This is a genomic window from Amycolatopsis sp. NPDC059657 (assembly GCF_042734395.1).
Lineage (GTDB): Bacteria > Actinomycetota > Actinomycetes > Mycobacteriales > Pseudonocardiaceae > Amycolatopsis.
On record NZ_JBHWEB010000002.1, the window covers coordinates 85,870 to 201,212 of the forward strand.

Annotated in this window: 97 protein-coding genes (1 of these 97 running past the window's edge); 65 read left to right on the top strand and 32 right to left on the bottom strand. The window is 68.1% G+C overall.

What is annotated here, in order from left to right:
• Positions 1-105: 105 nt before the first annotated feature.
• Positions 106-1,191: an inositol-3-phosphate synthase gene (locus ACFV15_RS01635; RefSeq protein WP_378348184.1), complete on the bottom strand. Its 1,086-nt coding sequence runs from the start codon at positions 1,189-1,191 to the stop codon at positions 106-108.
• A gap of 57 nt (positions 1,192-1,248) precedes the next feature.
• Complete coding sequence (locus ACFV15_RS01640) at positions 1,249-1,794, bottom strand: PadR family transcriptional regulator (protein ID WP_091288769.1); 546 nt, start codon at positions 1,792-1,794, stop codon at positions 1,249-1,251.
• Positions 1,795-2,047: 253 nt separating this feature from the next.
• Between ACFV15_RS01640 and ACFV15_RS01645 the strand changes: the two genes are divergently transcribed.
• Entirely contained in the window at positions 2,048-2,452 is a 405-nt protein-coding gene (locus ACFV15_RS01645; protein ID WP_378348185.1) for a DUF5318 domain-containing protein, read from the top strand.
• 301 nt (positions 2,453-2,753) lie between these two features.
• On the top strand, positions 2,754-5,216 hold the full coding sequence (locus ACFV15_RS01650) for a transglycosylase domain-containing protein (protein ID WP_378348186.1): 2,463 nt from the start codon (positions 2,754-2,756) through the stop codon (positions 5,214-5,216).
• A 58-nt stretch (positions 5,217-5,274) separates the two neighbouring features.
• Here the strand turns inward: ACFV15_RS01650 and ACFV15_RS01655 are convergent, their stop codons facing one another.
• On the bottom strand, positions 5,275-6,789 hold the full coding sequence (locus tag ACFV15_RS01655; RefSeq protein ID WP_378348187.1) for an amidohydrolase family protein: 1,515 nt from the start codon (positions 6,787-6,789) through the stop codon (positions 5,275-5,277).
• 60 nt (positions 6,790-6,849) lie between these two features.
• Positions 6,850-7,893, bottom strand: coding sequence for a Gfo/Idh/MocA family oxidoreductase (locus ACFV15_RS01660; protein ID WP_378348188.1), 1,044 nt, complete (start codon positions 7,891-7,893; stop codon positions 6,850-6,852).
• A 54-nt stretch (positions 7,894-7,947) separates the two neighbouring features.
• On the opposite strand from ACFV15_RS01660, the gene ACFV15_RS01665 reads away from it, so the two are divergent.
• A complete protein-coding gene (locus ACFV15_RS01665) occupies positions 7,948-9,018 on the top strand; it encodes an ROK family transcriptional regulator (protein ID WP_378348189.1) in 1,071 nt (356 codons plus the stop codon).
• A gap of 35 nt (positions 9,019-9,053) precedes the next feature.
• Positions 9,054-10,574, top strand: a complete 1,521-nt coding sequence (locus ACFV15_RS01670; RefSeq protein ID WP_378348190.1) for a glycosyltransferase family 87 protein — start codon at positions 9,054-9,056, stop codon at positions 10,572-10,574.
• On the opposite strand, the gene ACFV15_RS01675 is transcribed toward ACFV15_RS01670, so the two are convergent.
• Positions 10,548-11,327 carry a deoxyribonuclease IV gene (locus tag ACFV15_RS01675; RefSeq protein WP_378348191.1) on the bottom strand — a complete coding sequence of 260 codons (780 nt, stop codon included), beginning with the start codon at positions 11,325-11,327 and terminating at the stop codon, positions 10,548-10,550. The two genes, ACFV15_RS01670 and ACFV15_RS01675, sit on opposite strands and share 27 nt — an antisense overlap.
• Before the next feature lie 135 nt (positions 11,328-11,462).
• Between ACFV15_RS01675 and ACFV15_RS01680 the strand changes: the two genes are divergently transcribed.
• The 13 genes from ACFV15_RS01680 to ACFV15_RS01740 all read left to right on the top strand — a co-directional run bounded on the left by ACFV15_RS01680 (position 11,463) and on the right by ACFV15_RS01740 (position 22,543).
• On the top strand, positions 11,463-12,245 hold the full coding sequence (locus ACFV15_RS01680; protein WP_378348192.1) for a hypothetical protein: 783 nt from the start codon (positions 11,463-11,465) through the stop codon (positions 12,243-12,245).
• Between the two features lie 250 nt (positions 12,246-12,495).
• A complete protein-coding gene (locus ACFV15_RS01685) occupies positions 12,496-13,395 on the top strand; it encodes a hypothetical protein (protein WP_378348193.1) in 900 nt (299 codons plus the stop codon).
• Positions 13,396-13,480: 85 nt separating this feature from the next.
• A complete protein-coding gene (locus tag ACFV15_RS01690) occupies positions 13,481-14,353 on the top strand; it encodes a hypothetical protein (RefSeq protein ID WP_378348194.1) in 873 nt (290 codons plus the stop codon).
• 80 nt (positions 14,354-14,433) lie between these two features.
• Positions 14,434-14,805, top strand: a complete 372-nt coding sequence (rpsF, locus tag ACFV15_RS01695) for a 30S ribosomal protein S6 (RefSeq protein WP_176968577.1) — start codon at positions 14,434-14,436, stop codon at positions 14,803-14,805.
• A gap of 18 nt (positions 14,806-14,823) precedes the next feature.
• Positions 14,824-15,333, top strand: a complete 510-nt coding sequence (locus tag ACFV15_RS01700) for a single-stranded DNA-binding protein (protein WP_378348195.1) — start codon at positions 14,824-14,826, stop codon at positions 15,331-15,333.
• Between the two features lie 30 nt (positions 15,334-15,363).
• A complete protein-coding gene (gene rpsR / locus ACFV15_RS01705) occupies positions 15,364-15,612 on the top strand; it encodes a 30S ribosomal protein S18 (protein WP_327553579.1) in 249 nt (82 codons plus the stop codon).
• Between the two features lie 12 nt (positions 15,613-15,624).
• Positions 15,625-16,080, top strand: a complete 456-nt coding sequence (gene rplI, locus ACFV15_RS01710) for a 50S ribosomal protein L9 (RefSeq protein WP_378348196.1) — start codon at positions 15,625-15,627, stop codon at positions 16,078-16,080.
• 159 nt (positions 16,081-16,239) lie between these two features.
• Positions 16,240-16,644, top strand: coding sequence for a hypothetical protein (locus ACFV15_RS01715; protein ID WP_378348197.1), 405 nt, complete (start codon positions 16,240-16,242; stop codon positions 16,642-16,644).
• Positions 16,641-17,243, top strand: a complete 603-nt coding sequence (locus ACFV15_RS01720; RefSeq protein WP_378348198.1) for a DUF3558 domain-containing protein — start codon at positions 16,641-16,643, stop codon at positions 17,241-17,243. The genes ACFV15_RS01715 and ACFV15_RS01720 overlap by 4 nt, the downstream gene beginning before the upstream one ends.
• Positions 17,244-17,248: 5 nt before the next feature.
• Positions 17,249-18,595: a hypothetical protein gene (locus ACFV15_RS01725; protein ID WP_378348199.1), complete on the top strand. Its 1,347-nt coding sequence runs from the start codon at positions 17,249-17,251 to the stop codon at positions 18,593-18,595.
• Positions 18,596-18,819: 224 nt separating this feature from the next.
• Positions 18,820-19,617, top strand: a complete 798-nt coding sequence (locus ACFV15_RS01730; RefSeq protein WP_378348200.1) for an ESX secretion-associated protein EspG — start codon at positions 18,820-18,822, stop codon at positions 19,615-19,617.
• 463 nt (positions 19,618-20,080) lie between these two features.
• Positions 20,081-21,502: a replicative DNA helicase gene (dnaB, locus tag ACFV15_RS01735; protein WP_378348201.1), complete on the top strand. Its 1,422-nt coding sequence runs from the start codon at positions 20,081-20,083 to the stop codon at positions 21,500-21,502.
• A gap of 21 nt (positions 21,503-21,523) precedes the next feature.
• Complete coding sequence (locus ACFV15_RS01740; RefSeq protein ID WP_378348202.1) at positions 21,524-22,543, top strand: LLM class flavin-dependent oxidoreductase; 1,020 nt, start codon at positions 21,524-21,526, stop codon at positions 22,541-22,543.
• An 88-nt stretch (positions 22,544-22,631) separates the two neighbouring features.
• On the opposite strand, the gene ACFV15_RS01745 is transcribed toward ACFV15_RS01740, so the two are convergent.
• Positions 22,632-23,741: an FAD-dependent oxidoreductase gene (locus tag ACFV15_RS01745; protein WP_378348203.1), complete on the bottom strand. Its 1,110-nt coding sequence runs from the start codon at positions 23,739-23,741 to the stop codon at positions 22,632-22,634.
• Between the two features lie 65 nt (positions 23,742-23,806).
• Here ACFV15_RS01745 and ACFV15_RS01750 point away from each other — a divergent pair, with 65 nt between their 5' ends.
• Positions 23,807-24,487 (top strand): TetR/AcrR family transcriptional regulator, encoded by a 681-nt coding sequence (locus ACFV15_RS01750; protein ID WP_378348204.1) that lies wholly within the window; start codon positions 23,807-23,809, stop codon positions 24,485-24,487.
• Between the two features lie 151 nt (positions 24,488-24,638).
• Here the strand turns inward: ACFV15_RS01750 and ACFV15_RS01755 are convergent, their stop codons facing one another.
• Both ACFV15_RS01755 and ACFV15_RS01760 read right to left on the bottom strand, forming a co-directional pair.
• Positions 24,639-25,526 carry an aminoglycoside phosphotransferase family protein gene (locus ACFV15_RS01755; RefSeq protein ID WP_378348205.1) on the bottom strand — a complete coding sequence of 296 codons (888 nt, stop codon included), beginning with the start codon at positions 25,524-25,526 and terminating at the stop codon, positions 24,639-24,641.
• Between the two features lie 18 nt (positions 25,527-25,544).
• Positions 25,545-26,414, bottom strand: coding sequence for an LLM class flavin-dependent oxidoreductase (locus tag ACFV15_RS01760; protein WP_378348206.1), 870 nt, complete (start codon positions 26,412-26,414; stop codon positions 25,545-25,547).
• A gap of 141 nt (positions 26,415-26,555) precedes the next feature.
• Here ACFV15_RS01760 and ACFV15_RS01765 point away from each other — a divergent pair, with 141 nt between their 5' ends.
• The 8 genes from ACFV15_RS01765 (at position 26,556) to ACFV15_RS01800 (ending at position 34,866) form a co-directional block, all read left to right on the top strand.
• The gene (locus ACFV15_RS01765) at positions 26,556-27,086 is read left to right on the top strand and encodes a ribbon-helix-helix protein, CopG family (protein ID WP_378348207.1); all 531 of its coding nucleotides are present in this window, start codon (positions 26,556-26,558) and stop codon (positions 27,084-27,086) included.
• 93 nt (positions 27,087-27,179) lie between these two features.
• Positions 27,180-28,022, top strand: a complete 843-nt coding sequence (locus ACFV15_RS01770) for a DUF4097 domain-containing protein (RefSeq protein WP_378348208.1) — start codon at positions 27,180-27,182, stop codon at positions 28,020-28,022.
• A gap of 11 nt (positions 28,023-28,033) precedes the next feature.
• Positions 28,034-28,984, top strand: a complete 951-nt coding sequence (locus ACFV15_RS01775; protein ID WP_378348209.1) for an ATP-binding cassette domain-containing protein — start codon at positions 28,034-28,036, stop codon at positions 28,982-28,984.
• On the top strand, positions 28,981-29,799 hold the full coding sequence (locus ACFV15_RS01780) for an ABC transporter permease (RefSeq protein WP_378348210.1): 819 nt from the start codon (positions 28,981-28,983) through the stop codon (positions 29,797-29,799). The genes ACFV15_RS01775 and ACFV15_RS01780 overlap by 4 nt, the downstream gene beginning before the upstream one ends.
• A 26-nt stretch (positions 29,800-29,825) precedes the next feature.
• Positions 29,826-31,028 (top strand): cytochrome P450, encoded by a 1,203-nt coding sequence (locus ACFV15_RS01785; RefSeq protein WP_378348211.1) that lies wholly within the window; start codon positions 29,826-29,828, stop codon positions 31,026-31,028.
• A 56-nt stretch (positions 31,029-31,084) separates the two neighbouring features.
• Entirely contained in the window at positions 31,085-32,164 is a 1,080-nt protein-coding gene (locus ACFV15_RS01790; protein ID WP_378348212.1) for an alpha/beta hydrolase family protein, read from the top strand.
• 150 nt (positions 32,165-32,314) lie between these two features.
• Entirely contained in the window at positions 32,315-33,334 is a 1,020-nt protein-coding gene (locus tag ACFV15_RS01795) for a serine hydrolase domain-containing protein (protein WP_378348284.1), read from the top strand.
• A 32-nt stretch (positions 33,335-33,366) separates the two neighbouring features.
• Positions 33,367-34,866, top strand: coding sequence for an alpha/beta hydrolase (locus ACFV15_RS01800; protein WP_378348213.1), 1,500 nt, complete (start codon positions 33,367-33,369; stop codon positions 34,864-34,866).
• Positions 34,867-35,463: 597 nt separating this feature from the next.
• On the opposite strand, the gene ACFV15_RS01805 is transcribed toward ACFV15_RS01800, so the two are convergent.
• Entirely contained in the window at positions 35,464-36,225 is a 762-nt protein-coding gene (locus ACFV15_RS01805; RefSeq protein ID WP_378348214.1) for an esterase/lipase family protein, read from the bottom strand.
• Between the two features lie 108 nt (positions 36,226-36,333).
• On the opposite strand from ACFV15_RS01805, the gene ACFV15_RS01810 reads away from it, so the two are divergent.
• Positions 36,334-37,101 (top strand): dioxygenase, encoded by a 768-nt coding sequence (locus ACFV15_RS01810; RefSeq protein WP_378348215.1) that lies wholly within the window; start codon positions 36,334-36,336, stop codon positions 37,099-37,101.
• A 92-nt stretch (positions 37,102-37,193) separates the two neighbouring features.
• On the opposite strand, the gene ACFV15_RS01815 is transcribed toward ACFV15_RS01810, so the two are convergent.
• Both ACFV15_RS01815 and ACFV15_RS01820 read right to left on the bottom strand, forming a co-directional pair.
• The gene (locus tag ACFV15_RS01815; protein WP_378348216.1) at positions 37,194-40,145 is read right to left on the bottom strand and encodes a beta strand repeat-containing protein; all 2,952 of its coding nucleotides are present in this window, start codon (positions 40,143-40,145) and stop codon (positions 37,194-37,196) included.
• A gap of 163 nt (positions 40,146-40,308) precedes the next feature.
• The gene (locus tag ACFV15_RS01820) at positions 40,309-41,340 is read right to left on the bottom strand and encodes a hypothetical protein (protein ID WP_378348217.1); all 1,032 of its coding nucleotides are present in this window, start codon (positions 41,338-41,340) and stop codon (positions 40,309-40,311) included.
• A 238-nt stretch (positions 41,341-41,578) separates the two neighbouring features.
• On the opposite strand from ACFV15_RS01820, the gene ACFV15_RS01825 reads away from it, so the two are divergent.
• The 4 genes from ACFV15_RS01825 (at position 41,579) to ACFV15_RS01840 (ending at position 45,260) form a co-directional block, all read left to right on the top strand.
• Entirely contained in the window at positions 41,579-42,772 is a 1,194-nt protein-coding gene (locus ACFV15_RS01825) for an AI-2E family transporter (protein ID WP_378348218.1), read from the top strand.
• Positions 42,769-43,911, top strand: coding sequence for a MacS family sensor histidine kinase (gene macS, locus ACFV15_RS01830; RefSeq protein ID WP_378348219.1), 1,143 nt, complete (start codon positions 42,769-42,771; stop codon positions 43,909-43,911). Before ACFV15_RS01825 ends, macS begins: the two co-directional genes overlap by 4 nt.
• Entirely contained in the window at positions 43,908-44,561 is a 654-nt protein-coding gene (locus tag ACFV15_RS01835; RefSeq protein WP_370945807.1) for a response regulator, read from the top strand. The genes macS and ACFV15_RS01835 overlap by 4 nt, the downstream gene beginning before the upstream one ends.
• Positions 44,562-44,624: 63 nt before the next feature.
• Positions 44,625-45,260 carry a DUF1707 domain-containing protein gene (locus ACFV15_RS01840; protein WP_378348220.1) on the top strand — a complete coding sequence of 212 codons (636 nt, stop codon included), beginning with the start codon at positions 44,625-44,627 and terminating at the stop codon, positions 45,258-45,260.
• Between the two features lie 46 nt (positions 45,261-45,306).
• Here ACFV15_RS01840 and ptsP read toward each other — a convergent pair whose 3' ends face one another.
• The 6 genes from ptsP to ACFV15_RS01870 form a co-directional block, all read right to left on the bottom strand.
• Positions 45,307-46,944 (bottom strand): phosphoenolpyruvate--protein phosphotransferase, encoded by a 1,638-nt coding sequence (gene ptsP / locus ACFV15_RS01845; protein ID WP_378348221.1) that lies wholly within the window; start codon positions 46,942-46,944, stop codon positions 45,307-45,309.
• A gap of 178 nt (positions 46,945-47,122) precedes the next feature.
• A complete protein-coding gene (locus tag ACFV15_RS01850) occupies positions 47,123-47,989 on the bottom strand; it encodes a ribokinase (RefSeq protein WP_378348222.1) in 867 nt (288 codons plus the stop codon).
• 290 nt (positions 47,990-48,279) lie between these two features.
• Positions 48,280-49,239 carry a DUF6346 domain-containing protein gene (locus tag ACFV15_RS01855; protein ID WP_378348223.1) on the bottom strand — a complete coding sequence of 320 codons (960 nt, stop codon included), beginning with the start codon at positions 49,237-49,239 and terminating at the stop codon, positions 48,280-48,282.
• Entirely contained in the window at positions 49,236-50,222 is a 987-nt protein-coding gene (locus ACFV15_RS01860; RefSeq protein WP_378348224.1) for a WXG100 family type VII secretion target, read from the bottom strand. Before ACFV15_RS01860 ends, ACFV15_RS01855 begins: the two co-directional genes overlap by 4 nt.
• Positions 50,215-50,538, bottom strand: a complete 324-nt coding sequence (locus ACFV15_RS01865) for a hypothetical protein (RefSeq protein ID WP_378348225.1) — start codon at positions 50,536-50,538, stop codon at positions 50,215-50,217. Before ACFV15_RS01865 ends, ACFV15_RS01860 begins: the two co-directional genes overlap by 8 nt.
• A 19-nt stretch (positions 50,539-50,557) precedes the next feature.
• A complete protein-coding gene (locus tag ACFV15_RS01870) occupies positions 50,558-51,061 on the bottom strand; it encodes a YbaB/EbfC family nucleoid-associated protein (protein ID WP_378348226.1) in 504 nt (167 codons plus the stop codon).
• A 143-nt stretch (positions 51,062-51,204) separates the two neighbouring features.
• Here ACFV15_RS01870 and ACFV15_RS01875 point away from each other — a divergent pair, with 143 nt between their 5' ends.
• Positions 51,205-51,624 (top strand): hypothetical protein, encoded by a 420-nt coding sequence (locus tag ACFV15_RS01875; protein WP_378348227.1) that lies wholly within the window; start codon positions 51,205-51,207, stop codon positions 51,622-51,624.
• Between the two features lie 9 nt (positions 51,625-51,633).
• A complete protein-coding gene (locus ACFV15_RS01880) occupies positions 51,634-52,371 on the top strand; it encodes a TetR/AcrR family transcriptional regulator (protein ID WP_378348228.1) in 738 nt (245 codons plus the stop codon).
• 290 nt (positions 52,372-52,661) lie between these two features.
• Here ACFV15_RS01880 and ACFV15_RS01885 read toward each other — a convergent pair whose 3' ends face one another.
• The 3 genes from ACFV15_RS01885 to ACFV15_RS01895 all read right to left on the bottom strand — a co-directional run bounded on the left by ACFV15_RS01885 (position 52,662) and on the right by ACFV15_RS01895 (position 57,629).
• Complete coding sequence (locus tag ACFV15_RS01885; protein WP_378348229.1) at positions 52,662-53,399, bottom strand: 3-oxoacyl-ACP reductase family protein; 738 nt, start codon at positions 53,397-53,399, stop codon at positions 52,662-52,664.
• Between the two features lie 84 nt (positions 53,400-53,483).
• Entirely contained in the window at positions 53,484-56,330 is a 2,847-nt protein-coding gene (gene leuS, locus ACFV15_RS01890; RefSeq protein ID WP_378348230.1) for a leucine--tRNA ligase, read from the bottom strand.
• 165 nt (positions 56,331-56,495) lie between these two features.
• Positions 56,496-57,629: an esterase-like activity of phytase family protein gene (locus ACFV15_RS01895; RefSeq protein ID WP_378348231.1), complete on the bottom strand. Its 1,134-nt coding sequence runs from the start codon at positions 57,627-57,629 to the stop codon at positions 56,496-56,498.
• A gap of 65 nt (positions 57,630-57,694) precedes the next feature.
• On the opposite strand from ACFV15_RS01895, the gene ACFV15_RS01900 reads away from it, so the two are divergent.
• Positions 57,695-58,117: an SdpI family protein gene (locus ACFV15_RS01900; RefSeq protein ID WP_378348232.1), complete on the top strand. Its 423-nt coding sequence runs from the start codon at positions 57,695-57,697 to the stop codon at positions 58,115-58,117.
• Here the strand turns inward: ACFV15_RS01900 and ACFV15_RS01905 are convergent.
• Entirely contained in the window at positions 58,114-58,695 is a 582-nt protein-coding gene (locus tag ACFV15_RS01905; protein ID WP_370945821.1) for a YqgE/AlgH family protein, read from the bottom strand. The two genes, ACFV15_RS01900 and ACFV15_RS01905, sit on opposite strands and share 4 nt — an antisense overlap.
• A gap of 275 nt (positions 58,696-58,970) precedes the next feature.
• Between ACFV15_RS01905 and ACFV15_RS01910 the strand changes: the two genes are divergently transcribed.
• From ACFV15_RS01910 to ACFV15_RS01960, 11 genes are all read left to right on the top strand, one after another.
• The gene (locus ACFV15_RS01910; RefSeq protein WP_378348285.1) at positions 58,971-60,233 is read left to right on the top strand and encodes an MFS transporter; all 1,263 of its coding nucleotides are present in this window, start codon (positions 58,971-58,973) and stop codon (positions 60,231-60,233) included.
• A gap of 86 nt (positions 60,234-60,319) precedes the next feature.
• Complete coding sequence (locus ACFV15_RS01915; protein ID WP_378348233.1) at positions 60,320-60,958, top strand: YbaB/EbfC family nucleoid-associated protein; 639 nt, start codon at positions 60,320-60,322, stop codon at positions 60,956-60,958.
• Positions 60,958-61,296: a WXG100 family type VII secretion target gene (locus ACFV15_RS01920; RefSeq protein WP_378348234.1), complete on the top strand. Its 339-nt coding sequence runs from the start codon at positions 60,958-60,960 to the stop codon at positions 61,294-61,296. The genes ACFV15_RS01915 and ACFV15_RS01920 overlap by 1 nt, the downstream gene beginning before the upstream one ends.
• Positions 61,297-61,305: 9 nt before the next feature.
• Positions 61,306-69,333: a toxin glutamine deamidase domain-containing protein gene (locus ACFV15_RS01925; RefSeq protein WP_378348286.1), complete on the top strand. Its 8,028-nt coding sequence runs from the start codon at positions 61,306-61,308 to the stop codon at positions 69,331-69,333.
• On the top strand, positions 69,320-70,582 hold the full coding sequence (locus ACFV15_RS01930) for a hypothetical protein (protein WP_378348235.1): 1,263 nt from the start codon (positions 69,320-69,322) through the stop codon (positions 70,580-70,582). The genes ACFV15_RS01925 and ACFV15_RS01930 overlap by 14 nt, the downstream gene beginning before the upstream one ends.
• Entirely contained in the window at positions 70,579-72,069 is a 1,491-nt protein-coding gene (locus tag ACFV15_RS01935; RefSeq protein ID WP_378348236.1) for a TNT domain-containing protein, read from the top strand. Before ACFV15_RS01930 ends, ACFV15_RS01935 begins: the two co-directional genes overlap by 4 nt.
• Positions 72,070-74,208 (top strand): ADP-ribosylglycohydrolase family protein, encoded by a 2,139-nt coding sequence (locus tag ACFV15_RS01940; protein WP_378348237.1) that lies wholly within the window; start codon positions 72,070-72,072, stop codon positions 74,206-74,208.
• Positions 74,201-75,949 (top strand): hypothetical protein, encoded by a 1,749-nt coding sequence (locus ACFV15_RS01945; RefSeq protein ID WP_378348238.1) that lies wholly within the window; start codon positions 74,201-74,203, stop codon positions 75,947-75,949. The genes ACFV15_RS01940 and ACFV15_RS01945 overlap by 8 nt, the downstream gene beginning before the upstream one ends.
• Positions 75,950-75,952: 3 nt before the next feature.
• On the top strand, positions 75,953-77,305 hold the full coding sequence (locus ACFV15_RS01950) for an ADP-ribosylglycohydrolase family protein (RefSeq protein ID WP_378348239.1): 1,353 nt from the start codon (positions 75,953-75,955) through the stop codon (positions 77,303-77,305).
• On the top strand, positions 77,302-78,363 hold the full coding sequence (locus ACFV15_RS01955; RefSeq protein WP_378348240.1) for an ADP-ribosylglycohydrolase family protein: 1,062 nt from the start codon (positions 77,302-77,304) through the stop codon (positions 78,361-78,363). The genes ACFV15_RS01950 and ACFV15_RS01955 overlap by 4 nt, the downstream gene beginning before the upstream one ends.
• Positions 78,364-78,399: 36 nt before the next feature.
• Positions 78,400-80,298 carry a TNT domain-containing protein gene (locus tag ACFV15_RS01960; protein ID WP_378348241.1) on the top strand — a complete coding sequence of 633 codons (1,899 nt, stop codon included), beginning with the start codon at positions 78,400-78,402 and terminating at the stop codon, positions 80,296-80,298.
• On the opposite strand, the gene ACFV15_RS01965 is transcribed toward ACFV15_RS01960, so the two are convergent.
• On the bottom strand, positions 80,285-81,085 hold the full coding sequence (locus tag ACFV15_RS01965; RefSeq protein ID WP_378348242.1) for a class I SAM-dependent methyltransferase: 801 nt from the start codon (positions 81,083-81,085) through the stop codon (positions 80,285-80,287). The genes ACFV15_RS01960 and ACFV15_RS01965 overlap by 14 nt on opposite strands.
• 161 nt (positions 81,086-81,246) lie before the next feature.
• On the bottom strand, positions 81,247-82,677 hold the full coding sequence (locus ACFV15_RS01970; RefSeq protein WP_378348287.1) for a CCA tRNA nucleotidyltransferase: 1,431 nt from the start codon (positions 82,675-82,677) through the stop codon (positions 81,247-81,249).
• Between the two features lie 119 nt (positions 82,678-82,796).
• Between ACFV15_RS01970 and ACFV15_RS01975 the strand changes: the two genes are divergently transcribed.
• The 9 genes from ACFV15_RS01975 to ACFV15_RS02015 all read left to right on the top strand — a co-directional run bounded on the left by ACFV15_RS01975 (position 82,797) and on the right by ACFV15_RS02015 (position 93,547).
• Positions 82,797-83,321, top strand: coding sequence for an NUDIX hydrolase (locus ACFV15_RS01975; protein WP_378348243.1), 525 nt, complete (start codon positions 82,797-82,799; stop codon positions 83,319-83,321).
• A complete protein-coding gene (locus tag ACFV15_RS01980; protein ID WP_378348244.1) occupies positions 83,318-85,462 on the top strand; it encodes a DUF6049 family protein in 2,145 nt (714 codons plus the stop codon). The genes ACFV15_RS01975 and ACFV15_RS01980 overlap by 4 nt, the downstream gene beginning before the upstream one ends.
• Positions 85,463-85,931: 469 nt before the next feature.
• Positions 85,932-87,725 (top strand): murein biosynthesis integral membrane protein MurJ, encoded by a 1,794-nt coding sequence (gene murJ / locus ACFV15_RS01985; RefSeq protein ID WP_378348288.1) that lies wholly within the window; start codon positions 85,932-85,934, stop codon positions 87,723-87,725.
• Positions 87,726-87,800: 75 nt separating this feature from the next.
• Entirely contained in the window at positions 87,801-89,405 is a 1,605-nt protein-coding gene (locus ACFV15_RS01990; RefSeq protein ID WP_378348245.1) for a protein kinase family protein, read from the top strand.
• A 29-nt stretch (positions 89,406-89,434) separates the two neighbouring features.
• Complete coding sequence (gene sigM, locus ACFV15_RS01995; protein ID WP_378348246.1) at positions 89,435-90,037, top strand: RNA polymerase sigma factor SigM; 603 nt, start codon at positions 89,435-89,437, stop codon at positions 90,035-90,037.
• Positions 90,034-90,798 carry a hypothetical protein gene (locus ACFV15_RS02000; protein WP_378348247.1) on the top strand — a complete coding sequence of 255 codons (765 nt, stop codon included), beginning with the start codon at positions 90,034-90,036 and terminating at the stop codon, positions 90,796-90,798. Before sigM ends, ACFV15_RS02000 begins: the two co-directional genes overlap by 4 nt.
• A gap of 78 nt (positions 90,799-90,876) precedes the next feature.
• A complete protein-coding gene (gene trxB, locus ACFV15_RS02005; RefSeq protein ID WP_378348248.1) occupies positions 90,877-91,872 on the top strand; it encodes a thioredoxin-disulfide reductase in 996 nt (331 codons plus the stop codon).
• A gap of 25 nt (positions 91,873-91,897) precedes the next feature.
• Complete coding sequence (gene trxA / locus ACFV15_RS02010) at positions 91,898-92,221, top strand: thioredoxin (protein ID WP_091288845.1); 324 nt, start codon at positions 91,898-91,900, stop codon at positions 92,219-92,221.
• Positions 92,222-92,416: 195 nt separating this feature from the next.
• The gene (locus tag ACFV15_RS02015; protein WP_378348249.1) at positions 92,417-93,547 is read left to right on the top strand and encodes an N-acetylmuramoyl-L-alanine amidase; all 1,131 of its coding nucleotides are present in this window, start codon (positions 92,417-92,419) and stop codon (positions 93,545-93,547) included.
• A gap of 253 nt (positions 93,548-93,800) precedes the next feature.
• On the opposite strand, the gene ACFV15_RS02020 is transcribed toward ACFV15_RS02015, so the two are convergent.
• Positions 93,801-94,442, bottom strand: a complete 642-nt coding sequence (locus tag ACFV15_RS02020) for a GNAT family N-acetyltransferase (protein WP_378348250.1) — start codon at positions 94,440-94,442, stop codon at positions 93,801-93,803.
• Positions 94,443-94,632: 190 nt separating this feature from the next.
• On the opposite strand from ACFV15_RS02020, the gene ACFV15_RS02025 reads away from it, so the two are divergent.
• From ACFV15_RS02025 to ACFV15_RS02035, 3 genes are read left to right on the top strand one after another with little or no spacing between them, the layout of a single operon-like run.
• Positions 94,633-95,952 carry a PLP-dependent aminotransferase family protein gene (locus tag ACFV15_RS02025; protein WP_378348251.1) on the top strand — a complete coding sequence of 440 codons (1,320 nt, stop codon included), beginning with the start codon at positions 94,633-94,635 and terminating at the stop codon, positions 95,950-95,952.
• 40 nt (positions 95,953-95,992) lie between these two features.
• Complete coding sequence (locus tag ACFV15_RS02030; protein ID WP_378348252.1) at positions 95,993-96,943, top strand: D-alanine--D-alanine ligase; 951 nt, start codon at positions 95,993-95,995, stop codon at positions 96,941-96,943.
• On the top strand, positions 96,927-97,565 hold the full coding sequence (locus ACFV15_RS02035; RefSeq protein ID WP_378348253.1) for a class I SAM-dependent DNA methyltransferase: 639 nt from the start codon (positions 96,927-96,929) through the stop codon (positions 97,563-97,565). Before ACFV15_RS02030 ends, ACFV15_RS02035 begins: the two co-directional genes overlap by 17 nt.
• A 70-nt stretch (positions 97,566-97,635) precedes the next feature.
• Here the strand turns inward: ACFV15_RS02035 and ACFV15_RS02040 are convergent, their stop codons facing one another.
• From ACFV15_RS02040 to rpmH, 8 genes are all read right to left on the bottom strand, one after another.
• Positions 97,636-98,637: a ParB/RepB/Spo0J family partition protein gene (locus ACFV15_RS02040; protein WP_378348254.1), complete on the bottom strand. Its 1,002-nt coding sequence runs from the start codon at positions 98,635-98,637 to the stop codon at positions 97,636-97,638.
• On the bottom strand, positions 98,634-99,563 hold the full coding sequence (locus ACFV15_RS02045) for a ParA family protein (RefSeq protein WP_378348289.1): 930 nt from the start codon (positions 99,561-99,563) through the stop codon (positions 98,634-98,636). Before ACFV15_RS02045 ends, ACFV15_RS02040 begins: the two co-directional genes overlap by 4 nt.
• An 83-nt stretch (positions 99,564-99,646) precedes the next feature.
• Positions 99,647-100,309 carry a 16S rRNA (guanine(527)-N(7))-methyltransferase RsmG gene (rsmG, locus tag ACFV15_RS02050; RefSeq protein ID WP_378348255.1) on the bottom strand — a complete coding sequence of 221 codons (663 nt, stop codon included), beginning with the start codon at positions 100,307-100,309 and terminating at the stop codon, positions 99,647-99,649.
• 170 nt (positions 100,310-100,479) lie between these two features.
• Positions 100,480-101,043, bottom strand: a complete 564-nt coding sequence (locus ACFV15_RS02055; protein WP_378348256.1) for a protein jag — start codon at positions 101,041-101,043, stop codon at positions 100,480-100,482.
• 30 nt (positions 101,044-101,073) lie between these two features.
• A complete protein-coding gene (yidC, locus tag ACFV15_RS02060; RefSeq protein ID WP_378348257.1) occupies positions 101,074-102,165 on the bottom strand; it encodes a membrane protein insertase YidC in 1,092 nt (363 codons plus the stop codon).
• A gap of 4 nt (positions 102,166-102,169) precedes the next feature.
• Positions 102,170-102,490, bottom strand: a complete 321-nt coding sequence (gene yidD / locus ACFV15_RS02065) for a membrane protein insertion efficiency factor YidD (protein ID WP_378348290.1) — start codon at positions 102,488-102,490, stop codon at positions 102,170-102,172.
• Positions 102,478-102,876, bottom strand: a complete 399-nt coding sequence (rnpA, locus tag ACFV15_RS02070; RefSeq protein ID WP_378348258.1) for a ribonuclease P protein component — start codon at positions 102,874-102,876, stop codon at positions 102,478-102,480. The genes yidD and rnpA overlap by 13 nt, the downstream gene beginning before the upstream one ends.
• 23 nt (positions 102,877-102,899) lie before the next feature.
• The gene (gene rpmH, locus ACFV15_RS02075) at positions 102,900-103,043 is read right to left on the bottom strand and encodes a 50S ribosomal protein L34 (protein WP_378348259.1); all 144 of its coding nucleotides are present in this window, start codon (positions 103,041-103,043) and stop codon (positions 102,900-102,902) included.
• A 621-nt stretch (positions 103,044-103,664) separates the two neighbouring features.
• Between rpmH and dnaA the strand changes: the two genes are divergently transcribed.
• The 8 genes from dnaA to ACFV15_RS02115 form a co-directional block, all read left to right on the top strand.
• On the top strand, positions 103,665-105,275 hold the full coding sequence (gene dnaA, locus ACFV15_RS02080; RefSeq protein WP_378348260.1) for a chromosomal replication initiator protein DnaA: 1,611 nt from the start codon (positions 103,665-103,667) through the stop codon (positions 105,273-105,275).
• Between the two features lie 801 nt (positions 105,276-106,076).
• Complete coding sequence (gene dnaN / locus ACFV15_RS02085) at positions 106,077-107,210, top strand: DNA polymerase III subunit beta (RefSeq protein ID WP_378348261.1); 1,134 nt, start codon at positions 106,077-106,079, stop codon at positions 107,208-107,210.
• A 34-nt stretch (positions 107,211-107,244) separates the two neighbouring features.
• Positions 107,245-108,135, top strand: a complete 891-nt coding sequence (gnd, locus tag ACFV15_RS02090; protein WP_378348262.1) for a phosphogluconate dehydrogenase (NAD(+)-dependent, decarboxylating) — start codon at positions 107,245-107,247, stop codon at positions 108,133-108,135.
• Between the two features lie 10 nt (positions 108,136-108,145).
• Entirely contained in the window at positions 108,146-109,303 is a 1,158-nt protein-coding gene (gene recF, locus ACFV15_RS02095; protein ID WP_378348263.1) for a DNA replication/repair protein RecF, read from the top strand.
• Positions 109,304-109,413: 110 nt separating this feature from the next.
• On the top strand, positions 109,414-110,046 hold the full coding sequence (locus ACFV15_RS02100; RefSeq protein WP_378348264.1) for a DciA family protein: 633 nt from the start codon (positions 109,414-109,416) through the stop codon (positions 110,044-110,046).
• A gap of 181 nt (positions 110,047-110,227) precedes the next feature.
• On the top strand, positions 110,228-112,195 hold the full coding sequence (gene gyrB, locus ACFV15_RS02105; RefSeq protein ID WP_378348265.1) for a DNA topoisomerase (ATP-hydrolyzing) subunit B: 1,968 nt from the start codon (positions 110,228-110,230) through the stop codon (positions 112,193-112,195).
• Positions 112,196-112,238: 43 nt separating this feature from the next.
• Entirely contained in the window at positions 112,239-114,761 is a 2,523-nt protein-coding gene (gene gyrA, locus ACFV15_RS02110; RefSeq protein ID WP_378348266.1) for a DNA gyrase subunit A, read from the top strand.
• 32 nt (positions 114,762-114,793) lie between these two features.
• Positions 114,794-115,343: the 5' portion of a DUF3566 domain-containing protein gene (locus ACFV15_RS02115; protein WP_378348267.1), read on the top strand. The gene runs 137 nt beyond the window's last position; the window shows 550 of its 687 coding nt (coding positions 1-550); it begins with the start codon at positions 114,794-114,796; its stop codon lies beyond the right edge, outside the window.

A 115,343-nucleotide genomic window follows, 5' to 3' on the forward strand; every position in this document is an offset into this window, starting at 1 on the left:
GTGGTTGGGGGGTTCTTGGGCTTTCGGGGGTGTGTGGTGGGGTGGGGGGGCGGGGGGGGGTGGGGGGGGGGGGGGGCCCCCCCCCCCCCCAACGCTCACGAGCACTCAGGCTTCGCCGCGGATGAAGCGCTCGACCTCGTCACGCGCGGTGGAGTCGTCGTACTGCTCGGGCGGCGACTTCATGAAGTACGAGGACGCCGAGAGGATCGGCCCGCCGATGCCGCGGTCCTTGGCGATCTTCGCGGCGCGGACGGCGTCGATGATGATGCCGGCCGAGTTGGGGGAGTCCCACACCTCGAGCTTGTACTCCATGTTCAGCGGCACGTCACCGAAGGCGCGACCCTCGAGGCGGACGTAGGCCCACTTGCGGTCGTCGAGCCACTGGACGTAGTCGGACGGTCCGATGTGGACGTTGCCCTTGCCGAGGTCGCGGTCGACCTGCGAGGTGACCGACTGGGTCTTCGAGATCTTCTTCGACTCGAGGCGCTCGAGCTCCTTCATGTTCAGGAAGTCCATGTTCCCGCCCACGTTGAGCTGCATCGTCCGGTCGAGCTGGACGCCGCGGTCCTCGAACAGCTTCGCCAGCACGCGGTGCGTGATGGTGGCGCCGACCTGGGACTTGATGTCGTCGCCGACGATCGGCACGCCCGCCTCGGTGAACTTGGCGGCCCACTCGGGGTCGGAGGCGATGAACACCGGCAGCGCGTTGACGAAGGCGACCTTCGCGTCGATGCAGGCCTGCGCGTAGAACTTGTCGGCGACCTCGGAGCCCACCGGGAGGTAGGACACCAGCACGTCGACCTCGGCCTCGCGCAGCGCGGCGACGATGTCGACCGGGGTCTCGTCGGACTCCTCGATGGTCTCGCGGTAGAACCGGCCGAGCCCGTCATGGGTGTGTCCACGCTGGACGGTCACGCCGAGCGGCGGGACGTCGGCGATCTTGATGGTGTTGTTCTCGCTCGCGACGATGGCTTCCGAGAGGTCGCGGCCGACCTTCTTGGCGTCCACGTCGAACGCGGCGACGAACTCGATGTCGCGGACGTGGTACTCGCCGAACTGCACATGCATCAAGCCGGGCACGCGGGACCCCGCGTCGGCGTCACGGTAGTACTGGACGCCCTGCACCAGCGACGCCGCGCAGTTACCGACGCCAACGATGGCCACCCGAACACTGCGGCGGTGCTCGCCCATGCCGGATTCTCCTTAGCTCGTTTTACTGTGTTGTAGGTGCTCGGCCGAGCGAAGCGCTCAATCCTCCTGAGCGCGCTGCTCGGCTTGTTCGTGCGCGATCAGCTCGTTGAGCCAGCGCACTTCCCGCTCACTCGACTCCAGCCCCAGCCGGTGCAGCTCGCGGGTATAGCGGTCGATCTTCTCCTCGGCCCTGGCCATGGCGGCCCGAAGTCCTTCACGCCGCTCCTCGACGCGTCGGCGGCGGCCTTCCAATATCCGCATCCTGACGTCGGCCGGTGTCCGCGAGAAGAACGCGAGATGGACGCCGAACCCTTCGTCGTCCCAGGTCTGCGGACCGGCGTCACCGAGCAGCTCGGCGAAGTGCTCCTTGCCCTCGGCCGTGAGCTTGTAGACCCGGCGGCCACGCCTCGACCACGCCTTGTTCTCTTCTTCGTCCAGCTCCTCGGTGATGAAGCCGTCCCGGAGCAGCCGCCGCAGGGTCGGATAGAGCGACCCGTAGGAGAAAGTCCGGAACATCCCGAGCGTCTCGTGCAAACGTTTGCGCAGCACGTACCCGTGCATGGGCGCCTCGTGCAGCAGTCCCAAGATTGCGAACTCCAGCACACCGACACCCCCTTCGGGAACAAACGGCCTCCACCGGCGTTAGCCCGGATGCTCGCTTGCCGCCTTTGGCAACCTACCGCCCGAGTATATCGCGCCGATACATCGAAGTGGCGCACGTAACCCTACTGGCCGTATGCCCAAGTGAGCATTTTCATCAGAGAGTTACGAAATCGACGGCGTGTCGGGCTTGGCCACGACGCCGCTAGGACGAACGGCCCATGGTCCACACAGACTTAGCCCGTACTCTGTTGTCGTGCGAAACCAGCGGGAGGTCGTGGACTACGCCTTGCAGCGCCGTGCGCTGCTGGCCGGGGTCCACTCCGGACGAGTAGGCACCCACGACGTGTGCGATGCCAGCCCGTACCTGCTGCGAGCTGCGAAGTTCCACGGCGAGGCCGGCGAGAATCCGTGCCCGATCTGCCGGAAGGAGCAGCTCACGCTGGTCTCGTGGGTCTATGGCGACGAGCTCAAGCACGTCGCCGGTTCGGCACGTGCGCAAGACGAGCTGACCAGGATGGATGGGCTCTTCTCGGAGTTCACCGTCTACGTCGTCGAGGTTTGCCGGACGTGTCACTGGAACCACCTGGTGCAGTCATACGTCCTGGGCACAGGAGACCCGCATACGCGGTCCCGTCCGCGGAGGACCGCGGGCCAGTGACGCCAGCAGAAAAAACCGCTGTAAACGCCAGTGGCGTACCCCGAAACGCCACTTCGGAGGCTCATTCGTGAACGACGATCGCAACCGCTCTTGGCCTGGTCAGGAGCCAGATGCCCCTCGCCGTGCCCAATGGCCGGGTGAAGACACACCGCAGTGGCCAGGCGACGAGGCCCCCAGACGTCCTCAGCGTCCCCAACGTCCCGCGCAGCCGCGCGGGAACAACGCAGGCGCCCCCCAATGGCCTGCCGGTGACGAAGGCAACATGGGCCGTCCGCAGCGCCCGGCAACGCCACCTGGCGGAATGCCGCCTCCACGCCGTCAAGGACCGCCTCCGCCTGGCGGTAACCGCCCGCCGGCCACCCCGCCCGGCGGTTACCGCCAGGGCGGTCCGCAGCAGGCACGCAGGCGCCCGCCGGAGCCACAGGTCGAGCCGGACCTGATCACCCACCACGAGCACAACGGCACCGCCGACGAGCTCGGCTACGACGACTACGACGAAGCCCGGTTCAACGACTACGGCACCGACGAACCCGACGACACCGGCGAAGGCCCTGAGCTCGACAAAAAGGGCAAGCCGGTACTGACGGCGGCGCAGAAGAAGAAGCGCCGCTGGAAGATCGTCCGCCGCTGCGCGTACGCGTTCGTCGCCATCTTCTTCGTCATCCCGGCGATCGCGTTCACGATCACCTACTTCCTCGTCGACGTCCCGTCGCAGGAGAGCGTCGCGGCGCGGCAGAGCCAGCCGATCAGCTTCACCTATTCCGACGGCAGCCCGATGGGCAAGATGCTGCCCCCGAAGGGTGGCGACCGGCGGATCGTCAAGCCGGACGAGATCCCGGACACCGTCAAGCACGCGGTGTACGCCGCGGAGGACGCGACCTTCGAGACCAACTCCGGGTTCGACGTCACCGGCATCCTGCGCGCGGTCTTCAACCAGCTGACCGGTGGCAAGGGCGGTGGTTCGACCATCTCCCAGCAGTACATCAAGAAGGCCACCGAGAACGAGGACCCGACGCTCACCCGTAAGTGGACCGAGCTGGTCAAGTCCTTCAAGATGACCAACCAGCAGGAGAAGCCGGACATCCTGGCCGCCTACCTCAACACGATCTACTTCGGCCGCCGCGCCGACGGGATCGGCGCGGCCGCGAAGGCGTACTTCGGCAAGGACCTCAAGGAGCTCACCCAGGCCGAGGCCGCGTACCTCGCGGGCGCCATTCAGGGCCCGAGCCGCACCGGCAACGCGGAGTACATGACCAGGCGCTGGAACTTCGTGATGGACCAGCTGGTCGCCAACAAGTGGATGACCAAGGCGGACCGTGACGCGGCCCAGCTGCCGACGCCGATCGCACTCGACGACCTGAAGGATCAGGCGGAGGGCTCGCCGGACTACTTCATCAGCAAGCGGGTGCTCGCCGAGCTGAGTGAGCAGGGCTTCGACGAGGACAAGCTGTTCTCCGGCGGTTACAAGATCCAGACCACGATCGACCCCAAGGCGCAGCAGGATGCCAAGAAGGCGGTCGAGGACGGGATGAAGGGGCAGACCGACGAGAACCTGCTGAACGCGCTGGTCGCCGTCGACCCGAAGACCGGCGGGGTGATCGCCTACTACGGCGGCCCCGAGGTGGTGCCGGACGGCGACACCGGGAAGAACAAGACCGGTCAGGACTGGGCCTCCATCCCGCACAACCCCGGTTCGTCGATGAAGGCCTACGACCTGGCGGCGTTCCTCAAGATGAACAAGGGGCTCGGCGAGACCTTCGACGGCTCGGACCGGCGAACGATCGGCGGCAGGCTGGTCCGGAACGCCGGTGAGAGCTCCAGCTGCGGCGAGCAGTGCACGGTCAAGGAGGCGATGGCCATCTCGGCCAACACCGTCTTCTTCGACATGGTGGTCAACAAGACCGGCACGAAAGCCGTGGTCACAGCAGCCAAGGACGCCGGCATCAAGGAAAAGCCGGACGGTCCCGCCGTGCTCGGTGACGACGCCAACATCTCGCTCGGTGGTGGTACGACGGTGGCCACCGCGGAGGACATGGCAGCGAGCTACGCGACCTTCGCGGGCGACGGCATGCGCCGCGACCGCCACTTCGTGCTGAAGCTGACGAACTCGGCCGACGAGGTCGCTTACGAGCCCAAGACCGAGGGCACGCCCGCGTTCGCGAGCAACGACGCGGACAAGAGCAAGCAGATCGCGAACAACGTCACCGAGGCGCTCAAGGGCGTCATCCCGCACTCGAACCTGAAGTGCCCGCCGAACCACGAATGCGTCGGCAAGACGGGTACCCAGCAGTACGACATGCAGAAGAACGACCCCAAGGCGTACGCGAACCTCAACGCGCAGACCTGGATGGTGGGTTACACGCCGTCGATCTCGGCCGCGGTGTGGGTCGGCGGCGACGGTAACAAGCCGTTGAAGGGCAAGAACGGCAAACCGATCTACGGTGCGACGATCGCGGGCCCGATCTGGCAGAACTTCATCTCCATGTACCTGACCGGCAAGCCGTCGGAGAAGTTCCCGGCGTTCAAGCCGATCGGCAAGGACCCCGGCCAGGTCACCACGACGCCGAAGAAGACCGAGACGCCGACGACGACCACGGAACCCCAGGACACGACGGAGAGCAACACCCCGTCGGACACGACGGAGAGCAAGCCGACGTCGAGTTCGAAGACGCGTCCCGGCCCCGGCGGTGGCACCGGCGGGCCGATCTTCCCGCAGCCGCCGGCAGGTGGCAACTCCGGTCGCGGTAGTGGTTCAGAGCCGTAGCGGCGATTGATCGAGCTGAAGGCCCGCCATCTTTCGGGAGATGGCGGGCCTTTCTGCTTTAGTGAGCGCCGGCGTGACAGGGGCAGAGTGAAACCGTGACGGCGTCGGCAGGCATTGTGGCCGCTGCCTTTTCGACGTCGTCGAGCATTTTCTGGCGTGCGGCCGGGTCGTAGTACTTGCCGCGCAGTGACACGCCGTGGAGCTTGCGGGTGTTGGCGATGTCCGCGAGCGGGTCGGCGTCGAGCAGCACGAGGTCGGCGAGCTTGCCGGGTGCGACGGAACCGGTTTCCCGTTCCCTGCCAAGGAATTTCGCGGACTCGATGGTCGCGGACCGCAAGGCGGCCATCGGGGACATGCCGGCCGTCACCAGGTGCTGGAGTTCTTCGTGCAGCGCGAAACCGGGATAGATCTCGCCGGTTCCGACATCCGTCCCGGCGAGGATCTGGACACCGGCACGATGCATTTCGCCGACCAGGCCGAGACGTAATTCCCAGAGCGCGGCCCATTCGGCGTCGGTTTGCGGGGTGCGGCCCTTGAGATAGAACTCGCGCAGCACGAAATCGTTGAGGTCGAGCGCGGACTTCGGCAGGTACTTGCGCAGCGGGTCGTCTTCGGGGCGATAGGCGCTGGCGTGGTCGAGAACGTTGTGCAGCGCCAAAGTCGGCACCTGCCTGGCGCCGCAGGCGGCGAACTTCGCGAAGAGGGCGCGGGCCTTGACCGGGCTGTGCGTGTGCGCGGCCTCCCATTCGATGGGGTGCATCGCGGTGAACCAGCTGTTGTAGTCGCCGTCCGTGAAATCGAGGTTGCGCAGGCGTTCGACCAGCTCGGCTTCCTTGCGCGAGGTGCCGTAGAAGGTCCAGAAAAGGTGTTCGAAACTGCGCTGGCCGAGGTCGACCGCGGTTTCGATCGGCACGCTGTCCGGGCAATGGCCGAGGAACGGCAAGCCGAGCTTGCGTGATTCGTCGGCGATCGCGTTCAGCGACACCGGCGAGACGCGGGTGTAGACCTTGATGAACTCGGCGCCTTCGGCCTTGGCCTCGCGGACCGCGGCCCTGGCGTCGGCGTCGCCGGAGACCTTGACGATGTTGGCGAAGTTCGGGTCCCACAGCGAGGGAATGCCGTCGATGATCCGGCTGCCGAGCACCCAGCGCGGGCCGAGCAGCGTGCCAGCTTCGACTCGGCGGCGCATTTCGAAGTGGCGCGGCTCGGTGCTCATGTCGCGGATGGTGGTGACGCCGTTCGCGACGTGCAGTGGCAGGTCGATGACGTCGGCACCGGTGTGGACATGGAGGTCGCAGAGTCCCGGCAGCAGGAACTTGCCGGGTAGGTCGTGGATCAGGACACCGGGTGGGACCCGGATGTCCTGACTGCGGCCGACGGCGACGATCCGGTCGCCGATGACCACCACGGTCATGTCCGGCCGCAGTCGTCCGCTGATCACGTCGACGACCGTGACGTGCCGGAACGCGTATCCGATCTCGGCACTCGCCGTCGCCGGTTTCGCGACCGCGACCGCCACTCCCGCCGCGATACCGCCTGACAACGCGCTACGCCTTGAGATTCCCCTAGTCATGTAAGGAATCCTGCCCGTGGCCGGCGGTGCGGTCACTCCGCGAACCGGCTGGTTGTCACGTCAAAGCGTGACAACGCGACCTTCCCGCGCGGACAACTGCGCGACTTCGATCACGCGCAGTGCTTCCAAGGCACTCGCCGGGTCCACCGGGAATTCGCCAGTCCCGGTCAGCGCGTCACGGACCTGCGCGTAGAAGTCTTCGTAGCGGCCGGTTTCGGTCGGCACGCGCTCGACCTCCGCGCCGACACCGAGCACACCGGCGTCAGACTCGGGCTCGACGCCCCAGCCGTCGTCACCGGGACGCAGGCCGTCCTTGATCTGCGGTTCCTGCACGTCCAGGCCGAACTTGGTGAAGGTGGCCTGCTTGCCCATCAACCGGAAACGCGGGTTCAGCGTGCCCGCCCACGCCGTGGCCCACAGGTGTGAGCGGACGCCGCTCGCGTGGTGCAGCGCGACGAACGCGTCGTCGTCGACCGCGCCGCCGTCGCGACGGATGTCGATCTCGGCGTAGACCTGGGTGACCGGGCCGAACAACTGCAGCGCCTGGTCGACGATGTGCGCGCCGAGGTCATAGAAGAGGCCTCCGGCTTCGGCCGGGTCACCGAGCTGGCGCCAGTTGTCGCGGGGAGTCGGAACCCAGCGGTCGTAGCGGGACTCGAAACGGACGATCTCGCCGAGCTTGCCGGAGTCGATGACCTTGCGGACGGTCAGGAAGTCCGAGTCGAGGCGCCGGTTCTGGAACACGGTGAGCCCGACGCCCGCCTTCGTCGCGGCCTCGAGCACCGAGGATGCCTCGGCCGCGGTCCGCGCGAACGGCTTGTCGACGACCACGGGCACGCCGCGCTCGATCGCCTTGAGCGCCAGTTCGGCGTGCGTCCGGTTGGGCGTGGTGACGACCACGAAGTCCAGGTCGAGCGCGAACAACGCGTCGGCGTCCGGGACGACGGCGGCGGCCGGGTAGTCGGACTGGGCCTGCGCGGCGCGCTCCGGGTTGCCGGTGACGATCGCCGCGACGGCCAAGCCGGACGTCGAGTCGATGAGCGGGGCGTGGAAGACGCGCCCGCCGATGCCGTAACCGAGGATTCCCGCTCGCAAGTCAGCCATACCTCTATTAAACAACGCTGTTGCGTAATTCGCCAGACATGCGACGATCCTTACGTGACAGACACCGGGGTGAACCTCCGCGGCCTACGCCAGCACAACCGCGCGCTGCTGCTCACCGAGATCAGGCGAGGGGGCGGGCTGAGCCGTGTCGAGCTCGCCGCACGCAGCGGACTCACCCAGCAGGCGGTCTCCAAAATCGTGCCGGAGCTGCTGCAAGCCGGCCTGCTCGACGAGCAGCGCCAGCCGGCGGCAGGCGTCGGTAAGCCGCGCACGAGGCTCGCGATCCGGCCAGAGGCCCGGTACGCGCTCGGCGTGCAGATCGACCGCGATGAGGTGCAGGTCGTGCTCGTCGACCTGCTCGGCGACGAGGTCGCGGAGACCACCGCGCCGCTGCCCGCCGGGTTCAGCCCCGACGAGGCGATCGAGGCCATCACCGACGGCGCGCACCGCGTGTCCGCCGGGCTCGACCGGGCAAAACTGCTCGGCATGGGCGTCGGCGCGCTCGGCCCGCTCGACCATCGGACCGGCATCGTCCACCACGCGACCAACATGCCCGGCTGGCGCAAGGTCAAGCTGCGCGATCAGCTCGCCGAGAGCGTCGGGCTGCCGGTGATCGTCGACAAGGACACCAACGCCGCCGCGCTGGCGCACCAGTGGAGTGCGCGTGCCCCCGAGCCGGCGACGGCCGTGGTGCTGGTCGGCACCGGAATCGGTGTCGGGCTGCTCATCGACGGCAGGCTCTACCGCGGTCCGCGCACCAACGCGGGCGAGTTCGGCCACACCACGCTCGCCTACGACGGTCCGCTGTGCCCGTGCGGACGGCACGGCTGTGTCGAGGTGCTGCACAACCTGGCAGGGAGTCAGGAGGAGGCCGCGGGCCTGCTCGGGATCGGGCTCGCCGACCTGGTCCAGGTGCTCGATCTGGAGCGGATCGTGCTGGCAGGGCGTGCGGTCCAGGCCGCGCCGGAGGTGTACGCGGCGGCCGTCGCAGCCAAGTTTGAGGAGCTGCTCCCGCTGCCGAACTGGCAGCGCATCCGGCTCGACGTGAACACGCTCGGCGAGGACATCGTGGCCGTCGGGGCCGCCGCGGAGGTGCTGGACCGGTTTTACGCCGACCCTAAATGACGACCCGTTCACCCCGTTGCCGATAGCATCCGCGCGTGCCAGACGATCAGACCACCGCGCCGGAAGCGGGGGTGCCACTCTCGCTCGGTCTCGACGAACGGGTGGCGCCGAGCCGCACCGATCCGCTCGTGGCGGCGGCGACGAGACCGATCGGCGGACCGCTCGGTGACCACGCCGCCGTCGGCAGGCACTGGTTCTGGTCCCCGCAGCGAGTCGGTCTCCTGCTCGCCTTGCTGGCGCTGGTCGTGAGCTGGTTCGGCAAATCCGCGTGCATCCAGTCGTACACCGACAGCGATGGCCACGCCGCGCTCGACTGGCGGGCGGGCCGCCCGTACGTCGCGATGTGTTACTCCGACCTCGTGCCGCTCTACACGGCCGAGAAGCTCAACCAGCCGGGCACCTTCCCGTACGCGACCTCGTGGAACGACGACACGGGCACGCAGGTCAAGTACATGGAGTACCCGGTGGTCACCGGGTTGTTCCAGTGGATCAACGCGAAACTGACCGCGGGTGTGCTCGCCGTGTTCCCCGGTTCGCTGCCGGTGGCGATCTACTTCAACCTGTCGGCGCTGTGGCTGAGCCTGTTCTGGCTGCTGGCCGTCTGGGCGACCGGGCGATCCAACCGGCGCAGGCCGTGGGACGCGGCGCTCGTCGCGATCTCACCGCTGATGCTGGTGCACGCGTTCACGAACTTCGACACGATCGGCGCCGGGCTCACCGCGGCTGGCATCCTCGCCTGGGCACGCAAGAAACCCGTGGCCGCCGGCGTCCTGCTCGGGCTGGCCGCGGCGGCGAAGCTGTATCCGCTGCTGCTGCTCGGACCACTTTTCGTGCTGTGCCTGCGCGCCGGGAAGACCCGCGCGTGGCTGGTCACCGCGACGGCTACCGCGGGCACCTGGCTGGTGGTCAACGCGCCGTTCGCGCTGTTCATGCGCGACGGCTGGCAGGAGTTCTTCCGGCTCAGCGTGCTGCGGCCGATGGACCCCGACTCGATCTACAACGTGATCGCGTACCTCACCGGCTGGCACGGCTTCGACGGCGTGCTCGCGAAGGGTGAGACGCCGAACGTCCTCAACGTGGTCATCGTCGTGGTGTTCATGGCGTGCTGCGCCGGCATCACCTACATGACGCTGACCGCGCCGCGACGGCCTCGCGTCGGGCAGCTGTTCTTCCTGGTGGTGGCGGCTTTCCTGCTCACCGGCAAGGTGTGGAACCCGCAGTACTCGCTGTGGCTGGTGCCGCTGGCCGTGCTCGCGATCCCGCGCTGGCGGCCGTTGCTCGCCTGGATGGTGCTCGACGCGCTCGTCTGGGCGCCGCGGATGTTCTATTACCTGGGCGTGGACAACAAAGGGCTGCCCGAGAGCTGGTTCCTGGGCACCGTCGTGGTGCGCGACCTGGCGTTGATCGGACTCTGTGTACTGGTCGTCCGCGAGATCTACCGGCCCGCGACGGACCTCGTCCGGCTGCACGGCGACGACGACCCCGCCGGGGGCTTCCTCGACGGCGCCCCCGACAAGTTCGTCGTGCTGTCACGCCGCCGCGAGGCGCTCGCGTAAGTAGGCGACGTCGGCGGCCTGGCCATCGGCGGGAGTCTCCACGATCACCGGGCAGCCTGCCTCGGCCGCGACACCGGCGAGGATCTCCGGGTCAATGGTGCCTTCGCCGTTGATGACGTTGGCGTGGCGGTCACGCGCGGAGTTGAACTCGTCGCGCGAGTTGTTCAGGTGCACCAGGTCGATCCGGCCGGTGATGGCCTTGACCTTCTCGACGGCCTTGCTCAGATCCCAGCCCGCCGCGAAGGCGTGACAGGTGTCGAGGCAGAAGCCCGCGTCGAACTCGCCGACCTGGTCCCAGAGCCTGGCGATGGTGTCGAGATCACGGGTCATCGCGTTGTCGCCGCCCGCGGTGTTCTCGATCAGGATCGGCACCGCGAAACCGCCGTCCTTGGCCTGCCGTTCGAACAGCTTGCGCCAGTTTTCCAGCCCCTGCTGGGGATCTTCGTCCTTGCGCACATGCCCGCCGTGCACGATCAGGCCACGTGCGCCGACCAGCTTGGCGCCGTCCGCGTGCTGCTGGACGTTCTTGCGCGACGGAATGCGGATGCGGTTGTTCAGCGAAGCCACGTTGATCAGGTAAGGCGAGTGGATGAACACCGCGAGCCCTGACGCGGCGATCTCCTCGGCGGCCGGATGCGGCTTCGGCGCCTTCCAGCCCTGCGGATCGCTCAGGAAGAACTGCACCGCGTCGCCGCCACGGGCCTGTGCGGTCGGGACCGGATCGTCTTCGTGAACATGGACGCCAATCTGCATGGGTCCACCGTACAAGGGACCTCGACGACGGCTTGGTGACTCTCGTGGGGTAGTTTATGCGCGTTCCGTGATCATTCTTAGGCCGAATGCAGTCATCTGCTTGCACCGAGCAGCCCAATGGCGAAGGAAGACGCGATGCGCAACGCACTGTCTCGGATCACCGCGCTGGGGTTCGTAGTCACGGCTTCACTCGCGTTCCCGCTGACAGCGGCGGCCGACGAAACCCTCTCCGGCAGCTGCGCCACCACGCTCCAAGGCGCGCGCGCGAACGGTCTCGTCCTCGACGCCGGCGCCCCGCTCAACCTCCCCGGCAAGCTGACGATCGCACTCGACTCGCAGGCGGCCGCGCGCCAGGACCAGGCCGCGCTCTCCCTCCCGGTCGGCGACACCGTCCGCGCGCTCGGCCTCGGCAACTCCCCGCAGGTGCGCGGGCTGTGCACGAACGCCCAGAACACGGTCAACGCCGTCGGCGACACGACACAGGGCGTGCTGGGCGGCGCCGCCGCCCAGCCCAAGCCCGGCAAACCGGCGCCGGTCCCGCACGAGCCTGGCAAGCCGGAGCCGAAGCCGTCGGACCCCGCCACGGAGACCCCGTCGACCGAGATCAACCCGGTCGTGCCGATCGACGGCGGCGGCCCCGGCGCGGTGGTCATCCCCGGGTTCTTCCTCAACCCGTACCCGCTGCCCGCCGGCTTCAGCTCGGCCGCCCCGGTGATCGCGATGGCGGTACCGCCGGGCAAGGCGCCGAGCCTGAGCGTCGACGACTACCCGGTGGTCGTCGCGGACCGGTCCGGCACCGCGCAAGCGCTGGTCACGCCGCAGGCTCCGGCCCGGCTGCCACTGTTGCTCGCCGTGCTCGCGGTTTCAGTCGTCGCCGCCGGTCTTCTGCGCGCCTGGATGTACCGCAAGACCAGCTAGGTCACCCGCGGATCGATCCACGTGAACGCCACTTTCGCAACGCTCAACGTTGCGAAAGTGGCGTTCATGCGGATCGGGCATGGCGGCGCGAGCCACACTCATGAGCGACCGAACTGGGCGCGCAAGGCCCGCTAGGTCACCCGGTGTAACGCCGTTCCACCCGAATGCCGAGGTTTTTTCACTGGGCGGGCGTCACTGCTGTCCGTTAGCGTCGTTATCCCAGCAACAACGGCGATTGGGGTCAGCTGGCATGCGGTATCCGACACGCAGAGCGACGGCGATCGGTGCGACGGCCTTCGTCCTCGCGGGGTCCGCCGTGCTCGGCGCGCCAGGGACCGCGTCGGCCGAGACGAAGACGGTGCCCTGTGGCTCGTCCATCACCGCGAAGCCCGGTGACCACGTCGTCGCGACCACGCCACTGCTCGGTATCCCGCTGGACCTGGGCTTCGTCGGCCAGGCGTCCCAGGTACTGACCGGCACCATCAACGCGCTGCTCGGCACGGTCTGCAAAGTCACCGTGACCGTGGTCAACACTGTCGTCTCGCCGATCCCTGTGGTCGGCCCGCCCGCCGCGGACGCCATCAACCAGGGTGTCTCGGACGGCACGAACAAGCTCACCGACACCGTGAACAAGGTCGGCGGCGTCGGACAGGCCCCGCAGAACCCCGGCGCGCCAGGCAGCCCGCAGACGCCGGGTGGTGACACGCCAGGTGCGCCAGGTGCTCCGGCAGGCGGACCGGCTCCCGGCGTGACGATCCCCGACGCGAACAGCCCGGTGATCGGCGGCGGCAGCGCGCCCGAGTTCGGCGGACTGCCCGGCAACTTCTTCACCCCGACCGGCTGGGCCGCGATGCGCGACTACGGCGGCATCCCGGTGGCGGGCGCCGGCGCCTTCTCACCTTCGCCCGCGCTGCGCTACGGCAACCAGATCCCGGGATACGCCCCGCAGTTCGGACTGCTGGGTTCGGACGGAAAGAAGAATTCGGGCGCCGGTATCCAGAATGCGGGACAGGCGGAAGCGCTCCCGTACACCGGTGAATCGAGCGAAGAACCCGGATTACCGGTGCTCATCGCCGTATTGGCACTCTCCGGAGTCAGCGCCTGGCTCGTTCGGACCTGGGTACTCCGCCGAATGGCCGCTACTGTTTAGTCCTACCGCGAAGTATCTTTCCGGTGCCCGGCTCGTTGAAGCTGTGTCGCCCTGAAATGAATTCGTCTTCTGGAGGACTGCGCCCGTGCGGAAGAACGCTGCCCCGATCACCCGCAAGGCGCTCACCCTCTCCTCGATGGCTCTACTACTAGGTGCGGGCGCGTTCCTCGGCGGCGGCACGGCCTCCGCGAGCACCACGCTCGCCGACGCCTGCAGCGGCTCGGTCAGCTCGACCATCGGCAGCACGGTCGCCATCTCCGGCAACTCGGTCAAGGAACTGGTCCGCAAGGGCGCCAACGAGGCAGGCACGCTCGCGGTCGGCGACTGGGCGGCCAACGACATCGCGAAGGTCGCCACGATCAACGTCGGCACCGTCCCGAACGCGGCCGGTGGCTCGGTCGACGGCGCCACCATCGGCAAGGCCGTGCGCGCGGCGCTCAAGGCCACCGGCACCTGGGGACTGGGCTTCGACCAGGAGAAGACGCTCACCAGCGTGCAGAACAAGGTCGCCGGCGGCTGCGGGCTGACCGTGGTCGCGGCGAACTACGTCGCGCCGAGCAGCGAGTCGCCGCGCGACGACCAGCCGTCCAACAGCGGCACCCAGCCAGGCTCCACGCCGGGCACCCCCAACTTCACGCCGAACGGCGGCACCGGCGGCCTGACCGTCCCGGCGCGTGACTACGGCAACATCCCGGTCGCCGGCCAGCCCGGCTTCGGCCTCCCGCCGGGCGCCAAGTACCCGGCAGGCACCCCGGTGCCCGGCCAGGCTCCCGAGTTCGGCCTGCCCGGTGCCGCCAACGGCCAGGGCGCCGACATCCGCAACGCGGGCAACGCCGAGCAGATCGCCGCGCCCGCCGGTGACAGCGGCGTCGAACTCCCCATGCTCCTGGCCGTGATCCTGCTGGCCGGAGTGACCGCGGCACTGGTCAGGACCTGGGTGCTGCGCAGGGTGTCGTAGGGGCCACGTAGACTCCCTCCTTGACAAACCCTCCTGCCATGGATTTCCCATGGCCGTGAGCCCACAGGAGGTGAGTGGTTGTGTCACGCCATTACGAGGTAATGGTCATCCTCGATCCCACGCTCGACGAGCGCACCGTCGCACCGACGCTGGACACGTTCCTCAACGTGATCCGCACGTCGGGCGGCAGCGTTGAGAAGGTCGACGTCTGGGGCCGCAGGCGGCTCTCGTTCGAGATCAAGAAGCACGCCGAAGGCATCTACGCCCTGCTGGACCTCAACTCCACGCCGGACGCCGTCAAGGAGCTCGACCGGCAGCTGTCGCTGCAGGAGACCGTGCTCCGCACCAAGGTCATGCGTCGCGAGGTGCCCAAGGCCGGGTCCCGCCTGCTGCGCAAGCCGGCCGCGAAGCCCGTCAAGGCCGCTGCCGCGACTGCCGCCGCCAAGGCCTGAGGCTAAGGAGAAGTCCCGATGGCTGGAGACACCGTAATCACGGTGATCGGCAACCTGACCTCGGACCCGGAACTGCGGTTCACCCCTTCCGGTGCGGCGGTCGCGAACTTCACGGTCGCGTCCACCCCGCGCACGCTGGACAAAGCGTCCGGTGAGTGGAAGGACGGCGAGGCGCTGTTCCTGCGCTGCAACATCTGGCGTCAGGCCGCGGAAAACGTGGCCGAGTCCCTGACCCGTGGCGCGCGCGTCGTGGTGCAGGGTCGCCTGAAGCAGCGGTCCTTCGAGACCAAAGAGGGTGAGAAGCGCACCGTCGTCGAGCTCGAGGTCGACGAGATCGGGCCTTCTCTTCGCTACGCGACCGCCAAGGTGAACAAGGTGAGCCGCGGCGGCGGTGGCGGCGGCTTCGGCGGTGGCGCCCCGTCCGGTGGAGGCGGCGGCGGTATGCCGGCCGACGACCCATGGGGTTCCGCTCCCGCGGCGTCCTCCGGTGGTGGCGGCGGCGGTTTCGCCGACGAGCCCCCCTTCTAAACAACCACTTTCTTTTTCTAGGAGTCCACAGTGGCTAAGCCACCCATTCGCAAGCCCAAGAAGAAGGTTTGCGTGTTCTGCAAGGCCGTGAAGAAGGGCCGTCCCGAGTCGATCGACTACAAGGACACCAACCTGCTTCGCAAGTACATCTCGGACCGCGGGAAGATCCGCGCCCGTCGTGTCACCGGCAACTGCAGCCAGCACCAGCGTGACATCGCCATCGCGGTCAAGAACTCCCGCGAAATGGCGCTGCTGCCCTACACCTCGACCGCACGCTAAGGAGGCAAGTCAATGGCGAAGATCATTCTCACCACCGACGTTGCCAACCTCGGCGGCCCCGGCGACATCGTCGAGGTCAAGGACGGCTACGCGCGTAACTTCCTCTTCCCCCGTGGCTACGCGATGCCCGCCACCAAGGGTGCGGAGAAGAACGTCCAGACCATCCGCCGCGCGCAGGAGGGTCGCCGTATCCGCGACCTCGACCACGCCAAGGAGGTCAAGGCGACGCTCGAGGGCCTCGGCGCCATCGAGCTGTCCGCCAAGGCCGCCGAGGGCTCGAAGAAGCTCTTCGGTTCGGTCACCAACGCCGACATCGTGTCGGCCATCAAGTCCGCCGGTGGCCCGCTGCTCGACAAGCGCGTCATCGAGCTCAAGGACCACATCAAGACCGTCGGCAAGCACTCGGTGAGCGCTCGCCTGCACCCGGACGTGAAGGTCGACGTCCGCCTCGAGGTCAAGGCCAAGTAACACCCTGCTTCACCTGAAGGCGGGAACCTCCCCTCGCGGGGGTTCCCGCCTTCTTTATGCTCGGGGACGGGAACGCCGGTGGCGACCGCCGCGTCCGAGTAGGAGACTGGAAACTCAGCGTTAGGGGGCTCGACGACAATGGGTGACGCTCCAAACCCGATGACCCAAAACCCGAACAACCGCCGGGTGATCACCATGCCTGCGCCGGCGGGCAACACGCCCACTCCTGGCGGCGGGAGCACCGGTGGCGGCGGTTTCCAGTTCGACGCCGACAAGATCGACGGCGTGATCCAGCAGTGGCAGGATCTGCTGGCCGATCTCAAGGCCGACGAGCGTGACGCGGAAATGATGGCCAACGTCGAGGCGCCGGGGCGCGAATTCGCCAGCGGTGACTGGGAGAAGCTCGCGAACCCGTCCGGCAAGGCGTTCTACGAGCAGAACCGCGCGATGCAGGAGTACGTCAACCAGTACATCGAATCGCTGCAGCTCGCCAAGAAACAGATCACCACGCAGGAGGCGGAGACCGAAGCCGCCATCTCCAAGACGGGAAACCGCGCGCAGTGAACCGGGCACTCACGATCTCCGTCACCGCTCTCGCACTCGGCACGGCGCTCACCGGCTGCAGCAAGAGCAGCTCCGGCTCCGGCCTGCCGATGAGCACGTCCACCTCGGAATCGAGCGCGGCCGCCGGTTCGGGGTCCGGCTCGGCGCCTCGGGTGCCTTCGCCGCTGAACACCGCGAGCCTGCTTTCCGACGCCTGCACCGGGCTGTCCTCGTCGGCGTTGAGCCAGTTGCAGCTCAAAGCCGGCTATCGCAGGACCAACAACTCCGGCCCCACCTGCGCCTGGGACTCCTCAGCCACCTCGTCCGACACGGTCAGCATCTCGCCGATCACGACGAGCAAGGGCGGGCTCAGCACCATCTACGACCGCAAGGACAAGCAGGAGTACTTCGAGCCGACGACCATCGGCGGCTACCCGGCCGTCTTCGCCGACCCGGTCGACCGGCGTACCGACGGCCGCTGCTCGCTGCACGTCGGGGTCACCGACGACCTGGAGGTGCTGGTGTTCACCCAGCTGTCCGACGGGAAGGCGAAGACCAATCCGTGCCCGGTGGCCGAAGACGTCGCCACCGCGATGATCGACACGCTGAAGGCAGGCTGATCGCCGTGTTGTTCCTGATTCCCATCGTCGCAGGCGCCGCCGCCTACGGATGGCTCAGCCGGGACAAGTCCGGCAGCTACGCCGCCGGTGACGGCGACCGCAAGATCGACTGCTACCAGATCTGGTACCAGCTCAACCACGGTCCGGGCCCGCAGTCCATCAGCGACGGCCAAGCCTCCGCCGCGACACTCAAAAGCGTTTACCAGCAACGCCTCACGACCATCGACAAGCTCGCCCGCGACATGGACGCGGCGTGGCAAGGTGGCGGCGTGGAGGCCGCGCAGAACGCGGGCGCGCACCCGCTGAAGATGTGGATGCAGGACTCGGGAAGGAAGCTCGCCGAGAGCGACAAGTACCTGGGCGAGCAGCACGAGGCGTTCAACACCGTGACGTCCAAGGTCGTCCAGGTGCCGGAAAAGCCGCCGGAGAACAACTTCCTCAACTCGATCACGCCGTGGGAGACCGACACCGACCGCGCGATCAAGGACTACAACAAAAACGGCCAGGCCAACGTCGACGCCTTCAACGAGTACTTCAAGGCGAGCAACGCCAACGGCGAGAAAATGCCGACGTACAGCCAGATGTCCGGCGACGTCGACAAGGTCGGCGTCACCGACGACGGGAAGAACGGCAAGGGCAAGGAAAAGCCGGGCGGGGACGACGGCAGCGACGACGGCGGCAAAGGCCGCGGGAGCATCCCCGGTGGCGGCGGGAGCATTCCGGGTGGCGGGGGCAGTATCCCCGGCGGCGGCAGCATGCCTGCCGGTCCCGGCAGCATCCCCGGTTACAAGCCGGGCCAGATTCCCGGCGCACCCGGTGGCTACAAGCCGCCGACCATTCCCGGCTATCAGCCTGGCCAAGTTCCCGGTCCTGGCTCGTACACCCCGCCGAAGTACCCGGGCTGGAACGACGACACCAATGCGTCCGGCTACAAGCCGGGCTCCATCCCCACCGGCTTCGGTCCCGGCAGCGGCAGCATTCCGGGCGGCGGCAGCGGTTTCACACCGGGCGGCGGTGGCTCGATCGACACCGGTGGCTTCGGCCCCGGCTCGGGTGGCGCCATCGGAACGGGCGGGTTCGGGCCCGGTTCCGGCACCGGCGCGGCACTTCCCGGCCAGGGCATGGGCACCGGCGCAGGCGCGGGTGGAGCCGGAGCGGCAGGTGCCGCGGGCGCGGCCGCGGCGGCAGGCAAGGGCGGAATGATGGGCGGCGGCATGGGCGGTATGGGCCACGGCGCCAAGGGTGGCGGCGCCGAGGACACCGAGCGCTCGTCCAAGTTCCTGCTCGGCGAGGACGGCAACGAGTTGTTCGGCACCGACGAGCTGACCGCGCCGCCTGTCATCGGCGAATAGACAGGGCGTGTCCTGTGGATCTTGTGCGATGGGAGTCGTGATCCAGGTGGCCGCTGGCGGCGCCGTGGGATCATCCTCGTACCGGGTTGTACTCGGGTGATCGCGCGGTGCCGCCGGCGGTCACCTGGGCGCGGCTAGCGCGTGCAAGATCCACAGGACACGCCCTAGGCCGCCGTGCCAAGATGGGACGGCTCAACGACGAACACAGCTAGGGGGACGGCGCGGTGCTGGCCAACCAGGTCACGGTGGCGACGGCCACCCTGATCAACTTGATCAGGCGGCGCGACGGCGAGCCGCACACCGTGCTCGCCGAGACGCCGACGTTCTACGACCAGTCCGCGCAGCGCAAGGAAGACGACCGCGTCAACGCCGAACTCGCCCGCTACGGGTTGTTCGGCCCACGCGGCCTGGACTCCGGGCTGAAGGCCACGCTGGAAGCCGTCGCCAGGCCGCAGCTCGAGTACTACGCGTGGATCGACGGCGGCTACGAGGGCAAGGCGCTGAAGTACACCCTGCTGGCGGGCAGCGCGGGCGGCGAGGGGTTCGTGCTCGCCCGCAACCCCGAGCATGAGGGCGTCGTACTGGCCTCGGTGAGGCCGTCCGAGGTGCTGGAGAGCTTCATCGAGCAGATCCCGAAGCTGGCACCGGGGCGCGGTCACCCGCTGGTGGTGCCCAAGAGCCAGGTGGCCGGAGTGTCGGCCACCACCACCGCGCAGGACGACGGATACTCGGTACTGCGCAGTGGGCAGGCGAGCGCGGGCAGCCAGGAGGCCGACGAGCTCCGCCGGATACTCGGGCTACGCCGAATGGGTGGCGGAAGCCTCTACGTCGCGGCCCGCGGACGGACCGGGAACAGGCAGCGAATCGAACGCCCCGTGAACTACATCGATACGTCGGAAGGCCGGTGGCTGACCGAAGAGGTACCGGGCAGTGGCGAACCGGCGATCGCCTTCACCCCCGCCAACCAGCAGTTACTCGCCGAGCGGTTACAGAGCGCACAGGGCAGGCTCTTCGGCTCGTAGTCGCGAGGGCCATTCAGCCTATCGAGCAATCGGTCTACCCTCCGTAGCTTTCATCCACAGGTCGGCACCCTCGCGGGGCCGGCACAGGCCCGCGACACGCCGAACAAGCAGTCCTACCCGACACGCCGAACGAGTTTTGACAAAGTTCTCCACAGCTTGCACACATGCTTTGACCAGGGGATCTCTGAACTGTTCACGTTGTTGTCCCCAGGTTGTACACAGGCTGGGGCGCACTTGTGACTGGTTACCCCCATTCGTCCCCAGGTTGTCCACAGGTTGCTCCCCACCCGGATTTGTGCTGGTTCTTTCAGGGCATCTAGCGTGCCCTGACGGCCCGGTACGGACGGTGGCGATCGGGGGCCGCGCGAGCCGCGGCCGCGATGGCTTCGAACAGGCAGCATCGAGCAGCCGCTTCAGGCATAATCGAACTTATGTTCGACAGAACGAGGAGGTGTTGAGAGCGGTGGCGCTCACCGACGACCGCGGTCCGATGTACGAGTCCGGCGACCCCGGCCCCCAGGATCCTGGCCCGGGCGGGGGTGGCGGTGGTGGTGGTTTCGACCGCCAGCCGCCTCAGGACCTGGCAGCCGAGCAGTCCGTGCTCGGCGGGATGCTGCTGTCCAAGGACGCCGTCGCCGACGTCATCGAGGCGCTCGGCCCCGACGACTTCTACCGCCCGGCACACCAGGCGATCTACGACTGCATCCTCGACCTCTACGCCAGGGGCGAGCCTGCCGACCCGATCACCGTCTCCGCCGAGCTGGAGCGCCGAGGCGAACTCGGCCGCATCGGCGGCGCCCCGTATCTCCACACGCTGATCGCCACCGTGCCCACCGCCGCCAACGCCAGCTACTACGCGGAGATCGTCGGCGAGAAGGCGGTGCTCCGGCGCCTGGTCGAGGCGGGCACTCGCATCGTCCAGTACGGCTACGGCGCGGCCGCGGCCGACGGCGCGAACATCGACGAGATCGTCGACCGCGCACAGGCCGCCATCTACGACGTCACCGAGAAACGCACCAGCGAGGACTACGTCGCGCTGGAGGAGCTGCTCCAGCCGACGATGGACGAGATCGACGCCATCGCCTCCCGCGGTGGCCAGTCGAAGGGCATCCCGACCGGCTTCACCGACTTCGACGAGCTGACCAACGGCCTGCACCCCGGCCAGATGATCATCGTCGCCGCGCGACCCGGCGTCGGGAAATCAACGCTGGGACTGGACTTCGCCAGGTCAGCGTCCATCAAGCATGGCCTGACCAGCGTCATCTTCTCGCTGGAAATGAGCCGCACCGAGATCGTCATGCGCATGCTCTCGGCCGAGGCGAAGATCCGCCTCGCCGACATGCGTGGTGGCAAGATGACCGACGACGACTGGACCCGCCTCGCGAGGCGGATGAGCGAGGTCTCCGAGGCGCCGCTGTTCGTCGACGACTCACCGAACATGACGATGATGGAGATCCGCGCGAAGGCTCGCCGCTTGAAGCAGCGGAACGACCTGAAGCTCGTCGTGCTCGACTACCTCCAGCTGATGACGTCCGGCAAGCGCGTCGAATCGCGGCAGCAGGAAGTCTCGGAGTTCTCCCGGCAGATGAAGCTGCTGGCGAAGGAGATCGAGGTCCCGGTAATCGCGATCAGCCAGCTGAACCGTGGTCCCGAGCAGCGAACCGACAAGCGCCCGATGCTGTCCGACCTCCGTGAGTCCGGATCGCTGGAGCAGGACGCCGACCTCGTCATCCTGGTCAACCGCCCGGACGCCTGGGAGCGGGACGACCCCCGTGCCGGTGAAGCGGACCTGATCATCGCGAAGCACCGTGCCGGACCGACCGCGACGATCACCGTCGCGCACCAGCTGCACTACAGCCGGTTCGTCGACCTCTCGCACGACTAGCCCGGTGCCCTGGAGGTTGTGATGCGCGCAGGCGTCGTTGTCACCGCGCAACCGGGTGTGGAGGACCTCGCCGCACGGGCCGAGGAGTTGGGCCTGCACAGCTTCTGGCTCAACGACACCCCGATGGTCCACGGCGACCCGTTTGTCGCCTTGAGCCTGTGCGCGAAGGCCACCCGCCGCATCAAGCTGGGCATCGGTGTGACCTCGCCGGCGCTGCGTTCGGCCCCGGCCGCCGCGAGCGGGTTCGCCAGCCTCAACGCGCTGGCGCCAGGCCGGATCATCTGCGGGGTCGGCACCGGGAACACCGCCAGGCGCACCCTAGGCATGGCGCCGACCACGGTGGCCGCGCTGGAGAAGTTCACCGCCTCGCTGCAGGATCTGTGCGCCGGAGGCCCGACCGAATATCGCGAAGGTGACCGCGTCCGCGACGTTCGGTTCCTGCACGCCGGGACGCACGTGAACACCACTGACCCGATTGAGTTCGTGGTCGCCGCGCTCGGGCCGAAAGCCGCGGCCATCGCCGGGCGGCTCGGCGCCGGACTCATGTCGTTCGGCCTGCTGGACCCCGTCGCCTGGCAGGCACTGCGCGACGCCGCCCAAAATCCACGCGATTCCTACTTGGTCACCGCGCTGCACGTGCTCGACTCGGACGAAGCTCCCGACAGTGACGCGGCACGGGACGCGACCGGTCACCTCGTCCTGTCGCTGCTGGCCTTCGCCGCCGACACGCCTGCCTTCGCCGGGCAGCTTGGGAGCGAGGAACGCGAAGCGGTGCGGCGGCTACTCGAGCGGCGTGGCACCACGGCCACCGCACCGGACCGGTACACCAAGCTCTACCCCAACTATCTCGGGCGCATCGCACCGGAAGATCGGGACTTGGTGCTGCCCTCGCTGATGAACACCCTCGCGCTGGTCGGCACTCGCGACGACCTCCGCACCCGCATCGCCACGCTGGAACACGCGGGCATCGACGAACTCCTCATCCAGCCGGTGGTCGACCCACTCGCCGAGATGACCCGGCTCGCCGAACTCCTCGCCTGATCGGCCCGAGCCGGGCCACGTGAACGCCGCTTTCGCAACGCTCAACGTTGTGAAAGGGCCGTTCACGTGGATCGCGGCTGGGGAAGGCTCAGCTCGGCTGGAAGAACGCGAGCAGTCGCTCGCTCGCGTCCGGCGACATCAGCAGTTCCTGCATGCCCGCGGACATCCGGGCGGCGGCGCCGGTGCGTTCGAACATCTCGCGTTCGTATTCCTTGACGGCGGCGGGAAAGTCGTCCGGGTGCGCGGCCAGCTCGAGTGCGAGCAGCGCGCCGTCCAGCAGCGCCATGTTGGCGCCCTCACCCACGGGCGGCATCAGGTGGGCGGCGTCGCCGAGCAGTGTGATGCCTGGCTTCGACGGCCAGGTCAGGCCGATCGGGAGCGCGGTGAGCGACCGGGGCACGATCGTGTCGTCGCTGGCCTCGATCAGTGCGGTGATCCTGGGGTCCCAGCCGCTGAACTCCTCGAGCAGCCGTGCGCGGGCGGCGGAAGGGTCGTCGAACGAGAGCCCGTTGGTGGCGAACCAGTCCTCCGGGGTGTTGTAGAAGCTGAGGCCGACGCGAACGCGGCCGTCGCCGTTGCGCTGCGCCGCCAGTGAGCGTCCGTCGCCGAATACCCAGTAGTTGCCGCGCCCGACCATCGCCGCGAGGTCGGGGTAGGTGCGGTCGATGTCGGAAATGCAGAGCTCGACTATGTTCTGGCCGAGGTGCGCCGGGCGAGCGTTGGTGACCAAGGCGCGGACCCGTGAGTTCGCGCCATCAGCGCCGACCAGCAGGTCGTAGGTCGCGCTGCTGCCGTCAGCGAAGCGCAGCACGCCATCGCCCGCGGACTCGAACGCGTGCCCCCAGCGCACCGTGTGCTCGGGCAGGGAGTCCAGCAACAGGTCCCGCAGATCGGCGCGGTCCACCTCGGGTCGCAAGAGCGGTGCGTCGTCGGGCGTGTCCTCTTGCAGCAACAGGGTGCCGTCCGGCTTGAGAAGCCGCATGTCCTGGCCCTCGCCACGAGCGATCGCGAAGAACTGGTCGATCAGGCCGGCCTCGCGCAGCGCACGCTGCCCCGAGTGGATGTCGAGCATGCCGCCCTGGCCGCGCGCGTCTCGTGACGATTCGCGTTCGTACACAACGGATTCGATGCCGTTGACGTGCAGCACCCGAGCCAGGGCCAGGCCGCCCATGCCTGCTCCGACAATCGCGATGGTCATCGTGCCTCCGATACACTGTATTGGCAGATACACCGTATCACGGTCCACGCTGTATCGTCCTCGCCATGTTGGTGTGGGAGCGGCCGGAGCCGCCGGATCGACCGGCGCCTGCCCCGCTGAGCCGGGAGCTGATCGTCAAGACGGCGATCCGGCTTGCCGACGCGGACGGCCTGGACGCGGTGTCACTGCGCAAGGTCGCCGCGGCGCTGGACGTCGGGCCGATGCGGCTGTACGGCTACATCGCCACCAAGGAGGAGTTGCTCGACCTCATGGTCGATGCGGTCCACGCCGAGGTCCGGCCTGCCGGCGACAGTTGGCGAGAGGTGCTGCGATCACTGGCCGAAGCCCTCCGGCGGACCGCTCACCAGCACGAATGGCTCGCCGATCTGCTCGGCGGGCGGCCACAGCTCGGACCGAACACGCTGGCGACAAGCGAGGCCGTGGCGTCCGGAATGGACGGCGTCGAGCTGGACACCGTCGTACCGGCGATCACCGCGGTCAACTCGTACGTGGTCGGCGCGGTGCGCCGGGAGATCGCCGAACGTCGCGCCGAGCGAGCCTCCGGGATGGACAAGGAGCAGTGGCAGTCCACTTATGGGCCTTATCTGCTGCGGACCTTCGCCACCGGCCGGTTCCCCGCGCTGGCCAAGTTCGTCCACGATGGCCCGCACCTCGACGCCGACGAGACTTTCCACGCCGGCCTCGACTTCATCCTCGACGGAGTCGAAGCCCGCATCTCGAGCTGACGGCTACGGCGGGCTCATCACGGTGAGCATGCGGGCGAGCTTCCACGGCCACAGCCCCCAGGCGGCGACCTCCCCGCACTGTTCAGCGGCAAAGCGTCATCGGTTCATCGAAATCGAAGGCGACGAAGCCGCCGTGCGCGCTCTTCGAGCCTCAATCCGAACAACGGTTCACGGCGCGATCGAGCGCGGCCCGGCCCGCCGGTTCCCAAGTCGGCTTGCCGCCAGGCAGACCGAGTCTGCCGTTGCGACCGATAGTGATCAGGTGCAAGGCTCGCAGCACGGCCCAGCCACGAGCCCGCGCGATGGTGGACTCGTCCGCGTCCTCATAGGCGTCGAAGAACCGGCTCGCCGCCCCCTTGGGCAACAGGATCCACGCGGCCGACAGATCGGTCGCGGGATCGCCCGCGCACAGCTCGCCGAAATCGATCACTCCGGCGAGCACCCCGTCTCGCACCACCACATTCGCGGGATGCAGATCGCCGTGCAGCAAGGTGGGCTTTCCGCGCCACTCAGGCGCAGCGACGGCCTTCTCCCAGATCTCGCGGGCCGCGCTCGCGTCCTGCGCGATCACCGCCAAGGAACGGGAGAATTCGTCTTGCAACCCGGTCAGCGGAATGCCGCGTGTGGGGTTGGCCGGAGCATTCTCGGCTCCCTGTCGATGCAGTGCTTTGAGGAAACCCGCGAGGGTCTCGGCCGTATCAGCGCGGGTGATCGGGGCGGCGTCCGCCGGTTCGCCGTCAACCCAGCGCGCGATCGTCCAAGTGTGCTCGAACAAGGCCGACGGTTCGCCGATGCGCACCGGGGTTGGCGTTGGCAGCGGCAGGTGTTCGGACAGGACGGGCAGCCACGTTTGCTCGGTGCGCAACAGATTCGGGGCACGCTCGGTACGCGGCATGCGCACGGCCAGCTTCGCTCCGAGACGCCACAGCTGGTTATCCCAGCCGCCCGCGACATCTCGGAGTTCGAGGTCGGCGAGATCCGGGTGCTGTTCCCGCAGCAACGCTCGCACCAGGTCCTGCTCAAATCTGAACTCGCCCATCGCCAGTACTTTCGGTCGTCACTGAGTGAGGCGGGGCGGGCCTTGGTCGATCCGCCGGAGCATCGGTTCGGCGCGGTCGAGGCTGTCGTCCCATGGCATGCATTCGTTCCACCACGTGGCGCCGGCATCGGCGAGCGGGCCGACCAGGTCGCGGCCCGGCGCTCCGGCTTGGCTCGCGCCGCCGATGACAATGTCGAACGGCTGGTCCGCTAGCCCGTTCTCGATCCGGCGGGCGCGGAGGAAACGCGCCAGCTCCCGGACCTCGTCCGGGGCGGGTGGCCGGGCGGCGACCATGCCGTCGAAGCCGGGGACGGCACCGTCCCAGCGGGCGGCTCGCCGCATCGGCGCCTTGTTCGGCCATTGCCCGCCGACCCAGATCGGCACCCTCGGGCGCTGGACCGGCGTCGGCAGTAAGGCCACGTCGTCGAGCGTGACCTGATTGCCCTGGTAGCTCACCGGTTCGCCTGACCACAGCAGGTCGAGCGCGTGCAGGCTCTCGTCCAGGCGCTCGGCGAGCACCCGCGGGTCGTCCGTGTCGCCGAAGCTCGCGTATTCGTCCTCCAGTGGCGCGCCCAGGCCGACGCCGAGGATCATCCGCCCGCCGGTCAGCCGGTCGAGCGTGGTCACCTCCCTGGCCAGCTTGCCCGGCCGTCGGCGCGCGACGGGCGTGATCACGGTGCCGAGGCGGATCCGGCTGGTGGCCAGCGCCGCCGTGGTGAGCAGGACCCAGGGATCCGCGATCTCCCGGCGCAGGTGCTTCTGCTCGACCAGGTGATCCCAGACGAACAACCCGTCCCACCCGGCCGCCTCGGCACGGCGCGCCACCTCGGCGAAGGTCTCCGGCGCCGCGAACTCCCCGAAATTCGGAACATAGATCGAGTACCGCATGCCTGGCATCATGCCTCCGGCCACCGACACTTTCCGACCAAATGCCACCTGACCAGCACTCTTCGAAGCGTGGCACCACTTGGTGCCACCTTGAGCCAACTTTGTCTTGCAGTGGTGCCATGCGTGTGCCATAGTGGTGCCATGGACTTGACCACGTATGTGAGCCACCTCGGCCGCGAATTCGCCACCCTCGCCGAAGCGGGCGGGGAAGAGTCCCGTGCGTTGGTCGAGCGCCTGACCGGGTCGCTCGAGTCGGCGATCCGGATGACCTTGCTGGAGGCGCTGTCGGCCGCCGCCGACGAGATCACCAGTGACCTGGCTCCCGGTTCCGTGCAGGTCCGCCTGCAGGGACGTGACCCGCAGTTCGTCGTGACCGTGCCTGCCGCCGAGCCGGTCAAGGTCGTGGCCGAGGAGCCGCCGACCGTGGCCGAAGGCGGCCCGGCACCCGGCTTCGAGGACGGACCGAGTTCACGGATCAACGTCCGCCTGCCCGAACAGCTCAAGGCCGCGGTCGAGGAGGCCGCGGCCGCGGAGGGGCGCTCGGTCAACGCCTGGCTGATCCGCGCGGCCACCGTGGCAGTGCACCGCTCACAGCAGCGCGAGCGGGACCAGGTGTCCGAAATGCCGCTGAGCCCTCCGGCGAAACAGGGCTTCACCGGCTGGGTCCGCTAGCCGCTCACCGCGCCTCGTAGGCGCACACCACACACCACACACCACGCCCCGACCTGCGGGGATGCCTCACCAACACATGATCAGGGGACAGCCATGCCAAAATTCGACACTCCCGAACCCATTGCCGTGACGCTCGAATTCGGCGTCGGCAACGTGCGGATCGTCGCGAGCGACCGCACCGACACCGTCGTCGACGTCCGGCCGAGCAACGAGTCCGACAGCTCGGACGTGCAGGCCGCCCAGCGGATGCGCGTCGACTACGCGAACGGCGTACTCCAGGTGACGGGCCCGAAGCGCACCTTCGACTTCTCCCGCAAGACCAAGTCCGTCGACGTGGTCATCGAGCTGCCAGCAGGCTCGCGGCTGAACGGCGACGTGCAGGTCGGGAACCTCAGTGGCACCGGCAAGCTGGGGGACTGCCGGTTCAAGACCTCCGCCGGGAACATCCGGCTGGAGCAGACCGGCCCGCTGCGCCTGGACACCGGCGCCGGGCACCTCACGGCCGACCACGTCACCGGCGCCGCCGAGCTCCACACCGGCTCCGGGAAGGTCGATCTCGGCGAGGTCGACGGCTCCGTTGTCGTCAAGAACTCCAACGGCGAAACCACGATCGCTTCGGCCACCGGCCATGTGCGGGTACGCGCCGCGAACGGCGACATCACCGTCGACCGGGCGGGCGCCGGCGTCGAGGCAAAGTCGTCCAACGGCAACATCCGGCTCGGCGAGGTGGCCCGCGGCGCGGTCGAACTCGGGACCGCGATGGGTGACCTGGAGGTCGGCATCGCCGAGGGCACCGCCGCCTGGCTCGACGTGAACACCGGTTTCGGGCAGGTGCGCAACCTGCTCGACAGCACCACCCAGCCCGACGAGGCCGACGAGACCGTCAAGGTGCACGCGCACACCTCGTTCGGCGGCATCACCATCCGACGTTCCTGAGGGGAAAAACCATGACCATCGATCAAGCGATCAGCGTTACCGGCCTGCGCAAGTCGTTCGGCGAGCACGTGGTGCTCGACGGCATCGACCTGAATGTCCAGCGTGGAACGGTCTTCTCGCTGCTCGGCGCGAACGGCGCAGGCAAGACCACCACGGTCAAGATCCTGTCCACTTTGATCAACGCCAGCGCGGGAACCATCCGCGTCGCGGGCCATGACGTCGCGACCGAACCGGACGCGGTGCGTGCCGCGATCGGTGTCACCGGCCAGTTCTCGGCGGTGGACAACCTGCTCAACGGCAGGGAAAACCTGATGATGATGGCGGACCTGAATCACCTCGCCCGTGGCGACGGCCGCCGGCGCACCACCCAGCTGCTCGAACAGTTCGACCTGGTCGAGGCCGCAGGGAAGCCTGCGTCGACGTATTCCGGTGGCATGCGACGGCGGCTCGATCTCGCGATGACGCTCGTCGGGAGCCCTCAGGTGATCTTCCTCGACGAGCCGACCACCGGGCTGGATCCGCGCAGCCGCCGGGAGATGTGGCAGATCGTCCGCGAGCTGGTCGCCGGTGGCGTCACGATCTTCCTGACCACGCAGTACCTGGACGAAGCCGACGAGCTGGCCGACCGGATCGCGGTGCTCGACCACGGCAAGGTGGTCGCCGAGGGCACCCCGGAGGAACTGAAGCGCCGCATCCCCGGTGGGCATGTCCGGCTGCGGTTCGCCGACCCGCGTGGCCTCGATTCGGCCAAGCAGTTGCTGGGACAGGCCACCGACGACACCGACGCGCTCGCCTTGCGGGTGCCCAGCGACGGCAGCCTGCGTTCGCTGAAAACGCTGATCGACCGGCTCGACCACCAGGCCATCGAGGTCGACGAGCTGTCCGTGCACACCCCCGATCTCGACGACGTCTTCCTCGCCTTCACGGGCGACCCCGCCAAGGAGAAGGTGACCACCCGATGAGTACCCCGGCACTCGCCGCACCGGCGAACCTGAAGTTCCACCCACTGCGCGACTCGGCGACCATGTTGCGCCGCAACCTCAAGCGCATGGTGCGCTACCCGTCGATGACCGTGCAGCTCGTCGGGATGCCGATCATCTTCCTGCTGCTGTTCGTCTACGTGTTCGGCGGCACCATGGGCGCCGGGCTCGGCGGCGTCGGCGGCGGACGCGCCGAGTACGTCAACTACCTGGCGCCGGGGATCATCCTGATGACGGTGACGGCCACGGTCCAGGGGACGACGATCTCGGTCTGCATGGACATGACCGAAGGCATCATCGCCCGGTTCCGCACCATGCACATCGCCCGCGTGTCGGTACTGACCGGCCACGTGCTCGGCAGCGTCATCCAGGCGATGATCAGCCTGGCGATGGTGATCGGCGTGGCACTGCTCGTCGGCTTCCGCCCCGCGGCAGGCGTCGGCGCCTGGCTGGCCACGGCCGGTTTCCTGGTGGTGGTGTCGTTCGCGCTCGTCTGGCTCGCCGTCGCGCTCGGTCAAGTCAGCAAGACCGTCGAGTCCGCGAGCAACGTGCTCATGCCGTTGATGCTGCTGCCGTTCATCGGCAGCGGGTTCGTGCCGACCGACTCCATGCCGGCCGGGCTGCGCTGGTTCGCCGAGTACCAGCCGTTCACGCCGATCATCGAAACACTGCGCGGCCTGCTGATGGACAAGCCGCTCGGCAACAACGCGTGGCTCGCGCTCGGCTGGTGCGCGCTCATCGCGCTCGGTGGCTACCTCTGGTCCAAGCGGTTGTTCAACCGCGAATACGCGGGCTGATCCCCAACCTAGGCAAGGAGTTCACGATGTCGATTCCGCAGGGGCTTCCGATGGACCGCGACGCGGGTCCGTTCGCCCCGCCCAGTGAAATCACCCGGCTGCGCGAGACCCGCCCGGTCAGCCCGATGCACTTCCCTGACGGTCACGAAGGCTGGCTCGTCACCGGCTACGAAGCGGCCCGCCAGCTGTTGGCGGACACCAGATTCAGCTCCCGCCAGGACCTCGGTGTCATCCACGTGCCGTTCGAGACACCCGGCATGCCCACCCCCACCGAACCGTCGCCGACGATGCCCGGCTTGTTCGTCGCCATGGACCCGCCGGATCACACCCGGCTGCGGCGCAAGCTCACCGGCGCTTTCACCGTCAAGCGCATGAAAATGCTCGAAGAGCACATCGTCGAGATCGTCGAGCGGCAGCTGGACGAGATGGCGAAGCTGCCCGCGCCGGTCGACCTGGTCACGGCGTTCGCGTTGCCGGTGCCGTCGCTGGTGATCTGCGAGATGCTCGGTGTCCCTTATGAAGACCGGGACAGCTTCCAGGCGAACTCGGCTCAATTCCTGGCCAGGGATCAGGAATTGAGCGAGAAGATGGGCGCGTTGACCGCGCTGACCACGTATCTCGGCGAACTGGTCTTGAGCAAGCGCGCCAACCCTGGCGAGGACATCCTGTCCGATCTGGCAAGCCAGGAGGATCTCAGCATCGAGGAACTGGTCGGTGTCGCGTTCCTGCTGTTGCTCGCCGGGCACGAGACCACCGCGAACATGCTGGCGCTGGGCACTTTCGCGCTGCTGGAGAACCCCGAGCAGCAGGCCGAACTGCGGGCCGATCCGGAACTGCTGCCCAACGCGGTCGAGGAACTCCTGCGCTATCTGTCCATCGGCGACATCTTTTACCGCTACGCGGCGGAAGACATCGAACTCGGGGGAGAAACGATCGCCAAGGGATCGACCGTCGTCGTCTCGCTGCTCGCGGCCAACCGTGACCCGCAGCGGTTCGAAAACCCTGACACGCTGGACATCCACCGCAAGGCCCGCGGTCACCTGTCCTTCGGCCACGGCATTCACCAATGCCTCGGCCAGCAATTGGCCCGTATCGAGATGCGTGCCGGTTTCGAGGGACTGCTCCGCCGCTTCCCGACGCTCAAGCTCGCGATTCCCGCCGGGGACGTGAAACTCAAGACCGACATGAACATCTACGGCGTTCACGAACTTCCGGTCACCTGGGGCTGACCTTTTCGGGGGTTTTCCCCGTGTTCCACCGCTGCCGTTCTCGGCACAGTGCAAGTATGCGAAAGCTTTCAGCGCTGATCATCACCCTTTGCCTGCTTGGTTCCATGCCCGCCGTGTCGGCCGCCGAGGCCGGCGCGGCGGGCTTGTCGCTGCCCGCGCCCACCGGGCGGGACGCGGTCGGGCGGACCACGCTCGCCCTCACCGACCGCGGCCGGACGGACCCCTGGGTGCCAGAATCCGGGCCGAGACGGCTGATGGTCACGCTGTTCTATCCGGCGGTGCGAGGCACGGGCAGCCGAGCTCCTTACCTGGACAAGGACGAAGCCGCCGCGCTCTCGGCTCGCTTCCACGAGGACGCGCCGCAGCTCACCGCCGAAAAGCTGATCGGTACCCGCACCTGGTCTCGGGTCGGCGCGAACCCGTTGCCCGGCAAGCGCCCGCTCGTCCTGCTTTCGCCAGGCTTCAACGTTCCGCGTCACACCCTCACCTCGCTCGCGGAGGACCTGGCTTCCCGCGGTTACGTCGCCGCGGCCGTCGACCACGCTTTCGAGTCCAGCTCGGCGAAATTCCCCGGTGGCGTGCTGCCGTGCTCGGCCTGCGGGCTACCCGACAAGATCGGCCGCGCGCCGATCGCGCTCAGCCGGGCCACCGACCTGTCCTTCGTGCTCGACGAACTCCGCGGCAATCCGCTGATCGACCAGCGCCGCGTCGCCGTGGTGGGGCATTCATTGGGTGGCGCGGCCGCGGCCACCGCGATGCGCGCCGACCGGCGCGTCGACGCCGGGGTCAACCTCGATGGGCCGATGGAACCGGTCGCCGCACTCGATCGGCCGTTCCTTTTGGTCGGCAGTCCCGAAATCCACGACCCGGCGGCCACCAAGGACCCGTCCTGGGAGGCCGTGTGGCCCATGATGACCGGCTGGAAACGGCGGCTGACCATGGCAGGCGCCGATCACTACGCCTTCACCGACCTGGACCTGCTCGTCCAGCAGGCCGGCTTCGAAGATACGTTCCCGCTCGACCCCGCACTCGGCATTCGCCTCACCCGCAGCTACGTCGCCGCGTTCCTCGACCGGCACCTGTGTGGTGGGGCTAGCCCCACCATGGGCCTGGGTGCTGCGGACATCGTGGGGTGAGCGCCGGAATCCATAGCCTTGTGATCACCGGGAGCCGACGTGCGGAACCCGGTCTCATAGGGAGGGATTCCTTTGCTACCAAGGACTTGGGGACGAGTCGCGGTCGGTGCGGCCGTGGTGGGCGCGGTGCTGGCGGGCACTGTGCCCGCGATGGCGGCGGTGTCGGTGCGCCATGAGGTCGGGCAGGCGCTGGACGAGCTTGTGCGGACGGGGGTGCCCGGTGCGCAGGCCGTGGTCACCGAACGCGGACGTAGCTGGGAGGCGGTGAGCGGGGTCGGTGACCGGCGTACCGGGAAAGCGTTTCCACACCGCTCGCATGTCCGGATCGGCAGTAATACCAAGACTTTCGTCGCGACGGTGATCCTGCAGCTGGTGGCCGAGGGCAAGGTGAAGCTGGATGAGCCGATCGACCGTTATCTGCCGGGTGTGGTGCGCGGCAACGGGAACGATGGCACCCGCATCACGGTGCGTCAGTTGCTGCAGCACACCAGCGGGCTTCCCGACTACGGCCCGAAGCTCACGGATGGCCCTCGGCATTACGAGCCCGCCGAACTCGTGCAGTTCGCGATGACGTTGCCGTCCCGCTTCGAGCCCGGCACGAAATGGGAGTACTCCAACACGAACTACATCCTCGCGGGAATGCTCATCGAGAAGGTGACCGGGCGCTCGCCCGCCGCGGAGATCACCAGCCGGATCATCAGGCCGCTCGGCTTGACCGACACCTACTACCCGGCGCCCTATGAGACCGGCATCCGCGGCGCGCATCCTCGCGGTTACGACCAGGACGAGGGCAAGTGGGTGGACGTCACCGACCAGGACCCGTCCTGGGGTGGCGCGGCCGGCGCGATGGTCTCGACCGGGCAGGACGTGAACCGGTTCTTCACCGCACTTGTGGGTGGGCGGCTGCTGCCGCCGGCGCAGCTGGCTGAGATGAAACGCACCGTCCCCGCCGATGTCTTTCCCGGCGCGCAATACGGACTGGGGCTGATCCGGATCCCGGTTTCGTGCGGCAAGGAGCTGTGGGGCCACGGCGGCTCCATCCCCGGTTTCCGCACGCGAGGCGGCGTCACCACCGATGGGCGTTCGGTGAACGTGACCGTCAACCAGGTGACCGCCACCGGTTCCGCCGACGTGCTGAAGGTCGTCGACACGGCTATCTGTGCGCGCTGACTTCTACTGTGAGGAAAGAGAAAATGCAACGTATGCGTGCGCTTGTCGCCACCACGGCGGCCGCGGCGAGTCTGCTGGCCGGGTCCGGTGTGGCACTCGCCGATCAGGAAACGGCTCAGCGAGGCGGTCTCGATCGCTTCTACCAGCAGAAGCTGGACTGGAAAGCCTGTAACCACAAGGAGTTGGACGCGGCGGGCGCCGAATGCGCCGACGTCAAGGTGCCGTTGAACTACGCCCAGCCGCGAGGCCGCACCATCACCGTCGCCATCTCCCGTCTGGCGGCCTCCGACAAGCAGAACCGGCGCGGCGTCATGCTGTCGAACCCCGGCGGCCCGGGTGGCCCTGGGCTCGACATGATGCTCGGCGTTCGGGAAAGCATGACGCCGGACGTGAAGTCCCGCTATGACCTGATCGGCATGGACCCCCGCGGCATCGGCCGGTCCGCTCCGATCGACTGCGGCTGGCCGGTCGGCACCATGCTGCGCTCGGCAGGCGTCGACCGCGCCGGGTTCGACGCCAACACCCGGTTCGAGAAGGACCTCGCCAAGCGCTGCATGGTCAAAGAGGGTCCCGACATCCGCCATTTCACCACCCGCAACACCGCCAGGGACATGGACGTGATCCGTGGTGCGCTCGGTGAGCAGAAGATCAGCTACTTCGGCTGGTCGTATGGGACCTACCTCGGCTCGGTGTACACGCAGATGTTCCCGCAGCGCAGCGACCGGTTCGTGCTCGACAGCGCGGTCGACTCGAAGAAGTTCGGCGTGCCGATGGTGCAGGACATGGGCAAGCCCAACGAGGCCGCGCTCGACGACTGGGCGAACTGGACCGCGGCCCGCGACGGCGAGTACCACCTCGGCAAGACCGGCAAACAGGTCCGCACTCACGTCGAAGACCTGATCAAGCAGTCGGCGCGGCAGCCGATCCGCATCGGCGAGTACGACCTTGACCAGCACGTACTGCCTCTCGTCCTGTTCGGCCCGCTGGCTGACCCGCGTCGCAACGCGACTCTCGCCGAGACCATCCAGCAGCTCACCGACGCCGCCGCGGGCAAGCCCGTGAAGCCGAGTGACGCGCTGGAGAGCGACCTGCGCCACGTCTACAAGCCGACGCCAGAGGAGCAGGGCTCAGGACAAGCGGCCATCATGTGCGGGGACACCCGCTCACCGCGTGACCCCGAGTGGTACTGGCGCAACATCCAGCGCGACCGCGCAGCCGAGCCGGTCTTCGGCGCCTTCGCCAACAACCTCACCGCGTGCGCGTTCTGGCCGGAACCGGTCGAAGAGCCGACCAAGGTGCACAACTCAGTGCCCTCGCTGATCGTGCAGGCCACCGGCGACACCCGCACGGCCTACGAAAGCGGCGTCGCGCTCCATAAGTCGATGGCCGGATCGAAACTGGTGACCCTGCAGGACGTCCGGGTGCACGGCGTGTTCGGCCGCTACCCGAACAAGTGCACGGAGAACGTGGTCAACACGTACTTCCGCGACGGCACGCTCCCGAAGACGGACCTCACCTGCCGCGAAGACTGAGGACTCGTGAGTGTTGCCGACAGTTCTATTGGGCGGAAAGCCAAAGGTGGCGTGCTCGGTGTGAGGTGAGGGGGCCGTTGGGTGCGTAGTACGCATTCGGGGGCACCCTCGCTTCACGATGAGGCTCTGGCAAGCGGTCGTGAGTGGTACGGCCGGTTCTAACCGGTCTAAACACTCACGACCCAAGCCTCCCGAAGCGAAGACCCCGCCGGCCTGCCCGGAGCACGCCATCTTTGCCCCTCCCCCCAAATATAGTTAAGGCTTGACTTGGGCTGTCAGGCGACGCGGATCGTGTCCTAGCGAATGTCCACAAAGGATACAAGTTACCGCTTTTGCTCTGCTTTGTCGTATTTGCCCGAGTTTGCGTGGGGTTCTGGACGGCACGAACGGGGCTTATGTGTCGCTCAGCGTTGCAAACGTGGCGTTCGTGCGTTCGCGGCTGGGTCGCGGCCGGACAGCTCACCGAAACCGGCCAAACAGCACACGAGCGGGTCAGCGCGAAAATCCAGAAGCAACGCGAACCGGTCACCGAAGGCATCAGCAAGGCGGACTACCGCACCACGCACGATGTCCTCGAGCGGATGGCACGAAATTTGACTAAGACGCCTTGAGTTCCAGCCGCGGAACGGAATCGGTCGCCCACTCGGCCAATTTCGGTTCCACAGCGGTGTAAAACTCCGGCTCGAAGCCCATTCTCGTGTGGCTGCACTGGATCTCGACACACTCGGCACTCGGGTCCTGGCACAACTTCCACGGCGCGATGCGATCGCTGCGCGAGTAGAACGCGACCGCGGGCATCCCCGGCGGCAATGGCTCAGCCAGCGATTTCATGTTGGTTTCGTAGCACCGGCCCGCCAAGCAGTCGGCGGTCAGCAACCCTGGCATCCCCAAGCTGGACAACTTCGCCAGCAGCCGCGCGACGCGGACGACCTTCGGATGCGCGCCGAGCGGGTCGAGCATCGGGCTTCCCAGTGTGACCAGCGCGCGGACCAGGTCGGGACGTTCGACCGCGACCAGGCGGCCGAGCCAGCCGCCGCGGCTCTGGCCGAGCAGGATCACCGAGCGGCCAGTGCTCTCGGCGTGCGCTTCCAGCCGGCGGATGATGCGTTCGACAAGGACGCTCGTGCAGCCGATGTTGATGCCGATGCGCGCGCCGGCCGGACGGTAGCCGCGCGCGGCCAGCCAAGTGGCGGCCACCTGGAGACTGCGGTCGCCGAAACCGAAACCCGGGATGAGCAGGACACCTTGGCCTTGCCCTCGCGTCGGGTCCGCGGCTCGCCAGACCGGGTGACGCAGCAGCCGGGGAACGCTGGCCAACGCGTCTACAACGCTCTCACCTGCCAGAACAGCTTTCGCCATGCCCATCTCCTCCTTCGCAGCCGAAGCAGAAGGTCCAGACGGGGGAATATCGCAGACAGCGCTTGCGTCTCACTATATAGTTGAAAGTTCAAACAACTGGAGGTCGAGATGACGCCGGTGCTGTACCTCAGTCATGGCGCACCGCCGCTGGCCGACGACGCGGTCTGGACCCGTCAGCTCGCCGAGTGGTCGAGCACGCTTACCAAGCCCAAGGCGATCCTTGTCGTCTCCGCGCACTGGGAGGAGGCGCCGCTGACGCTCGGCGCGACCACCACCGTGCCGCTGGTGTACGACTTCTGGGGTTTCCCCGATCACTACTACCAGGTGAAATACGGCGCACCCGGCGCTCCGGCGCTGGCCGAGAAGGTGCGCAAGCTCCTGCACTCGACCGAAACGCCGGTGCACAACGCGCCCGAGCGCGGGCTCGACCACGGCGCGTACGTGCCGCTGGTGGAGATGTTCCCCGAAGCCGACATCCCGGTGCTGCAGATCTCGATGCCTTCGCTCGACCCGCAGCAGCTGTTCGAGATCGGCCGCAAGCTCGCGCCGCTGCGTGACGAAGGTGTGCTGATCATCGGCAGCGGCTTCTTCACGCACAACCTGAGCGCGATGCGCCAGGTCACCGGCACCGACGGCACGCCGCCCGCGTGGTCGAGCGAGTTCGACCGCTGGGGCGACGAAGTGCTGCGGGCCGGTGACGTCGACGCGTTGCTCGACTTCCAGCACAAGGCGCCCGCCGCCCAGCTCGCGCATCCGCGGATCGAACATTTCGCGCCGCTGTTCGTCTCGCTCGGCGCCGGTGGCGCGCGCCAACCGAAGACCGTGATCGACGGCTATTGGTACGGACTGGCCAAACGGTCCGTCCAAATCGACTGACGCACAAAAGAACCGGGCCCCATGAGCGGAGTTCGCTCATGGGGCCCGGCCTGTTGGGTGTGGCCTAGAGAATCACTTCACTGGCGGTGAAGTCACTTCTTGAAGGAGGAGAAGCCACTCGCGATCTTGGAGAAGAACGCCGCGATCGGGTTGGAGTCCAGCGCCGCCATGGCGGGCACGGCGGGCACGGTGGAGGCGTTCGGCATGGTCACCGCGGCGCTCTGCAGCGCGGTCATGGCCTGGTCCACCGTGTTCAGCTTCAGGGTCGGCAGCTTCATCGAAGGCACCGAGACCGTGTTGCCGAGGTTGCCCAGCGCGGGCAGCTGCACCGGGAGAGCCGGAACGTCCTCGCGGGCGGCCTGGGCCGGGACCGCGGGGAGCTCGGGCAGCGCCAGCGCGGGCAGCCCACTCGCGTCCGGCAGCGCCGGCAGCTCGTCGGCGGCCATTTCGCTGCCGCACCAGTCGATCGGCACGAAGATCTGCGGCTCTTCGGTGATCTCGGTCGCGTTGGTGCCGGTCGCCGAAGCGTTGCCGAACAGGCCGAGGTCGACACAGAAGACCTGGACCAGCGCACCCAGCGGCTGCTGGATGTTGAAGCCGGACAGGCTGGACCCGTCGCCATCGGTCGTCGACTCGCCACCGGTCTTGCCGGTGGTCATGTTGTCGGCCTCGGCGGTCGCGTTGCCACCGACGGCGACGGCGTCGGCGAAGGCCTGCGCCACCGCTGCCAGCGGGATGTCGACGACGTTGCCGGAGATGCCGCCGTCGACACCCGAGGTGGTGACGTCGCCACCGGACTGGGCGTCGACCGTGTTGGTCGCGGTGCCCTTGGCGATGGCCGCCGCGGCGACCGCGTCACCGAACGCCTGGACGATCGGCAGCGCCTGCGCGCTGATGATGTTGCCCGAGATCGCGCCGTTGTCACCGTTGGTGTCGGCGGTGCCACCGGCGACGGACTTGACGTCGCTGGTGCCACTGCCGGTCCCGATGCCGGCACCGGCGATGCCGTTGCCGAAGATCGAGCCGGTGCCGCCGATCGGCAGCTGCACGATGTTGCCCGCGCCCGCGCCGTTCTGACCGTCGGTGGAGACGTCGCCGCCCGCCATCGAGTCGGTGATGTTCTCGCTGGCACCCTTGCCGATGCCGCCGAGGACGACGCCGTCGCCGTGCACCTGAGTCGGGAACGAGATCGGCCCGTTGATCAGGTTGCCCGCGATGACACCGGCGGTTCCGGTCGCGCTCTCCTTGTCACCGGCCTTCGAGGTGGTGTCGGTCGAGCCCTTGGAGACGCCCTTGCCGATGAACGCGCCGCCGACGCCGACGACCTGGACCGGCAGTGAAACCGGGACCACGCCGAGGTTCGAGCTGATCACGCCGTCGTCGTCGTGCGTCGAGCCGCCGCCGCCACCCTGGACGACCTTGACCTCGTCGGCCGAGCCGGTGCCCTGGCCGATGAAGGAGCCACCGACGCCGAGCAGTTCGGCCGGAACGGCGACCGGGACCTGCACCAGGTTGCCCGAGGCACCCGAGTTGTTGCCCTGGGTGCCGTCGTAGCCGCCGGCGGTGACGGTCTTCTCTTCCGTCGCCACACCGGTCGCGTTACCGATGTGCGAGCCACCGACACCGAAGATCTCGGGCGCGCCCGCGATCTGGGTGTTGGCGGTGTTGCCCGAGATCACGGCGCCGTTGCCGTTGGTGTACGAGCCGTTGCCCGCGTTCGCGTCGACCGTGTTGTCGTGCGCGGCGTTGGCGATACCGATGTAGGTGCCACCGACACCGAAGACCTCGACGGGCAGAGCCAGCGCCGGGTCGACGATGTTGCCGGAAGCGCCCGAGTTCTCCGCCGTGGTGCTGACGAAGCCACCGGCGTCGACGGTGCTGGACGAGGTGCCCGGCGTCTCCTGCCCGGTGCCCGCGTTGCCGATCCACGAAGCGGCCACACCCGCGACGTTGGCCACGTCACCGGTCTGCGGAACGATGATGTTGCCGTCGAGCAGCGAGTCGTCACCGCTGGTCTGGACGTAGGTCGGCGTGCCCGAGATGCCCTCGGTGGTGTCGCCTGCCTTGGCGTCGGCCGAGGTGTCGCAGGCGCCGGTGTTGGCCAGCGAGCCCCACGCGGCACCCGCGTTGCAGTTGAACTTGACCGGCAGCGCGATCGGCGCGCCGACGACGTTGCCGCTGCCGGCACCGCCGGGACCCTCGGCGTCGCCGCCGGAGGTCTTGACGTAGCCACCGGCGGTGGCCGCGCTGTCGTCGCTGAACTCGCTGTAGCCATTGCCCAGGATCCAGGACGCGGCGTTGCCGCTCACCTGGACCGGGGTGGCGAACTGCGCGGGCACGACGTTGCCGGAGATGGAGGAGCCATCACCGTTCGTCTCGATGTCACCGGTCTCGGTGATGTCCTGCGTGGCGGAGCCGGAGGCGGCGCCACGGCCGCCGGCGAGCCCGCCGCCGAGGCCGTTGACCGCGATGGGGGCGGCCCAGTCGAGCACGAGCGCGTTGCCGGCGAGCGCGTTGTTCGCGCCGTCGGTGGTGATGTCCTGGTCGTGGTTCCAGGTCTGCGCGCAGTCAGCGGTCTCGGTGGCGTTGCCGATGACACCGATCGCGTTGCCGCAGATCTGGATCGCCGGGACGACATCGGCGTTGACGACGTTGCCCTTGAGCGTTCCGCCGTTGTTGACGAAGCCGCCGGAGTCGGTGAAGCCGCCTTCGATGGACTGACGGGCGGGAGCCCCGGAGGCCTCTCCGGATCCTTCGGGCCAGGCGTTGCCGAGCGAGTCGACGTCGCGAGCGACCTGGCGAACTGCTTCGCTGGCCGGCTCGGAGCTGACGGTGCCCTCGAACTCGGGGAGGTCGAGCTGACCGATCGGCGTGCCGACGCCGTTGGCCTTCATTTCGAGCGGGATGTTGACGTTCAGGTCGATCGGGCTGGGGGCCGCGTCCGGGCTGACGGTTTCGTCAGCCGAAGCGATGCCCGTACCCAGCATCAACAATCCACCGGTAACAAGTGCGGTCTGGAGTCCGCGCTTTGCCCAGGACTGCATGGGGTATTTCTCCTTTTTTCGGGTTCCCTTGCGGGTACATGGAGGTGCCACGAAGTGGTGGACACCAGAGGGGTTCGCCGACGCGAAGAGCGCATGGCGACGTGGCGGGGATTTCAGGGAACGCGACGGAAAATCGCGTTAACCCTGCCCGCTATGAGGAAAATCAGTCAGGAGTGACACCGGGCTGAGAGCCCGGGGTGAGCGGCATGTACCGCACGCCCGTCAGCGCGTTGCTGACAGAGGCGTTGATCAGCGAGGCGGACGCGCCGGAAATGAAACCGAACGCGGGGCCGTCGACATGACCACCCGGAGCGGAGCCGCCACCGGGAGCTGAGGGCGCGGACGGAGCGATCGGCATCCGGTCCAAGGGGAACGGCAGCTTCGAACCACTCTGGTCATCGCGCGAATCGGACTGGACGTCCGAGCTTTCGGGAGACGTCTCACCGAAGGCCGCGGTGAACGCGGACTTGGCGGAGCCAGGAATCACGACCGTGACGAGCTGGAGCGCGGCCGGTGCTTCCGCGGCGGCCGGAGCCGTCGCGGTCGGCAGGTCATCGCGCTCGGGGAGCAGGCCGGTGATCGAAGGAAGGACGACGTCGGTGGCGTCGTTGTGGTTGAGCAGATCCCAGACGCGCTGGCCGAGCTCGCCATTGGGGTTGGAGGCCTGCAGCGTCTCGCCGAGCACCTGCTGGGTGTCCTCGGGCTTGCGCACGATGTGCTCGAAAGCCCCGAGCGTCCGGCTGACCGGGTGGACGACCGCGTCGCTCGCGAGGTCGGTGACGGCGTCGCTGACGCGGCTGGAGACCTCGTGCTCGACGCGGCCCTTGTGGTTGCGCTCGGCGTCGGTGCACCAGCCCGGTGCCTGCTTGACGGCTTCGGAGCCGGGCAGCGTCCACGCGGTGGCGTCCTGGTGGCAGACGGCGTCGCGGTAGCCGGTGGTGGCGGCGCCCGCCGCTTCCCCCGCGAAACCGGAGACGCCACGGGTCGCGTCGTTGAGACCCGTGACGGTCGCGTCGGTGAGGGGGGTGAGTCCCGCGCTCGCGCCGGAGGGAGCGGCAGGCTCCTCGGCAGCGGAAGCGGAGGCGTCGGAGATCATCCACGCGGCGGCGGCGCCACCGAGGACGAAGAGCGCACGCGACACCCAGCGGCTGGAGCGCACTGCGCCCTGCCCCTCGGTTGCCGACCCGTGCTCCACTGAATCTCCTTGCCGTCAAATAAGAGTTCTGGTGTGTTCCCGGACGCGCCGGGATCGATGTCGCCCTCAGAGATAAGCAAATTGCAGATCGACTCCGCACCTTGAGAGCTACTTGATGCCACCATCGTGTAAAGAACACGGCGTGTACCCGGCCCTCACAGCAGGTAATCAGGGCTGGCGGAACACGTTGCGGCTTAAAGGGCATGCCGGATATGGGTAGACCGTTACTGTGAACCCCGTGAGCGAGAAGCACAGCCAGAACCCGTTCGTTTCCGAGACGGCCGACGTGACGGGCCTCGTGCCGCGCGGACTTCGCATCGGCGCCGCGCTGTCGTGGCGCTTCCTCACCGTCTGCGCCGCGCTGTATGTGGTCATCTGGTTGATCGGCTTCCTGTCGGTGGTCGTCATCCCGATCGCGATCGCGATGCTCTTGGCCGCGCTGATGGCGCCCGCGGTGTCACGGCTGACGACCGGGCCGGTGCGGGTGCCACGCGGGATCGCGGCGGCGATCGTGCTCATCGGCGGGCTGATCGTGCTCGGCGGCCTGCTGACCTTCGTGGTCGTGCAGTTCAGCGACGGCCTGCCGTCTTTGCAGAAGCAGGTGACCGACAGCCTCCACCAGATCCAGACCTGGCTGATCGACGGGCCGCTGCACCTGCGCCAGGAGCAGATCCAGGACTTCATCAAGCAGGCCATCGGATTCATCCAGAACAACCAGTCTTCGATCACCGCGGGCGCGCTGACCACGGCGGGCGCGGTCGGCGAGATCCTCACCGGGTTCGCACTGACATTGTTCGTGCTGATCTTCTTCCTGACCGGCGGCGACCAGATCTGGACCTTCCTCACCCGCGCGGTGCCGTCGAACGTGCGGGTGCGCGTGGATGTCGCCGGACGCAGGGGTTTCGCCTCGCTGGTCAGCTATGTCAGGGCGACCGCGCTGGTGGCCGTCGTCGACGCGGTCGGCATCGGCGTCGGGCTGGCGATCATGCGGGTACCGCTGGTGATCCCGCTGGCCACGCTGGTGTTCCTGGCCGCGTTCATCCCGGTCATCGGCGCGGTGATCGCGGGCACGGTCGCGGTGCTGGTCGCGCTGGTCACCAACGGGTTCATCGGCGCGGTCATCGTGCTGGGCATCGTGATCCTGGTGATGCAGCTGGAAAGCCACATCCTGCAGCCGTGGCTGCTCGGGCGCGCCGTCCGGCTGCACCCGCTCGCGGTGATCCTGTCGATCACCGTCGGACTGGTCACCGCCGGTATCCCCGGCGCGTTGCTGGCCGTGCCGCTGCTTGCCGTGCTGAACGCGGGCATCAAGTCGCTGCTGCACGAGGAGAACCCGGACCCGGCCGACGTCGACGTGCTCGACGACAAAGCGTCGCAGCCGAACGCGACACCGGACGCGACGCCGGACGCGACGCCAGCCAAGAAGAAATGACCAAGCCGCCCGCGCCGACCGGTGACCCGGCCACCCCGTTGTGGCTGGGCATCGTCGTGTTGCGGGTGCTCATGCTGATGTTCGCGGCCGGCGCGGTCATCGTGCGCCACAACGATTTCGCGCGGCCGTGGCTGGCGTGGACCGTGCTCGGTGTGATGGTCGTCTGGACCGTGGTCACCGACCTCTTCTATGCGGCCGAAGCCACCCGCTGGGGCTGGCTGACGCTGGTGGACCTCGTGTTCACCGGTGGCTTGCTGATGCTCTCGCCGATGATCCTGTCGCAAGCGCAGTTCGCCGCGAACAGCCCGTTGATCACGACCGTGTGGGCGGCTGTGCCGCCGCTGGCGGTCAGTGCCAGGTACGGCGCGATCGCGGGTGCGCTGAGCGGGCTGTTCATCGCCGTGCTGAGTGGGCTCGCGACCAACCGCTTCGACCTCGATGTCGCCCGCGACGGCACGCTGCTGATCGCGAGCGGCCTGCTGGTCGGCGTCGCGGCCGACACCGCGCGCACCGCGGCCGAGCGGCTCACCCGCGCGTTGCGTACCGAGGCGGCGACGGCCGAGCGGGAACGCCTCGCCAGGTCGATCCACGACAGCGTGCTGCAGGTGCTCGCCAGGGTTCGCCGCCGTGGCGCGGAATTCGGCGGCGAGGCTGCTGAACTCGCGAAACTCGCCGGTGAACAGGAGGTCGCGCTGCGCGCGCTGGTCACCACCGAGCCGGTCGGCCCCGACGAGGACGGCACCACCGATCTGCGTGCCGCGCTGCAGTTGCTGGCGACGCCGGACATCCAGATCTCGACCCCGGCGGGGACCGTGCCGCTGCCGGCGCACACCACGGCCGAGCTGGTCGCGGTCACCAGGGAAGCACTGTCCAATGTGGAAAAGCACGCGCCGGGCGCGAAGGCGTGGGTGCTGCTGGAGGACCTCGGCACCGAGGTCGTGGTCAGCGTCCGCGACGACGGCCCCGGCATCGAGGCGGGACGGCTGGAGAACGCGGAGCGGCAAGGCCGGCTCGGCGTCGCCAAGTCCATCAGGGGGCGGGTGGCCGATCTGGGCGGCACCTGCGCACTCGACTCCACACCGGGCTCGGGCACCGAATGGGAAGTCAGGATTCCGGTCAACGCAAGGGGAGAGCGATGAGCGAGGGTGTTTCGGTGATGGTGGTCGACGATCACCCGATCTGGCGGGAAGGCGTGGCGCGTGACCTCACCGAGCACGGCTTCGACGTGCGCGCGACGGCGGCCGACGGCGACGCGGCGGTCCGCATCGCCCGCGCGGTCCGGCCCGACGTGGTGCTGATGGACCTGAATCTCGGCGAGACCTCGGGGGTGGACGCGACCCGGGAGATCACCGGCGCGCTGCCGACGACCAAGGTGCTGGTGCTGTCCGCGAGCGGTGAGCACGAGGACGTGCTCGAGGCCGTGAAAGCGGGGGCGTCGGGTTACCTGGTGAAGTCGGCGTCGGCGCTGGAGCTGGTCGACGCGGTGCGACGGACCGCCGACGGCGACCCGGTGTTCACCGCGGGCCTGGCCGGGCTCGTGCTCGGCGAGTACCGGCGGATGGCCGACACACCGTCCGACGGCGCCCCGCCGCCTCGGCTCACCGAGCGTGAGACGGACGTGCTGCGGTTCGTCGCCAAGGGCATGACCGCGCGGCAGATCGCGGAGAAACTCGTGCTCTCGCATCGCACGGTCGAGAACCACGTCCAGTCCACGCTGCGGAAACTCCAGCTGCACAACCGTGTCGAGCTGGCCCGCTACGCGATCGAGCACGGGCTGGACGAGCAATAACCAGGGGCGGCTCAGGGTTTTCCCCCGATTCCGGCCCCGGCTTCCGGGCCTAGCCTTCTCCCTATGGGCGAGGAGACCGAAACCAAGGCACCGAGCGACAGAGACCTGCGGGTCTCCGACGACGAACGAGAGCACGTCGTCGGCGTGCTGCAGAAAGCCATCGGTCGCGGTCTGCTGGACCTCGACGAATTCACCGAGCGCACCGACGTCGCGCTCGCCGCACGTACTCGCGGCGAGCTGAACGCGGTGCTCACCGACCTGCCGGGGCTCATCCACCGTGACGTGCTGCGTCAGACGGTGGCGAACCCGTATGTCACCGGGCCGCAGATGTTCGCGCCAGGCCAGCGCATCGAGCTCAACGCGAAGTACTCGGCGCTGCACCGCACGGGGGCATGGCTGGTGCCGCAAGCGATGCTGGTGCGCAACAAGTACGGCGCGACCAAGCTCGACTTCAGCGCGGCCATCATCGAGTTCCCGGTCGTGCACGTCGAACTGGACATCCGCTGGGGGTCGGCGGAGATCATCATCCCGGACACGGCTTCGGTCGATCTCAACCAGATCACCGAGATCAAGTACGGCGGCATCGAGGACAAGACCAGGCCGAACGGCCTCTCGGGGAACCCGCGTTTCGTGCTTTCCGGCCGTGTCCACGGTGGTTCGCTGAGCGTGCGCAACCCACGCCACGGCCTCTTCGGCTGATTGAGCGGGCTTTATCCAGGGATAAAGCCCGCTCAATCCTGTTTGACTAGAGCGCGGCCTTGACCGCCGCACGCGCGCTGGCCGGGTCGGCCGCCGCCAACGCCGCCTGAGCCGCGGCCTCGCACTGCTTGAAGGTGACCGAAGCCAGGCTCGCGCCGACCGAACGCACCGCGGGCGCGTTCATCGACAAGCTGGTCAGGCCGAGACCGGCGAGCACCAGCGCGAGCTGCGGGTCGGCCGCGGCCTCACCACAGACACCGGCGGGCTTCCCGGTGACCTTCGCCGCGCGGCCGATCAGGCCGATGAGCCGCAGCAACGCGGGCTGCCACGGGTCGTTGAGCTTCGCGACCGCACCCAGCTGCCGATCGGCGGCGAAGGTGTACTGCGCGAGGTCGTTGGTGCCGATCGAGACGAAGTCGACGACGCCGAGAATCTCCTGCGCGACCAGTGCGGCGGCCGGGATCTCGATCATCACACCGGCGCGCGGGATGCCCGCGGCGCGCACGCGGTCGGCGAACCAGGCCGCTTCCTCCGCGGTGGCGACCATCGGCGCCATCACAGAGACCTCAGCGCCGGAGTCTTCCGCCGCACCCGCGATGGCCTCGAGCTGACGGTCCAGCACATCGGGCCGGTCGAAGGCGATCCGCAGGCCGCGGACACCGAGCGCCGGGTTCGGCTCGGCGTCGGGGGAGAGGAACTGCAGCGGCTTGTCGGCGCCCGCGTCCAGCGTGCGGACGATGACCGGCTTGCCGCGGAACGGCTTCAGCACGGCCGTGTAGGAGGCCAGCTGCTCGGACACGGTCGGCTCGGCAGGTGCGTCGAGGTAGCAGAATTCGGTGCGGAACAGGCCGACACCCTCGGCGCCCGCGTCCGCGGCGGCCTTGGCGTCGGTGGCCGAACCGACGTTGCCGAGCACCTTCACGCGGTGGCCGTCCGAGGTGTTCCCGGTGCCGTTCCATTCGATGGAGGTGCGAGCCTCGGCGGTGACCACGGGCGCGTCGGCCGCGACCGCGTTGACCTGGCCGGTGTCGCCGTCGACGGCGAGCGCCGGTGCGTCGAGCGCGAGCAGTCCGCGCACCGCGACCACGGCCGGGATGCCGAGCGCGCGGGCAAGGATCGCGGTGTGACTGGTCGGGCCGCCCTCTTCGGTGACCAGCGCGAGCACCTTGGCCGGGTTGAGCCCGGCGGTGTCGGCGGGCGCGAGGTCACGCGCGACGAGGACGCTCGGGGTGTTCAGCTCGGGCACGCCGGGCGGCTCGACGCCGAGCAGCTCGGCGACGATGCGATCGCGCACGTCGCGGATGTCGCGGACGCGCTCGGCCATGTAGCCACCTGCGGCGGCCAGCGCCTGCGCGAAGCCCTCGGCGGACTGGAAGACCGCGCGGGCGGCAGGCAGGTGCTCCGCCTTGACCAGCTGCTCGGCCTGGCTGACCAGCGCGGGGTCCGCGGCCATGGCCGCGGTGGTGATCAGGATCGTGGCGGCCTCACCGGCCGCGGTCTCGGCAAGCTTCTCGAGGCGGGCGGCGACGACCTGCGCGGCAGGTTCGATGCGGGCGGCCTCGGCGACGGGATCGACCGGCGCGGGCGCAGGAGAAGGCTCGCCGAGCGGCTCGGCGACACGGACGACCGGACCGCTCGCACGGCCAGGACTGACGGCGACCCCGGTGAGGAACTCAGACGGCATGGTCTAGACCATATCTCAAGACACCTTCGAGGTCGCGAGGTGCGGGACACACTCCACCAGCCCGTAACCCTGGGTTTTCCGCCACGGAGCACTCCTCTCACCACGTCACGCGTCCAGTGGAACACGGGACGCGACCATCCGCCGCCCAGCTGAGAAAACCGTGATTCACCGATTCGGCCTAGATCTCGTCAGCGGTCGGATAGGAAGGTTGCGCACCGCGACGGGTCACCGAGATCGCCGCGACCTTCACCGCGTGCTCTGCCGCCTCGACCAGGCTCTTGCCCGCGGTCACCGCCGCGGCGAGCGCGCCTGCGAACGCGTCACCGGCCCCGGTCGTGTCGACGGCCTCCACCTTCGGTGACGCGACCTCGACGGCCCCGTCACCGGTCACCACCACCGCACCCCGCGCGCCGAGCGTGACCACAGCGGCCTTGGGGCCCAGCTCGAGCAGCTGCTTCGGGTCGTCGAGCTCGCCACCGAGCAGCCAGGCGGCCTCGTGTTCATTGACCAGCAGCACGTCGAGCGCGGCCAGCGTCGCGTCACTGACCTTCGCCGCCGGAGACAGGTTGAACAGCACTTTCACGCCCGCCTCCGCCGCGGCGGCGACCGCGCGTTCCACGGTCGGCAGCGGAATCTCCAGCGACAGCACCACGGTCTTCACCCCGTCGAAGATCCCTTCGACGTCCGCGGGCTCGATACTCCCGTTCGCGCCGGGCGAGACGAGAATCGAGTTCTCGCCGTCAGGGGTGACAGTGATGTAGGCGATCCCGGTCGGCCGCGAACTGGTTCGGACCAAGCCGGTATCCACCCCGGAGCCGCGCAGCGAGCCGAGCAGGACGGAGCCATACGGGTCGTCGCCCACCGCGCCGACCAACGCCACGTCGGCGCCGAGCCTGGCGGCGGCCACCGCGGTGTTGGCCCCCTTCCCGCCAGGCAGGATTTCGGTGTCCCCGCCCAGCACGGTTTCCCCACCGCCAGGACGCCGATCCGCGGAAACCACCAGGTCAGCGTTCGCCGAGCCGATCACGAGCAACTCATGGGTCATACCCAGAATTTATCTTGTACGCATATGTGAAGACTTTTGTAACTTATTCGGCCCCTGATGCGACAATCAGGCGTGCGCTTGCCATGCGTCACTCGATCGGGGGATATGCATCCCCCAGGCGTCACTTCGAGAGAGGCAAGCGCTCTTCTCTGGCGTTGCCACGCTCGCGTGGCAGCGTTGCCCCATCCGGCACCCGCCGGGGCAGGGCATCGTGTCGCCGGTGTCGGTCACGTAGCCCCCCGAGTGATCGGCACCGGCGGCGCCCGCCAATGTGGTGGGCGCCGCCGGGCTCAGACCTCGGCCTTGATCTCTTCGAACTTCCCCGGCTGAACCCCGCGCAGGATTTCGCGCAGCTCCTCCGCCGGACGCTCCTTGAAGGCCTCCGGCAGCCGATAAGCCCCACGTGCGATCGGCAGCGTGGCATTACCCAGCAGAGCGCCGGACTCCCACAGCCCGCTCATCTCCACGTCACGGCGACGGAATTCCTTGCTCGGGAAAACATCGACGACGCGGATGACCTCACCGGCCGCATCGGTCACCGTGGTCAGCCTGACCTTGGCGATCTCCGTCCAGTCGACCTCGAACTTCGCCCGGCTGGAGCGGTACCACTCGATGCCGGACGACGAAACTCGCAACCACGCCTGACGCCTGGCCATCGGATCGGCCCTCGGGTAGATCTTCGAGGACCGTTCGGCGAACCCATCGACGATCGAGGGCTGCGAGGGCAGCCGGACCTCGGACTTGTATTTCCGCACGACGACCCGCGGTGCCTTCGGGTGCTTACGCCGCCAAAGCCAGTACCCACCGCCGATCAGCAGTACCTCCGCGCCAGCCACGGACCATTCGACAGGCCCTTCATAGGGCCGTTCGGCATGCCGCCAATAGCGCTTGCCGTACTTGTAGAAGGTGACCGGCTTGCCGATATCCGCCGGAGTCAGCTCATCGAGACCGAACACCACCGTTTTGACGTCGCGGTTGTACAGCCCGCCCTGCCAATGGGCCTCCGCGGTGCAGGCCCAGAAGAAGCCGATCCCGGCCTCGGTCAGTGGGCCCTTCTCGACACACGATTTCGCATAGGCCACGCCGAGGGGTGGCTTATCGGGCTTTTCCTCGCTGTGGAATGACGCCGCGTGTCCCGCAGCGGTCCAGCAGATGGCCACTGCGACTATGCCGATCAGCACGGCTCGGATCACCGTCGAACGCTTGAGCTGGCCCGCGGCGGGCATGCCCTCGTTGCCACCGATGGTCATATCGACCCCGAAATACGCTTGGGGCCGTGCTGATCGAACAGCGGATCCGTACCGTCGACCTTGGTCTTGTCGCGGTCCTGCTGCCGCTTCTCATGCGACTCACGGCCGACCGGCTCTTTGCCGAAGGCGATCTTGCCCAGCTGCTTCCCGACCTCCTTGCCGACCTCCATCCCGATGTTCTTCGGCATATCGGAGAGGACATCCCGGAAGACGTGCCCCAGCGGGAGGTTCTTGAGAAAACGGGGCAGGTTCCCCACCATGTCAGCCAGCTTCTGCCCAGCCCTGGCCAGCACTCGTTGTGCCTTCGCGGCCTCACCGGCGATTTTTGTTCCCTCACCGACCAAGAACGGTATGCCTTCGGCGCTCAGCCCGACCGGATAAGCGGGCGGCGGGTACTTGGCGAGGATCATCACCAGCTTGGCCAGCGCGTCCGAGATCATGTCGCGAATGAGCGTGCGGACCACGTTGAGGATGGTCTTGCAGATCTCGACAATGTCGCCGACCTGCTTGGCATGGTCAGAGAGGTCCCTGCACGTGTTCGCCTGTTTCTGAGCGAACTCGCGGTAGCGGTCGGCGGCCGGGCCGCGCCAGTGCGCGCAGTTCTTGTTGACCGCCGAGGCCAGCTCTTCACCCGTCACCTGGATGTGGTCGCTGATCTGCTTCCACTTCTGGATCTCGAGATCGAGCGCGTCCTGGTCCCCGGTGACCCAGTTCAGCGGCTCCTTCAGGAAGTCGACGTGTTCGATCAGCCACCCGAATCCCATGCTGAGCAGCGACTCGAACGGGTCCTTGATGAAATCCTTGATGTCGAGAGCACCTGCCGCCAGATCCAGCAGTCCCTCGGTCCGGTCACCCTGCGCCATCTTTTCGCCGCCACCGGCGAAGTCCTGCAGGATTCCCGCGCCTTCGAGCGCGTTGCCGATCGGCTTCTTCTCGGCGTCGGTCTCACCCTTCGCCTTGGTGATCAGCTCGTTTTCAGCCATGGGTTGTCCCTGACTGCTTCAGCAGATCGCTCGCGGTCTGCTCGTCCACTCGGCGGGCCTTCGCCCAGGTATGTACGGCGTCGACATGGTGTTCGCCGGACTTCACAGCCGTCTCGAGCGTTTCGCGGGTGCGGTCCGCGGTGCTGTTGCACCACAGGTAGAGCCCGCATGCCACGCCGACGGCTCCGAACGACATCGCGTCGACGCGGTTGTTGTCCGCATCGATGGCCGTCTTCAGCCGCGTGAGGATGTCTTCCACTTGTTTCGCGTGAGCGTCGATCTCTTCGGGATCGACGTCGAATCCACCATCTGGCATTTGTTCCCCCTCCCCAGGGTCAGCGCAGGAAGCCGCCGTCGAAGTAGTCGTCGTCATGGGCCGCTGGCGCCGGGCGGGCCGGGCGCGGGGGCGGTGGCTTCGGGGTGGTGACTTCGGCTTCGGGAACGAAGCGGGACTCCTCGGCCGCGCGCTCGTCGAAACCGCCTTCGACATAGCCCTCCTGCGCCGGCTCGGGGTACTCGTCGTGCAGATAGCCGACGAGTTCCTTCCTGGTCTCCGGTCCTGCCGACGGCACGCCGGCGCTGACTGCTTCCGCGAGCTTGCTCTGGGCGAGCTGGACCGTGCGCATGATGTCCTGCGCGAGGGTCGGCTTCTCGCGGGCGCTCGTGCTGATTTCGAGGTTCGTCAGATTGCCCGCGTGGTTCACGGTGACCGTGAGGCCGTCCCTGGTGCGCTCGGTGACCGAGACACCGTCCATCTCGGACCGGAGCCGGTCGGCCTTCTCCTGCGCGGCCTTGAGTTTCGCGTCGTAGTCGGTGAAGAGCTGCTCAGGGCTCGTCACACGAACCTCCCCTGTTCGTGGTCAAACGATGACTGAGAGTGTGACAGACCTGTTGATCATTGTCCGGGAGTTGGGGTTTTCCCCACCCCCGTTGTGCGGGAAACCGCATTACCTCGCAGGTCAAGGACTTCTAGCGTGGCTTTATGACCACAGCAGACTGGAAGCGGGCCGCCTACGGGCTCCTCGCGTTGCCCGCTTTCCCGGGCGGCGCGCGGGCTCAGCGGTGGCTCGCGCGGAAGCTGCTCGGTGTGGAGCCGGGCATGGGAAAGCCTCGGTACTTCGCCGCGCTGGTGCCGAGTCTCGTGGCTTTCTTCTTGGCGGTATTGATCTGGTACCTCGTCGGGAGGATCGCCACCTACGGGATCTTTTGGGACCAGTCGACCGGGGACGTCTCGTGGGGAGGGCCGTCGCTGCTCGGGGCCTGGGTGGTGCACTTCTTCGCCGCGCTGGGGATGACGGTGGTGTGTTCGGCGGTGCTGCGGCCGCTGACCAGGTTGCAGAACCGGCTACTTAGCCCGGTCGTGCCCGGCGCGCCAAGGGAGATCATCATGCCGAACTCATAGAATGCCCTGATGAGCAACCCGACCCGGCGGGGACGTGTGCGCGCGGCGACCGATCAAGACATCCGGCGTACCGCACGCGCACTGCTCGTCGAGCACGGACCTGAGGCCGTCACGCTGCGGGCGATCGCGAGGGAGCTGGGAATCACCGCGCCCGCGCTTTACCGGTACTACGGCTCGCGCGACGACCTGGTCGAGCACCTGCGGCTGGACGTGTGCGCGGACCTGGCGACCGAGCTCGCCGAGGACATCTCGTCGGTGCCGGAGGACGGTGCTGCGCAGCTCTTCGCGATCTGCAAGGGATTCCGGCGGTGGGCGCTCACGCACACGAAGGAGTTCACGCTCGTCTTCGCCTCGCCGACCGGGAATGTCGGCTCGGCACCCGGCAGCGCGCTGAGCCGGGTGGACGAGCCGTTCGGGCGGATCTTCCTGGCGACCGCCGGGCGGGTGCTGGCGACCCAGAACCTGGAGACACCGCCGAGTGAGCTGGTGCCGCCGGAGATCAGGGACGACCTGGCCGGGTTCCAGGCCGACCTGCTCGCGGTGCTGCGGGACTCCGGCTTGGCGTTCCCCGCCGAGAAGCTGGACCTGGGCACGACGTACCTGATGATCCAGTTCTGGGCGCGCCTGTACGGCCATGTGACGCTAGAGGTGTTCGGGAACTACCCGATCCCGGTCGCCAAGCCGGATGTCCTGTTCGATGCGATGCTGGCCGATCTCGCCCGAGAGATCGGCCTCGCTGTTCCCTAGGGCTCGGAGTAGAGCCCGCTATCCCGAACTGACAGGGGAGAAGCCCTGGGCAAGGTCGCGTTCGCTGCGCCTGGCGCTCCCGGCGTACCGGAATGGACGACACGTGTACGTGAATGGACGACATGCGTACCCAGCTGGACGACGCGCCCGGCGCGTCCATCCGATCCCGGGTGTGTCGTCCGCCCAGGTACGAGTGTCGTCCATCTGTGTACGCGTGTCGTCCGGCCAGGTACGCGCGATGTTCCGCCGGGTACCAGAATTCGCCAACGGCCCGGCTTTCGCGAGAGCGCTTAGGCCGCGTGGCCGCCGTCTACAGACAAAGTCGCCCCCGTGACGTAGGCGCTTTCCGCGCTTGCCAAGAAGGACACCGTGGCCGCGACCTCGGCAGGCTCGCCGTAGCGGCCGAGTGCCGTCATGCTGCCCTGGTCAGCGGCGTACGGGCCGTCGGCCGGGTTCATGTCGGTGTCGGTAGGGCCGGGGTGCACCAGGTTGACCGTGATGCGGCGCCCGCCGAGTTCCCTGGCGAGTGCCTTGGTCAGGCCGATCGCCGCGGCCTTGCTGGTCGCGTACAAAGCCATGCCCGGGCCTGGCACACGGTCCGAGACGCAGCTGCCGATCGTGATGACCCTGCCGCCGTCACGCAGTTCCCTCGCCGCCGCCTGGGTCGCCACGAACACGCCACGCACGTTGACGGCCAGCACCCGGTCGACATCGTCGAGCGCGGTTTCGTCGAAGGCACCGACAAAGCCGACGCCCGCGTTGTTGACGAGAATGTCCAGACCGCCGTACTCGGCGACGACCGCGTCCACCGCGGCGGTGACCGCCACGGCATCGGCGCTGTCGGCCTGGATCGCGAGCGCGCGGCGACCGAGTTGCTTGATGCGATCGACGATGCCCGCGGCCAGTTCGGCGTTGTGCTGATAGGTGAAAGCCACGTCAGCGCCGTCCTCGGCGAGACGTAACGCGACGGCCGCCCCGATGCCGCGGCTACCGCCGGTCACCAATGCAACTTTGCCGTCGAGTGCCATGAGAGTTCTCCGTTCGATGGAGCGGTTTTCCTTACCGCTCCATCGAATCGTGGCGAGAGCCCTGGTGCTGGCGGCTTTCGGCCGTCACAGCACGATGTTGACCAACCGGCCCGGCACGACGATCACCTTGCGCGGCGCGCCACCGTCCAGCAGCGCGGCGATCTTCTCCTCGGCGAGCGCGGCCGCCTGGACGGCGTCCTTGCCCGCGTCGGCCGGCACGACTACGCGCGAGCGCACCTTGCCGTTGACCTGGATCGGGTATTCGACCGTGTCCTCGACCAGATACTTCTCGTCCACCACCGGGAACGGACCCTGCACCAGCGAATCCGCGTGGCCCAGGCGCTGCCACAGCTCTTCCGAGATGTGCGGAGCCAGCGGCGCCAGCATCAGCACCAGCGGCTCGGCCAGTTCACGCGGGACCGCGTCAGCGGAACCATAGGTCTTGGTCAGGTGGTTGTTCAGCTCGATCAACTTCGCGCCCGCCGTGTTGAACCGCAGCTCCGCGTAGTCCTCGCGGACGCCCGCGATGGTCTTGTGCAGAATCTTGCGGTCCGCTTCGGACGCGTCCACAGTGGACACCCGCAGCTCGCCGGTGTTCTCGTCGACGACCAGTCGCCACAGCCGCTGCAGGAATCGTTGCGAGCCAACGACATCCTTGGTCGCCCACGGCCGCGACACATCCAGCGGGCCCATCGACATCTCGTAGAAGCGGAAGGTGTCGGCGCCGTACGACTCGCACATCTCGTCAGGGGTGACGACGTTGCGCTCGGTCTTGCCCATCTTCCCGTACTGCTGGAAGACCTCTTCGCCCTCGTAGAAGAACTTGCCGTCCTTCTCGACGACCTCTTCGGCGGGCACGAACACGTCGCGCGCGTCCTTGTACGCGTAGGCCTGGACGTAGCCCTGGTTGAACAGCCTGCGGTACGGCTCCTTCGCCGACAGGTGCCCCAGGTCGAACAGCACCTTCTGCCAGAAGCGCGAGTACAGCAGGTGCAGCACCGCGTGCTCGACGCCGCCGACGTACAGGTCGGTGCCCCCGGGGTCGTCGACGCCGTGCTCGGCGGGCCGAGGACCGGACCAGTACTCCTCGTTCTCCGGCGCCACGAACACCTCGGTGTTCGTCGGGTCGATGTAGCGCAGCTGGTACCAGCACGAACCCGCCCAGTTGGGCATGGTGTTGGTGTCGCGGCGGTACGTCTTCGGCCCGTCGCCCAGGTCCAGCTCGACCTCGACCCACTCGGTCGCGCGCGCCAGCGGCGGCGACGGCTCGGAGTCGGCGTTGTCCGGCTCGAAGGTGATGGGGGTGTAGTCGTCGATCTCGGGCAGCACCACCGGCAGCATGCTGTCCGGCAGTGCGTGGACCTGGCCGTCCTCGTCGTAGACGACCGGGAACGGCTCGCCCCAGTAGCGCTGGCGGGAGAACAGCCAGTCGCGCAGCTTGTACTGGATGGTGCCGCGGCCGCTGCCGTGCTCCTCCAGCCAGCCGATGATGGTCTTCTTGGCCTCGTCGATGGCCATGCCGTCCAGGAAGCCCGAATTGATCGCGGGTCCGTCGCCGGTGAACGCCTTGCCGTCGAAACCTTCCGTCGGCTGGACCGTGCGGATGATCTCCAGGCCGAACTTCTCGGCGAACTCCCAGTCGCGGCCGTCCTGGCCAGGCACGGCCATGATCGCGCCGGTGCCGTAGCCCATCAGCACGTAGTCGGCGACGAAGACCGGGATCTCCTTGCCGTTGACCGGGTTCACCGCGTAGGAGCCGGTGAAGACGCCGGTCTTCTCCTTGTTCTCCTGGCGGTCCAGCTCGGACTTGCGCGACGCCGCCTGCCGGTACGCGGCAATGGCCTCGGCCGGGTTCGCGGCGTCACCGGTCCACCGCGCGTCGACACCCTCGGGCCACGTCGCCGCGGTCAGGGTGTCGACCAGCGGGTTCTCCGGGGCCAGCACCATGTAGGTGGCGCCGAACAGCGTGTCGGGACGGGTCGTGAAGACCTCGATCTCCGACTCGCCAGACTTGAAGCTCACCCGCGCGCCGTGCGAGCGGCCGATCCAGTTCCGCTGCATGGCCTTGACCTTCTCGGGCCAGTCCAGCAGGTCCAGGTCGTCGACCAGCCTGTCCGCGTACGCGGTGATCCGCATCTTCCACTGGCGCAGGTTGCGCCGGAAGACCGGGAAGTTGCCGCGCTCGCTGCGGCCGTCGGCGGTGACCTCTTCGTTCGACAGCACCGTGCCCAGACCGGGGCACCAGTTCACCGGCGCCGAGGAGATGTAGACCAGGCGGTGGGAGTCGATGATCTCGCGCTGCTCGGCGCGGGTCAGCTCACACCAGTTACGGCCGTCCGGCGTACGGCGCTTGTCCTGCGCGTACTCGGTCTCCAGCTCGATGATCGGGCGGGCCTTGGCCAGCTTCTCGTCGTAGTAGGAGTTGAAGATCTGCAGGAAGATCCACTGCGTCCAGCGGTAGTACTCGGGGTCCGAGGTACGGATGCGGCGGCGGTCGTCGTGACCCAGTCCCAGGCGGCGCAGCTGGCGCAGGTAGTTCTGGACGTTGTCCTCGGTGGTCTTCGCCGGGTGCTGCCCGGTGCGCAGCGCGTACTGCTCCGCGGGCAGGCCGAACGCGTCGAAGCCCATCGTGTGCAGCACGTTGCGCCCGATCATCCGGTGGTACCGGGCGTAGACGTCGGTGCTGATGAAGCCCAGCGGGTGCCCGACGTGCAGGCCGGCGCCGGACGGGTACGGGAACATGTCCTGCACGAACAGCTTGTCCGAGGGGACCAGCGCGTCCTCTTCGGCGAGCGGCCCGACCGGGTTCGGCGCGTGGTACGTGCCGTGGTCGGCCCAGTAGTCCTGCCAGCGCTGCTCGATGCGCCCCGCCAGCTCCGCCGTATAGCGGTGCTCGGGGGCTGCGCTCGTCTCGCCGGTGGCCTCAGTCATCGCCCTATTCCTCCGTGTCGAACTCCAGAAACAACTCGACCCCCCAGCCCAGAGGGCGTGAGGGGTCGCCGCGCTGATCCGTGTGGCGGACTCAGCGCGGCAGGCTAAGGAGCAGCCGAGCCGTATTCATGGGTTTCATGGTAACTGCCTGGTCCAAGCCCTTTGTCAGCGGACCGCGAGCGCGAAGATCTGGGTCACCTGGGTGGCCGAGAAATTGTTGTCGCTGACCAGCACGAGTGTGCGCTCACCGGTAGGCAGGCGCGGGCCCCAGGTGATCCCCTCGACGTTGTCCACAGTAGACAAGCCGACGTCGGCGAGATCGGCGATCAAGCGCTTCTTCACGGGTTTCACCGACTTGGCGTCGGCCAGCGAGGCCACGTTCACCACATTGGTGGCACCCTTGGTGTCGAACTCGAAGATCCGGATCTTGTTGCCGACCCCGGTGACGAACGAGCGCTCGAGCGCCAGGAACTTCGTCGGGTCGAACGGGTCGGCCGCCAGCAACGACGAGATACCCGTGGTCGCGAAGCCACCGGCCGGGTTCGGCGAGGCGAAGACCTTCTCCTCGGGGTACGCGTACTGGGCGAGCACCGGGCCGAACCGGCTCTGCACGGTGATGCGGTCCAACGCGCCGTGCTCGGTGTTCGCGTCGGGGCCGTCCTGCAGCAGCGGGCCCTCGTTCGACGAGACCACGAGCGAGCCGCAGGCCGCGAAGGTCAGGCCTTCGAGCACCAGGTTCTGCCGGGGACCGGCGGCGGCCGTCATCTTCTCGCTCGGAAGGATCGGCAGGTCACGGACATATTCGCCGTCTCGGCGCGCCTCGCGGATGGACGGGTCGATCAACGTGGTCGCGGTCCGCTCACCCTCCTGTGACCAGAAGTAGTGCCCGGTCCACGGGTCGACCCGCAGCTCCTCGGGGTCGATGGTCTGCTCGTTCTGCGGCAGCTTCGGGTCGTTCTGGGCCAGCGGCGGGTACGTCTTGCCGTCGGGCCGCAGGAGCGGGTGGGTGCCGGTAAAGGTGACCGGCGACACACCATGCGCGTCGACCTTGAACTTCGCCGAGTAGAAGCGCGCGGGGTTGATGGCGGATCGGTCGTCGGCGATGAACACGTACTCGCCGGTGCGCTCGTCGAAGTCGATGCTGGACAGGCCACCCACGGTGGTGCCTTGGAACTGCAGTGCGTTCGGCACGATCTGTTCGCCGAGCAGGCGAACTTTGCCGACGGCTTCGGCGGGAACACTCGAAAGGCTGAGGGCGATTGACCCGATCAGCGCAGCGGTGAATACACGACGTGACATGGTCTGTAGCACAGTCGGTCAGGGTATCCAGCAGGTTGCCAAGACGTCACGCTTATCCTCGAAGAGTGTTCGTACTCGCGCTGGTCCCGATACTGCTGGGTCTCCTCGTCGCCTGGGGAGGTTTCCTCGGCTGGCGGGAGAAGCTGCCCCGCGACCGCGGCGCCGGGTTGCGCACCGCGGCGACCATGGCGAGCGACGAGGCCTTCCGCCTCGGCAACAAGGTCGCCGGGCTCCCGACACTGGCAGGCGGCCTGGTCGCCGTGCTCGCCGGCGTCGGCGGCCTGCTCTCGCCGACCACGGGCGGCACCGTGCTCGCAGTGGTCATCGGCCTGGCCGGGCTGGTCGCGCTGCTCATCGGCGGCGCCGCGCTCGGCACCAAGGCCGCATCGACCGTCCCCGCGCCCGAGCCGGCCACACCGGCAGGCTGCAGCGGCTGCGCGTGCGGTGCGGGTGGCTGTGGCGTCCTTCAGAAGACCGCCGAGGCCTAGTTCCGCTGCAGGTCACCCGGGTGGGTGGCCAGCAAGGCGGTCGGGATGCCCTGCCGTCTCAGCACCTGACCCCACAGATCCTTGTGCGGTGAGGCGAGGACGTCGCTGGGCAACGCGGGCACGATGACCCAGTCGTCGCGATCGATCTCGCCGGCGAGCTGCCCGGAGTCCCACCCGGCGTACCCGGCGAAAACCCGGACCCCGCGCACCTTGGGCAGCAGCTCCTCGGGATCGGTGTCGAGATCCACCAGCGCGACCGGCCCACGGACGGCGATCACCCCAGGCACGGTCGCGGCCGTCTCACCGGTACGCAGCGCTGCCAGGCACAACGCGGTCTTCTTCTCGACCGGTCCGCCCACGAACACGGACTGCGGCTCGGCCACATGCCTGCCCCAATTGGGCAGCACATCGTCGACCGGCACGTCACTCGGCCGGTTGAGCACCACACCGAGGGTGCCCTCGTCGCGGTGATCGATGACGAACACGACCGTCCGCCGGAAGTTGGGGTCGAACATCGTGGGGGCGGCGACCAGGAGTGTTCCCGGTTCAACCTCGGCGTCCGCTGGCACGCCGCCCATGATCCCACCGTCGGCAACAGAAAGTCTTCGGCCTAGGGAACAACAGACCCAGATGCCTCGTTAGACACACTGGTCGGTGCACTCCGTGTCCCCCGGGCTCACTGAAGAACCGCCTTTGTGGAATACCAGTCCGGCTGGAGCCACACTGCGCATAGCCGCCGTGAGGCGACCGAGTGCATCGACCACTTCTCGGCTTTCGTCCGACCTCTACCCTCTTGGGTGTGACGACGAGCGCGCGAGCGGCTACTCCGGACCGGATAGGCCCGAAGGCGCTGATGCGCGACCCCGAGTTCCGGCGGCTGCTCTACACGCGGTTCGCCGTGCAGTGGGCTGTGGGGATGTATCGGGCCGGGCTCGCCGGGGCCGTCCTGTTCAATCCGGAACGGGAGACCGATCCGCTGGCCATCGCGGGTGGGTTCGCCGCGCTGCTGTTGCCCTATTCGCTGGTGGGACCGTTCGCCGGGGCGTTGCTGGATCGGTGGGACCGGCGGCGGGTGCTGATGTTCGCGAACCTGTTGCACGCGGTCGCGATCGTGGTGTCGGCCGCTTCGGTCGGGTTCGGGGCTTCTTCGGTGGCGTTATTCGCCTTGGCTCTCTGTGCCGAGGGGATCTCGCGGTTCATCGGGTCGGGGCTTTCCGCTTCGCTGCCGCATGTCGTGCCGGACGGCGCGATCGTGAGCGCGAACGCTTTCGCCACCACACTCGGTTCGGTGGTCGCGGTGCTCGGCGGTGGTTGTGCGATCGGGTTGCGTGCGCTGTTCGGGTCCGATGACGCCGGATCGGCCATCACCACGGCGTTCGCGGCGCTCGGTGTGCTGCTCGCCGCCGCCATCGCCACCCGGTTCGCCCGCGGTGTGCTCGGTCCGTCCATTGTGGATGAACCGGCCAGTGCCGTGCTGGCGGTCGCCAGGGGATTGGCCGATGGGGCGCGGGCTGCGGTGCGGGCGCCGAGTGTGACCGCCGGGTTCATCGCGTTGTTCGCGCATCGGGCTTCGTTCGGTGCGTCGCTGCTGGTGACGGTGCTGCTCATGCGGAACTCGTTCACCGATCACGGCATTTTCCGTGCGGGCTTGCCAGGGCTGGGGCAGATGGCCGCGCTGGCCGGAGCCGGGATCTTGATCGCCGGGCTGCTCACCGCACGGTTCATCGCCAAGTTCGGCAGGCGCAAGGTGGTGGTCGGCGCGCTGATCCTCGCCGCGCTGGCGCAGGCTGGGCTCGGGCTGCCGATGGAGTTGCCGACGGTGCTGCTCGCGTCGTTCGTGATCACCGGGGCCGGGCAGATGCTCAAGCTGGGTGTCGATTCGTCGATCCAGTCCGACGTCGGCGACGAGTCACGCGGGCGCGTGTTCGCGTTGTACGACACGCTCTTCAACATCACCCAGGTGGCGGCTGTGTCCGTCGCCGCTTTGGTCGTACCGGCGGATGGTCACTCGGCCGGGCTTTTGCTGGCTGCGACGGCGTTTTACCTGCTGGGAGCGATGGGGTACCTGATAGCCGTGCGGCGCACCCCATTCGCAAGTGCAAGCGATCCCGTCTGATCGACGGAACGGTGAGTGAGGTAAAGCTGCTGCCATTAGGGTGAAGCACACCTCATTCAGCAGAGCGATGACTTCGGGGAGTTCGCGTGACGACGCCTGGCGATGACCGTGCGCGGTTGGAAGCACGGAACGCCGCCATGAAGGACACGGTCGACTCGCTGCTCGAACAGTTCACCAAGCAGACCGAACAGCTCCGCGAGGCGCAGACCACGGCGTCGCAGCTGTCGGCTCAGGTGACCTCGCCAGACGGCCTTGTCAAAGCCACCATCGACTCCAGTGGCTCGCTCGCACAGCTCAGCTTCGCGCCACAGACCTTCGAGCGCACCAACCCCGTGCAGCTGGCGAACACCGTGCTCACCCTGGTCCGCCAGGGCAGCCTGCAGGTGAAGCAGCAGGTCGCGGACCTGATGGCGCCGATCACCGGCGACCTGCCCGACCTCGCCGACATGATCGAAGGCGCACCGTCGCTCGAAGGCCTGTTGCCGCCGATGCCGACGTTCCTCGAGCAGGACGTGCCACCGCCTGCGCCCCCGCGTCCCGAGTCGCTCGAGGATCCCGACGCCGGTTCGATCCTGCGCGGCGCCAGTGAGACAACGCCGCCGCCGGCCCCACCGCGCCCGGCGCCGATGCCCGCGCCCAAACCGGCACCGCAGCGCCGATCCCGGCCGCAGCCCGCCGAAGAGGACGAAGAGCCGCCATCGAGCTGGCTTCGGGGCGGTAACTGATGCCGAACGGTGGGGGTACCGGCGGCTCAGGAGGATTCACCGCCGAACCGGACGCGGTGATGGTCGCCGCCAAAGGCTTTCTCAACGCCGCCGACCAGCTCGAAGAGGCGACCAAGGCGTTGCAGAGCGCGCTCGCCGCGCAGGGCGAATGCTGGGGAGACGACGACTCCGGCAAGGAGTTCGCCAAGGATTACGTGCCTGGCGCGGAAGGCGGCGTGGAGGGCTTCGGCTCGCTCGTCGAAGGCCTGCGCGGCATGCACCAGAATGTCGACACGGCCATGCGGAGCATCACCGGCGCCGAGGACATCGCCCACACCGCCTTCAAAAAGGGGCGATAGCGCGTGGGTATGGAGATGCCCGACGAGGTCAAATGGCTGCTGCCGATCGTCGTCGGCGAGAGCTGGCCCGAGGGTGACGAAGACAAGCTGCGTGAGCTCGCGAAGGCGTGGCATTCGGCGTCCGACGCGCTGAGCCCGGTCGCCCAGATGGGCTCGACCGCGGCCAAGGACATCCTCGCGAACTGGACAGGGGACAGCGCGCAGGCGTTCGGCGAGCAGTGGAAGAAGTTCGTCGACGGCGACGAGGCCTACTTCAAGTCACTGGGCGACGCCGCGAAGGCACTCGGCGACTCGTGTGACCAGACGGCACTCGACGTCGAGTACACGAAGTACATGATCATCATCTCACTGATCATCCTGGCCGCGCAGATCGTCGCGATGATCGCGGCGGCCGCGCCGAGTTTCGGCACCTCGACGGCCGGTATCCCGATCGCGCAGGCCGCCACGCGCGTCACCGTCCAGATGCTGTTCCGCCAGCTCATGCAGAAGGTGGCGCAGCAGGGTTTCAAGATGGTGGCCAAGGAGCTGCTCGAGAAGTTCCTCAAAGAGGGCCTCAAGAAGATCGCCAAAGAGGTCGCGGTCAACGTCGCCATGAACGTGGGGATGGACGCCGGGATCCAGGGCCTGCAGATGGCCAAGGGCGACCGCAAGGAATGGGACTGGAGCAAGACCAAGGACGGCGCCATCAGTGGCGCGGTCGGCGGGGTCATCGGCGCGGGCACCGGCAGTGTCAGCAAGGCGATGCGCGGTGAGGACGGCTTCGGCATCGCCGGGCAGGCCGTGAAGGGCGCCGTCGAAGGCGCTGGCGAGACGATCGGCACCGCGGCGGTCACCGGCAAGCTCGGCGAACTCAAGCTGAGCGACATCGCGATGGGTGCGTCCGGCGGCGCGGTCGGCGGTGGCGTCGACGGGGCGAAGGACCACTTCAAGTCGGTGAACTCGCCCGACGCGCCGCATGTGAACTCGCCTGATGGGCCGGATTCCTCGCCGGATCCCGCCGGACGGACGGCCAACGGTGATTCCAACCAGCCGAGCCGGACGCCCGATTCGCAGGGCGGGGACTCGTCGAGCCGGACCCCGGATTCCGGCAGTTCGTCGAGCCGGACCCCGGATTCCGGAAGCTCAGCGAGCCGAACCCCGGATTCGACGGGCGATCCGGCCGCGCGGAGCGGTGATTCGCCCAGCCGTGGCTCGGATTCGTCCAGCCACAGCTCGGAGCCCTCGCGCAGTGGGGATTCGCCGTCGCAGCGATCGGCCGAACCCGCGTCGCAGCGCAGCGAAACGCCGCAAGGCGAGTCAGGGCCGCAACATCGGAGTGCCGAGCCGGACCGGGTGTCGCAGTCTTCGACGCAGGCGCCCGAACGTCCGGCAGACGCCCCGGCTCCGGACGCTCAGCGTTCGGCGGGTCCGCCGCCTCAGCATGCCCCGGATGGTGGGCAGCAGCAGCCTGCCGCTGCCCAGAACGGCTCGCCCGCCTCGGGTCCCGCGCCCGCGCAGACCGGCGCGCCCGCTTCCAGCCCCGCTCCGGTTTCGGGTGGGCACAGCCCGTCAAGTGGCGGTCCCGCGCCGGTTTCCGGCGGCAGTAGCCCTTCGACTGGTGGGCCTGCTCCGGTTTCGAGCGGCGGTAGCCCCGGTGGGCACAGCCCGGTTTCGAGCGGTGGGCAAGGCCCGGCACCTGTTGCGAACGGGCCCGCGCCCGTTTCCCACAACAGCAGCCCCGGATACGGCGCAGCGCCGCAACACACTCCGTCCAGTGGCGGACCCGCACCTGCCTCCGGCGGCTATGGCATGGCGCCGCCGCCCGGTGGTTTCGGTCCCGGCGGTGGTGGGAACCGGCAGCAGCACAACGAGTCCGTCCAAGCGGCCGGGCTCGCCTCGAACACTCCGCCGCCGCCGAACGCCATCCAGCCGATGGGTGGGTTCCAGCAGCACCAGGCGCCGCCGCCACCACAGGCGCCGCAAGCACCCGCACCGCCGATGGGCGGAGGCGGCGCGCCGCGCGGTCCGATGCCGCCGCGTCAGCCGGCGCCACCGCCGCCCCCTCGGCAGATGCCGCCGCCGCAGGACCCGCGTCGTGGCAACTACGCCCAGCCGGATCCGCGCCAGCAGCGCCCGATGCCGCCGCAACGCGGTCCGGTGCCTCCGCCGCCGCCACCTCCCCGTGGCCCCGGCGGTTATCCGCCGCGCCCGCCGCAGGGTTTCCAGCCGCCGCCTCCTCCGCAGCAACCGCGTCCGCCGATGCCGCCCGGGCAGGGCCGTGGGCCGATGCCGCCGCAGCCGCCGCAGCGTGGCCCGATGCCGCCGCCGGTTTTCGAACGGCCAGGTCAACGGCCTGGTCCGGCGTTCCCTGGCTATCGAGGCGACCTCAACGAGCCGCCCGCACCGACGCGCCACGACGCGCCGCCGCAGCAGCACCAGACCCCGCCGCGGGTGGAAGAGCCCACGCCTCAGCGTCGGGACGAGCCTGCCGCTCCGCGTCACGAGGAGCAGGCGGCTCCGCCGCGCGCCGAGGAAAACGTCACGCGCCACGAAGAACCGGCCGCGAAGCACGAAGAACCCACACGCCAAGAGCCGGAGACCCGGCACGAGGAACCCGCACGCCAGGAACCCGAGGCCACCCGGCACGAGGAACCCGCGCGGCAGGAACCGGAAAACGCCAAACACGAGGAGCCCGAGCACCAAGAATCCGATGGCACCACCCGTGAGGTGATCACGGACGAGGAACCCCCGTGGCCGGACCGGACGCCGGAAGATGCCGCGCGCCTGGTGCGGGACCGGATCCACCCCGACGAGGCGTACGTCGGCAACGACAAGTTCCACACGGAGAACCCGGACGACATCAAGTCGATCCGCGACACCCACATGGAACAGGACCTGCGCGGCCAGGAACTCCGCCACGAGGAGATCTACCGCCAGGCGATCGACATCCGTAATCGCGTCGACGCGTTCGGGAGCATGTCCGACAACGGCGCCTACGCCGTGCGGACCTATACGCACCACGAGGTCTTCGCGAACCTCAACGCCGCGTTGCGCGAAGGCAGGCTGACGGCCGAACTCGTCGCGCAGGCTCGCGCGATCATCAGCGGGCTCAACGAGCTGCCGCCGTATGAGGGCGAGACCGTCCGCACGATGAACTTCCACGGCGACAAGGCGGCCGCGAAGCTCGCGTCCGACCACTTCAGGGTGGGCCAGGTCACCGTCGAGCACAGTTTCGCGAGCTCGTCGAAGGTGGACGAGCACCACCAGAACAGCGCGTTCGACGGCGAAGTCGAGGTGCGGGTCAAGTCGAAGACCGGCCGCGAGATCGACGGGATCGCCGCCAAGGCCAACGAGCGCGAGGTGCTCTACAAGCCGGGCACCCAGCTGCTGGTGACCAAGAAGGAATTCATCAAGAACGCCGACGGCGAGGTCATCCGGACGATCATCCACGCCGAGGAGATCGACCACACCCACCCGAAGTGGGTCGCTCCGGAAGAGGCGCAGCAGCGGATCGCCGAGCGGCGCGAGCAGTCGGCGGCGGCCGAAGGCACGTCCAATGTCTCTTCGAGGCTGGAAACCGTCCGCACGGACGGCCAGGAGGGCGTCCAGTCCACGCACGTCGAAACCGAGCAGGACCGCGAAAACGCCCGGCAGATGGAGGCCTACCGGCAGTCGCTGCAGAAGCCGGAGGCCGGCTGGTCGGCGCTCAACAACCGGACCGACCCGCCCGGCATCCACGCCGAGAGCGCGCAGAGCACCCACCAGCAGGTCCGCTTCCTGCACGAGCGGCTGCCCGAGGTCGAGGGCATCAACCGCAACCACTGGGGCACCGGCGACGCGGCGAACGGCCACAAGACCAACAGCGCCGAGTCGGTGCTGGCGCTGGAACAGCGGCTCAACGGCGACAACCCGCACGCCGTGGCGAACGCCAACGAGCACCCCGGCGACCCGCACTGGCAGCGCGACATGGTCCGCGGGCAGGTCGGCGGCGACTGGGCTGGGCACGACAGCTTCCACAGCGCGCTCGGCGAGATGGCGGGCAAGCCGATCGACTCACGCGCGATCATCGCGTTCGAGTCCGGCCAGCCGCCGCAGACGCACATGGTCACGGCGGTCACCACCGAGCACGGTGTCGCGGTCGTCGACCCGATGCGCAACCGGCTCGCCGAGCTGCCTGCCGACGCCTCGAACATCAGCGTGCTGCCGACGCACGACCCGGCCGCGGTCAAGCCGGACACCGCGCCGCGCTCGGCCGATCTCGGTGGCTCCAACCGGATCACGGAACTTCTCGGCAACAACGAGAACCGCTCGCCCGCGACGGCCGAAGCACCGTCCGGCCTGCAGGATCGCCTCGGTGGCCGCGTCGAATCCGACGCACCGGCCCCGGTCGAGAAGGCACACGACTTCAGCGACCGGCTCGACGGCAAGGCCACCGAACATCCCGGCGGCTACGGCGCCGAAACCTCGGCGGACGCGCTGGCCGACGGCGGCGCGACCGGCCACCACGATTGGTCGCCGCTGGCACAGGCGACCAATCCGCCGAGCGAGCCTGCCATCCACGCGGGCACGGCGAACCAGCAGCAGGCGGCCAACTACGTCGCGCAGCGCCACCCCGAACTGCGTGCGGTCAACCCGCATTTCTACGACCCGAACGCGTTCAACGACGGCTACCAGACCAACTGCACGCGCGGCGTGGTCGCCTACGCCAAGCGGCTGCTCGGCCTCGACGCGACCGCCGAGCCGATCCTCCCGCACGAGATGGCCACGAAGGGCACGCTGGAGCACGTCCAGCAGCAGCTCGGCGGGGAATGGCAGTCGCACAGCGACTACGACAGCGTCATCCGCACCATGCGCGACGAGCCGATCGGCTCGCACGCGGTGGTCGGCGTGCTCTACCAGACACCGGACGGCCAGACGTTCGGTCACGTCGCGATGGCGGTGCACACCGACGAAGGCGTGGCGTTCATCGACCCGCAGTCCGGGACGCTGATGAACCTGCCGCATCCGCCGGTCAAGCTCGACCTGCTGCCGTTCGGCTCGCTGGAGCACTCGAACGGCGCGGCGTCGCCGAGCAAGACGCACGACCAGCCGGTGGCTTCGGCGGACGGCTCGCACGCCGTGCCGAAGGAAGACGCACTGCCGTCGCACGACAAGACGGCCGAGCAGCCGAAGGTCGACCTCACGAAGTCGCACGACGACACCACGACGACGACGACGCACGAGGATGCCCGCCCGGCCGACCCCCGCGTGGAATTCGCGAAGCCGCGCGAGGACGCCCCGGCAGTCACCCGCGAGGAAGCACGGCCCGCCGAGACCGCACGGCCGGTGGATCCGCGCATCGAGTTCGCGAAACCGCGTGAGGACGCGCCATCGGTCACGCGCGAAGACGCACGACCAGCCGACCCACGGGTGGAATTCGCCAAGCCGCGCGAAGAGACGCCCACCGCGACGCGGGAAGACGCACGCCCGGCCGACCCGCGAGCCGAATTCGCGAAGCCCCGTGAGGACGCCCCGGCGGTCACCCGCGAAGAACCGCGGCACGCGACGCCGCGCGAGGAAACGCTGACCGCCACGCGACAAGATCCCCGCGTCGAGTTCGCCAAGCCGCGCGACGAAACCACCTCGCAGCACACGACACCCGAGCGGCCCGCCGACCCGCGGATCGAGTTCGCCAAACCACGCGAGGACGTCCGGCCCGAGTCGGCTCCAAGGCATGAAGACCAGCCGGCCTCGCAGCAGCGTCCGGCCGATCCGAGGGTCGAGTTCGCCAAGCCCCGCGAGGAACCGGCCTACGACGTCCGCCCGTCGCGGATCGGCCCCGACGGCAGGCCGGTGCCGACCGTCTCGCACACCCCCGAGTCGCCCTACGGTGCGCACGAGCCCAACCACCAGCGGGAATGGCCGCACGATCCCGAGTCCGACCGTCCGCTGAACGAGCGCGACATGGAGTTCCTCGGCCTGACCGACGACCAGATCGAGCAGTGGCGCAACGGCGAAGCGCCGCTCGGGATGACGCCGGAGCAGTTCCGGGACTTCCAGTCGAGCCTGGCCGATGTGCTCGCGCCGTTCGGGATCCGGCCGGAGGACGCGCTCGTCCAGATCGTCGGGTCCGCGGTGCGTGGCTGTTCCGGCTGGACCAAGCGGATGGACAACATCGAGCACACCCCGGAAAGCCGTCAGCGGCTGGCCGAGTGGCTCGGTGACGACGAAGGCCCGGTGCGCAGGCCGTTCGACGTGATGAACAAGCTCGGCCTCGGCAAGCCGAGCGACTACGACGTGTCGTTCCACTCGGACCGCATGGTCGAGATCGCCAGGCAGCACTGGCGGTCAGAGGGCAGCCCCGGCGAGTTCTCGCACAAGCACGGTTTCGTGGACAAGAAGATCTTCCACGACGCGTTCCGCGAGCTCGACGAGTGGACGAAGCACTGGGAGGAGCAGCTCGGCCGCAAGGTCGGCGTGCGACTCTTCGGGCTCGAAGAAGAGCCGATGCAACGCCGTTCGCCGAACAGTTCCAGCACAGACGACGCGTGGCGGCTCGACCTGTCGACCGGCGAACACCACACGCCGCACCAGCCGGATCTGCGTGCCTGGCCGACCGATCCCGTGAGCGGGTACCGGCTCCAGCCGCGTGACATGGAGTTCCTCGGGTACACCGAAGAGCAGGTCGAGAACTGGCGTTCCGGCGCGGCGCCGATGGGCATGACGCCGGAGCAGTTCCACGAGTTCAAGGCGAGCCTGCACGAGGCGATGCGCGCGGACGGTATCGCGATCGATGCCTCCGACGTGCGGCTCAAGGGTTCCGGCGTCAACTTCTTCTCCAACAAGCGCAAGGAATTGCCTTCGCTGGAGCAGCTCGACGCGGAGAATCCCGAGGCCTCCGCACGCATGCGCGAGTGGCTCGGCGAGGACGCGCACCGCCCGCAGGCGCGGCCGTTCGACTCGATGCACAAGCTCGGCCTCGATCCCGATCCGAGCGACTTCGACATCCAGATCCGTTCGGACGAGATGTCCCAGCGCGCCCGCGAGCGGTTCGAGACCGATCCGCCGGAAGGCGTCGCGGCGCTCACCCACCCGAAGTACCGGTTCATCGACAAGGCGTTGATGAACGAGGTGTTCCCGCACCTGGCCGACTGGGTCGAGCGCTGGGAAGGCGAGCTGGGCCGCGAGGTCGCGCCCGCGTTGTTCGGGCTGGACGGCGAGCCGCGGCAGGACAGCTTCGACGACCCCGAGCGCGCGAAACGTGGCTGGCCGATCGCTGGTCTCGACGCGCCGCCGGAGCACGGCGGCTACGGGATGGCTCACGAGCCGGCCGACCTGTCCGACCACCCGCGGCTCGACCCGGAGTCGCCGGTCGTCACCGAGGCGCCCGAATCCCCGCCGGTCCCGCCGAAGGAAGAGGTCGCCGACCCGGTCGTCGACGACAACGGCTGGCACTGGAAGGGCCTGACGCTCGACGTCGAGACCAACGCGACGGTCGACGCGTTCATCCCGCGGTTCGCCGAGGCCGCGCACCGCGAGGACGGCGTGCTCTCGAACATCAAGAGCATCGAGGCCGCCATCCCCGGCGCGCAGCTCGAAGGCCTGAAGTACGAGCTCAAGGGCGACGACCGGCTCAAGCAGAAGGTCGCGGAAGTCCTGGCGCGGAACCCGGATCAGGACCCGGCTGCCGTGCTGCGCAAGGTGCCAGACGGCATCCGCTACACCTATTGCTTCGACACCGCGAACTACGCGGCTGGCGCGCAGCAGGCCGACGCCATGCTGCGGGCAGCCGGGTACGAGCCGGTGGAGGTCAAGAACTCCTGGCTGAATCCCGATAAGCCTTATCAAGGCATCAACACGCGCTGGCGTGACCCGGCATCGGGCCTGCAGTTCGAGGTCCAGTACCACACGCCGGAGAGCTGGTATGTGAAGAGCGAGACGCACGACGCGTACGAACACGCCAACAACCAGCTCATCTCGGCGGAGCAGCGGCAGGCGTGGGACGACTTCCAGAAGGAGTGGTTCGACCTGATCGAGGTGCCGGAAGGCGTAGAGGAGATCCCGAATGCCAAGTACTGAGATCTCGTATTACGCACTCGCCGACACCGGGTACGAGCGGGGACCGGCGGGCTTGATCCGCCGCCGCCCCGCCGAGTCCGGTCATGTCGACGAGGTGTTCCACGCGAACGGCACCTGGCACCCGACCGACCTGGTCAGCAAGTACTACCTGACCGACCGGGTCGACGAAGATCTCGTGCTCATCACGCCGGACGAAGCCGACGCGGTACTGGCCTGGTTCGGCGACCGCTCCACCCCGCCGCCACTGGTCGGTGGCGAAGCACTGCGGCGTGCCTGGCAGGTTCGGCTCAGCGAGGACGTGCCGTTCGAGGCGCTGCGTGAGCGCCTCGGTCTTATGGCGCACGGTTCGATCGAGGACAAGCAAGAGCGCGACCCGGCGTTCAAGGTCCTCCGCAACGACGCGACGGGCCGCCAGTCGCTGAACGTCTACCGGGCGCTTCGCGGCGGTTGGACAGTGGCGCTGGAATTCCTCGGCGAAGCGCCGACGCCGGAAACCGTGGCCGAAGTCAGCGCCGAGGTGCTCTCCACCGGCTTCGCCGTCGACGAGCAGGCCGCACGCCCGCAGGGCGTCAAGCCGCCTCGAAAGCAGCTGTTCCGGCTGACCTTCACCGGCGCACTCGACCGCGCGCGGCTCAAGGCGCTGCAGCAGAAACTCCGGCTGAGCGACGACGGTGACCTCACCGACGACGAAGACACCGAGTTCGGCGAGACCTACCTGCCGCACGGCCCGGCCTACCGGCCGCAGCTCTGGCTGAGCCGCGCGGACACCGAGCGCTGGACGTTCGGCGTCTCGAACGAGGGCATCCGCCCGCCGGAGGAACACCTCCAGCAGTGGCGTGACCAGGTCACCGCGGCAGCGACCGAAGCGGGCCTGACGCCGGCCGACGAATGGCTTTCGCCTGTTCCGGCGCAGCCGACGCCGTTGCCTCCGCCGCCCGTCCGCACCGGCCCGCCCGTGGAGCGCGCCTACTACGCGACCTTCACCGGCTCGCTCACCCAAGCGCAGCTCCAGGCCATCCGCGACCGCTTCGGGCTGAGCCGCCGAGGAAAACTCGACGACGACTGGGATCAGGACTTCGGTGTGGTCACACTGCAGGACGCGGTGAAGCTGCACCTCTACCGCAAGGAGCCGGACAAGTGGTCCTTCTCCTTGACCTACCAAGGCGAACCGCCGTCGCCTGAACTGCTCGATCAAATACGCGCCGGAATCTCGGCCGCGGCGGCGGAAGCTGGACTCAGAGAATCATGACCATCACGAATCAGGCACTTTCCCCAGCTGAGCAGCGGAAACTGCTGGTGCACATCGGGAAGCTCGTCCGCGACGCCGCGCCGGAAGGCTGGGCGCGCATCGAGATCGGCTTCCGCACCATCAGCGAACACGCCGAGTTGGACGTTCGCGCCGACACCAAAACCTTCGACCTGCCCGAAAACCTCGAGGAGCTGCTCGGCGCGCTCCGGCGCGGTATGTACGAACCAGGCCGCGGCGCTTGGCTGGGCGCGAGCCTCACGCTCGAGTCGAACGGCACCTTCGCGTTCGACTTCGACCTCGACGACGAACCGGGCTGGCGCACCCAGCCCGATCCGGGGATGTACACCGAGGAGCTCACCGCGTTCCCGCGCGAGCCCGAGCACATCCCCGGCTGGTGGCGGCTCAAGGCCCGGCTGCCGCTCGGCGTCGTCTTCCGGCACGCGCGGATCGTCGACGCCTACAAAGAAGGTGAACCGCCGGTCGTCGACAGGCCGGCGCTGTCGCCGGAAGAGATCCCGCATCTGCTGGCCTACCTGGAGCGGGAGCCGTCCGTGCTCACCGGCCCGGAGCCCGGCCCCGACATCTTCGCGCCGGACGGCGAGCCCGTCCCGGAGAGCTACCAGACCGACGGCACCTGGATCTGGCACGCGTCCGTGCCGCACTACCTGCGCAAGTACGGCACGCCGCCCGATCCAGAGCTGGTCGCGCACATCCGCGAGCAGAAGTACCAGCCGCCGTACGTCGAGCAACTCGTCCGCCGCACCGCCGAGGCCGACCTGCTCGGCAAGCCGCGGCCGAAGCCGAGCCGGGGCGAGCTGGCGAAGACCGACGGTGACGTCGCGAGCGAGCTCGAAACCCTGCCCGACCCGCGGCTCGAGGACGAGGAAGTGCTCGCGGTCCTGGTGCGCAGGCTCGGCGAGCACGGTGTCTGGCCGGAGGCGTACCGGCTCGGCGCCCGCGCCGACGACACCTGGTGCCTCAACTTCACCCAGCACGGCTGGGAGGTCGCGCGCTACGCGGGCGGTGCTGCCGTCTCGCCGAGGTACTTCGAGGGAGTCGAGGACGCCGCGCAGCATCTCCTCGGCGCGTTGCTCCTGCACCCGGCTCGGATGACAGCGGGTCACGAGACCCCGCTGGAGACCGCGAAGGAACTCGGCGACTGGCCCGTCCAAGCCGTCGACGGCGAGCCGCCGTTGACACTGCTGCGCAACAAACGCCTGCTCCAGCTGGTGGCGGGCACCACGGTCGTGCGGTTCGGGGAGGAATCCGGGAACCTCGTGCATCACCCTGGAGTACGGTTCGCGACGACCTCCCTTCCGCTGGAACGGGAGCGTGTGGAGCGCGTCTACCGGCTCCAGCGCCCGCTGTACGTGATCACCGGCATCACCATCCCGTGGGCGAACATGCCCGGTGGGGCGGTGGCCTACGTGCTGCCGAAGACGATCACCGAGCATTTGGCGGACGGCAGTATCGAGGGGACTGAGTAAGTGGAACCGGCTGAGGCGGTCGCGAAGGTCGAGGAATGGCTCACCGCCGTTCACGGCCCTGGCCTGGTCCGCGCCGAGCGCGACAAGGTGATCCGCATCCCCGAGGGCTGGGTGGTGCCGTACAACAACATCGCCTATCTCGACGAGGGCCGCACCGAGAAGCAGATCTTCCCGCCGCCGTCGCTGATCGTCCGTGAGCCGAGCGGTGAGCTGCGGATCTCGCATCCGCACCCCGGTGGGCTCAGCATCCCGGCGACCATGCCGGGGCAGCAGGCGGAACGCGAGATCGTCGATCCCGAGTACTCCGCGGCCAATCTCGGCAGGCTCGGGGTTTCCGAAGCCGCGATCGCAGGCTGGGAAACCGTCGACGCTACCGGCAAGAAGGTCAGCGAGCGCTTCAACGAGAAGTACACCGTCGGCCCGAAGCGACGCGGCCACGTTCCGCCGGACAACCAGCTCGAGACGCTGCTGCAGTTCCACAACGGCGGCTGGCTCGACCGCGAGCGCTTCCTGATCGGGTTGGTCGAATGCGAGGTCTTCATCGACCTCGACCAGAGCACCGGCAAGATCCCGCCGACCAACTGGAACCCCGAGACCAGCGAGTTCCAGGTCTACACGTCGACAAAACGGCTGCCGTCGAACGCGCACGGCTACTGGCGCATCGACCCGGCGACGCTGGCCGAAGACCCGAACAAGCCGAACCTGGTGATCAACGCCGGACCTGGTTTCACGGGAAACAAAGTCAGTTTCGCCGAGCTCACGGACATCCTCGCCCGCTTCCCGCGCCGCGCCGAGCGGGTCAACGCGACCGGTTACTGCGCGGAAGCCGATCCACTGCTCACCCAGCTCGCGCAGGAAACCGCGCAGCAGATCGGTTTGCCGTCTCCCGTCGACCTGCCGCTGCGCGAAGCCGAGCAGGCGCGCGAGCGCGGTTACGAGCTGACCGTTTCGGAAACGCGCAAGATCGTCCAAGCCGCTTCGTGGATCAAACGCCTTGAGCAGCCTTACGAAGGCAAGCTCGTCAACTGGCGTGAAGTGGGCATCCGCTTCGACTTCGACGAAGAGGGCAGGGCGGTCCGCCGCGTCGAGAACTTCGGCAAGTTCCACCCCGAGGCCGGACCAGGATTCCGCTACGGCTGGCACCGGATCGTCGGCGCGTACGTCGGTTTCGCGATCGGGGAGTCGCTCGGCCTGCAAACCCAAGGCCTGGCTCCCGAGGAGATCAAGGAGCCGCTCGCCCCGAAACGGATCGGCCCGCTGACGCAGCAGCTGCTGTTCATGACCGAAGGCGCGATGCGCAGCCCGCACCGCGAAGACCCGAAGCAGCTGACCAAGCTGCCACGATCGGTCCGTAATGGACTGTTGCGCTGGCTGCACACCCAAGGCATTCCGTTCCCCAAGGCCGACGGCTGGCTCGTGAAGATCAGCAGGCTGTTCGACCAGCGTGACCCGGATCCCGCCGAGTTCGCGGCCATCCGCGCGTTCGCGACGGGCACCGCGACGCTGCCGTTGACCGGCGCTGGCGCGCTCCTCGCGGCGCTGCCTGCAGCGTTGACCCGCGGCGACGACCTGACCGGAAATCCCCGCGGCGCCGCGAAGGCGATCGCCGGGCTGACCCACCACGAGCAGGCCGATCTCGACGGCGCCGCGTATCTGGCGCACGTGTTCCAGGAAGTGCTGACGAAGGACACGTTCAGCTTCCCGATCTGGCTCGTCGGCCGCGACGTGCTCGACCCCGCGTGGCACGAACTCCGCGCGATGACCGACCAGACGCTGCCGCGATACGGCCCGACCGGGTTGCCGGCGCTCGCTCACCCGAACGCGGTCGGCGACGGCCGGAGCACGGTTTCCGTGCTGGGCCGGACCTTCGCGGCGATCGCGGGGTTCGAGAACGACCCCGAACGCGCGTTCCGCCGCTCGGTGCTGCACGACGGCCGCACCGCGCTGACCGGCGCGCTCGCCGGCGCGCTGCTGGGTGCGCGGACGGGTGTCCCCGGCCTGCCGCAGCGCTGGGTCGAGCAGCTCGAGCTGCGTGACGTCATCGAAAACCTCGCGTCGGACGCGTACTTCCACTTCGACCGTGGTTCGTCGCTGTTCCGCAAGCCCGACGAGTGGAAGCGCCGGTACCCCCGTGACTGAGCCGATTTACGACGAATTCCCGGTCGTCGACTCCGAATGGGACGCCGCCACCTTCGGGCAGGCGCCCGTGCGCGCGATCCTGCACTGGGAGCAGATCTCGCTGGACCGGCTGCCCAACGGGCCGCGCCGCGAGAACCCGGACTACGTGACCGGCCCGATGTGGCACGGCTTCCCGGCCCTGCGCACGGCCGCGGAACGGCTGCTCGCGTATCGGTCGCGCGGCTGGGTGAGTGACGAGCAGTTCGCCAAACTGCTGCCCGAGGTCGAGGTCCTCGTTGTGCCGCAACAGGACAGCGGCTTGTGGCTCTCGACGACCGGCCACATCCTGGCGTTCACGTCGTGGTCGAAACTGCCAGAGCAGATCACCAGCTGGCGTCGTGTCCAGGTGAAAGCGCTTCGTCGCGAGTTCCCCGAGCGCGGGCTGGTGCTCAACAACGGCAGCCCGTTGCTGAAAGCCGTCGTCGACGCCGCGGGGTTCGGCGAGATCTCCGGCCCGGAACGGCCGGCGGTCGACGAGTTCGCGCCGATCGTGGATCCGCGGTTCGTCGAACACTGCACGAAGCTGCGCGAGGAGTACGGCACCAACCCGATCGAGTACGTCACCAAGCACGCCAAGGAAGCCAAGCAGTACGGCTTCGAGTTCACGCTGACCGAGCTGATGGCCTACGCGCGTGGTTACGCGATCTGCGCACGGAACTGGGCCAACCGGCGCGAGGGCAAGCCGGTGACCTGGCCGGATGACCTGCGCGCCAACGGCCTGATCGAGCACTACGAGGCCGACGGCAGCTTCTTCGCGGAGCCGTGGGCGTTCGGCAAGTACTGCCGTCACAACAACGGCATGAAGTACGGCGTCCGCAGCGACAAGCTGATCGGCGCGTTCGTCGGCTTCGCGCTCGGCGAGGCGCTCGGGCTGGCCGCCGAGGCAGGCCGGTTCCCCGACGACGGCCCGCTGCGCTGGGGAGGTCTGACCAGGCAGCTGCTGGCGCAGACCGAATCCGTCATGCTCGGCTTCGACGCGAACTACCACCGCGGTGACCCGATCCCCGCATCGCTGCCACCCGCTCGCCAGGACAGCTGGCTCGCGATCGCCGCCGGTGAAACCCCGCCGGCCCCACAGGAGTTCGCCAGCCTGCTGACCACCGCGCTGGCCGCGGCGACCGCGGGCGGCGACCGGCTGACGACCAACTTCCCGATCGTGCCGGAGGTGGCCCGCGAGCTGATCGGGTCGGCGGCAGGCCCCGATCTCGCCGACAGCGTCCTGCTGCTCGCCAAGGTCCTGCACGAGCTGCTGGAGAAGCGCGACTTCTCGTATCCCTTCCACATCAAGCTGGAAGAGATCGCGGAGAAGGGCGACGCCGTCGCTAAGTCCATTGTGGACCTGCGGGCCGACCGAACGGCCGACGAGGCGCAGCTCGACGCGCTCGGCGACGGCCGTTCGCCGTCATCCGTGCTGGCCCGTGCCCTGCTCGCGGCCGCGAGACGCGACTACGACGCGCGCACCGCGTTGACACTCACGATGCACCAGTCGCCGATCGTCTGCGCGCTGGTCGGCGCGTTGCTGGGCGCGCACCTCGGCATGCCGGAGCTGCCGTCGGCCTGGGTCGATTCGCTGGAAGGCCTTGGCCTGGTGCACAACATGGCCGAGGACGCGTACTGGCACTTCGCGCACTGGGGGGCCTTCGGCGACGGCGACACCGAGCGGCAGCGCTGGGAGAAGCGCTATCCACCGTTGGGACAATGAGCCGTGGCCGGAGATCACTGGATCAGTGAGAACGACCTGGCCACGCTGACCCGGCTGCTCGAAGGCCAGCGCGTGGTCGACGGCAGGGCCGAGCCGTTGAACCCGCCGGTCTCGGTGCACCGGCTCGAGCTGTTCATCGGGATCGACTCCGACGGCAAGCGGTTCCTCACCCGCAACCCGGCCAGGCCGGTCGACTCGAAGGTACTCGCGCCGTCGGTCGGCTCGGCCTCGACGACCGTCCGCGCACCCGTCGCCGTGACGCATTCCGCCGAGATCGCCGCCCATCGCCTGCGCGGCTCTCTCCTCGCGGGCGCGGTCGGCGACGCACTGGGCGCCCCCATCGAGTCCGATTCGATCGACCGCATCCGCGAGCGGACCGGGCCGCACGGGCTGACCGATTTCGTTCCCGCCTACGAGGGTCTCGGCACGATCACCGACGACACGCAGATGACGCTCGCGACCGCCGACGCGATCATCCGCGCGCACGCGGGCCTGCGGCGCGGCGCCCAGGTCGACACGCATTATGAACTCCAGCTGGGCTATCAGCGCTGGCTACACACCCAGGGCGTTCCGTGGGAGCGGGCGCGCGGGCCGCATGAGCACAGCGAGCGGCCGGACGGCTGGCTGATGACCCATCGCGATCTCTTCCACCGCCGCGCACCGGGCGCGACCTGCTTCTTCGCGTTGAAGGGCTTCGCGCAGACCGGTGAGATGGCCACCTTCACCCGCACGATCAACAACTCGAAGGGCTGCGGCGGCGTCATGCGTGCCGCGCCCATCGCGCTGTGGTCGGACGATCCGGCCGCCGTGTTCGCGCTCGCGGCGGCGAGCGGCGCGCTGACCCACAGCCACCCGAGCGGCTACCTCTCGGCAGGCGCGTTCGCGGTGATCATCCAGCAGTTGCTGCGCGAGGTACCGCTGCTCGCCGCGATCGACGTGGCGAAGGCACAGCTCGCGAACTGGAACGGACACGAGGAGCAGACCGTGGCGTTGGATCAGGCGATCCGGCTCGCCCAGCAGGGCCCGCCGACGCCGGAGAAGATCGCGACACTCGGCGGCGGCAACGTCGGCGAGACCGCGCTGGCCATCGGCGTCTACGCGACGCTGGTGACGAACACGCTGGACGAGGCGCTGCTCGTGGCCGTCAACCACAGTGGGGACAGCGACTCGACGGGCTCGGTGGCAGGCAATCTCGCCGGCGCGGTCCACGGTGAGCAGGCGCTCCGGGCCTCCTGGCTGGACCGGCTGGAGTTGCGTGACGTCATCGCGCAGGTCGCCGACGACCTGCGCGCCGAGTTCGGCCCGAACCCGCCTGGCGGGGACTGGTTCCAGCGCTACCCGGCGGCCGCGGCATGAACCTGAGCTCCCGTTTCCGTGGCAGCCTGCTCGCCGGCGCGATCGGTGACGCGCTCGGCGCTGCCACCGAGTTCGACTCGATCGACCGCATCCGCGAGATCGCCGGGCCGGACGGCATCACCGACTTCATCGAGGCGTACGGCGGCGTCGGCAAGATCACCGACGACACCCAGATGACCCTGTTCACGCTGGAAGCCATGCTGCGGGCCCGTATCAACGGCGGCGACCTGGTGCACGCACTGCAGATGGCCTACCAGCGGTGGCTGCACACCCAAGGCGTCCCGTGGAATCGCGCGCGCGGACCGAAGAACACCAGCGAGGAGCCGGACGGCTGGCTGATCACGGTCGCCGAGCTGTTCAGCCGCCGCGCGCCGGGGCTGACCTGCTTCGGTGAGCTGGAAGCGTATGGCAGGACTGGCATCCGGTCGTCGATCGAGCGGCCGGTCAACAACTCGAAGGGCTGCGGCGGCGTGATGCGCGCGGCGCCGATCGCGCTCTGGTCGGACGATCCGGCCGAGGTCTTCAAGCTGGGCGCGGAGAGCGCGGCGCTCACACACGGTCACCCCAGCGGGTACCTGTCGTCCGGCGCCTTCGCGGTGATGGTCCAGCAGCTGCTCGCGGGAGTTCCGCTGCGGTACGCGGTCGATGTGTCCATCAAGGAACTCGTCAAGCACCGCATGCACGAAGAGCAGTTGACCGCGCTCGAAGCGGCGTTGAAGCTGGACGGGCCACCGACCCCCGAAAGAGTGGAATCCCTAGGCCAGGGCAATGTTGGCGAGACAGCGTTATCGATGTCCGTGTACGTCGCGTTGAACACGGACGACCCGAACACGGCTCTGCTCGCGTCGGTCAACCACAGTGGCGACAGTGACTCGACGGGCTCGGTCTGCGGCAATCTCGTGGGTGCGATGTACGGCGAAGAAGCGTTGCAAACTAGCTGGCTGAATCGATTAGAGCTGCGAGAAGCCATCGAACGACTGGCCGATGACGCCTTGGCGGAGTTCGGAGTCGGCACGAAAAGTGACGACCGGCGAGTGAGCCGGTACCCGGCCGACTAGATTTGACGCAGCTTTAGCTGCACTGGAGGGGACAAAGTGCGTTACCTGGTGGAGGCCGCCGAACGCCCGGACGGTTTATACGCGGTATGGGGTGACCGTGTATTCCGGAGTCAGCGGTCGACCGCTGACGGCACGCTGCTCTTGGTCACCCTGCCGGGTGAAGATGTGCCCGCCGACTTCGACGTCGACTGGAACGGGACCCAGGCCAAGGTCGTGCCGGAAGGCGAGGCTTCGGCGACCTTCAGCCTGCAGACCCACTGCCGGTACGACGACGAGCTTTACCAGGTGGCGCCGCAGGCGGGCGAGCACGAACTGACGCTGCGCTGGACCGGCCACGACGAGACCAGGGCGCACGAACTCGGGCTGACCGACTTCAGCACCACCACCGCGCCGGAGAACCTGACCGCGTTGTGGCAGACGCGGCACGACTTCATCGAGACCAGCGAAGGCCGCCCGAAGCCGGGCGGCGAGGACCAGGGGAGCCTGCTCAAGCAGATCGGGCGCACGCTGGTCCGCGAGCTGCCCACCGGCTGGTTGCGGGTCGCCGCGCAGTTCCGCCAGGTCGGCGACTACGCCGAGCTGGAGATCAGGGCGGTCGCCGAGGACGACGAAGGCCCGATGACGGTCGCCATCGCCGCCCCGCCGCAGCTGTCGACGCTGTTCGTGCGCCTGCGTGCGGCGATGTACGAGCCCGGCACCGGCACCTGGTTCCAGGGCACCTTCACGCTCGACTCGCAGTCGCGCTTCGACTTCGACTACGACCCGGACACCGAGCCGGACTGGCGGCAGGCGCCGAACGAGGGCGGCAGGCCCAACCAGCGCTTTTACGTGGGCGAACTGGAGAACTTCCCGCGCGAGCGCGTGCCGTCGTGGCTTTCGGTGCACGCGGGCAGGCCGCTGAACGTGACCTTCCGCGTCGCGAAGCCCGTCGACTCGCACAACGAGGGCGAGCGCCCGGTCGTCAACCGCCCCCCGGTGTCCCCGGAGGCGGCGCGCGGGGTGCTCGACTACCTGTTCCGCTCGCCGGTCGTGCTGACCGGACCCGGCCCGCTGCCGGACGTGTTCAGCCCGAACATGCCGCCGGACGTCCCGAACGCGTTCCACACCGACGGCACCTGGATCTGGCCTGCCGCGGTGCCGCACTACCTGCGCAAGGGCGGCGTCCCGCCGGAGCCGGAGCTGGTCGACCACATCCGCTCGCAGGGTTTCCGGCCGCCGTACGTCAGCGAACGCCTGCGCGCGACGGCCGAGGCGCACCTGCTCGGCCAGCCGTACCCGCCGCAGACCCCGGAAGACCTGCCGTCGCAGGACAAGCTCGCCCGTGGCGACGAGCCGGACCGCGACGCACGCGCCGCCGACATCCTCGACGCGCTGCACCAGCGTCTCGCCGAGCACGGCGTGTCCGACACGGCGTACCGGATCGGTGAGCTGGTCGAAGGCGCCTGGTCACTGCGCAAGACGGAGCTGGGCTGGGAGGTCTCGCGGCCGCCGTCCGACGAGCCGACCTACTTCCCGCGTATCGAGGAAGCCGCCCGTTTCCTGCTGGGCACGCTCCTGCTGTACCCGGTCCGCGCGGTCGCCGGCGCCGAGGAGCACGACAACCCCGCGGACTGGCCGATCCTGCCGCTGCGCGGCGAGCCGCCGTTGAACTTCTTCAGCAACAAGCGGCTCGTGGTGCTCCCGGCAGGCACGACCATCCAGCGCTTCGGCAACGAGGCAGGCAACCTCGTGCACCCGGAGTCGGCACGGTTCGTCGAGACGTCACTCGCCTACGACCGCGAGCGCGACCACCGCGTCTACCAGGTGCAACGCCCACTGCGCGTACTCACCGGCATCACCGCGCCGTGGAACGGGATGCCGGGCGGCGCGGTCGCCTACGTGCTGCCGCACCCGGTCGGCAGGCATCTCGAGTCGGGCGCGCTCACGAGGCTTTGATCAACACGGCAGGCGCCCACCAGTAGTCGGCGAGCGGCTCGATTTCGACGGTGGCGTACCCGGCGTCGGCGAGCTGCTCGGCCCACTTCGCGGCGGGCTGCTCCCAGTTGGTCCGCGCGACCGACGGCGTGATCTGGCCGAGCAGCACCGGCAGCAGAAAACCTTGCGCGACCAGTGAAGCGTCGGCCCCGTACTCGGTGATCCCGCGCTCGTACCGCTTGACCATCGACACCAGATGCTCCGGCGTCCCCTCGACGAACACGGGCACGTCGAACTCGGCGATCGTCAGCCGCGTCGCCCGCTCACGGAAGGCCTTGAGCACGATCGGCCGATCCTCCGGCACGACCGACTGCAAAGAGAAGGTCGCCTGCGCCGCATCCCACCGCTGGTCATCCTCGCGCGCGAAGAACTCCTGCGCGGTCATCTGCCAGGCCTGCGCGCCGGGCACGCCCTTCTTGGCTTCCCGCAGCAGCGCCTCCGACGGCTCGACCAGGTCCACCCGCAACGGCGCGTGCTGCGCCCGGTCGAGCGCGGGCACGACCGCGAGCCCGTCACCACAGCCGACGTCCAGCAACGCATCCGGCTTCGTCTCGTCGTACCCGGCGGCGAGCGCGTCACTCAGCCGCTCATAGAGCTCGACATTCCCGCCGCCGCGCACGAAAGCGGTGAACGCGGCCGGCTGGTCATAGACCTTCTGCTCGGCCTCGTCCCGCAGGTACTCGGTCAGTTCCTCGCCGAGCCGCAGCCCAGCCGATGCCGCGACGAGCGCGTCCACTTCGTGCCCCATGAGCCCCAACCGTACCGACAACCCACTCGCCAGGCCCCCACGCTCGGGTCCCCCAGGAAAAAAAATCCCAATGTGGCTTTCGTCAGCTTTGGCCTGACGAAAGCCACATTGGGAGGCTGAAACCTGACCAATGCCGCATTGGGATTTTTTCCCAGGCCGGGTCAGGAGGCGGGCGGGGTGATGCCGTTGGCGGCGGCCCACTTGAGAAGCTCGGCGACTGCTTCGTCGTGGTCGAGCGGACCGCGGTCGAGGCGGAGCTCCTTGAGGAACTTCCACGCCTGGCCGACCTGGGGACCCGGCTGGATGCCGAGCAGTTCCATGATCGCGTTGCCGTCGAGATCGGGGCGGACGCGGGCGAGGTCCTCCTGCTCGCGCAGGCGGGCGATGCGCTCTTCGAGCTGGTCGTAGGTCGCCTGCAACGCGGCCGCCTTGCGGCGGTTGCGGGTGGTGCAGTCGGCGCGGACGAGTTTGTGCAGGCGGGGGAGTAGGTCGCCGGCGTCCGTGACGTAGCGGCGGACGGCCGAGTCGGTCCACTCACCCTTGCCGTAGCCGTGGAAGCGCAGGTGGAGGAAGACCAGCTGCGAGACGTCCTCGATGATCTCCTTCGAGAACTTCAGCTCTCGCAAACGTTTGCGAGCCATCTTCGCGCCGACCACCTCGTGGTGGTGGAAGCTCACGCCGCCCCCCGGCTGGAACTCGCGCGTGCGCGGCTTGCCGATGTCGTGCAGCAGCGCCGCCAGCCGCAGGATCAAATCCGGCTCGGAGGTCGGCTCGTGCGTCTTCTCGAGTTCGATCGCCTGCCGCAGCACGGTCAGCGAGTGCTGGTAGACGTCCTTGTGCTGGTGGTGCTCGTCGATCGCGAGCCGCATGCCAGGCACCTCGGGCAGCACCCGCTCGGCCAGCCCGGTGTCGACCATGAGCTCCAGGCCCGGCCGCGGATCGTCGGCCAGCAGCAGCTTCGACAGCTCGGCTTGCACGCGCTCGGCGGTGATCCGGTCGATCTCGCCCGCCATCTCGGTCATCGCCTGGACCACGCGCGGCGCCGGGGTGAACGCGAGCTGCGCGGCGAACCGGGCCGCCCGCAGCATGCGCAGCGGGTCGTCGGCGAAGGACTCCTGGGGCGTCGCGGGCGTGTCGAGCACGCGGTCGCGCAACGCGGTCATGCCGTCGTACGGGTCGACGAATTTCTTCGCCGCCAAGTCGATGGCCATCGCGTTGACCGAGAAGTCGCGCCTGAGCAGGTCTTCTTCGATGGTGTCGCCGAAGGTGACCTCGGGGTTGCGGGTCACCCGGTCGTAGCTGTCGGCGCGGAACGTGGTGATCTCGAGCAGCGAGCCCTTCTTGGTCACCCCGACGGTGCCGAAGGCGATCCCGATCTCCCAGACGTTGTCGGCCCAGCCGCGCACGATGTCGAGCACCTGCTGCGGCCGCGCGTCGGTCGTGAAGTCGAGATCGTGCGAACCACGCCCGAGCAACACGTCGCGAACACTGCCGCCGACCAGATACAGCTTGTGACCGGCCTTGGTGAAAAGGCCGGCCAGTTCATCCGCCAGTGGGGAGATACGCATCAGCTCGGTCACCGCATTCTGCATGGCGACTAGTTCGTTCACTGCAATCCCACCACGAAAGGGGTGCACTTACTACGCGCACCGATCAACACGGACACGGAGAGCCAGGGTAGCGACGCCGCCGTTTGCTCTAGCATCGCAGCATGTCTGGATCGGCCGGTCGCACCGGTGCCTCGAAGCCGGGCCGCCGGCGCAGGCGCCAGCGCGGCAGGAGGCTGACGACGGTCGACGAAACCTCGGCAGGCGGCCTAGTGATGGACGCCGACCGGGAGAACGCGGTGCTGATCGGCAGGCTCGACCGGCACGGCAAACTGCTCTGGTCGCTGCCCAAAGGACATATCGAGGACGGCGAGACGGTCGAGCAGACCGCCATGCGCGAAGTGAAGGAGGAGACCGGCATTTCCGCGCAGGTCATCGAGCCGCTCGGCGCGATCGACTACTGGTTCGTCGCCGACCGCCGCCGGGTCCACAAGACCGTCCACCACTTCCTGCTCGAAGCCATCGGCGGCGAGCTGTCCGATGAGGACGTCGAAGTCACCGAGGTAGCCTGGTTCCCGGTCACCGACCTGGAGACCAAGCTCGCCTACGCCGACGAACGCAAGCTGGTCCGCAAGGCCCGCGAGCTGTTCTCGCATGAATCCCCTGCCGCTGAGGGAGCTAACGAGTGAAGCGGCTCGCCGCCACCTGCTTGACCATCTGCTTCTTGCTCGTCCAAGGCCTCTTCGGCGCGCAGGCCGCGCAGCCGCAGCCGCGCCAGGAACCGAGCAGGCTCCGCTTCGACGTCGAGCAGATGAACCCCAGGGTGCTCACGTCGACGTCGACCACGCTGAACATCAGCGGCAAGGTCACCAACATCGGTGACCGGAAGCTCTCAAAGCTGCAGGTCCGGCTGCAGTTCGGCGAGCGGATCACCACCGACCGGCAGTTCACCGAGTCGGTCGAGGGCACCACGCCGACCGACGCGAGCGTCTCGCAGTTCACCGAAGTCACCGACGTGCTCGAGCCAGGCGCGTCCGCCCCGCTGAACATCACCGTGCCGCTGACCACGTTCAAGCCAGCGAAGACCGGCGTCTTCCCGCTGCTGGTCAACATCAACGGCGTGCCGGAGTTCGGCGGCCAGGCCAGGCTCGCCGCGCTCAACATGCTGCTGCCCGTGCTCGGCATCCCCGGCAAGCAGGCGCCGGACAAGCAGCCGAAGGCCGCGCAGCTGTCCATCCTGTGGCCGCTGACCAGCACCGTCCCGCACGTCGCGACCTGGCCGTTCCACAGCCAGCTGACGCTGGACAACGACCAGCTGGCCGACGACCTCGACCAGGGCGGCAGGCTGAACTCGCTGGTCAAGGCGGCGCAGACGATCCAGGACGACCCGAAGCTGTTCACCTCGCTGTGTTTCGCGGTCGACCCTGACCTCATCTCGGTCGTCGACGCGATGTCGGGCGGCTACCTGGTGCGCACCGGCGGCAGCCCGGTCACCGGACGCGGCGCCGAGCTGGCGAAGCGGTGGCTCGCTTCGCTGAAGCAGCTGGTCAACGGTCACTGCATCGTCCCGCTCCCATTCGCCGACGCCGACCTGTCCGTGCTCTCGGCTGTCAAGAACGGCGAGCAGGCCGACAGCGAGCTCGTGACCAAGGCCGCTAGCCAGACCGCGGTGCTCGAACGCGTCCTCAACGCGGTGCCCGTCGAGAACACCCTGTGGCCGGACGGCCCGCTCGACTCGGCCACCCTCGGCACGCTGACCTCGGCAGGCATCAAGACGATCATCACCGAGTCCAACCGGGTCCAGTCGACGGAGCAGCTCGACGCCCCGGTCGCACTCGCGGGCACCGACCTGCACGTCCAGCCCGTCGACTCGCTCGTCTCGTCCGCGCTGAGCGTGGGCGACAAGCCCAACAACGCGGCGGCCAAGCCCGCGGTCTCCGCGCAGAACGGGCTCGCCGCGATCGCCTACCGCGCCGGTCTCGGCCAGGGCCAGACGAATCCCGGCCGTCTGGTGGTCGCGCCGCCGCGGCGCTGGAACGCGCCGCTGCCCGAGCTGATCACCATGCTCCGCACGCTCACCGACTACACCGAGCGCGGCATGATCTCGCCGGTTTCGCTGAAGGACTCGCTCACGTCGAACCCGTCGGCCACCGCGGAGCCGAACCACACCTCGCAGGATCTGGCGACGGCGCCGTCCGCCGACTTCACCGGCGCGCTGACCGACATCGACACCTCGATCACCAACTTCACCTCGGCGATGACGGTCGACTCGACCGCGCTGGTGAAGCCCGCCGAACTGGTCGCCCCGATCAGGGACGGGCTGATCCGCGCCACGTCGAGCGCCTGGCGCACCGCGGGCGGCGGCATCCCGGCCGCGACCGGCAACGCGCGCGGTGAGCTGACGAACCTCACCAGTCAGGTAGGTGTGGTCAACCCGACCCAGCGCTTCTCGCTGACCTCGGGCTCGTCCCCATTGCCGGTGACGCTGTCCAACGATCTGCCGGTCGCGGTGACCGTCCAGGTCGGCCTCGCCAACAGCACCGGCCTGCGCGCACTCGACGAGATCGCGCCGCGGTCCATCCCCGCCAACGCCAAGCGCCAGCAGCTCGTCCCGATCGAGGCGCTGCGCGCGGGCCGGTTCACCGTCGACGTCTCGCTGAGCACCCCGTCGGGCACCCGGCTCGGCAGCACGGCGAAGTTCGAGCTCAGCTCCAACGAGTACGGCACGCTCACGCTGATCGTCACCATCGTCGCGGGCGCGGCTTTACTCCTGTTGTCCTCGCGCCGCATCTATCGGAGGATCAAAGAGAGCAAGGCCACTAGGGTTTGAGCCTTTTCGGGCCGCGCCGACTACCCTGGGTCGACGACAAAACCGGCTGAGGATTGGGCGCGCGTTGAACAGAGGACCGGGTGTGCCACCCGAGCGTGCCGGACGCCCTCCTCGTCCAGGCCCTGACCAGCCAGAACGCCGTCAGCCGCCGCCGGTGCAGCCGCCTGCCGGGCCGCCGCCCGACGGCCGCCGCCGTGTCACACCGTCACGGGACGAGGAGACGCGCAGGCTCAAGCCGCTGCCGCAGCCGAGCCGTCCCGCGCAGGGTCAGCCTCCGCAGCTGCCGCCGATCCGCTCGGCCAAGCCGGTGCCGACCCGCCAGAAACCACCACAGAAACCACCGCAGACTCCGCCGCCGACCCGGCAGCAGGCCGTCCCACCTGTTCCGCCAGGCCCGCCAGCCGCGCCGCGCCGCGGCCAGCAGGCGCCGCGCCCCGGTCAGCCGGTCCGGCCGTGGAACCGCGAGAACCTGCCGGCGCCGGTTCCGCCGCCGTCGGCCGGCGGCGAGCCGGACGCGACGCAGTTCATCCCGCGCATCCCCGGTGTTCCGGTCGGTTCACGCTGGCCCGTCGCCGACCCTGACGTACTGCGCCCGTACGACGCGCTCGCGACCCAGGTCATGCAGCGGGTCGACCTCCCGCTCGTCCGCCCCGGGGAAAAGGAACCGGACAAGAAGGCGCCGTCGCTGGTCAAGACCAGCGGCAAGATCGCCATCGCGTCGCTGATCAGCCGGATCACCGGCTTCCTGTGGAAGCTGCTGCTGGTCGCCGCGATCGGCGCGGGCGTCGCCAACGACTCGTTCAACGTCGCCAACACGATGCCCAACATCGTCTTCGAGCTGCTGATGGGTGGCGTGCTGGCGAGTGTCGTCGTGCCGCTGCTCGTCCGCGCGCAGGACGAGGAGGACGGCGGCGAGGCCTACACCCAGCGCCTGATCACCGTCGCGGGCGTGCTGCTGCTGGTCGGAACCGTGATCGCCGTGCTCGCGGCGCCCGCGTTCACCGCGCTGTACGTCGACACCTCCGGTAAGGCGAACCCGGCGCTGACCACGGCGTTCGCCTACCTCCTGCTGCCGCAGATCTTCTTCTACGGGATGTTCGCGCTGCTCTCGGCGGTACTGAACTCCAAGAACAACTTCGGGCCCGCCGCGTGGGCGCCGGTGATCAACAACCTGGTGGTCATCTTCACGATCATCGTGGTGGCGATCCTTCCCGGCGACATCTCGCTCGATCCGGTTTCGCTCGGGGACACGAAGCTGCTGGTGCTCGGTGTCGGCGTGACCGCTGGCATCGTGGCGCAGGCCGTGATGCTCGTGCCGCCGCTGCTGCGCACCGGCTTCAAGTTCAAGTGGGCCTGGGGCATCGACAAGCAGATGAAGGAGTTCGGCGGGCTCGCGCTCTGGATTCTCGGCTACGTCGCGGTCAGCCAGGTCGGCTACACGATCAACACGCGCGTGCTGACCAGCGGCAGCGAGGGCGGCGTCACCGCGTACAGCAACGCGTGGCTGCTGTTCCAGCTCCCGTACGGCGTCATCGGTGTCTCGCTGCTGACCGCGATCATGCCCAGGCTCAGCCGGGCGGCGGCCGACGGCGACCACAAGAAGCTCGTCGCCGACCTCTCCTATGCCTCGCGGCTCTCGACCGTGATGCTCGTACCGATCTCGGCGGTGCTGACCATCGTCGGCTCGTCCATCGGTGTCGCGCTGTTCAGCTTCGGCAAGAGCACGCCGGAGGCGGCGTCGCGGCTGGGCTCGGCGCTGGCGATCTGCGCGTTCGCGCTGCTGCCGTACGCGCTGGTCATGCTCCAGCTGCGCGTCTTCTACGCGATGAAGGACGCCCGCACGCCGACGTTGATCATGATCGTGATGACCATCGTCAAGGTCCCGCTGCTGTACATGTGCCAGGGACTGCTCGACGGCGACCACATCGTGCTCGGCGCGATGATGGTCAACGGGTTGACCTTCGTGGTCGGCGCGATCCTCGGTCAGGTCTGGCTCTGGGTGACGCTCGGCAACCTCCGGAGCAAGCGCGTGCTCGGCGTGATCCTCTTCACCGTCGTCGCGAGCGGCGCCGGTGTCGGCGCGGCGTACGTCGTCGGCTTGCTCGTGCCGGACTCGCTGGGGCCGATCCTGCAGGCCTGGGTAAAGTTGATCTTGCAAGGCGTCGTCGGCATCGTGGTGTCGTTCGGTGTGCTGGTCGCGCTCAAGGTGGAGGAACTGGCCCCGGCCACATCGAGATTCACTCGTCTGATCAAGCGCAAATAACGATTGACGCACAGATAACCCGCGACCACGCGTCGTATTCCCGTACCCTCGGTCAGGGAGATATCGGGAGTGAGCGTGGATACGAGACGGAGCGAGCAGGCGGGCGCGCCCAATCCTGCGGGCATTCGCGCGCAGGGTGGTTCGCTGGCGCCTGGCCGGGTGGTCGGTGACGGCCGGTACCGGCTGCTCGCGCAGTTCGGCATCGATGAGCGGGCAGGCGCGCACCTGTGGCGTGCCCGTGACGGCCAGCTGCGCCGTGATGTCGCGCTGACGTTGCTGGTGGGTGACCCGGCGGACGCCGAGGCCGCCCGCTTGGCCCGTCGCACCCTCGACCGCGCCGCGCACGGCGCGAAGTTCGGTCATGGCGGCGTCGCCCGCGTGCTCGACGTGCTCAGCCTCGGCAGCGGCATCACCTCCACCGAGGGACTGCTCGGTGTCGTGGTCGCCGAGTGGACCAAGGGCAGCGACCTGGTCGACCTCATCGCCGAGCGCCCGGTGGCGCCCGCCGCGGCCGCTCGCATGGTCCAGCAGCTCGCCGAAGCGGTCGAGCGAGCGCACCAGAACGGCCTCGTGCTCGGCCTCGATCACCCCCAGCGACTCCGGCTGACGCCTGACGGCGCCCTGAAACTCGCTTTCCCTGGACCTCTGCCGGACGCGACGCTGCGTGACGACGTCAAGGCGCTCGGCGCGGTGCTGTACCTGCTGCTGACCGGCCGCTGGGCGCTGCCAGGCGGCCCCACGGCCATCCCTGCCGCGCCGCAAGGCCCGGCAGGCAGGCTCGTGCCGCCCCGATCGCTGGTGCCCTCGGTGCCGGTCGAGCTGTCGGCGCTGGCCGTGCGCACCATCGAGGACGGCGGCCACGGCGGAATCCGCACCAGCGCGGCCATCCTCAGCGTGCTCGGCCAGGTCGCCGAGGCCGAGGAACGCACTCAGCTGATGAAGGCGATCGGCGCCACCGAAGAGGGCCAGCCCGAGTCGGACGGCACCATCTGGACCACGAAGAAGCCGGTCAAGGACGCGGCACGGCGCAAGAAGCTGGCGCTGGGCGTGACCGTCCTGGTCGTCGCCGTGGTGGGCATACTGGCCTGGCTCGGCATGCTGGCGATCAGCCTGTTCCAGTCCGATCCGGATGCCACCGGTCCCAAGGTCAACGTCGCGGCGCCGTCCGCTTCTTCGGTGCCGCCGCCGGACAGCGGTCAGCAGCCTGCTCCTCCGCCCGCTCAGCCGGGCGGTGTCGGACCGGCCGCGGATCCCGCCGCGGTGAACGTCTACAACCCTGAGGGAGCCGGCGACAACCCCGGCCGCGCCAAGAACGCGGCCGACGGCGACCCAGGCACGATGTGGCGCACCGAGCAGTACAAGCAGCAGTTCCCGGCCGTGAAGCCGGGCGTCGGCCTGGTCTTCACCTTCAAGGACCCGATCAAGCTGGCCCAGGTCAAGATCACCTCGGACAAGCCGGGCACCAAGGTCAAGATCCTCTCGGCCGACTCGAAAGACGCCTCGCTGGACGAGACGAAGGAGCTCGCCGCCGCGGACGTCGGCGAGGGTGAATCGACGATCAGCCTGCCAACGCCGACCGATGGCAAGTTCTTCATCGTCTGGATCACCCAGCTGGCTGACATCGACGGCGGCAAGCACATGACCCAGCTGGGTGAAGTGACCTTCCTGCCTGCCGCTTGACGTAGTCGATCACTTAGTACTCTTCTCGGGTGACCGCAGCCATACCCACGGATGCGGATCTCATACAGGCGCACGCCGCCGGAGATCCGCATGCGTTCAGCGAACTGGTTCGGCGGCATCGCGACCGAATGTGGGCGGTAGCGCTCCGCACCGTGCGTGATCCCGAAGAAGCCGCCGACGCGTTGCAGGACGCCTTCATCTCGGCGTTCAGAGCCGCGGGCAATTTCCGTGCCGAATCCCAGGTCACCACCTGGCTGCACCGCATCGTGGTGAACGCCTGCCTGGACCGGATCCGCCGCCGCCAGGCGCGCCCGACGGTCCCGATGCCGGAGTCCGGCGAGTTCAACGAACCCGCCGCGCCCGGCGACTCGATGTCCGAGCGCGAGACGAAGCTGATCATCAAGGAAGCGCTCGACACGCTTCCCGAGGACCAGCGTGCGCCGATCGTGCTCGTCGACGTCGAGGGCTACTCCGTCGCCGACACCGCGAAACTGCTCGGTATCGCCGAAGGCACCGTCAAGAGCCGGTGCGCGCGTGGCCGCGCCAAGCTCGCCAAGGTTCTCGGTCATCTGCGGAACCCCAATGCAGATGCGAACGTCCCAACTCACGAAAGCAAACGGGAGGGACGATGACGGACGAAATTCGGGGGCTTGGCGGTGCCGTCGGCCCGCCGTGGTCTGTCGACGTGCTCGCCGATCTGCACGCGGGAGTGCTGGACGAGCATCAGGCGGCCGAACTGTGGCCACTGGTGAACGCCGATCCGGAAGCGCGCGCGATCATCGAAGCGCTCGAGTCGACACAGGCCGACCTCGCCGGGCTGGCAACCGAAGCGGTGCCGATGCCCGCCGAGTACGCGGCCCGGCTCGACGCCGCGCTCGCGGAGGAGGTCCAGGCCGCCTTCCCGCGGCAGCGACAAGCAGGCTCAGCGCCCGTCGCACCTGTCGTGAGTCTCGACGCGGCCCGGCAACGTCGTCGCAAGAAGCAGATGGGCTGGGGTGCCGGGATCCTTACCGCGGCAGCCGCGGCCGTGGTCGCCGTCGCGGTCATCGTTCCTAGTACCTCGTCCAAGGACGCGAGCACGCCCGGCGTCGCCGCGCCCGTGCCGAGCGGACCGCCGGTCGGTCCCGATGGCGCCGGTTCGGAGGCGCTGGTCGGCAAGGGACTCGGCGTGACCGACTACGGCCCGCTGCTGAACCAGCAGAAGCTCGACGCGTGTCTCAAGGCCGCCGGGTTCGACCCGGAGATCGCCCCTGCCGGCATTCAGCCGGTGAACGTGAGCGGCAAGGCAGGCACCATGGTCATCCTCACCACCGGCACCTTCGCCCAGTACCGGATCGTCGCTTTCGACACCGGCTGCGCCAAGTTGTTCGACAAGACAATCGGGGAGAAGTAGCACCGGTCACGCTCGGGAACAATCGCCACCTACGATCATGTTGAGCCTGGTACAGGTCACAACGAGTCGGAGGTATCGGTGGCTGCCGAGGAAATCAGGAACCTGATCATCGTCGGATCCGGTCCTGCGGGTTACACCGCCGCCGTGTACGCGGCGCGGGCGCAGCTCGAACCGCTGGTGTTCGAGGGCACCCAGTTCGGTGGCGCGCTGATGACGACGACGGAGGTCGAGAACTTCCCCGGCTTCCGCGACGGCATCCAGGGCCCGGACCTCATGGAGGAGATGCGCAAGCAGGCCGAGCGCTTCGGCGCCGAGCTGCGCGCGGAGGACGTCGAGTCGCTGGAGCTGACCGGTGACGTCAAGTACGTCACCGCGAACGGCGTCCGGTACGCGGCCCGCGCGGTCGTGCTCGCGATGGGCGCCGCCGCCCGCTACTTCTACGTGCCCGGCGAGCAGGAGCTGCTCGGCCGCGGTGTGTCCTCGTGTGCGACCTGTGACGGCTTCTTCTTCCGCGACCACGACATCGTGGTCGCCGGGGGTGGCGACTCGGCGATGGAGGAAGCGACCTTCCTGACCAAGTTCGCGAAGTCGGTCACGATCGTCCACCGGCGCGACGAGTTCCGCGCGTCGAAGATCATGCTCGAGCGCGCCCGCGCCAACGAGAAGATCAAGTGGAAGCTGAACTCTCAGGTCACCGAGGTCCTCGGCGAAGGCAAGGTCGAGGCGCTGAAGCTGAAGGACACGGTCACCGGCGAAGAGTCGACGATCGACGTCACCGGCTTCTTCGTGGCGATCGGGCACGACCCGCGCAGCCAGCTCGTGCGCGGCCAGGTCGACGTGGACGACGAGGGCTACGTGGTCACGAAGGCGCCCAGCACATACACGAACCTCGAAGGCGTTTTCGCGGCAGGCGATCTGGTGGACCACACCTACCGCCAGGCCATCACCGCGGCAGGCTCAGGCTGCGCCGCCGCGATCGATGCGGAACGCTGGCTCGCCGAGCATGGCGCGGAAGGCGCGCACGAAGCACCTGAACTCGTCGGCGGCGGCTACGGCGCCGCGTCCGCCAACTGACCCACCCTCACCGAAGGAGATCAAGATGTCCAACACCGTCAAGGTGACCGACTCGTCGTTCGTCGACGATGTCCTGACCAGTGAGAAGCCGGTCCTGGTCGACTTCTGGGCCACCTGGTGCGGCCCGTGCAAGATGGTCGCGCCCGTGCTGGACGAGATCGCGGCCGAGCACGGCGAGAAGCTGACCATCGCCAAGCTCGACATCGACGCCAACCCGAACACGGCGCGTGACTACCAGGTCATGTCCATCCCGACGCTGATCCTGTTCCAGGGTGGCAAGCCGGTGAAGACGATCGTCGGCGCGAAGCCGAAGCCCGCTCTGCTGAAGGATCTGTCTGACGTGCTCTGAGCCTTTCGGCACCCGGAAACCCGGGAGTGACGTGCTAGTTTGCGCGTGACTCCCGGGTTTTTCTTTTCAGTTAGCCATGGCCCTACGCACTTACACAGAGTTCACAAGGCACAATAGTGGGCCTGGGTCGTCCCCAGTTGTGGTTTTCATTGCCTCGCATCGACGAATCGGTGCCCAAGGAAAAGCGAGGAGTGCATGCGGGTACTCCGCCGCGGTGACGCCGGACCCGACGTCGCCGAGATCAGGTCCGTCCTGGTCGGCCTGACCCTGCTTCCCCTGGTGAACTCGGATGTCTTCGATGTTCCGGTGGAGCAGGCCATCCGTGCCTTCCAGCAGCGTCGCGGCCTGATCACCGATGGGGTGGTGGGCCCGGCGACCTACCGCGCACTCCGTGGTGCCAGCTTCCACCTGGGCAGCAGGCCCCTCGCATACCTGATCTCGTCCCCTGTGCACGGCGACGACGTCTTCGCGCTGCAGGAGCGCCTCACCGAACTCGGCTTCGACGCCGGTCGGCCCGATGGCGCCTTCGGCCCGCAGACCGAGAAGGCGCTGAAGGACTTCCAGCGCAACTTCGGCCTCGTCGCGGACGGCATCTGCGGACCGTCGACGGTCCGCAACCTGAACCAGCTCTCCCCGCGCGTGCGCGGCGGCCGCCCGGTGTTCCTGCGCGAGCAGGAGCAGGTCCGGCGCGCGGGCCCGCGGCTGCGTGGCAAGCGCATCGTCATCGACCCCGGCCACGGTGGCCAGGACCTCGGTGTCGCCGCCAGCGGCCTGCGTGAGGCCGACATCGCCTGGGACCTCGCCCGTCGCCTGGAAGGCCGGATGAAGGCCACCGGCATGGAGGCGCTGATCTCGCGCGGCCCGAACCACAGCCCGTCCGAGGCCGAGCGCGCCCAGTTCGCCAACGACGCCGGCGCGGACCTGTTCCTCTCGCTGCACAGCGACGGCAACCGGTCCCCGAAGGCCCAGGGCGTCGCGAGCTTCCACTTCGGCACCGGCAACGGCACCACGTCGACAGTGGGCGAACTGCTCGCCGGCTTCATCCAGCGTGAGCTCGCGGCCCGTACCGGCCTGCTGGACTGCCGCACGCATTACAAGACCTGGGAGATCTTCACCCGCACCCGCTGCCCAGCGGTCCGGGTCGAGATCGGCTATCTCACCAACCCGGAGGACAGCCGCAGGCTCGCCGACCCGGCCTTCCGTGACCTCGTCGCCGAAGGAATCCTGGTCGCGGTCAAGCGCCTGTACCTGCTCGGCGAGGGCGACCAGCCGACCGGCACCTTCACCTTCGCCGACGTCTTGGCCCACGAGCTCGCGAAGAGCTGACCAAGCCGCTCATTTCACCGATTTCCGCGAAGTTTTTTCGCGCTTTCGGCCATTTACGTACCCCCGCCCTCCCTGGGGTCCGTGCCCAGCTACATCGTATCCATCCACAGCGTGCGCGAGGCGCTCATCAGCGATCTGTGGATAACTCGGGTAGTGGTCCACAGCTATACACAACCTGCGGAATAAGGGCTGCCCTCGGACCACAAGATGTGCTACGGACGGGTGTGGATCACTCGCCGTTTCCCGTGAAACATCAGGCGCGGCCGAGGCTCGGTTCCGCCGTGGTGATGGTGACCTGACCGAGCAGGCGCTCGAGCGCGGCTTCGACGTCTTCCTTCCAGGAGATCGCCGAACGCAGTTCGAGGCGGAGCCTGGGCCACTTGGGATGCGGGCGGACCGTCTTGAAGCCGACCGACTGCAGGAACGAGGCCGGGACCACACAGCTGTGCTCGGCGAGCTCGTCTTCGGACGGCTGGGCGTCGCCGAAGGCTTCGATGGCCTTCACACCGCGGCGCGTGAGGTCCTTGGCGACGGCCTGGACGAGCATGCGGCCGAGCCCGCCACCGCGGAACTCCGGCAGCACCTGGAAAGCCGTGAGCAGCACGGCGTCCGTGCTGGGCGGTGACGTGGGGAAGGCGAGCGCGCGGGGGACGGCGTTCGGGGGCGCGTAGAAGACGAAGCCGACCGGGAGCGTGTCGCTGTAGACGATGCGGCCGCAGGAGCCCCATTCGAGCAGCACGCTCGAAACCCAGGCTTCCTTCGCGAATTCTGTGTCGCCGTATTCCTCGGCCTGCGCCTTGAGGTGGGGTGCGACCTCCCAGTAGACGCACCTGCGGCAGCGTTTCGGCAACTGCTCCAGGTTGTCCAGCGTGACGCCCACGACGCGTCGCGACACGCGACCTCCCCGACAACAACTCTTTGATTCGGATGACCACGGCCAGCGCACCCGAAAAGACCAATCGTCAGGATAGGCCGATGTCGCGGTGACCGAAAGGTAGGGAACCCCACAGGGTGGGGTGGTTACACTCGTCCGGCGCTAACCTGCGGGTAGTGACCCACGCCGACGATCACGGGGGAAGTGTCCCATGACTGAGAACCACCCAGTCAAGCCGCAAGCCGGCCACACCAACCTCGACCCCCACCTTGACCGGTACGCCAGGCGCACCGCCGGGATGACGGCGTCGGAGATCCGGGCACTGTTCGCCGTCGCGAGCCGTCCCGAAGTGGTGTCACTGGCGGGCGGCATGCCGAACCTCGCGGCCCTGCCGCTGAACTCGATCGCCACCCAGGTCTCGGAGATCATCACCGAAGAGGGCTTGGTCGCGCTGCAGTACGGCTCCGCGCACGGCATTCCGACGCTGCGCGACCAGATCTGCGAGATCATGGCCCTTGAGGGCATCTCCGCGCACCCGGACGACATCGTGGTGACCGTCGGCTCGCAGATGGGTCTCGACATGGTCACCCGCATCTTCTGCGACCCCGGCGACGTCGTCATCGCCGAGGGACCTTCGTACGTCGGCGCGCTGGGCTCGTTCACCGCGTACCAGGCGAAAGTCATCCACGTCGCTATGGACGAGCACGGTCTCGTCCCCGAGACGCTGCGCGAGGCACTCGCCCAGGCGAAGAAGAACAAGCTGCGGGTCAAGTTCCTCTACACGATCCCGAACTTCCACAACCCCGCCGGCGTCACGCTGGCTGTAGAGCGCCGCGCGGAGATCCTCGAGATCTGCCGCGAGTACGGCATCCTCGTCGTCGAGGACAACCCGTACGGGCTGCTCGGGTTCAACGGCCAGGTCTATCCGGCGCTGCGGTCGACCGACCCGGACAACGTGGTGTACCTCGGCTCGTTCTCGAAGACGTTCGCCTCGGGTCTGCGCGTCGGCTGGGTGCTGGCGCCGCACGCGGTGCGCGAGAAGCTGGTGCTGGCCGCCGAATCCGCGACGCTGTGCCCGCCGACGCTCAACCAGATCATCGTGTCGCGCTATCTGTCGACGCATGACTGGCAGGGCCAGATCAAGAACTTCCAGGAGAACTACCGCGAGAGACGCGACGCGATCCTCAACGCGCTCGACAACTACATGCCGCCCGGCTGCAGCTGGACCAAGCCGGACGGTGGTTTCTACGTCTGGATGACCGTGCCGGAAGGCGTTGACACCAAGGCGATGCTGCCGCGCGCGGTCACCGCGCGGGTGGCGTACGCGTCGGGCACCGGCTTCTACGCCGACGGCTTCGGCAGCAGGCAGCTACGCCTTTCCTACTGTTATCCCACGCCGGAGCGGATCACCGAAGGCGTGCGGCGGCTGGCTTCCGTGCTCGAAGCCGAGATGGATCTGGTGCGTACCTTCGGTAGCGTGAGCCCCAGGTCGATCAGCGGTCCCGAATCACCTTCCCCTGACACGGCCTGACTCTGTCCACAGTGGACACTTAACTTCCGAGGAGATCCCGGTGGCCAATCGCACCGTAGCCGTGCTCGCTGGTGGCCTTTCCCACGAGCGCGACGTTTCGCTCCGCTCCGGGCGCAGGCTGTCCGCCGCGCTCCGCGCCGAGGGACTGACCGTGGAGGAGTGGGACACCGACGCGGAGCTGCTCGCCAGGCTGCGCAAGGAGAAGCCGGGCGCAGTCGTCGTCGCACTGCACGGCGGTGAGGGTGAGAACGGCTCTGTGCAGACGATCCTGGAGATGTTCGACGTGCCCTTCGTCGGCACGAGCTCCGACGGCTGCCGCCGCGCATGGGACAAGCCGACCGCGAAGGCGTTGCTGCGCAAGGCCGGCTACTCCACCCCGGACTGGGTCGTGCTCCCGAGCAGCACCTTCCGCGAGCTCGGCGCGCAGGCCGTGCTCGACGCGATGGTCGATCGACTCGGCCTCCCGCTGATCCTCAAGCCGGACCAGGGCGGCTCCGCGCTCGGCACCCACGTCGTCCGTGAGGCTTCCGAACTGCCCGCCGCGATGGTCGGCTGCTTCGCGTACGGGGACACCGTGCTCGCCGAGCGCTTCATCGACGGCGTTGAGGTGGCCGTGACGGTGCTGGAGCGCGGCGATGGACCCGAGGCACTGCCCGCGGTCGAGATCGTGCCGGAGAACGGCATCTACGACTACACCGCCCGCTACACCGCCGGCCTCACTGACTTCTTCGCGCCAGCTCGGCTTTCCGAGGAGACGGCGAAGGCGGTCGAGGAACTCGCGCTCGCCGCACACAAGATCCTCGGCTTGCGCGACATCTCGCGGACCGACGCCGTGGTGGCCGCTGACGGCACCGTGCAGTTCCTCGAAGTGAACCTCTCGCCGGGGCTCACCGAGACGTCCACCGTGCCGATGGCGGTCGAAGCGTCCGGCAACGGACTCGGCTCGGTCTTCGTCGATCTCGTCGGACGCGCCATTGAACGCGGCAACTGAGCCGCCCCATCTGAGCAGGACCCGCGAGTCGTATGACACGGTCGCGGAGGACTACGTAGATGTCATCGTGCCGAGGTTCCACGTGGAACCTTTGGGTCGCGCGATGCTGTCCGCGTTCGCGGAACTCGTCGACGAACCCGTGGCCGACATCGGCTGCGGGCCCGGACAGGTCACCGCGCATCTGAACGAACTCGGCGTGCGCGCCTTCGGAATCGACTTGTCGCCAAAGATGATCGAGATCGCGCGGCGGACGTATCCGGAGCTTCGATTCGAAGTCGGCACGATGACCGCGCTCGACCTGCCCGACGGCGAACTCGGGGGCATCGTCGCGTGGTGGTCGATCTTCCACACGCCGCCGGAGTTACTGCCGACGGTCTTCGCCGAGTTTCACCGGACGCTCGCGCCGGGCGGTCATGCCGTGCTCGGCTTCCACGCCGGCGACGAACATCTGAAGCCGACGCGCGCCTACGGACACCCGGTCACCTACGAGGCGTATCGCTTGCGACCCGACCGCGTCGCCGAACTTCTGGGCGGTGCCGGATTCACGGTCACCGCCCGGCTCTTGTGGGAAGAGAACCGGCCGCAAGCCGTCTTGCTCGCGCGAAAAACAGAGCGATCCTAGGGATCACCCAACGCAGTGTTCCGCCAACGGTGAGCAATTGTCACCGTGACGAAACGACCCTGGGTGATCCCTAGTCCGTTTCCGGCGTCTGAATTGTCCCTTTTCCGTCCATGATCGAGACGATGCGCTCAAGATCGTCGACCGACCCGAATTCGAGCACGATCCGGCCTTTGCGACGACCCAAGTCGACCTTCACGCGAGTGTCGAAGGTGTCCGAGAGCCGATCGGCCAAGTCCTGCAGACCCGGCGCCAGCATCGGCTTGCGGGGAGCGGGCTTCGGCTTCGGCGGCTTCTCGCTCTTCTTGAGCGTGACCGCTTCTTCGGTCGCGCGGACCGACATACCCTCCGCGACAATGCGCGCGGCGAGCTCTTCCTGACTGCCAGCGTCCTCCAACGACAGCAGCGCACGCGCGTGCCCGGCCGAGAGGACGCCCGCGGCGACCCGGCGCTGGACGGGAAGCGGGAGCTTCAGCAACCGGATGGTGTTCGTGATGACCGGGCGGCTGCGGCCGATCCGGCTGGCGAGCTCCTCGTGGGTCACGGCGAACTCGTCGAGCAGCTGCTGATACGCGGCCGCTTCTTCGAGCGGGTTCAGCTGGACGCGGTGGATGTTCTCGAGCAGCGCGTCGCGCAGCATCGACTCGTCGGCGGTCTGCCGGACGATCGCCGGGATGAACTCGAGCTCCGCCTGCTGCGACGCACGCATGCGCCGCTCGCCCATGACGAGCTCGTACTCCTCGCCGGGAAGCTCGCGAACCACGATGGGCTGCATGAGCCCGAACTCGCGGATCGAGTGCTCCAGCTCGGCGAGCGCCTCCTCGTCGAAGACCTGGCGCGGCTGCTTCGGGTTCGGCTTGATGGAGCTGAGCGGGATCTCGCGGTAGACCGCGCCTGCCACCTCGCCGCCACCGTTCGAACCCGCGTTGGCGGCCGCCCGAGTCTTGTCCGCCTCACGGAGAACCGCCTCGGAGGCGACGCCGTTGCCGCCCGCCGCGGGCGGGGCGCCAGGCGCCGGCCCCGTCGGGATCAGCGCCGCGAGCCCCCTGCCGAGCCCTCCTCTGCGTTCGGTCACAACGTCCCCTCCTTCTTGCCGTTCACCGTGCCGCGGTTGGCCAGCTCCTTGGCCGCGTCGATGTAGCTCATAGCGCCGCGGGATCCGGGGTCGTAGGCGAGAACCGTCTGGCCGTAGCCGGGCGCCTCGGAGACCTTCACACTGCGCGGGATGACGGTCTTGAGGACCGTGTCACCGAAGTGGTTACGGACCTCCTGCGTCACCTGGTCGGCCAGCTTGGTCCGGCCGTCGTACATGGTGAGCAGAATCGTGGAGACCTCGAGGTCGGGATTGAGGTGCTTCTGCACGAGCTCGATGTTGCTCAGCAGCTGCCCCAGACCCTCCAGCGCGTAGTACTCGCACTGGATGGGGATGAGCACCTCTTGTGCCGCCACCATCGCGTTGACGGTCAGGAGACCGAGCGATGGCGGGCAGTCGATGAGGACGTAGTCGACGCCGATCTCGTCGAGCACCTCTGACGACAGCGCCTCCTTGAGCCGAGACTCACGGGAAACCATCGAGACGAGCTCGATCTCGGCACCGGCGAGGTCGATCGTGGCGGGGACGCAATAGAGGTTGGGGGACTGCGCGCTGACCGCCGCAGCCTCGGCGAGCGAGACCTCGCCGATGAGCACCTCATAGATAGAGGGGGTGCCGGAGCGGTGCTCGATGTCGAGCGCCGTGCTGGCGTTCCCCTGGGGGTCCAGGTCGATCACGAGTGTCTTGAGTCCGTGCACCGCGAGGGCAGCGGCCAGGTTGACCGTGCTGGTCGTCTTGCCGACGCCGCCCTTCTGGTTGGCGACGGTCAGGACGCGGCGGCGGTCGGGGCGAGGCAGCTGGTTCGCCTTGGGGTGGAGCACGCTCGCGGCGCGCACTGCTTCCTCGGCGATCGGCGTCCAGCCCAACTCGTGGCCGGTGCTCGCGGAGTCTGACGACGGCGGGTTCACCGGTCTAGACACCTCCTCTTGTTCTTGACGACTAGGGGGACTAACCGCGCGTGTTTCACGTGGAACATGACGCGGCCGGGGCCTTACTTCTTGCCTTTTCGTCGAGCAGGAGCGGGGAGTCGCGGGATCACGACCACCAAGCTGGGCACCTCCAACACGGCCGCGCCGACCTCGAACAGCTCGGGCGTACCGCCACCGGACCGCCGCACCGCGTCCCGGTCCCGCTCGATCTCCTCCGCGGCGCTCGCGCCCTTAAGGGCCAGCAGGATGCCCTCGGGACGCGCCAGCGGAAGACACCATCCGGCGAGCTTGGCGAGCGGAGCGACCGCACGGGCGGTGACCACATCGGCGCCGCCGAGATCGGCACGCACCTGTCGCTCCTCCGCGCGTCCTCGCACGATGGTGATGGAGAGGTCCAACTTGTCAGCCACCTCGGCGAGCCAGTCGACCCGGCGAGCCATCGGCTCCAACAGAACGATATCGAGGTCCGGTCGCGCGATCGCCAGCGGCACTCCGGGAAGGCCCGCGCCAGACCCGACGTCGACCACCCGCGCACCCTTCGGCACGCGCTCGCCGATCACCGCCGAGTTGAGAACGTGACGCTCCCACAGCCGGTCGACTTCCCGTGGGCCGATCAGCCCGCGCTCCACCCCATGCACCCGGAGCAGTTCCACGTAGGCCTCGGCTTGGTCGATGCGGTCACCGAAGACCGTGCGCGCCGCGACGGCGACGCTGTCCAAGCTCACTGAATGACTCCTCAACGCCCGCACGTTTCACGTGAAACGTGCTTCGTTCGATTGTCCCTGATGCTTGGTTTCACGTGAAACGCCACGCGTGTAATTCGACTCTTATCTCACCCGGCCGACAAAAAAGCGGCCCGCCGGATCACCGGCGGGCCGCTCTCAGTACTACCGCGTCAGGCGGGGGAGACCACCACGCGACGCTTCGGGTCTTCGCCCTCGCTCTCGCTGCGCACGCCATCGACGGCCGCGACGGCGTCGTGGACGACCTTGCGCTCGAACGGGCTCATCGGCTGGAGCCGCACGCGCTCGCCGGTCTCGATGACCGTCTGCGCGGTGGAGCGGCCGAGCTCGCGAAGCTCCTCGCGGCGGTCGGCACGCCAGCCCGCGATGTCCAGCATGAGGCGGCTGCGCGAGCCGGTCTCCTGCTGGACCGCGAGCCGGGTCAGCTCCTGCAGCGCCTCGAGCACCGTGCCGCGCGGGCCCACGAGCTTCTCGAGGTCCTCGCCACCGTCGATGCTGACGATCGCGCGGCCCGCTTCGACGTCGAGGTCGATGTCACCGTCGTAGTCGAGAAGGTCGAGCAGGCGCTCGAGGTAGTCCCCGGCGATGTCGCCTTCCTTTACCAAGGTGTCATCGTCGACGACTGCCGATCGCTGACCCTTCACCGTCTCTTCGGTCGCCTCCGAAGCTGCGGCGTCGTTCTGTTCGGCGTCGATCGTGTCGACCGTCTCCGACATCATTCGTCTCCTCTCAAGGCCTCGGCAGCGTCAGCGACGCTTCCGGCCCGACTTCTTCGTTGAGTCCGTGTCGAGGCTGGGGATCGCCGTGCCGTTCTTGGTCTTCTCGGCGTCCGAGCTCGAATCCTTGGTGCCGTTCTTGGCCGCGGAATCGCTCTGCGCGAAACCGTGGGGGGAGCCCGCCTTGGCCACCTTGCTCGGCTGGCCGGCGTTGCGCTGCGTCTTCTTCTGCTGGACCGGCTTCTGGCCGACGGCGGGCTTCTGACCCGGCTTGGGGCCGAGCGCGGAGCGCTTCTCGATGGCCTCGGCCTTCTTGGTCTCTTCTTCCTTGTCGATCTTCGTGTAGACGAGACGCTGCTGCATCAGGGTCCAGCCGTTGTTCGCGAGCCAGTAGAAGAGAAGGCCGAGCGGGAACAGCGCACCGAACACGAGCACACCGAGCGGGAAGATGTACATCGTCAGCTTGTTCATCATCGCGGTCTGCGGGGTCGCCGACTCGGGGTTCTGGCGGGCGACCGAGTGACGCGCGGTCAGGTGCGTCGCGATGCTGGCGACGATCATCAGCGGGATCGCGACCGGCGCGACGTGCCAGTGGAAGCCACCGGAGGCGTTCGCGCCACTGACGACGCTCACGCCGTTGTAGATGGCCTCACCGAGGTTGACACCGAAGAGCTTCGCGTTGACGTACGAGTCGACGCCGGCCCCGCTGAAGAAGTAGTTCTCGGTCTTCGGCATGCCGGGATGCACCGGGTTGATGGTGAACATCCGGAGCACGTGGTTCAGGCCGATGAAGACCGGGATCTGCAGCAGCATCGGCAGGCAGGAGCCGAGCGGGTTGACGCCGTGCTCCTTCTGGAGCTTCTGCATCTCCTGCGCTTGACGCTGCCGGTCGTTCGCGTACTTCTTCTGGACCTTCTTCATCTCCGGCGCGAAGTCCTGCATCTTCTTCATCGACCGGACCTGGTTCACGAACGGCTTGAACATGATGCCGCGCACGGTGAACGTCAGGAAGATGATCGCGAGGATCCACGAGACCGCGTTGGCCTCGCCGAAGACGAGCCCGAAGACCTTGTGCCAACACCACAGGATGAAGGACACGGGGTAGTAGATGAAGTCGAGCACTGAACTACTCCTCGATTGGTGTTTCAGGTCTTGGGGCGCGCCGCCAGGAGAACTTGTCCGGCACGGGGTCGCGGCCAGGCGGTGTCCACGGGCCACAGCGCAGCAGCCGCCGCGCCGCGAGATAGGAGCCGCGGGCCGCGCCGTGCCGGGTGAGTGCTTCCACCGCGTACGCGCTGCAGCTCGGATAGAAGCGGCAGGCCGGTGGGAAGAAGGGGGAGATCACCTTCCGGTAGAACCTGATGGGCAGCAGCAGGACCCACGCGACCGGGCCGGGCTTGGCCGGGTCCCGCGTGGTGGCAGCCTCAGTTTCGTTCACACCGGTGATCCGTCGTTGTTGTCGGCGCCGTGGTTCGCGCCGCGCGGGCGCAGCAGCCCGAGCCGCCGCAGTGACGCGTCGAGATCCGAGCCGAGTTCCGCGCTGGTGGCGTCCGCGGCCGGAGGTAATGCCCGTATGACCAACGAGCAGCCGGCGGGCAGTGTTCCGAGCCGCGCCGAAATGAGATGACGGAGTCGCCTGGTCACCCGGTGGCGGACCACCGAATTACCGACGGCCTTGCTCACCACAAAACCCGCCCGGGCGCCATCGGGCTGCCCTGGCGGGTCTGTGGTCAGTGCGTGCACGACGAGGCGGCGCTTGCCGGCGCGGACTCCACGCCGCATCACGGTGCGGAAGTCCTCGCCACGCCGAAGGCGGGCGGCAGCAGGCAACACGGCGCGCCTCGACGACGGCCGGATCAGGCGGACAGGGCCTCACGGCCCTTGCGGCGACGGGCGGCCAAGATGGCGCGGCCCGCGCGGGTCCGCATCCGCAGCCGGAACCCGTGGGTCCGAGCGCGTCGGCGGTTGTTCGGCTGGAAGGTGCGCTTACCCTTGCTCACGGCTCAAGTTCTCCTGGTCTCGACAGTGGGTCGCCTGTTGCGTTGACCGGCAACCGGCGTGTCGTACCTGTCGGCACGGCAGTCTGTGGTGTCTCCTACCAACGTGTGGTGTCGTAGCTCGAAGTGACGACTTCGTGGGCGCACGAAACGCACCCGCCGAAAGCGGGAGACCTTACGAGGGTACGCACCCGCTTCGGGGGAGCTGGAACCGCCCCCTCGACCACGGACCGCGACCGCTCATAAGAGCAGGCCACACCGGGTGCCGGGCACCGAATGGCAACACGCCGGGCACCGTGAAATGCTTGCACCCAACGATGACTTGTGGCAGGACGCGGCGCTTGTTAGCGTGGCCCCTCTCACAGTCGCCGGTCCAGGTGCGCAGAATAAGTGGTCCCGTAGCCGATGCGCTGCGGACACCGACGTCGAACCCGCGGGTAGAGCCGTGACGGGTCGCCGTACATTAGTGCACAGCTGTGGACAACTATGTGGATACCTGCTGCGCCGGTGAGCATATCGGTCCAAGATGAGACTCCATTGTGTGGTCTCGACTGTTCAGCCGAGTGATGACCAGTGCGTTCAGCGTCGCTTTCAGGGGGCGGCGAGGGGAGGGGAGCCGAGTAGGTGTCCGAACACCAGTACAACCTGGGGGTCATCTGGGAACAGGTGGTCCGCGAGCTCTCCGAGGGCACCCTTTCCCCGCAGCAACGTGCGTGGATGCGCGTGACCAGGCCGATCGGCCTGCTCGACGGCACCGCGCTGCTGGCCGCACCGAGCGACTTCGCCAAGGAGGCGATCGAGCGCGCGCTCCGCGGCGCGATCACCGAGGCGCTCTCCCGCAGGCTCGGCCGTCAGGTCTCGCTCGCGGTGAAGGTCGACAGCACCGAAACGGTCTCCAGCACTCCGCCCCCGTCGCCCGAGCCCCGCTATTCGGCCTCACCCGGTCGGGGGGAATCCGTCGGCAGGGAGAACGGCAGCCGCACGCTCCCCGAGCCGCCCGCTCAGCTCGAAGAAGAAGTCGTCTATCCGCCGTCGCGCCATCTCGTCGAGCAGACGAAGCCCGCTGACGCCGAGGACGACGATGAAGAGGTGGACGAGGAAGGCGAAGCGCTCGGCACCGTCCGCGAGATCTGGCCGACCTTCTCCGGCCGCCCCGTCGCCGGCCAGCCGTACACCGCGCCGGCGCAGCCGCAGACCTCGAAGACCCGGCTGAACGAGAAGTACACCTTCGACACGTTCGTCATCGGCGCGTCGAACCGGTTCGCGCACGCCGCTTCCGTCGCGGTCGCCGAAGCGCCGTCCCGCGCGTACAACCCGCTCTTCATCTGGGGCGAGTCGGGACTGGGCAAGACTCACCTGCTGCACGCGGTCGGTCACTACGCGCAGCGGCTGTTCCCCGGCATGCGCGTGCGCTACGTGTCGACGGAAGAATTCACCAACGACTTCATCAACTCGCTGCGAGACGACCGCAAGGTCGCGTTCCAGCGGCGCTACCGCGACATCGACATCCTGCTCGTCGACGACATCCAGTTCCTGGAAGGAAAAGAAGGTACGCAGGAAGAGTTCTTCCATACCTTCAACACCCTCCACAACGCGAACAAGCAGATCGTTGTTTCGTCCGACCGCCCGCCGAAGCGCCTCGAGACGCTGGAAGACCGGCTGCGCACGCGGTTCGAGTGGGGCCTGATCACCGACATCCAGCCGCCGGAACTCGAGACGCGTATCGCGATCCTCCGTAAGAAGGCCGCGCAGGACCGGCTCGACGCACCCGGTGACGTACTGGAGTTCATCGCCGCACGTGTCGAGGCGAACATCCGCGAACTCGAAGGCGCGCTCATCCGCGTCACCGCGTTCGCTTCGCTCAACCAGCAGCCGGTGGACATCGGGCTCGCCGAGATCGTGTTGCGGGACCTGATCCCCGACTCGCACGCGCCCGAGATCACCGCGCCGACCATCATGGGCGCCACGGCCGAGTTCTTCGACGTGACGCTCGACGATCTGTGCGGGCCCGGCAAGACGAAGGCGCTCGCCACCGCACGGCAGATCGCGATGTACCTCTGCCGTGAGCTGACGGACATGTCGCTCCCGAAGATCGGGCAGACCTTCGGCGGCCGCGACCACACCACGGTCATGCACGCGGACAAGAAGATCCGCAAGGAGATGGCCGAGCGCCGCCGGATCTACGATCAGGTGCAGGAGCTGACGTCGCGCATCAAGCAGCGCGCGAGGCAGTAACTCCCGCCTCTGTAGCCCAGAACGCCCCGTTTCGGAACGCATCGACGTTCCGGACGGGGCGTTCTTCATGTCCGGGGAAATTTTCTTTGTACACAAGCACTGTGGATGGCCTGTGCGCTCGTCATGAGCTTTTTTCTTTGTACACAAGGGAAAATCCCCATGGTGTGAGTAGTTGCCCCACAGGCTCGAAGTTCTCCCAACAGCGACAACGGGAAACGCTCCACAGACCGTCCACAGTGCATCCACAGGCAATCCACACCATGATCCACACGGATTCCCCAGGCAGTCCACATGCTGTACACACCTGTCGCGTGTCACCCGCACGAGCGATTCAGGTCACGGAAAGGGTCATCGGACATCCCCAGCGCCTGGGTACAAGTCCGTCCACGACTGGGGACAACCATGGGGATAACTGTGGATAGCTGTGGATGGTCACGTGGCACCTTCAAACCATCCACCGATCGCCCGAACTGTCCACGGGCCGCGTACACCGCCCGTCCACACGGTCCCGCCTACCAGGAGCTGCACAGATGGCACCTGTCCACACAATCCACAACGCTTACTACTACTGCTGTTCAAATATCTCTTGAAGAAGAACAAAAGATAAAAACAAGCGGCGGACGAAATTGGGGACAGCTCGGCGCATGTGACGACATGTCGACAAAGGCATCGCCAGGCCGAGGTGACGTGGCCCGCGGCGACGGCCTAACGTGGGTGGCCCACACCTGGTCCATCGCCGCTTCGGACCTCAGGTGCTCTTCTCGGGCCTGCACCGGGCTCGGCTGTCGAAAGGAAGCGCGCATGAAGATCCGCGTCGAGCGTGACGGGCTCGCCGACGCCGTCGCGTGGGTCGCTCGAAGCCTGCCGTCCCGGCCTCCCGTCCCCGTGCTGGGCGGTGTGCTGCTCGATGCCGGTTCGGAAGGCGGCAGCGACGCGCTGACCGTTTCCGGCTTCGACTACGAGGTCTCGGCCACGGTCGGTGTCCCCGCGACGATCGCCGACGGCGGCCGCCTGCTGGTCTCCGGCCGCCTGCTGGCCGACATCACCAAGGCGCTGCCCGCGCAGCCGGTCGAGATCGCCGTCGACGGCGCCCGCGCTTCCATCACCTGTGGCAACGCCCGGTTCTCGTTGCCGACCATGCCGGTCGAGGACTACCCGCAGCTGCCTGCCCAGCCCGCCTTCGCCGGTGAGCTCGCCGGCGACGCGTTCGGCCAGGCCGTCTCGCAGGTCGCGGTCGCGGCAGGCAAGGACGACACCCTGCCGATGCTGACCGGCATGCGGCTGGAGATCTCCGGCGACAAGCTCACCCTCGTCGCCACCGACCGCTTCCGCCTCGCCATGCGCGAGTTCACCTGGAACCCGGCCGACGGCCTCGCCGACGCCGCGGTGCTCGTGCCGGCGCGCACGCTCGCCGAAGCCGCCAAGTCGCTCGGCTCCGGTGGCGCGACGATCTCGCTCGCGCTCGCCAGCGGTGAGGGCCTGCTCGGCCTGACCGGTTCCGGCCGCTCGACCACCACCCGGCTGCTCGACGCCGAGTTCCCGCCGTATCGGCAGCTGCTGCCCGCGCAGCACTCGTCGCGCGCGGTGATCGGGGTTTCCGCGCTCGCCGACGCCATCAAGCGCGTTTCGCTCGTCGCCGAGCGAGGCACCCAGGTCCGGCTGGAGTTCGACGACGGCACGCTGCGGCTCTCGGCCGGCGGCGATGACGAAGGCAGCGCCGAAGAGGAACTCCAGGTCGACTACGAGGGCGAACCGGTCACCATCGCGTTCAACCCCGGCTACCTCGTCGACGGCCTCGGCGCGTTGCACGCCGACCGCGCGGAGCTGACGTTCACCACGCCGAACCGCCCCGCGCTGATCAAGCCAGCCGACGAGAACGGCGACCTGATCCCGGGTTACCTCTACCTGCTGATGCCGGTCCGCCTGCCCGGCTGACCCGACAATTTTCGTTACCTACCAAGGGGAACTCATGGTGCAGCTAGGTCTGATCGGCCTTGGCAAGATGGGCTTCAACATGCGCGAGCGGCTGCGTGCCGCCGGCATCGAGGTGGTCGGCTACGACCGCAACCCCGAGGTCACCGACTCGACCTCGCTCGAGGACATGGTGTCCAAACTGGACGGTCCGAGGATCGTCTGGATCATGGTGCCCGCCGGTGACCCGACGCGGCAGACGGTGGTCGAGCTGAGCAACCTGCTCGCCGAGGGCGACATGGTCATCGACGGCGGCAACTCGAAATACACCGACGACAAGGTCAACGCGGATCTGTTGGCCGCCAAGGGAATCGGGTACGTCGACGCTGGTGTCTCCGGTGGCGTGTGGGGCAAGGACAACGGGTACGGCCTGATGGTCGGCGGCGCGGCGGCGGACGTCGAGCGCGCGATGCCGATCTTCGACGCGCTGCGCCCGGACGGTCCGCGCGAGGAAGGCTTCTCGCACGCTGGCTCCGTCGGCGCCGGGCACTACGCGAAGATGATCCACAACGGCATCGAGTACGGCATGATGCAGGCCTTCGCCGAAGGCTTCGAGTTGCTCGAAGCCTCGAAGGTCGTCGAGGACGTGCCCGCGGTGATCACCGGCTGGCAGCGGGGAACCGTCGTCCGGTCCTGGCTGCTCGACCTGCTCGTCCGAGCGCTCGACGAGGACCCGGAGCTCGACGACCTCGAGGGCTACGTCGAGGATTCCGGCGAAGGCCGGTGGACGCTCGAAGAGGCCATCGACCACGCCGTGCCCGCGCCGGTCATCTCGGCCGCGCTGTTCGCCAGGTTCGCGTCGCGGCAGGAGGACTCGCCCGCGATGCGTGCGGTCGCCGCGCTGCGCAACCAGTTCGGCGGGCACGCGGTGAAGAAGGTCGGCGGGTAACCCGCGCGGCGTGTACCTCAGACATCTCCAGGTCACCGACTTCCGGTCGTGGCCGCACGCCGACCTGCCGCTCGAGCCGGGGCCGACCGTGCTCGTGGGGCAGAACGGCAGGGGCAAGACGAACCTGCTCGAAGCCATCGGGTACGTCGCCACGCTCGGCTCGCACCGCGTCGCCACCGACGCACCGCTGATCCGGTACGGCTGTGAACGCGCGCTGATCAGGGTCGCCGTCGTCAACGACGATCGCGAACTGACCGTCGAGCTCGAGGTCACCGCCGGGCGGGCCAACCGCGCGCGGGTGAACCGGGGCGCGGTCGGCAAGCCGCGTGACGTGCTGGGCATCCTGCGGACGGTGCTGTTCTCACCGGAAGACCTCGCGCTCGTGCGCGGCGACCCCGGCGAGCGGCGCCGGTTCCTCGATGACCTGCTCGTGCAACGCGCGCCGCGCTACGCAGGCGTGCGGTCGGACTACGAGAAGGTGCTTAAGCAGCGCAACGCGCTTCTCAAGACGGCAGGCAAGCGAAAGGGCACGGGCCGTGAAGACCCGTACGCGCTTTCGACGCTCGAAGTCTGGGACAACCACCTCGCCGCGGCCGGCGCGCAGCTGCTCGCGGCGCGGCTGAACCTCGTCGCGGACCTCGGCCCGCACGCGGCGGCCGCGTACATGGGCGTCGCGCCTGACTCGAGACCGGCGAAGATCGCCTACAAGTCGAGTCTCGGCGAAGCGCTGCCTGCGGAGTACGGGGTGCCGGACGGCGAGCGAGCGGATCCCGAGACGCTGGCCGGGTTGCTGACCCAGGCGATGGCGGATTCGCGCAAGGCCGAGCTCGAACGCGGGATCAGCCTGGTCGGACCGCATCGCGACGAGCTGGAGCTGATCTTGGGCGAGATGCCCGCGAAGGGCTACGCGAGCCATGGGGAGTCCTGGTCGTTCGCGCTCGCGTTGCGCCTGGGAAGCTATGAGCTTCTGCGTGGCGAAGCGGGCGAACCGGTGTTGTTGCTCGATGATGTGTTCGCGGAACTGGATCGCCGCCGCCGTTCCCGGCTGGCGGAGGTCGCGGCCGGAGCCGAGCAGGTGCTCGTGACGGCCGCTGTGGAAGAGGACGTACCCGCTGAACTGGCCGGACGCCGGTTCAAGGTGGCCGATGGAGAGCTCACCAGTGGATGATGTGATCGACTTCGCCACGCGGGGTGATCGCGTCCACAACGTTTACCCACCGATCTGGGGACAAACCTGTGGATAGTGTGGATAACACCGGGAACGAGTTATGGCCCGGCGTGACCAAAGGGCCAGATAGGACACTTGACTTAACCCACACGGGTGAGCGGGCGGCCAAGGCACCTAATTCGCGCACGCAGGGTGACAAAAGCGCTGCGCCGAACGGGGCGGAGCCTGCCAGGTCCCCCGGACGTGATCTTGTCCAGTCCGCTTTGGACGCCGCCCGTGAGAAAGCCAAGGCCCGCGGGGTGTCCCCAGGCACCCGTAAGCCTCGTGTGGGTGGTTCCGGCGGGCAGAGCCCACGCCGTCGTCGCTGGTCAGGGCCGGGCGCCGACACCCGCGACCCGCAGCCGCTCGGCAGGCTCGCTTCGCGGATCGCGCTGGAGCACGGCTGGAGCACCAGGTTGTCCACCGGCCAGGTCTTCGGGCAGTGGGGAAAACTCGTCGGCGAGGACGTCGCCGAGCACGCCCAGCCGGTCGCGCTGAAGGACGGCGAACTGACCGTTCGCGCGAGTTCCACCGCCTGGGCGACCCAGCTCCGGTTGCTGCAGGGGCAGCTTCTCGCGAAGATCGCCGCAGGTGTGGGCCATGGTGTCGTCAAGCGGATGCGTATTCAGGGCCCGACCGCGCCGAGCTGGCGCAAAGGGTTGCGCCACGTGCCAGGACGCGGTCCGCGCGACACTTACGGCTGACAGACTTCAGTGCGCCGAGACGCCTCGACTTGACACTGAGCTACAACCGGAGTCGGTCAAGGCCAAGTTCGTGCGCCTGTGAGGAAAATAGAGGTGTCCTTGCCGCATGCCAGCGGACGTGGCCAAGTAGGATGTTGCTAGAGAACGTCCGACTCGGGCGAGACGAGGAGATTCAGCGCCGGTGACCGAGAACAAGAGCGAGTACAACGCGTCGTCCATCACCGTGCTCGAAGGCCTCGAAGCGGTACGCAAGCGGCCAGGTATGTACATCGGTTCCACAGCCGAACGCGGCCTGCACCACCTCGTCCAGGAGGTCGTCGACAACTCCGTCGACGAGGCGATGGCGGGCTACGCGACCAAGGTAGAGGTTACCCTCCTCGCCGATGGCGGGGTACGTGTCGTCGACGACGGCCGAGGTATCCCGGTCGGGATGCACCCCACCGAGGGCAAGCCGACCATGGAGGTCGTCCTCACCCAGCTGCACGCGGGTGGCAAGTTCGACAGCGACTCCTACGCGGTGTCCGGCGGTCTGCACGGTGTCGGCATCTCCGTGGTGAACGCGCTGTCCACCAAGCTGCTCGCCGAGGTCAAGACCGACGGCCGGAGCTGGCGTCAGCTCTACACGAACCAGGTGCCCGGCGAGCTCGAAGACCTCGCGCCGGCGTCCGACACCGGCACCACGATCACGTTCTGGGCCGACGGTGACATCTTCGAGACGACGACCTACAACTTCGAGACGATCTCGCGGCGCCTCCAGGAGATGGCCTTCCTGAACAAGGGCCTCACCATCTCCCTGCGCGACGAGCGCGTCACCGACGAGGACACCGAAGCCGACGCCGAGGGCAAGAGCGCGCGCATCAAGGAGCGCACGTACCACTACCCGGGCGGGCTCGAGGACTTCGTCAAGCACATCAACGGCAGCAAGGACCCGATCCACAAGAACGTGATCGCGTTCGAGGCCAAGGGCCCCGGCCTCGAGGTCGAGGTGGCGATGCAGTGGAACGACGGGTTCACCCCGTCCGTGTACACCTTCGCCAACACGATCAACACGCACGAGGGCGGCACCCACGAAGAGGGCTTCCGCGCCGCGCTGACCCGCGTCGTCAACGCGTACGCGCGCGACAAGAAGCTGCTCAAGGAGAAGGACGGCAACCTGACCGGCGACGACGTGCGCGAGGGTCTCGCCGCGATCGTCTCGATCAAGCTGTCCGAGCCGCAGTTCGAGGGCCAGACCAAGACCAAGCTGGGCAACAGCGAGGCGAAGTCCTTCGTGCAGACGACGTCCAACGAGTGGCTGAGCCACTGGTTCGAGGCGAACCCGGCCGAGGCCAAGACGATCATCAACAAGTCGCTGTCCAGCGCGCAGGCCCGGATGGCCGCGCGCAAGGCACGCGACCTGGTCCGCCGCAAGGGCGCGCTGGAGATCGGCGGTCTGCCGGGCAAGCTGAAGGACTGCCGCTCCACCAACCCGGAGGAGTGCGAGCTCTACATCGTCGAGGGTGACTCGGCAGGCGGCTCGGCCAAGGAAGGCCGCGACTCGATGTACCAGGCGATCCTGCCGATCCGAGGCAAGATCATCAACGTCGAGAAGGCCCGTATCGACCGGGTGCTCAAGAACACCGAGGTCCAGTCGCTGATCACCGCGCTCGGCACCGGTATCCACGACGACTTCGAGCTCGAGAAGCTGCGCTATCACAAGATCGTGCTGATGGCCGACGCCGACGTCGACGGCCAGCACATCACCACGCTGCTGCTCACCTTCCTGTTCCGCTTCATGACCCCGCTGATCGAGCACGGTCACGTCTTCCTCTCGCGGCCGCCGCTGTACAAGATCAAGTGGCCCCGGCAGGACCCGGAGTACGCCTACTCCGACCGCGAGCGCGACGCGCTGATCCGCCAGGGCGTGGAGAACGGCAAGAAGCTCCCCAAGGACGACGCGATCCAGCGGTACAAGGGTCTCGGCGAGATGAACGCCGAAGAACTGTGGGAGACCACGATGGACCCGGCCAACCGGCTGCTCGGCCAGGTCACCCTCGACGACGCCGCGCAGGCCGACGACCTGTTCTCGGTGCTCATGGGCGAGGACGTCGAGGCACGCCGTTCCTTCATCACCCGCAATGCCAAGGATGTCCGCTTCCTGGACGTGTAGTCCACCCCGACTTCCCTAGCCCGTCCAGAACGAGAAGGACCACATGACGGAGACCTTGCCGCCGGAACACGACCGCGTCGAACCGGTCGACATCCAGCACGAGATGCAGCGTTCGTACATCGACTACGCGATGAGCGTGATCGTGTCCCGCGCGCTGCCCGACGTCCGCGACGGCCTCAAGCCGGTGCACCGTCGCGTGCTGTACTCGATGTTCGACTCGGGCTTCCGCCCCGACCGCGGGTACAACAAGTGCTCGCGCGTCGTCGGCGACGTGATGGGCAACTATCACCCGCACGGTGACTCGGCGATCTACGACGCGCTGGTCCGCCTCGCGCAGCCGTGGTCGATGCGGTACCCGCTGATCGACGGCCAGGGCAACTTCGGTTCGCCCGGCAACGACCCCGCGGCCGCCATGCGGTACACCGAGTCGCGCCTCGCGCCGCTGGCCATGCAGATGCTGGCCGGCATCGACGAGGACACCGTCGACTTCTCCGACAACTACGACGGCCGCACGCAGGAGCCGGACGTACTGCCCGCCCGATTCCCGAACCTGCTGGTCAACGGTGGTTCCGGCATCGCGGTCGGGATGGCGACCAACATCCCGCCGCACAACCTGCGCGAGGTCTCCGACGGCGTCGTCTGGGCGCTGGAGAACTGGGACGCGACCGACGACGAGCTGCTCGCGGCGCTGCTGCAGCGGATCAAGGGGCCGGACTTCCCGACCAGGGGCCTGATCCTCGGCGGCTCCGGCATCGAGGACGCGTACCGCACCGGCCGCGGTTCGGTCCGGATGCGCGCGGTCGTCGAGGTCGACGAGGACGCCAAGGGTCGCACGATCCTGGTGGTCACCGAGCTGCCGTTCCAGGTGAACCCGGACAACCTGGTCGAGAACATCGCCGCGCTGGTGCGCGACGGGAAGCTCACCGGCATCGCCGACATCGCGGACGAGTCGAACAGCCGCAAGGGCATGCGCATCGTGATCACGCTCAAGCGGGACGCGGTCGCCAAGGTCGTGCTGAACAACCTCTACAAGCACACCCAGCTGCAGTACAACTTCGGCGTCAACATGCTGGCGCTGGTCGACGGCGTTCCGCGCACCCTGCGGCTCGACCAGATGATCCGCCACTACGTGAACCACCAGGTCGAGGTCATCGTCCGGCGGACCAAGTACCGCCTGCGCAAGGCCGAGGAGCGGGCCCACATCCTGCGCGGCCTGGTCAAGGCCCTCGACATGCTCGACGAGGTCATCGCGCTGATCCGGCGCTCGCCGTCGGCCGACGAGGCCAGGCCCGGCCTGATGAACCTGCTCGAGATCGACGAGATCCAGGCCACCGCGATCCTCGACATGCAGCTGCGCCGCCTGGCCGCACTGGAACGTCAGAAGATCATCGACGAGCTGGCCGAGATCGAAGAGACGATCGCGGACCTGAACGACATCCTGGCCCGCCCGGAGCGTCAGCGGCAGATCATCCGTGACGAGCTCATGGAGATCGTCGACAAGTACGGCGACGACCGGCGCACCCAGATCATCCCGTTCGACGGCGACGTGTCGATCGAAGACCTGATCGCGGTCGAGGACGTGGTCGTCACGATCACCCGCACCGGCTACGCGAAGCGCACCAAGACCGACCTCTACCGTTCGCAGAAGCGCGGCGGCAAGGGCGTGCAGGGCGCGACGCTGAAGCAGGACGACATCGTCCAGCACTTCTTCGTCTGCTCCACGCACGACTGGATCCTGTTCTTCACGAACAAGGGCCGGGTCTACCGCGCCAAGGCGTACGAGCTGCCGGAGGCGAACCGCAACGCGCGCGGCCAGCATGTCGCGAACCTGCTCGCGTTCCAGCCGGACGAGCAGATCGCCCAGGTCATCGAGATCCCCAACTACGAGGTCGCGCCGTACCTGGTGCTCGCCACGCAGAAGGGTCTCGTCAAGAAGACCAAGCTGACCGACTTCGACTCCAACCGCGCTGGCGGCCTCATCGCCATCAACCTGCGCGAAGAGGACGAACTGGTCGGCGCCGTGCTCGCGGCCGCGGAAGACGACCTGCTGCTGGTTTCGGCGGGCGGCCAGTCCATCCGCTTCCACGCCACCGACGAGGCGCTCCGCCCGATGGGCCGTGCGACGTCAGGTGTGCTCGGCATGCGCTTCAACGACGGTGACGAGCTGCTCGCCATCAGCGTGGTCAAGCCGGAGAAGTTCCTGCTGGTCGCGACCGACGGCGGATACGGCAAGCGGACCCCGATCGAGGACTACCCGGTCCAGGGCCGCGGCGGCAAGGGCGTGCTCACCATCCAGCATGACCAGCGACGTGGCAGGCTGGTGGGAGCGCTCATCGTCGACGTCGACGACGAGCTCTACGCCATCACCTCCAGTGGCGGTGTCATCAGGACTCCGGCGGACCAGGTGCGCAAGGCCGGTCGGCAGACCAAGGGCGTTCGCTTGATGAATCTCGGCGAAGGAACAACTCTTCTCGCCGTGGCACGCAACGCGGACGAGCCCTCAGACGTCGCCAACGGTAGTAATGATGAAGGAGAAGAAGACACCACGACAGCGCCGGAGAACTAGCGGTGCCGAGCACGGGTAAGGATTGACTCTTCGTGACACCATCCGACAAGTCCGAAACGACCGGCGTTTCGGCGCCGCCCTGGCAGCGTGACGGCAACGGCTCGCCCGCCGAGGAGCACGAAGGTCAGGCTGTGGCCGACACCGACGAGACGATTCGCATGAAGCAGGAGGACGTCCCGGCGGCTTCCCAGGACTACCACCCTGGCACCGGCGACTTCCCTGCGGTCACCGGCACAGCGGCACGCCGCCTCTTCGGCGACGCGGCCGAGGACGAGAAAACCCGCGAGACGGCCATCCCGTCCGCGTCTCGTTCCCGGCCGGCGCCGACGGCACTGCGCCGCCCCGGCCGCGGCCCCCGCCGAGCCAGCCTGCAGATCAAGCGCTTCGACCCGTGGTCTGTGCTCAAGCTCTCACTGGTGCTCGGCCTGGCGATGTTCTTCGTCTGGCTGGTCGCCGTCGGCGTCCTCTACACCGTCCTCGACGGCATGGGCGTCTGGGACAAGCTCAACGGCACCTACTCGTCGCTCGTCGGCGGCGAAGGCGCCAACGCACCCACGGATCCGCTGATCAGCGCCGGTCGCG

Bases quoted from the DNA above. Each gene is read 5' to 3' on its own strand.
- ACFV15_RS01755 (WP_378348205.1), bottom strand. From the start codon at position 25,526: ATGGGCGAGTTCAGATTTGAGCAGGACCTGGTGCGAGCGTTGCTGCGG.
- ACFV15_RS01850 (WP_378348222.1), bottom strand. From the start codon at position 47,989: ATGACCCATGAGTTGCTCGTGATCGGCTCGGCGAACGCTGACCTGGTG.
- ACFV15_RS01765 (WP_378348207.1), top strand. From the start codon at position 26,556: ATGGACTTGACCACGTATGTGAGCCACCTCGGCCGCGAATTCGCCACC.
- ACFV15_RS01970 (WP_378348287.1), bottom strand. From the start codon at position 82,677: ATGCAGAATGCGGTGACCGAGCTGATGCGTATCTCCCCACTGGCGGAT.
- ACFV15_RS02000 (WP_378348247.1), top strand. From the start codon at position 90,034: ATGACGGACGAAATTCGGGGGCTTGGCGGTGCCGTCGGCCCGCCGTGG.
- ACFV15_RS01760 (WP_378348206.1), bottom strand. From the start codon at position 26,414: ATGCGGTACTCGATCTATGTTCCGAATTTCGGGGAGTTCGCGGCGCCG.
- ACFV15_RS01650 (WP_378348186.1), top strand. From the start codon at position 2,754: ATGCCGCCTCCACGCCGTCAAGGACCGCCTCCGCCTGGCGGTAACCGC.
- gyrA (WP_378348266.1), top strand. From the start codon at position 112,239: ATGACGGAGACCTTGCCGCCGGAACACGACCGCGTCGAACCGGTCGAC.
- ACFV15_RS01785 (WP_378348211.1), top strand. From the start codon at position 29,826: ATGTCGATTCCGCAGGGGCTTCCGATGGACCGCGACGCGGGTCCGTTC.
- leuS (WP_378348230.1), bottom strand. From the start codon at position 56,330: ATGACTGAGGCCACCGGCGAGACGAGCGCAGCCCCCGAGCACCGCTAT.
- ACFV15_RS01865 (WP_378348225.1), bottom strand. From the start codon at position 50,538: ATGCCAGATGGTGGATTCGACGTCGATCCCGAAGAGATCGACGCTCAC.
- macS (WP_378348219.1), top strand. From the start codon at position 42,769: ATGACCAAGCCGCCCGCGCCGACCGGTGACCCGGCCACCCCGTTGTGG.
- ACFV15_RS01805 (WP_378348214.1), bottom strand. From the start codon at position 36,225: ATGGCGAAAGCTGTTCTGGCAGGTGAGAGCGTTGTAGACGCGTTGGCC.
- ACFV15_RS01790 (WP_378348212.1), top strand. From the start codon at position 31,085: ATGCGAAAGCTTTCAGCGCTGATCATCACCCTTTGCCTGCTTGGTTCC.
- gnd (WP_378348262.1), top strand. From the start codon at position 107,245: ATGGTGCAGCTAGGTCTGATCGGCCTTGGCAAGATGGGCTTCAACATG.
- ACFV15_RS01895 (WP_378348231.1), bottom strand. From the start codon at position 57,629: ATGTCACGTCGTGTATTCACCGCTGCGCTGATCGGGTCAATCGCCCTC.
- ACFV15_RS01815 (WP_378348216.1), bottom strand. From the start codon at position 40,145: ATGCAGTCCTGGGCAAAGCGCGGACTCCAGACCGCACTTGTTACCGGT.
- ACFV15_RS01955 (WP_378348240.1), top strand. From the start codon at position 77,302: ATGAACCTGAGCTCCCGTTTCCGTGGCAGCCTGCTCGCCGGCGCGATC.
- ptsP (WP_378348221.1), bottom strand. From the start codon at position 46,944: ATGCCGTCTGAGTTCCTCACCGGGGTCGCCGTCAGTCCTGGCCGTGCG.
- trxA (WP_091288845.1), top strand. From the start codon at position 91,898: ATGTCCAACACCGTCAAGGTGACCGACTCGTCGTTCGTCGACGATGTC.
- ACFV15_RS01700 (WP_378348195.1), top strand. From the start codon at position 14,824: ATGGCTGGAGACACCGTAATCACGGTGATCGGCAACCTGACCTCGGAC.
- ACFV15_RS02055 (WP_378348256.1), bottom strand. From the start codon at position 101,043: ATGTCGGAGACGGTCGACACGATCGACGCCGAACAGAACGACGCCGCA.
- ACFV15_RS01930 (WP_378348235.1), top strand. From the start codon at position 69,320: ATGCCAAGTACTGAGATCTCGTATTACGCACTCGCCGACACCGGGTAC.
- ACFV15_RS01935 (WP_378348236.1), top strand. From the start codon at position 70,579: ATGACCATCACGAATCAGGCACTTTCCCCAGCTGAGCAGCGGAAACTG.
- ACFV15_RS01880 (WP_378348228.1), top strand. From the start codon at position 51,634: ATGAGCAACCCGACCCGGCGGGGACGTGTGCGCGCGGCGACCGATCAA.
- ACFV15_RS01860 (WP_378348224.1), bottom strand. From the start codon at position 50,222: ATGGCTGAAAACGAGCTGATCACCAAGGCGAAGGGTGAGACCGACGCC.
- ACFV15_RS01775 (WP_378348209.1), top strand. From the start codon at position 28,034: ATGACCATCGATCAAGCGATCAGCGTTACCGGCCTGCGCAAGTCGTTC.
- ACFV15_RS01925 (WP_378348286.1), top strand. From the start codon at position 61,306: ATGGAGATGCCCGACGAGGTCAAATGGCTGCTGCCGATCGTCGTCGGC.
- ACFV15_RS01810 (WP_378348215.1), top strand. From the start codon at position 36,334: ATGACGCCGGTGCTGTACCTCAGTCATGGCGCACCGCCGCTGGCCGAC.
- ACFV15_RS01740 (WP_378348202.1), top strand. From the start codon at position 21,524: ATGCGCGCAGGCGTCGTTGTCACCGCGCAACCGGGTGTGGAGGACCTC.
- ACFV15_RS01795 (WP_378348284.1), top strand. From the start codon at position 32,315: ATGGCGGCGGTGTCGGTGCGCCATGAGGTCGGGCAGGCGCTGGACGAG.
- ACFV15_RS01905 (WP_370945821.1), bottom strand. From the start codon at position 58,695: ATGGGCGGCGTGCCAGCGGACGCCGAGGTTGAACCGGGAACACTCCTG.
- ACFV15_RS01680 (WP_378348192.1), top strand. From the start codon at position 11,463: ATGCGCAACGCACTGTCTCGGATCACCGCGCTGGGGTTCGTAGTCACG.
- ACFV15_RS01660 (WP_378348188.1), bottom strand. From the start codon at position 7,893: ATGGCTGACTTGCGAGCGGGAATCCTCGGTTACGGCATCGGCGGGCGC.
- ACFV15_RS01770 (WP_378348208.1), top strand. From the start codon at position 27,180: ATGCCAAAATTCGACACTCCCGAACCCATTGCCGTGACGCTCGAATTC.
- ACFV15_RS01635 (WP_378348184.1), bottom strand. From the start codon at position 1,191: ATGGGCGAGCACCGCCGCAGTGTTCGGGTGGCCATCGTTGGCGTCGGT.
- ACFV15_RS01875 (WP_378348227.1), top strand. From the start codon at position 51,205: ATGACCACAGCAGACTGGAAGCGGGCCGCCTACGGGCTCCTCGCGTTG.
- ACFV15_RS01920 (WP_378348234.1), top strand. From the start codon at position 60,958: ATGCCGAACGGTGGGGGTACCGGCGGCTCAGGAGGATTCACCGCCGAA.
- ACFV15_RS01745 (WP_378348203.1), bottom strand. From the start codon at position 23,741: ATGACCATCGCGATTGTCGGAGCAGGCATGGGCGGCCTGGCCCTGGCT.
- ACFV15_RS01885 (WP_378348229.1), bottom strand. From the start codon at position 53,399: ATGGCACTCGACGGCAAAGTTGCATTGGTGACCGGCGGTAGCCGCGGC.
- ACFV15_RS01910 (WP_378348285.1), top strand. From the start codon at position 58,971: ATGCGCGACCCCGAGTTCCGGCGGCTGCTCTACACGCGGTTCGCCGTG.
- ACFV15_RS01855 (WP_378348223.1), bottom strand. From the start codon at position 49,239: ATGACCATCGGTGGCAACGAGGGCATGCCCGCCGCGGGCCAGCTCAAG.
- ACFV15_RS01975 (WP_378348243.1), top strand. From the start codon at position 82,797: ATGTCTGGATCGGCCGGTCGCACCGGTGCCTCGAAGCCGGGCCGCCGG.
- dnaN (WP_378348261.1), top strand. From the start codon at position 106,077: ATGAAGATCCGCGTCGAGCGTGACGGGCTCGCCGACGCCGTCGCGTGG.
- ACFV15_RS01685 (WP_378348193.1), top strand. From the start codon at position 12,496: ATGCGGTATCCGACACGCAGAGCGACGGCGATCGGTGCGACGGCCTTC.
- ACFV15_RS01655 (WP_378348187.1), bottom strand. From the start codon at position 6,789: ATGACTAGGGGAATCTCAAGGCGTAGCGCGTTGTCAGGCGGTATCGCG.
- ACFV15_RS02025 (WP_378348251.1), top strand. From the start codon at position 94,633: ATGACTGAGAACCACCCAGTCAAGCCGCAAGCCGGCCACACCAACCTC.
- ACFV15_RS01780 (WP_378348210.1), top strand. From the start codon at position 28,981: ATGAGTACCCCGGCACTCGCCGCACCGGCGAACCTGAAGTTCCACCCA.
- ACFV15_RS01715 (WP_378348197.1), top strand. From the start codon at position 16,240: ATGACCCAAAACCCGAACAACCGCCGGGTGATCACCATGCCTGCGCCG.
- ACFV15_RS01800 (WP_378348213.1), top strand. From the start codon at position 33,367: ATGCGTGCGCTTGTCGCCACCACGGCGGCCGCGGCGAGTCTGCTGGCC.
- ACFV15_RS02015 (WP_378348249.1), top strand. From the start codon at position 92,417: ATGCGGGTACTCCGCCGCGGTGACGCCGGACCCGACGTCGCCGAGATC.
- ACFV15_RS01965 (WP_378348242.1), bottom strand. From the start codon at position 81,085: ATGGGGCACGAAGTGGACGCGCTCGTCGCGGCATCGGCTGGGCTGCGG.
- ACFV15_RS01835 (WP_370945807.1), top strand. From the start codon at position 43,908: ATGAGCGAGGGTGTTTCGGTGATGGTGGTCGACGATCACCCGATCTGG.
- ACFV15_RS01750 (WP_378348204.1), top strand. From the start codon at position 23,807: ATGTTGGTGTGGGAGCGGCCGGAGCCGCCGGATCGACCGGCGCCTGCC.
- rplI (WP_378348196.1), top strand. From the start codon at position 15,625: ATGGCGAAGATCATTCTCACCACCGACGTTGCCAACCTCGGCGGCCCC.
- ACFV15_RS01840 (WP_378348220.1), top strand. From the start codon at position 44,625: ATGGGCGAGGAGACCGAAACCAAGGCACCGAGCGACAGAGACCTGCGG.
- ACFV15_RS01675 (WP_378348191.1), bottom strand. From the start codon at position 11,327: ATGCAGATTGGCGTCCATGTTCACGAAGACGATCCGGTCCCGACCGCA.